At 67.1% G+C, this 112708-nt stretch carries 98 protein-coding genes, 4 tRNA genes, 2 pseudogenes and 1 riboswitch (1 of these 105 cut by a window edge); of the genes and pseudogenes, 50 read left to right on the top strand and 54 right to left on the bottom strand.

Features of this window, described 5'->3' with window-relative positions; translation table 11 throughout:
• Window positions 1-14, bottom strand: partial view of a hydroxymethylpyrimidine/phosphomethylpyrimidine kinase gene (locus AC5RT3_RS04630; protein WP_494123617.1) — the 5' portion only. The gene continues 844 nt to the left of window position 1, outside the view; only the first 14 of its 858 coding nucleotides appear in the window; its start codon is at window positions 12-14; the stop codon falls past the left edge of the window.
• A 232-nt stretch (window positions 15-246) separates the two neighbouring features.
• Here AC5RT3_RS04630 and AC5RT3_RS04625 point away from each other — a divergent pair, with 232 nt between their 5' ends.
• A complete protein-coding gene (locus tag AC5RT3_RS04625) occupies window positions 247-978 on the top strand; it encodes a queuosine precursor transporter (protein WP_494123616.1) in 732 nt (243 codons plus the stop codon).
• Window positions 979-1076: 98 nt separating this feature from the next.
• On the opposite strand, the gene AC5RT3_RS04620 is transcribed toward AC5RT3_RS04625, so the two are convergent.
• The 6 genes from AC5RT3_RS04620 to AC5RT3_RS04595 form a co-directional block, all read right to left on the bottom strand.
• Window positions 1077-2015 carry a type IV toxin-antitoxin system AbiEi family antitoxin domain-containing protein gene (locus AC5RT3_RS04620; RefSeq protein WP_494123615.1) on the bottom strand — a complete coding sequence of 313 codons (939 nt, stop codon included), beginning with the start codon at window positions 2013-2015 and terminating at the stop codon, window positions 1077-1079.
• A gap of 166 nt (window positions 2016-2181) precedes the next feature.
• On the bottom strand, window positions 2182-3498 hold the full coding sequence (gene tgt, locus AC5RT3_RS04615; protein ID WP_494123614.1) for a tRNA guanosine(34) transglycosylase Tgt: 1317 nt from the start codon (window positions 3496-3498) through the stop codon (window positions 2182-2184).
• Between the two features lie 124 nt (window positions 3499-3622).
• The gene (locus AC5RT3_RS04610) at window positions 3623-4351 is read right to left on the bottom strand and encodes an SRPBCC family protein (protein ID WP_494052076.1); all 729 of its coding nucleotides are present in this window, start codon (window positions 4349-4351) and stop codon (window positions 3623-3625) included.
• 48 nt (window positions 4352-4399) lie between these two features.
• Window positions 4400-5461 carry a DUF6707 family protein gene (locus tag AC5RT3_RS04605; RefSeq protein ID WP_494052075.1) on the bottom strand — a complete coding sequence of 354 codons (1062 nt, stop codon included), beginning with the start codon at window positions 5459-5461 and terminating at the stop codon, window positions 4400-4402.
• Window positions 5462-5549: 88 nt separating this feature from the next.
• Window positions 5550-6089, bottom strand: a complete 540-nt coding sequence (locus tag AC5RT3_RS04600; RefSeq protein ID WP_459793545.1) for an NUDIX hydrolase family protein — start codon at window positions 6087-6089, stop codon at window positions 5550-5552.
• A 9-nt stretch (window positions 6090-6098) separates the two neighbouring features.
• Complete coding sequence (locus AC5RT3_RS04595; RefSeq protein ID WP_494052200.1) at window positions 6099-6836, bottom strand: VOC family protein; 738 nt, start codon at window positions 6834-6836, stop codon at window positions 6099-6101.
• Window positions 6837-6944: 108 nt separating this feature from the next.
• On the opposite strand from AC5RT3_RS04595, the gene AC5RT3_RS04590 reads away from it, so the two are divergent.
• A complete protein-coding gene (locus AC5RT3_RS04590; RefSeq protein ID WP_494052074.1) occupies window positions 6945-7547 on the top strand; it encodes a YdeI/OmpD-associated family protein in 603 nt (200 codons plus the stop codon).
• A 208-nt stretch (window positions 7548-7755) separates the two neighbouring features.
• A complete protein-coding gene (locus tag AC5RT3_RS04585; RefSeq protein ID WP_494123613.1) occupies window positions 7756-9753 on the top strand; it encodes a glycoside hydrolase family 32 protein in 1998 nt (665 codons plus the stop codon).
• Here AC5RT3_RS04585 and AC5RT3_RS04580 read toward each other — a convergent pair.
• The gene (locus AC5RT3_RS04580; protein WP_494123612.1) at window positions 9750-10985 is read right to left on the bottom strand and encodes a glycoside hydrolase family 76 protein; all 1236 of its coding nucleotides are present in this window, start codon (window positions 10983-10985) and stop codon (window positions 9750-9752) included. The two genes, AC5RT3_RS04585 and AC5RT3_RS04580, sit on opposite strands and share 4 nt — an antisense overlap.
• Before the next feature lie 138 nt (window positions 10986-11123).
• Between AC5RT3_RS04580 and AC5RT3_RS04575 the strand changes: the two genes are divergently transcribed.
• Together AC5RT3_RS04575 and AC5RT3_RS04570 are read left to right on the top strand one after the other, a co-directional pair.
• On the top strand, window positions 11124-11984 hold the full coding sequence (locus tag AC5RT3_RS04575) for an SDR family NAD(P)-dependent oxidoreductase (RefSeq protein WP_494052071.1): 861 nt from the start codon (window positions 11124-11126) through the stop codon (window positions 11982-11984).
• Window positions 11981-13192 (top strand): acyl-CoA dehydrogenase family protein, encoded by a 1212-nt coding sequence (locus AC5RT3_RS04570; protein ID WP_494123611.1) that lies wholly within the window; start codon window positions 11981-11983, stop codon window positions 13190-13192. The genes AC5RT3_RS04575 and AC5RT3_RS04570 overlap by 4 nt, the downstream gene beginning before the upstream one ends.
• Here AC5RT3_RS04570 and AC5RT3_RS04565 read toward each other — a convergent pair.
• Window positions 13189-14031, bottom strand: a complete 843-nt coding sequence (locus AC5RT3_RS04565) for a DUF1684 domain-containing protein (protein WP_494123610.1) — start codon at window positions 14029-14031, stop codon at window positions 13189-13191. The two genes, AC5RT3_RS04570 and AC5RT3_RS04565, sit on opposite strands and share 4 nt — an antisense overlap.
• A 172-nt stretch (window positions 14032-14203) precedes the next feature.
• On the opposite strand from AC5RT3_RS04565, the gene AC5RT3_RS04560 reads away from it, so the two are divergent.
• The 4 genes from AC5RT3_RS04560 to AC5RT3_RS04545 all read left to right on the top strand — a co-directional run bounded on the left by AC5RT3_RS04560 (window position 14204) and on the right by AC5RT3_RS04545 (window position 18826).
• Window positions 14204-14893: an NADPH-dependent F420 reductase gene (locus AC5RT3_RS04560; protein WP_494103848.1), complete on the top strand. Its 690-nt coding sequence runs from the start codon at window positions 14204-14206 to the stop codon at window positions 14891-14893.
• Window positions 14894-14898: 5 nt separating this feature from the next.
• Window positions 14899-15444, top strand: a complete 546-nt coding sequence (locus AC5RT3_RS04555; RefSeq protein WP_494123609.1) for a hypothetical protein — start codon at window positions 14899-14901, stop codon at window positions 15442-15444.
• A gap of 113 nt (window positions 15445-15557) precedes the next feature.
• The gene (ppc, locus tag AC5RT3_RS04550) at window positions 15558-18368 is read left to right on the top strand and encodes a phosphoenolpyruvate carboxylase (protein WP_494123608.1); all 2811 of its coding nucleotides are present in this window, start codon (window positions 15558-15560) and stop codon (window positions 18366-18368) included.
• Between the two features lie 152 nt (window positions 18369-18520).
• Entirely contained in the window at window positions 18521-18826 is a 306-nt protein-coding gene (locus AC5RT3_RS04545; protein ID WP_494010806.1) for a hypothetical protein, read from the top strand.
• Between the two features lie 18 nt (window positions 18827-18844).
• Here the strand turns inward: AC5RT3_RS04545 and AC5RT3_RS04540 are convergent, their stop codons facing one another.
• From AC5RT3_RS04540 to AC5RT3_RS04530, 3 genes are all read right to left on the bottom strand, one after another.
• On the bottom strand, window positions 18845-19462 hold the full coding sequence (locus AC5RT3_RS04540) for a DedA family protein (RefSeq protein WP_494052065.1): 618 nt from the start codon (window positions 19460-19462) through the stop codon (window positions 18845-18847).
• Window positions 19463-19700: 238 nt separating this feature from the next.
• The gene (locus tag AC5RT3_RS04535) at window positions 19701-20414 is read right to left on the bottom strand and encodes an AfsR/SARP family transcriptional regulator (protein ID WP_494010804.1); all 714 of its coding nucleotides are present in this window, start codon (window positions 20412-20414) and stop codon (window positions 19701-19703) included.
• Window positions 20415-20600: 186 nt separating this feature from the next.
• On the bottom strand, window positions 20601-20804 hold the full coding sequence (locus AC5RT3_RS04530; RefSeq protein WP_494123607.1) for a hypothetical protein: 204 nt from the start codon (window positions 20802-20804) through the stop codon (window positions 20601-20603).
• Window positions 20805-21014: 210 nt separating this feature from the next.
• Here AC5RT3_RS04530 and AC5RT3_RS04525 point away from each other — a divergent pair, with 210 nt between their 5' ends.
• From AC5RT3_RS04525 to AC5RT3_RS04515, 3 genes are all read left to right on the top strand, one after another.
• Window positions 21015-21218 carry a hypothetical protein gene (locus AC5RT3_RS04525; RefSeq protein ID WP_494010802.1) on the top strand — a complete coding sequence of 68 codons (204 nt, stop codon included), beginning with the start codon at window positions 21015-21017 and terminating at the stop codon, window positions 21216-21218.
• A 59-nt stretch (window positions 21219-21277) separates the two neighbouring features.
• Window positions 21278-21478 carry a hypothetical protein gene (locus AC5RT3_RS04520; RefSeq protein ID WP_494123606.1) on the top strand — a complete coding sequence of 67 codons (201 nt, stop codon included), beginning with the start codon at window positions 21278-21280 and terminating at the stop codon, window positions 21476-21478.
• A gap of 85 nt (window positions 21479-21563) precedes the next feature.
• Complete coding sequence (locus tag AC5RT3_RS04515) at window positions 21564-23906, top strand: MinD/ParA family ATP-binding protein (protein ID WP_494123605.1); 2343 nt, start codon at window positions 21564-21566, stop codon at window positions 23904-23906.
• Window positions 23907-23948: 42 nt separating this feature from the next.
• Here the strand turns inward: AC5RT3_RS04515 and AC5RT3_RS04510 are convergent, their stop codons facing one another.
• Window positions 23949-24917: an RluA family pseudouridine synthase gene (locus AC5RT3_RS04510; protein WP_494123676.1), complete on the bottom strand. Its 969-nt coding sequence runs from the start codon at window positions 24915-24917 to the stop codon at window positions 23949-23951.
• A gap of 96 nt (window positions 24918-25013) precedes the next feature.
• Between AC5RT3_RS04510 and AC5RT3_RS04505 the strand changes: the two genes are divergently transcribed.
• Both AC5RT3_RS04505 and AC5RT3_RS04500 read left to right on the top strand, forming a co-directional pair.
• The gene (locus tag AC5RT3_RS04505) at window positions 25014-25637 is read left to right on the top strand and encodes an ArsR/SmtB family transcription factor (protein WP_494123604.1); all 624 of its coding nucleotides are present in this window, start codon (window positions 25014-25016) and stop codon (window positions 25635-25637) included.
• Complete coding sequence (locus tag AC5RT3_RS04500; RefSeq protein WP_494123603.1) at window positions 25630-26322, top strand: SRPBCC family protein; 693 nt, start codon at window positions 25630-25632, stop codon at window positions 26320-26322. Before AC5RT3_RS04505 ends, AC5RT3_RS04500 begins: the two co-directional genes overlap by 8 nt.
• Before the next feature lie 131 nt (window positions 26323-26453).
• Here the strand turns inward: AC5RT3_RS04500 and AC5RT3_RS04495 are convergent, their stop codons facing one another.
• On the bottom strand, window positions 26454-27029 hold the full coding sequence (locus AC5RT3_RS04495; RefSeq protein ID WP_494123602.1) for a TetR-like C-terminal domain-containing protein: 576 nt from the start codon (window positions 27027-27029) through the stop codon (window positions 26454-26456).
• Window positions 27030-27123: 94 nt separating this feature from the next.
• On the opposite strand from AC5RT3_RS04495, the gene AC5RT3_RS04490 reads away from it, so the two are divergent.
• Window positions 27124-27672, top strand: a complete 549-nt coding sequence (locus AC5RT3_RS04490) for a DUF4188 domain-containing protein (RefSeq protein ID WP_494010796.1) — start codon at window positions 27124-27126, stop codon at window positions 27670-27672.
• Window positions 27673-27732: 60 nt separating this feature from the next.
• On the opposite strand, the gene yczR is transcribed toward AC5RT3_RS04490, so the two are convergent.
• Window positions 27733-29277 carry a MocR-like transcription factor YczR gene (gene yczR / locus AC5RT3_RS04485; protein WP_494123601.1) on the bottom strand — a complete coding sequence of 515 codons (1545 nt, stop codon included), beginning with the start codon at window positions 29275-29277 and terminating at the stop codon, window positions 27733-27735.
• A 61-nt stretch (window positions 29278-29338) separates the two neighbouring features.
• Here yczR and yczE point away from each other — a divergent pair, with 61 nt between their 5' ends.
• A complete protein-coding gene (gene yczE / locus AC5RT3_RS04480) occupies window positions 29339-29959 on the top strand; it encodes a membrane protein YczE (protein ID WP_494010794.1) in 621 nt (206 codons plus the stop codon).
• Between the two features lie 19 nt (window positions 29960-29978).
• Here the strand turns inward: yczE and AC5RT3_RS04475 are convergent, their stop codons facing one another.
• The 3 genes from AC5RT3_RS04475 to AC5RT3_RS04465 all read right to left on the bottom strand — a co-directional run bounded on the left by AC5RT3_RS04475 (window position 29979) and on the right by AC5RT3_RS04465 (window position 37661).
• A complete protein-coding gene (locus AC5RT3_RS04475) occupies window positions 29979-30809 on the bottom strand; it encodes an Fpg/Nei family DNA glycosylase (protein WP_494052057.1) in 831 nt (276 codons plus the stop codon).
• Window positions 30802-36006: an Lhr family helicase gene (locus AC5RT3_RS04470; protein ID WP_494123675.1), complete on the bottom strand. Its 5205-nt coding sequence runs from the start codon at window positions 36004-36006 to the stop codon at window positions 30802-30804. The genes AC5RT3_RS04475 and AC5RT3_RS04470 overlap by 8 nt, the downstream gene beginning before the upstream one ends.
• 110 nt (window positions 36007-36116) lie before the next feature.
• Window positions 36117-37661 carry an FAD-dependent oxidoreductase gene (locus AC5RT3_RS04465; protein WP_494010792.1) on the bottom strand — a complete coding sequence of 515 codons (1545 nt, stop codon included), beginning with the start codon at window positions 37659-37661 and terminating at the stop codon, window positions 36117-36119.
• 188 nt (window positions 37662-37849) lie between these two features.
• On the opposite strand from AC5RT3_RS04465, the gene AC5RT3_RS04460 reads away from it, so the two are divergent.
• Window positions 37850-38311, top strand: coding sequence for a DUF4383 domain-containing protein (locus AC5RT3_RS04460; RefSeq protein WP_494010986.1), 462 nt, complete (start codon window positions 37850-37852; stop codon window positions 38309-38311).
• 114 nt (window positions 38312-38425) lie between these two features.
• Here AC5RT3_RS04460 and AC5RT3_RS04455 read toward each other — a convergent pair whose 3' ends face one another.
• On the bottom strand, window positions 38426-38821 hold the full coding sequence (locus AC5RT3_RS04455; RefSeq protein WP_494010985.1) for a DUF4232 domain-containing protein: 396 nt from the start codon (window positions 38819-38821) through the stop codon (window positions 38426-38428).
• Between AC5RT3_RS04455 and AC5RT3_RS04450 the strand changes: the two genes are divergently transcribed.
• A complete protein-coding gene (locus tag AC5RT3_RS04450) occupies window positions 38808-39065 on the top strand; it encodes a hypothetical protein (protein WP_494010984.1) in 258 nt (85 codons plus the stop codon). The two genes, AC5RT3_RS04455 and AC5RT3_RS04450, sit on opposite strands and share 14 nt — an antisense overlap.
• A gap of 108 nt (window positions 39066-39173) precedes the next feature.
• On the opposite strand, the gene AC5RT3_RS04445 is transcribed toward AC5RT3_RS04450, so the two are convergent.
• The 4 genes from AC5RT3_RS04445 to AC5RT3_RS04430 all read right to left on the bottom strand — a co-directional run bounded on the left by AC5RT3_RS04445 (window position 39174) and on the right by AC5RT3_RS04430 (window position 42127).
• Window positions 39174-39935 (bottom strand): YcnI family copper-binding membrane protein, encoded by a 762-nt coding sequence (locus AC5RT3_RS04445; RefSeq protein ID WP_494123600.1) that lies wholly within the window; start codon window positions 39933-39935, stop codon window positions 39174-39176.
• Between the two features lie 80 nt (window positions 39936-40015).
• Window positions 40016-40651, bottom strand: coding sequence for a hypothetical protein (locus AC5RT3_RS04440; protein ID WP_494123599.1), 636 nt, complete (start codon window positions 40649-40651; stop codon window positions 40016-40018).
• 112 nt (window positions 40652-40763) lie between these two features.
• Complete coding sequence (locus AC5RT3_RS04435; protein ID WP_494052054.1) at window positions 40764-41837, bottom strand: NAD(P)H-dependent flavin oxidoreductase; 1074 nt, start codon at window positions 41835-41837, stop codon at window positions 40764-40766.
• 74 nt (window positions 41838-41911) lie between these two features.
• The gene (locus AC5RT3_RS04430) at window positions 41912-42127 is read right to left on the bottom strand and encodes a hypothetical protein (protein WP_494123674.1); all 216 of its coding nucleotides are present in this window, start codon (window positions 42125-42127) and stop codon (window positions 41912-41914) included.
• A 256-nt stretch (window positions 42128-42383) separates the two neighbouring features.
• On the opposite strand from AC5RT3_RS04430, the gene AC5RT3_RS04425 reads away from it, so the two are divergent.
• On the top strand, window positions 42384-42728 hold the full coding sequence (locus tag AC5RT3_RS04425; protein WP_494123598.1) for a hypothetical protein: 345 nt from the start codon (window positions 42384-42386) through the stop codon (window positions 42726-42728).
• A 148-nt stretch (window positions 42729-42876) separates the two neighbouring features.
• Window positions 42877-43206, top strand: coding sequence for a GYD domain-containing protein (locus tag AC5RT3_RS04420; protein ID WP_494052052.1), 330 nt, complete (start codon window positions 42877-42879; stop codon window positions 43204-43206).
• Between the two features lie 120 nt (window positions 43207-43326).
• Here the strand turns inward: AC5RT3_RS04420 and AC5RT3_RS04415 are convergent.
• From AC5RT3_RS04415 to AC5RT3_RS04405, 3 genes and pseudogenes are all read right to left on the bottom strand, one after another.
• Window positions 43327-43761 (bottom strand): annotated as a pseudogene (locus AC5RT3_RS04415) (thiamine pyrophosphate-dependent enzyme); the annotation flags it as partial.
• Window positions 43760-44710 (bottom strand): glutaminase, encoded by a 951-nt coding sequence (locus tag AC5RT3_RS04410; RefSeq protein ID WP_494123597.1) that lies wholly within the window; start codon window positions 44708-44710, stop codon window positions 43760-43762. The gene AC5RT3_RS04410 and the pseudogene AC5RT3_RS04415, both read right to left, overlap by 2 nt.
• Entirely contained in the window at window positions 44707-46305 is a 1599-nt protein-coding gene (locus tag AC5RT3_RS04405; protein ID WP_494123596.1) for a PucR family transcriptional regulator, read from the bottom strand. Before AC5RT3_RS04405 ends, AC5RT3_RS04410 begins: the two co-directional genes overlap by 4 nt.
• A gap of 269 nt (window positions 46306-46574) precedes the next feature.
• On the opposite strand from AC5RT3_RS04405, the gene AC5RT3_RS04400 reads away from it, so the two are divergent.
• Entirely contained in the window at window positions 46575-47792 is a 1218-nt protein-coding gene (locus AC5RT3_RS04400) for an NRAMP family divalent metal transporter (RefSeq protein ID WP_494123595.1), read from the top strand.
• On the top strand, window positions 47789-48574 hold the full coding sequence (locus tag AC5RT3_RS04395) for a putative hydro-lyase (protein WP_494123594.1): 786 nt from the start codon (window positions 47789-47791) through the stop codon (window positions 48572-48574). Before AC5RT3_RS04400 ends, AC5RT3_RS04395 begins: the two co-directional genes overlap by 4 nt.
• Window positions 48575-48660: 86 nt before the next feature.
• On the opposite strand, the gene AC5RT3_RS04390 is transcribed toward AC5RT3_RS04395, so the two are convergent.
• From AC5RT3_RS04390 to AC5RT3_RS04365, 6 genes are all read right to left on the bottom strand, one after another.
• On the bottom strand, window positions 48661-49347 hold the full coding sequence (locus AC5RT3_RS04390) for a GntR family transcriptional regulator (protein WP_494052048.1): 687 nt from the start codon (window positions 49345-49347) through the stop codon (window positions 48661-48663).
• A 32-nt stretch (window positions 49348-49379) separates the two neighbouring features.
• Window positions 49380-51143, bottom strand: coding sequence for an acetyl/propionyl/methylcrotonyl-CoA carboxylase subunit alpha (locus AC5RT3_RS04385; protein WP_494123593.1), 1764 nt, complete (start codon window positions 51141-51143; stop codon window positions 49380-49382).
• A gap of 11 nt (window positions 51144-51154) precedes the next feature.
• A complete protein-coding gene (locus AC5RT3_RS04380; RefSeq protein WP_494052046.1) occupies window positions 51155-52867 on the bottom strand; it encodes a 5-oxoprolinase subunit B/C family protein in 1713 nt (570 codons plus the stop codon).
• On the bottom strand, window positions 52864-53622 hold the full coding sequence (locus AC5RT3_RS04375) for a LamB/YcsF family protein (RefSeq protein WP_494052045.1): 759 nt from the start codon (window positions 53620-53622) through the stop codon (window positions 52864-52866). The genes AC5RT3_RS04380 and AC5RT3_RS04375 overlap by 4 nt, the downstream gene beginning before the upstream one ends.
• Window positions 53623-53926: 304 nt before the next feature.
• A complete protein-coding gene (locus AC5RT3_RS04370; protein WP_494123592.1) occupies window positions 53927-54361 on the bottom strand; it encodes a hypothetical protein in 435 nt (144 codons plus the stop codon).
• A gap of 234 nt (window positions 54362-54595) precedes the next feature.
• A tRNA-Ser gene (locus AC5RT3_RS04365) sits at window positions 54596-54685 on the bottom strand.
• A gap of 163 nt (window positions 54686-54848) precedes the next feature.
• Here AC5RT3_RS04365 and AC5RT3_RS04360 point away from each other — a divergent pair.
• The 4 genes from AC5RT3_RS04360 (at window position 54849) to AC5RT3_RS04345 (ending at window position 59278) form a co-directional block, all read left to right on the top strand.
• On the top strand, window positions 54849-56618 hold the full coding sequence (locus AC5RT3_RS04360; RefSeq protein WP_494123591.1) for an HNH endonuclease signature motif containing protein: 1770 nt from the start codon (window positions 54849-54851) through the stop codon (window positions 56616-56618).
• A gap of 118 nt (window positions 56619-56736) precedes the next feature.
• A complete protein-coding gene (locus AC5RT3_RS04355) occupies window positions 56737-57780 on the top strand; it encodes a zinc-dependent alcohol dehydrogenase (protein WP_494123590.1) in 1044 nt (347 codons plus the stop codon).
• A gap of 3 nt (window positions 57781-57783) precedes the next feature.
• A complete protein-coding gene (locus AC5RT3_RS04350; RefSeq protein WP_494052041.1) occupies window positions 57784-58179 on the top strand; it encodes a 6-pyruvoyl trahydropterin synthase family protein in 396 nt (131 codons plus the stop codon).
• Between the two features lie 4 nt (window positions 58180-58183).
• The gene (locus AC5RT3_RS04345) at window positions 58184-59278 is read left to right on the top strand and encodes a glycosyltransferase family 4 protein (RefSeq protein ID WP_494123589.1); all 1095 of its coding nucleotides are present in this window, start codon (window positions 58184-58186) and stop codon (window positions 59276-59278) included.
• Between the two features lie 9 nt (window positions 59279-59287).
• On the opposite strand, the gene tadA is transcribed toward AC5RT3_RS04345, so the two are convergent.
• Window positions 59288-59791 carry a tRNA adenosine(34) deaminase TadA gene (gene tadA / locus AC5RT3_RS04340; RefSeq protein WP_494010773.1) on the bottom strand — a complete coding sequence of 168 codons (504 nt, stop codon included), beginning with the start codon at window positions 59789-59791 and terminating at the stop codon, window positions 59288-59290.
• 61 nt (window positions 59792-59852) lie between these two features.
• Here tadA and AC5RT3_RS04335 point away from each other — a divergent pair, with 61 nt between their 5' ends.
• The 3 genes from AC5RT3_RS04335 to AC5RT3_RS04325 are packed head-to-tail and all read left to right on the top strand — an operon-like array spanning window position 59853 to window position 61724.
• The gene (locus AC5RT3_RS04335; RefSeq protein WP_494010772.1) at window positions 59853-60656 is read left to right on the top strand and encodes a phosphatase PAP2 family protein; all 804 of its coding nucleotides are present in this window, start codon (window positions 59853-59855) and stop codon (window positions 60654-60656) included.
• Window positions 60657-60668: 12 nt separating this feature from the next.
• Window positions 60669-61304: a uracil phosphoribosyltransferase gene (gene upp, locus AC5RT3_RS04330; RefSeq protein WP_494010771.1), complete on the top strand. Its 636-nt coding sequence runs from the start codon at window positions 60669-60671 to the stop codon at window positions 61302-61304.
• A gap of 45 nt (window positions 61305-61349) precedes the next feature.
• Window positions 61350-61724, top strand: a complete 375-nt coding sequence (locus tag AC5RT3_RS04325) for a glyoxalase superfamily protein (protein ID WP_493974556.1) — start codon at window positions 61350-61352, stop codon at window positions 61722-61724.
• 62 nt (window positions 61725-61786) lie between these two features.
• Here AC5RT3_RS04325 and AC5RT3_RS04320 read toward each other — a convergent pair whose 3' ends face one another.
• Window positions 61787-62521, bottom strand: a complete 735-nt coding sequence (locus tag AC5RT3_RS04320) for an aggregation-promoting factor C-terminal-like domain-containing protein (RefSeq protein ID WP_494123588.1) — start codon at window positions 62519-62521, stop codon at window positions 61787-61789.
• A 5-nt stretch (window positions 62522-62526) separates the two neighbouring features.
• A riboswitch (cyclic di-AMP (ydaO/yuaA leader) is annotated at window positions 62527-62686 on the bottom strand.
• Between the two features lie 1029 nt (window positions 62687-63715).
• Here AC5RT3_RS04320 and AC5RT3_RS04315 point away from each other — a divergent pair.
• The 3 genes from AC5RT3_RS04315 to AC5RT3_RS04305 all read left to right on the top strand — a co-directional run bounded on the left by AC5RT3_RS04315 (window position 63716) and on the right by AC5RT3_RS04305 (window position 66209).
• The gene (locus tag AC5RT3_RS04315) at window positions 63716-64579 is read left to right on the top strand and encodes a winged helix-turn-helix domain-containing protein (RefSeq protein WP_494052036.1); all 864 of its coding nucleotides are present in this window, start codon (window positions 63716-63718) and stop codon (window positions 64577-64579) included.
• A gap of 65 nt (window positions 64580-64644) precedes the next feature.
• Window positions 64645-65172, top strand: coding sequence for a SixA phosphatase family protein (locus tag AC5RT3_RS04310; protein ID WP_494010767.1), 528 nt, complete (start codon window positions 64645-64647; stop codon window positions 65170-65172).
• A 38-nt stretch (window positions 65173-65210) separates the two neighbouring features.
• On the top strand, window positions 65211-66209 hold the full coding sequence (locus tag AC5RT3_RS04305; RefSeq protein ID WP_494123587.1) for an EamA family transporter: 999 nt from the start codon (window positions 65211-65213) through the stop codon (window positions 66207-66209).
• A 541-nt stretch (window positions 66210-66750) separates the two neighbouring features.
• Here AC5RT3_RS04305 and AC5RT3_RS04300 read toward each other — a convergent pair.
• The 5 genes from AC5RT3_RS04300 to AC5RT3_RS04280 form a co-directional block, all read right to left on the bottom strand.
• Complete coding sequence (locus AC5RT3_RS04300) at window positions 66751-67392, bottom strand: TetR/AcrR family transcriptional regulator (RefSeq protein ID WP_494052033.1); 642 nt, start codon at window positions 67390-67392, stop codon at window positions 66751-66753.
• Entirely contained in the window at window positions 67389-69425 is a 2037-nt protein-coding gene (locus AC5RT3_RS04295; RefSeq protein WP_494123586.1) for a YhgE/Pip family protein, read from the bottom strand. Before AC5RT3_RS04295 ends, AC5RT3_RS04300 begins: the two co-directional genes overlap by 4 nt.
• Window positions 69422-70213, bottom strand: a complete 792-nt coding sequence (locus tag AC5RT3_RS04290) for an ABC transporter ATP-binding protein (protein WP_494052031.1) — start codon at window positions 70211-70213, stop codon at window positions 69422-69424. The genes AC5RT3_RS04295 and AC5RT3_RS04290 overlap by 4 nt, the downstream gene beginning before the upstream one ends.
• Before the next feature lie 69 nt (window positions 70214-70282).
• On the bottom strand, window positions 70283-71737 hold the full coding sequence (locus AC5RT3_RS04285) for a dihydrolipoyl dehydrogenase family protein (RefSeq protein ID WP_494052030.1): 1455 nt from the start codon (window positions 71735-71737) through the stop codon (window positions 70283-70285).
• A gap of 130 nt (window positions 71738-71867) precedes the next feature.
• Window positions 71868-71944: transfer RNA gene (locus tag AC5RT3_RS04280), tRNA-Arg, on the bottom strand.
• 276 nt (window positions 71945-72220) lie between these two features.
• On the opposite strand from AC5RT3_RS04280, the gene AC5RT3_RS04275 reads away from it, so the two are divergent.
• Window positions 72221-74047 (top strand): phosphoenolpyruvate carboxykinase (GTP), encoded by a 1827-nt coding sequence (locus AC5RT3_RS04275; protein WP_494123585.1) that lies wholly within the window; start codon window positions 72221-72223, stop codon window positions 74045-74047.
• A 150-nt stretch (window positions 74048-74197) separates the two neighbouring features.
• Here AC5RT3_RS04275 and AC5RT3_RS04270 read toward each other — a convergent pair whose 3' ends face one another.
• The 4 genes from AC5RT3_RS04270 to AC5RT3_RS04255 form a co-directional block, all read right to left on the bottom strand.
• Complete coding sequence (locus tag AC5RT3_RS04270; protein WP_494123584.1) at window positions 74198-75358, bottom strand: globin domain-containing protein; 1161 nt, start codon at window positions 75356-75358, stop codon at window positions 74198-74200.
• Between the two features lie 148 nt (window positions 75359-75506).
• On the bottom strand, window positions 75507-75971 hold the full coding sequence (locus AC5RT3_RS04265; RefSeq protein WP_494052027.1) for an RrF2 family transcriptional regulator: 465 nt from the start codon (window positions 75969-75971) through the stop codon (window positions 75507-75509).
• Window positions 75972-75984: 13 nt separating this feature from the next.
• Window positions 75985-76473, bottom strand: coding sequence for a hypothetical protein (locus tag AC5RT3_RS04260; RefSeq protein ID WP_494123583.1), 489 nt, complete (start codon window positions 76471-76473; stop codon window positions 75985-75987).
• A gap of 6 nt (window positions 76474-76479) precedes the next feature.
• Window positions 76480-77898: a phosphomannomutase/phosphoglucomutase gene (locus tag AC5RT3_RS04255; protein WP_494123582.1), complete on the bottom strand. Its 1419-nt coding sequence runs from the start codon at window positions 77896-77898 to the stop codon at window positions 76480-76482.
• A gap of 142 nt (window positions 77899-78040) precedes the next feature.
• Between AC5RT3_RS04255 and AC5RT3_RS04250 the strand changes: the two genes are divergently transcribed.
• Window positions 78041-80248 carry a RecQ family ATP-dependent DNA helicase gene (locus AC5RT3_RS04250; RefSeq protein WP_494123581.1) on the top strand — a complete coding sequence of 736 codons (2208 nt, stop codon included), beginning with the start codon at window positions 78041-78043 and terminating at the stop codon, window positions 80246-80248.
• On the opposite strand, the gene AC5RT3_RS04245 is transcribed toward AC5RT3_RS04250, so the two are convergent.
• From AC5RT3_RS04245 to AC5RT3_RS04230, 4 genes are all read right to left on the bottom strand, one after another.
• Window positions 80172-81653 carry an MFS transporter gene (locus tag AC5RT3_RS04245; protein WP_494123580.1) on the bottom strand — a complete coding sequence of 494 codons (1482 nt, stop codon included), beginning with the start codon at window positions 81651-81653 and terminating at the stop codon, window positions 80172-80174. The genes AC5RT3_RS04250 and AC5RT3_RS04245 overlap by 77 nt on opposite strands.
• A 113-nt stretch (window positions 81654-81766) precedes the next feature.
• Window positions 81767-81855: transfer RNA gene (locus tag AC5RT3_RS04240), tRNA-Ser, on the bottom strand.
• 104 nt (window positions 81856-81959) lie between these two features.
• Window positions 81960-82490 (bottom strand): GNAT family N-acetyltransferase, encoded by a 531-nt coding sequence (locus AC5RT3_RS04235; RefSeq protein ID WP_494123579.1) that lies wholly within the window; start codon window positions 82488-82490, stop codon window positions 81960-81962.
• Window positions 82487-84745, bottom strand: coding sequence for a prolyl oligopeptidase family serine peptidase (locus tag AC5RT3_RS04230; RefSeq protein WP_494123578.1), 2259 nt, complete (start codon window positions 84743-84745; stop codon window positions 82487-82489). The genes AC5RT3_RS04235 and AC5RT3_RS04230 overlap by 4 nt, the downstream gene beginning before the upstream one ends.
• Window positions 84746-84813: 68 nt before the next feature.
• Here AC5RT3_RS04230 and AC5RT3_RS04225 point away from each other — a divergent pair, with 68 nt between their 5' ends.
• The 5 genes from AC5RT3_RS04225 to AC5RT3_RS04205 all read left to right on the top strand — a co-directional run bounded on the left by AC5RT3_RS04225 (window position 84814) and on the right by AC5RT3_RS04205 (window position 91066).
• The gene (locus tag AC5RT3_RS04225) at window positions 84814-86754 is read left to right on the top strand and encodes an FAD/NAD(P)-binding protein (protein ID WP_494123577.1); all 1941 of its coding nucleotides are present in this window, start codon (window positions 84814-84816) and stop codon (window positions 86752-86754) included.
• Window positions 86755-87201: 447 nt separating this feature from the next.
• The gene (locus tag AC5RT3_RS04220; RefSeq protein ID WP_494123576.1) at window positions 87202-88281 is read left to right on the top strand and encodes an ABC transporter substrate-binding protein; all 1080 of its coding nucleotides are present in this window, start codon (window positions 87202-87204) and stop codon (window positions 88279-88281) included.
• A gap of 3 nt (window positions 88282-88284) precedes the next feature.
• On the top strand, window positions 88285-89178 hold the full coding sequence (locus AC5RT3_RS04215) for an ABC transporter ATP-binding protein (protein ID WP_494123575.1): 894 nt from the start codon (window positions 88285-88287) through the stop codon (window positions 89176-89178).
• Window positions 89178-90092 (top strand): ABC transporter permease, encoded by a 915-nt coding sequence (locus AC5RT3_RS04210; protein ID WP_494123574.1) that lies wholly within the window; start codon window positions 89178-89180, stop codon window positions 90090-90092. Before AC5RT3_RS04215 ends, AC5RT3_RS04210 begins: the two co-directional genes overlap by 1 nt.
• Before the next feature lie 50 nt (window positions 90093-90142).
• Window positions 90143-91066, top strand: coding sequence for a TauD/TfdA dioxygenase family protein (locus tag AC5RT3_RS04205; RefSeq protein WP_494123573.1), 924 nt, complete (start codon window positions 90143-90145; stop codon window positions 91064-91066).
• Window positions 91067-91209: 143 nt separating this feature from the next.
• Here AC5RT3_RS04205 and AC5RT3_RS04200 read toward each other — a convergent pair whose 3' ends face one another.
• Both AC5RT3_RS04200 and AC5RT3_RS04195 read right to left on the bottom strand, forming a co-directional pair.
• Window positions 91210-95760 (bottom strand): ExeM/NucH family extracellular endonuclease, encoded by a 4551-nt coding sequence (locus tag AC5RT3_RS04200; RefSeq protein ID WP_494123572.1) that lies wholly within the window; start codon window positions 95758-95760, stop codon window positions 91210-91212.
• Between the two features lie 458 nt (window positions 95761-96218).
• A tRNA-Ser gene (locus tag AC5RT3_RS04195) sits at window positions 96219-96306 on the bottom strand.
• Between the two features lie 107 nt (window positions 96307-96413).
• Between AC5RT3_RS04195 and AC5RT3_RS04190 the strand changes: the two genes are divergently transcribed.
• From AC5RT3_RS04190 to AC5RT3_RS04150, 9 genes are all read left to right on the top strand, one after another.
• The gene (locus AC5RT3_RS04190) at window positions 96414-97397 is read left to right on the top strand and encodes an NAD(P)H-quinone oxidoreductase (RefSeq protein ID WP_494053785.1); all 984 of its coding nucleotides are present in this window, start codon (window positions 96414-96416) and stop codon (window positions 97395-97397) included.
• A 113-nt stretch (window positions 97398-97510) separates the two neighbouring features.
• A complete protein-coding gene (locus AC5RT3_RS04185; protein WP_494053784.1) occupies window positions 97511-98110 on the top strand; it encodes a PadR family transcriptional regulator in 600 nt (199 codons plus the stop codon).
• Window positions 98107-98844, top strand: coding sequence for an ABC transporter ATP-binding protein (locus tag AC5RT3_RS04180; RefSeq protein ID WP_494053783.1), 738 nt, complete (start codon window positions 98107-98109; stop codon window positions 98842-98844). Before AC5RT3_RS04185 ends, AC5RT3_RS04180 begins: the two co-directional genes overlap by 4 nt.
• Window positions 98844-101699 (top strand): hypothetical protein, encoded by a 2856-nt coding sequence (locus AC5RT3_RS04175; protein ID WP_494123571.1) that lies wholly within the window; start codon window positions 98844-98846, stop codon window positions 101697-101699. The genes AC5RT3_RS04180 and AC5RT3_RS04175 overlap by 1 nt, the downstream gene beginning before the upstream one ends.
• A 155-nt stretch (window positions 101700-101854) precedes the next feature.
• On the top strand, window positions 101855-104155 hold the full coding sequence (locus tag AC5RT3_RS04170; RefSeq protein WP_494053781.1) for a carbon starvation CstA family protein: 2301 nt from the start codon (window positions 101855-101857) through the stop codon (window positions 104153-104155).
• On the top strand, window positions 104155-104358 hold the full coding sequence (locus tag AC5RT3_RS04165; protein ID WP_494053780.1) for a YbdD/YjiX family protein: 204 nt from the start codon (window positions 104155-104157) through the stop codon (window positions 104356-104358). Before AC5RT3_RS04170 ends, AC5RT3_RS04165 begins: the two co-directional genes overlap by 1 nt.
• 79 nt (window positions 104359-104437) lie before the next feature.
• Window positions 104438-105067 carry a bacterial proteasome activator family protein gene (locus tag AC5RT3_RS04160; protein WP_494053779.1) on the top strand — a complete coding sequence of 210 codons (630 nt, stop codon included), beginning with the start codon at window positions 104438-104440 and terminating at the stop codon, window positions 105065-105067.
• Between the two features lie 7 nt (window positions 105068-105074).
• Window positions 105075-105524 (top strand): hypothetical protein, encoded by a 450-nt coding sequence (locus tag AC5RT3_RS04155; protein WP_494123570.1) that lies wholly within the window; start codon window positions 105075-105077, stop codon window positions 105522-105524.
• Window positions 105525-105614: 90 nt separating this feature from the next.
• Complete coding sequence (locus AC5RT3_RS04150; protein ID WP_494123569.1) at window positions 105615-106460, top strand: aldo/keto reductase; 846 nt, start codon at window positions 105615-105617, stop codon at window positions 106458-106460.
• 91 nt (window positions 106461-106551) lie between these two features.
• Here AC5RT3_RS04150 and AC5RT3_RS04145 read toward each other — a convergent pair whose 3' ends face one another.
• The 3 genes from AC5RT3_RS04145 to AC5RT3_RS04135 form a co-directional block, all read right to left on the bottom strand.
• Window positions 106552-106737 (bottom strand): hypothetical protein, encoded by a 186-nt coding sequence (locus tag AC5RT3_RS04145; RefSeq protein ID WP_494010737.1) that lies wholly within the window; start codon window positions 106735-106737, stop codon window positions 106552-106554.
• A 114-nt stretch (window positions 106738-106851) separates the two neighbouring features.
• Window positions 106852-107322, bottom strand: coding sequence for an alpha/beta hydrolase (locus AC5RT3_RS04140; RefSeq protein ID WP_494053777.1), 471 nt, complete (start codon window positions 107320-107322; stop codon window positions 106852-106854).
• 722 nt (window positions 107323-108044) lie between these two features.
• Window positions 108045-109010, bottom strand: coding sequence for a hypothetical protein (locus AC5RT3_RS04135; protein WP_494123568.1), 966 nt, complete (start codon window positions 109008-109010; stop codon window positions 108045-108047).
• A gap of 286 nt (window positions 109011-109296) precedes the next feature.
• Between AC5RT3_RS04135 and AC5RT3_RS04130 the strand changes: the two genes are divergently transcribed.
• On the top strand, window positions 109297-109818 hold the full coding sequence (locus AC5RT3_RS04130) for a GNAT family N-acetyltransferase (protein WP_494123567.1): 522 nt from the start codon (window positions 109297-109299) through the stop codon (window positions 109816-109818).
• Between the two features lie 95 nt (window positions 109819-109913).
• On the opposite strand, the pseudogene AC5RT3_RS04125 reads toward AC5RT3_RS04130, so the two are convergent.
• Window positions 109914-110135, bottom strand: a pseudogene (locus tag AC5RT3_RS04125) (hypothetical protein); the annotation flags it as partial.
• Window positions 110136-110362: 227 nt separating this feature from the next.
• On the opposite strand from AC5RT3_RS04125, the gene AC5RT3_RS04120 reads away from it, so the two are divergent.
• Complete coding sequence (locus AC5RT3_RS04120; protein WP_494123566.1) at window positions 110363-111331, top strand: tetratricopeptide repeat protein; 969 nt, start codon at window positions 110363-110365, stop codon at window positions 111329-111331.
• A 218-nt stretch (window positions 111332-111549) separates the two neighbouring features.
• Here AC5RT3_RS04120 and AC5RT3_RS04115 read toward each other — a convergent pair whose 3' ends face one another.
• Complete coding sequence (locus tag AC5RT3_RS04115) at window positions 111550-111828, bottom strand: hypothetical protein (protein ID WP_494053771.1); 279 nt, start codon at window positions 111826-111828, stop codon at window positions 111550-111552.
• Between the last annotated feature and the right edge of the window lie 880 nt (window positions 111829-112708).

The following is a 112708-nucleotide window of genomic DNA, read 5'->3' as shown; positions in this document are numbered from 1 at the left end:
GAAACGGAAGTCATGCACCCATCCTGCCATCCGGCGTCGGCCGTTTTCCTTGTGTGGCAGTACAGCGGCGGCTGACCGGGGGTGTTCAGGGCGACAAGGGAGCCGGCCTGCCCGAGCTTCTAACGGAGGGTAAGTTCCGCTCGAACCCGCACGCGTGCAGGTGGGAGAATAAGGCGACAGTGCTAATACAGCCGGTGTCCCACCTGCTTTCAGACGCCGAGCGAACCACTACGAAACGGACTTCCCATGCCATCTGCCTCCGGCCAGAATGCCCTGCCCGAAACCTCCGCCGCTTCAGGCGCCGCGCGCTTCGCCTCCATCGGGTCCCCGTACTTCGGGATCATGCTGGCAATCATGGCGGTGGTGCTGATCCTGTCCAACATCGGCGCCTCCAAAGGGGTGCTCCTGGGGCCGATCATCACGGACGGCGGCTTCTTCCTCTTCCCGCTGGCGTACATCCTCGGCGATGTCATCAGCGAGGTCTACGGCTTCAGGGTGGCGCGGAAAGCCATCGTCACCACGTTTGCGCTCTCGGTGTTCGCCTCGCTTTGCTACTGGGTGATCATCGCCCTTCCCGGATTCGACGACGACTTCGGCGCCTCCAAGCAGGCCGCCCTTGAGGGTGCCTTGGGTCCGGTGCCGCAGATCGTGCTGGCCTCGCTGCTGGCGTTCCTTGCCGGCCAGACCATCAACTCGTGGATCCTGGTGCGGATGAAGGCCCGTACGGGGGAGAAGTCCCTCTGGGCCCGGATCATGGGCTCCTCGGTGGCGGGCGAGTTCGTGGACACCTTGATCTTCTGCAGCATCGCAGCGTCGGTCATCGGAATCACCGACTTCGGAATGTTCGTGAATTACGTGGTGGCGGGCTTCGTGTACAAGACCCTGGTGGAGTTCATCCTGGTCCCGGTCACATCGCTGGTGATCGGCTGGATCAAGAAGCGGGAACCCAGCTACGGGGCGGCCAAGATCGTCGCGTAAGCCCTCCGCCCCCTGATTCGGCGAAGTCGCCGGAACGCGCCCAGCCCGCCGGGCGGCTCCGGCGGGCTCGTGGCAATCCGGCGATTTCGACGACGGGGCTATCGCCGGAGCGCGGTCAGGATCCGGACTTTGAACTCCTGCTCGCGAAAGAGGTCTTGCCATTTCACGCGCACGAATTTCCAGCCGTCCTCCGTCAGGGCATTCTCCCGCTGCCGCTCCAGGAACAACACATCGGCCGTCGGCTTGTAATCGAAGTACTTGGTTTTTCCGTCAAATTCGAGGGCAACCTTCTTCTCCTTCCACGCGAAGTCCAGACGGTACCGGCCTGCCCGGGTACTGACCTCAACCTGCGGTTCGGGAGCAGGCAGTTTCAGACGGGAAATGAGTTCGCGGGTAAGCGTTTCACCAGGCGATTCGGACCTAGGATCGGCGTTGGCCAGTGCCTTACGGAGGTTCCTTATACCGCGGCGCCCATGGAATCCCTCTGCCATGCCATGGATTAGCGACAGATCCGCGCCTAGCCTCAGGGCGTGATCCATGAGCACCAGGGCCTGCTGATAGTTCAACATCATCGCGCAGTCCACCACGGTCCGTTCGAGCGACGTGACCCGCAGATTCTCCATGACCGTAACGTCGGCGTCCGTGTAAGGCATGGTGTGCCCGCGGACATCTGGACCGAGGCGTTCGCTGGAAGGCTGGACCCGCAGCAGGATATGGACCACATCGCTGACGTTCCAGAGGAATAAACGGTGGAGTCGCGCGGCCGATGTGTGGCTGTAGACATAGTCTCCCGAGGACGTCGTGAGCGTTCCGTGCGCGTGGGCGTAGATCAACTGCAGGCTGCGCAGCGGGGCCGACTGCCTGTCCCACAGCTCTCCGCGGATGTAGCAGCCATAACGAAGCCGGACCAGCTTCCCGTGTTTTAGTAATAGTTTGATGGTTCGCGAATTGAGGCCCTTTTCGTGCAACTGGGCCGTGCGCCACATGTTTCCGGTGCTCGGAAGCGCAGGAAGCGGGACTGGCTGGGACTGCATCATCCATCCAGACTGCTGGGCCGTGGCTGGTTCTGGCAGGCGCCGTGGTCGCCATGTGGAAAACCCTGCTCGCTGGAACGGATCCAGGTCGCCGGAGCGCTCCAGCGGAATGGCAGCGTTCCGGCGATCTCTATGCGGGGAACCGTCGAAACGGCTTCTGCTAGCGGGGCTAGGAGTAGTACCGGGCCAGGGTTTCGGCCTTGAAGTCGAAGAACGTCCCGGCCTCGATCGCGAGCCGGGCGTCGTCCACCATCTTCACCACGAACCGCTCGTTATGGATGGAAATCAGGGTGGCGGACAGCATCTCCTTGGCCTTGAACAGGTGGTGGATGTACGCCCGGGAGTAATGGGTGCAGGCATAGCAGTCGCAGCCCTCCTGCAGCGGCCCGAAGTCGCGCTTGTATTTTGCCCCGGACAGGTTGAACCTCCCGTGCGGGGTGTAGAAAGCGGAGTTCCGCGCAACCCGGGTGGGGGAGACGCAGTCGAAGGTGTCGGCGCCGTTCTCAATGGCGGTGAAAATGTCGTCCGGCTCGGAAATGCCCAGCAGGTGGCGCGGCTTGTCCTCCGGCAGTTCCTCGTTGCACCACCGGACGATAGTGCCCAAGTTCTCCTTCTCCAGGGCACCGCCAATCCCGTACCCGTCAAACGGCATGGCGCCCAGGTCCCGGCAGGCCTTGCGGCGCAGGTCCTCGTACTGCGCGCCCTGGATGACGCCGAACAGGGCCTGGTACGGCTTCCCCTCCCGTTCGGTGGTGAGCCGGAAGTGCTCGTCGATGCAGCGCAGCGCCCACAGCCGGGTCCGTTCCAGGGACTCCTCCTGGTAGCCGCGGGAGTTCTGCAGCGTGGTCAGCTCGTCGAAGGCGAACATGATGTCCGCACCGATTTGGTGCTGGACCTGCATGGAGATTTCGGGGGAGAACCGGTGCCGGTCCCCGTTCAGGTGCGACTTGAACCAGACGCCGTCGTCGTCAATATGGGCGAGCCGCTCCTTGCCGGGTGCCACGGCGTCGTCCGGCCCCGAGGCGTCCACCGACTTCATGTCAATGACCTTCTTGAACCCTGAGCCGAGGCTCATCACTTGGAACCCGCCGGAGTCCGTGAAGGTGGGCCCGGGCCAGTTCATGAAGGCGCCAAGCCCGCCGGCCTCGTCCAGGATGTCAGCACCGGGCTGCAGGTAGAGGTGGTAGGCGTTGGCCAGCAGCGCCTGCGCCCCGAGGTCCGCCATGGATTCCGGCAGCACCGCCTTGACCGTGGCCTTGGTTCCGACGGCGATGAAGGCTGGCGTCTGGATCTCGCCGTGGGGAGTGGTGATGGTGCCGGTGCGGCCCAGGAATTCGCCGCCGTTGTCCGCCACCTGGGCGGCAGTGGGCGGGCAGGATTCAGCGAGCCGGGTGCCCACGGTGAAGGAAAACCCGGACTGCTCCGGCAGGTGTACGGGGGGCTGCGCGGAGGCCGCAGATGGAGCGGAACTGGGGTTGGCTGGCACCGTACCAGTGTGCCAGCAATCGGTACAGCGCCAGCAATCGGTACAGCGCCAGCAATCAGCGGGGGCGCCGGCAATCCATGCAGCGCCAGCAGTTAGTAGGGCGCCGGAAAACCAGCCAGGCCCGTCAGCTCACCGGCTCGGACGCGGAGTAGTTTTCGGCCCGCCAGGAGTCCCAGGACGAACGGATGGAATCAAGCTTTGCAGCTCCAAGGTCATAGGTGGAGACGATGACCATGGACCCTTCACCCTCCTCACGCACGTCCTTGATGGCGGGATGGTCCGCCACCACCAGGAGCCCCTCGCCGTGTTCCGCGTAGTTGTGGACGGTGAGCCCCACCTGGTGGCTGGTGCGGTACCAGACCTTGCCGCTGATTTCTTCCCCGGTGCCCAGGCGCAGCTGGTATGGCTCACCGGGTGCCGGCAGGTCCGTCAGCCCGAGCTTTTCGATCGCCGACCCCTGGCCCTCGGTCAGATGCAGGAATAGGGTGTGGCGCTTGCCGTGCGGGTGGCGTTCCAGCGCGAACCGGAGCTGCTGCAGGAACGTTAGCCAGCCTTGGGTGATGTCCTCGTCCCAGGCCGCCCACTCCGAGTTGTGGTCCAGCGCCCCGCGCGTCACGCTGACCTGGGTGCCGCCCGGAACGGGATGGAGCTCGAACGTGTCGCCGCCGTGCACGGTCAGGCTGGTGTGGTCCGGGGCTTCTTCCACGTCGCCGGAAAAGTAGATCTCCTTGATTTCGGCATCCAGGTCCTCGGCCTGCCAGCCGTGCCATTGGGCCACCTTGGACGGTTCACGCAGCATGGTCCAGACCTGCGGTGCATCGGCGTTGATCACTACGCTGAGATTGTTCGTCATAGCCCCGAATGTACAACTCCGGCCCGGCCCCGGGTAGGGGCAATTTGCTCAGGAGCGGACGGCCTCAAGTTCGTTGCTGATCCGTCGCTCCAGCTCGCCCATGCCGATGGTCTCGGACCCGCCGTGCGCCCTCAGGAACAGCAGGGATTCGAGCCGGAGCAGCCGCCATTCCCGCTCGGCGTCGTGGTTCGAGTTGTCGATGGACCGGAAAATTTCCTTGTCGTACAGGTTGGGCTCGTTGAGCGAGCGCTGCCGGACTTTGGCCGCCATCCGTGCCTTGAACGGGTCCGTTTCATGGCTTTCGGGCGTCCGGATCAGTTTTTCGTAGACCGCTGCCCGCTCATTCTGGCCGTCCTGCCGGCAGATGTAGCTGGCCAGTGCCAGGGAGGCCTCCACCGATGTCCAGCGCCCGGGGTTTCCGTCGTACGGGAGGACGGTGAGGAGGTCGGCAACCGCCAGCGCGCCCTCGGCATCCTTGAGGGTGACGAACAGTTCGTGCGCGAGGTCGCTGAGGTCCTTCAGGCAGCTGCCGGACTTCAAATTGATGCCTTTGGACAACCGGTCGGTCAGCAACTGGACTCCGGTGGCGTCCGGATGCGCATGCGCGGCGGCTTCCACGACGGACTCGGGGGTGCCGTCCGGGGCCGGGATCAGTGCGAGCTCTTCTTCGCTGGGAACATTGGCGGCCGGCGGAACCGGCGGCAGGGGAGGCACGACGACGGCGGGCGCCGCAGACGTGATTGCCGCCTCGCCGCCGGGCTGCTCCTGCCCGGCTTCAGCCCGGTGCGCCAGCCCGGCCTGTGGACCTGGTTCTTCCGCGGGCGCATCCTCCCTCGGCGCGGCGGCCAGCGAAAGGTGCGTGGCGCCGTCGGACGCTGTGGCGGAACCTGGCTCGATGGTGGTGACGGTGGCGCCCACGGCAATCCGCAGGGTTCCGCCGCCGGCAAGGCTTGCGAGCACCAGCGCGGGAGACCCGAAATCGTCCCGTTCCAGCTCAACCGCCTGGATCTCCGCCGTCCGTTCACCGTCGGGCAGGAGGATGAGGCTGCCGGTGGTCAGGGATCCAGCCTGCAGCTCACGATGGTTCCGGGCGGCTGGTGTTTCGGTCATGGGAGTCCTTAAGTTCTCTTGCGGTCCGCCGTCCAGTCTACAAAGGCGGGCGGCTTATTCGCGGGACCCCCAGGTTCCGGCGGGGTTGTCAGGAGCCGACGCCGGCGAATGCCAGGGCCTGGCGGATCAGGCCGCCGCGGCCGCCGGAAAACTCCATCTGGACGCCGGGGCTGAGGACTTCCTCGGGGGTCATCCAGGTCAGTTCCAGGGCATCCTGGCGCGGCTCGCATTCTCCGGTCACGGGAATGACGTAGGCCAGCGATACGGCGTGTTGCCGGTCATCGGTGAAGCCGGTCTGGGACGGGGCCGGGAAGTATTCGGCCACCGTGAAGGGGACCGGGCTGATGGGCAGCTGCGGGAACGCCAGCGGCCCGAGGTCCTTTTCCATGTGCCGGAGGAGGGCGGCGCGGATGGTTTCGCGGTAGATGACGCGGCCGGACACCAGGGAGCGGACCATGGTCCCGTCCTCGTCGGCCTGCAGCAAGGTGCCCACTTCGTTCACGTAGCCCAGCGGATCCAGCCTGACCGGCACGGCCTCCACGTACACCATGGGCAGCCGCCCGCGCGCCTCAAAGAGGTCTTCTTCGGAGAGCCAGCCGGGATTCGGGTCAGGTGTGCGCACGTTCATGGTCTATTTCTACCCCATGGGACGGTGCTGGGAGATCCAGACTGTCGCGGGCACGGAGGGCGCGCCGGGCCCGGCCGCGTCCGGGTTGGCCACATGGAGGGTGCTCCCGAAAGCCTCCTCGGTGAGGCTTGCCTCAAGTCCAGCGGCGGTGAGCCGGTCCCGCAGCGGGGCCAGGCCGCCGTCGTACTCGAAGCCCAGTCCGGACCGCGGCGGCCCGGACGCCGGGCGCACCAGGAGGACTCCGCCGTTCTTCGCGGTGAAGTCCGCGGTTTCGTCGTTGTCCGGCACCGGCCGCGGCCGGGCGCCGATGTGCTGCAGGGTGCGGGCGGCGGCGTCGGCCTCCTCCGTGAACCAGACCCCGACGACGGCGAGCGCCGGGTCCGCGCCCGAGTCACCATCGACGGTGGCGGCTTTGTCCGCCAGGAAGGTGAACCCGTCAGGCGCCGTGATCCGGCAGGCTTCGCCGTGGGATTCGGTGACCAGCTCGGCGGGTGTTGCTCCGTCGTCCTGGGCCGCGAGGTTGGTGCGGCGGGCGAACTCGGCCAGGTCGCCGGCTTCCACTGCCAGCGCCGTGGTCCCGTCTTCCGCAGCCCCCTGGGGAACCTCGTGCAGGGCCAGCCTGCCGGCACCGGCGTCGTAGACGCGGAAGCCGCCGTCGCCCTCCGTCAGGACCAGGCCCAGGGTGGTCAGCAGCCGGTCCCAGGACTCGATGTTGGACGTGTAATGCAGGGGGCGGACGCGAAGCATCGGTTTGTCCTTCATCTCGGCAACAGTGCGATGAGCCCCATGATGCCACGGGCGGGGCGCGAAGGGGATGGGGCTTGTGCGCCGGCAAAGCACGGGCAGAATAGGCGCATGGCCATCGAACTCGAGGAACTGCTGGTGCCCGATGCTGCCGCCTGGCGGAGCTGGCTGGAGGCGAACCACGGGAGCAGTCCCGGAGTGTGGCTGGTGCTGCACAAGAAGGGCGGGCAGGTCACCGAACTCGACTACGCCGCGGCCCTCGATGAGGCGCTGTGCTTCGGCTGGATCGACGGCCAGGCCCGGCGCCGGGATGACGAAAGCTCCTACCAGCGGATGACGCCGCGCGGTCCCCGCAGTGCATGGTCGGCCCGGAACGTCACGTACGTGGCGCGCCTGGAGGAAGCGGGAAAAATGACCGACGTCGGCCGGGCCGCCGTCGACGCCGCGAAGGCCGACGGACGGTGGGACAAGGCATACGCGGGGCAGGCGACGGCGGAAGTCCCCGCGGACCTGGCGGCTGCCATCGCCGCCGTTCCGGCAGCCCAGGCCATGTTCGATGTCCTCACCAGGACCAACCGGTTCGCCCTGATCCACCGGACGAACTCGGTGAAGCAGCCTGCCACCCGTGAGCGCAAAATCGCGGGTTTCGTGGAAATGCTGGCCCGGGGCGAGGCCCCGTACCCGCAGAAGCAGCGCCCAGGCGGAGCCGGGTAAACCCTTATTGGGTTTTTGTCCAGAAATGGTGACTTCCAGTGCCCGAAGGGCCGCATATCTGGACAAAAGCTCCTCCCTTAGGGAGGGATGTGCGCGACACGATTGGGGTTCCGGATAACGAACCGGTAACATTAATGGCTCACTTGCACTGGTGCCGTTCCCCGAGCCGGGGGACGGCACTTGCGCGTTCAGCGACGGATTGAATTTCATGCCCCGACATACCCTCGGACCGGTACTTCCCGCCCTCAAACGCTTCGCCGCCAACCGCCGCCTCCTGGTGTGGACGGCAGCTGCCGCGGCTGTCCTCGTCCTGGCAGTCTCGCTGGTGCTCGCCGGCAACGCCAGGCCTGGCCCTGCCGCCACTGCCGGACGCGTGCTTGACGCGGTGGCGGCCGCCCAGGCCGCTGCCATGGACCGCAACGGCGGCTATGCCTCCCTGTGGCTCAAGGGCAATGATGCGACCCTGGCTGAACGCGGTGGGGCCGTTCCAGCAGAAGGCGCCGAGGATGTCCGCGCCATCGAGTGCGGGACAGGGTGGCTGGCGGGTGTCCGCGTGGAAGGCAAGGTTTTCCTGCGGAGCAGCGCGGCCTCCGATCAGGTGGAAGAGGACGCTGAGGCAGTCCGGCTCCCCGAGTGCATCAGCCCGGAAGCCCGGGATGCCCTGCTCATAGACCTGGGCGCCGGCAAGTCCTGGCCGAAACCGGACACTTCGGCACTCGAGGCGCCGGCGGAGGACCCCGGGTTCCGTCCCGCCTACCACCTGACGCCGGACCAGCGCTGGATGAATGACCCCCAGCGGCCGTTCTTCCTGGACGGGCTCTGGCACTACTACTACCTCTACAACGTGGACTACCCCGAGGGGAACGGCACCGAGTGGTTCCACGCCACCAGCACGGACCTGGTGCACTGGAACAACGAGGGCGTGGCAATCGAGAAGTTCCGCAACGGCCTCGGGGACATTGAAACGGGGTCCGCCGTGGTGGATACGGAGGGCACCGCGGGCTTTGGCAAAGGGGCCGTGATCGCCGTCCTCACCCAGCAGCATGACGGCGTCCAGCGGCAGTCGCTGTTCTACTCCACGGACAACGGCTACAGCTTCCAGAACTACGAACAGAATCCGGTCATGGAGAACCCCGGCGCCGAGCACTGGCGGGATCCACGGATCGTGCGGGATGAGGCCAACAACCAGTGGCTGATGCTGCTCGCCGAGGGCCACAAAATCGGCTTCTACACGTCCACGGACCTCAAGGACTGGACCTACGTATCCGCGTTTGAGCGGGACGGCCTCGGCATCCTGGAATGCCCGGACTTCTTCCAGATGGACGTGGACGGCGACCCCGCCAAGCGCACCTGGGTGCTGGCCGCCAGCGCCAACGGCGCGGACGAGGGCCGGACCACCGGCCTGGCGTACTGGACCGGCGACTTTGACGGGAAGGGCTTCGCACCGGACGGAGGGCACCAGTGGCTCGACGGCGGATCGGACTTCTACGCTGCCGTCACCTGGGACGATCCGCGCCTGACGGACGGGCAGCGCAAGGCCTCCCGGCACGCCATCGGCTGGATGAACAACTGGGCCTACGCCCGTAACCTGCCCACGGACAACTGGTTCGGGGCGGCCTCCGTGGTGCGTGACCTCCGGCTGGAGTCCGACGGCGGCCGCCCGGCCCTGGTGTCCACACCCACCTCCGCGCTGCGGTCGCTGGAAGGCGAAGCGGCGCAGGTGCCGGCCGGGCCCCTGGCGGAGGAATCCGCGCTGGCCGTACCGGAGAGCGGCGCCTACAAGGCCGAGCTCGAATTTGAGCGGCCTGCAGACCACACTGGAGAGGCGCGGATGCTCCTGCAAAGCGGCGGCAGGACCTACGCCACCGTGGGCTACGACTTTGCCAGCGGCAAGGCCTTCGTGGTCCGGGACGATGCCGTGTCCGCAACCATCAAGGACAGGGACGACCTGCCGGCGGGCAAGGGCGCGGTGGATCCCGTGTACCGCGACGTGCGGGCGGTTGAAGGTCCTTCCACCGGCGACACTGTCCGCCTCACCGTCTACGTTGACCGCTCCTCCGTGGAAGTGTTCGTGGACGGCGGCCGGCAGACCCTGACGTCGCTGGTGTTCCCGCCCGACGGCGCGAAGGAAGCGCGGCTGGCAGCCGAAGGCGGGCAGGTGTCACTCAAGGGCGGTTCCGTGACGCCGCTGGCTGGGATCCGCTAGGAACCGGGGATGGCTGCAGCAGCCTCCAGCGTCATCCAGGCCTGCAGTTGGGTGGAAAGCTCGACGGCGGCGCCCGGCGGATACGTCTGCTCCGCCGGCCGTGCGGCATGCATGGAGAAGACGCTCCGGCCCGGACGGCTGCCGGGCGCTGCTCCGGCGTCCAGCGTGCGCCGTCCGTCCCATAACGCCTGGGCGGTGTCCGTCACCAGGCGCGCCGCCGTTGCGCGGGCAGCCTCCGGAAGCCTGCTGTCGGTGGCGGCCAGGGTCAGGTAGCGGCAGAGGATCCCGGTGAACAAGCCGCCGTCGCCCGTCCCTTCGCAGTGCAGCACCGTGCGGGGTCGGGCGTCGCCCGCATCCAGGGCCGGCACGGTGAGGTGCCGGTCCACGGCGTCCACCAGTTCCGCCGCCCGGGCAAGGTTGGCATCGCCGCCCAGTTCCAGGAGGGCGCCCAGCACGGGCCCCTGGTTGTAGGTGTAGACAGCCCGGTCCACCGTCACGTTCCCGACGGCATCAAGCCGGGCGCCGTCGAGGTACAGGCGCTGCTCCGGGTCGAAGAGGGTGCGGTCCAGCCAGTCGAGCAGTGACTGTGCCTTGGCGCGCTGCCCGGTGCGGGCGTAAAAGAGCGCTACCGGAGCCGTTGCGGGCGTGTTCTTGAAGTCCCGTTTCTTGCTCCAGAACACCCCGCCGCCCAGGTCATCCGTGCTCGCGGCGTCAAACTGCAGCACCAGGGTTTCGCGGACCCTGGCATTGCGGCGGCGGCCCGGCTTCCGTGTCTCCTCGGCGAGGGCCTCCAGGCGGAGCGTCGCCAAGGCCAGCCAGGCCATGTCGTCGTAGTAGTTGTTGACGAAGGTGAATGCGTTGCGCAGCCGGATCCCGGTCACCAGCCTGGAAGCGAGTTGCCCGGCGCTGGGGTTGCCCGGGCCGTTGAACCGTGCCGCCGGTGTTGCCCCGCTGCCCAGTTCCCGCCGGCCGGTGTCCACCAGGCAGTCCACGTAATGGGCCTGCCACCAGTAGTGCCACGGGCTGGCCAGGGCGGCGCCGGAGGCCAGTCGCCGCAGGACAGGCCGCCAGGCAGGGCCCGACTGTACGGGCGGCCGGGGGTTCCATGCCACGACGGCCAGGTGCGTGCCTGGCAGGAAGAGCAGTTTCCGGCCGAATAGCGCCGTGATGGACCGTGCGGCATGGGTGGCGCGGTCCTGCCAGGCCGAACCAGCGGTATCGCGGGAGGTCATGGGTTCCACCCTAACGGGGCGCGCACGGACCGGGCGGGAACGGCCGGTGGTGCGCACCGACCGGCTCTTCAGTTAACATTCACTAACTGATACGCTGCGGCTGCACCCGCGGTTGAGGGGCCACATCAAGGAGGATGGATGGACATTGCAGGCAGCGTCGCGCTCGTCACCGGAGGTGCGTCCGGCCTTGGTGCCGCCACCGTCCGCACCCTGTTCGACGCCGGCGCCTCCGTGGTGATCCTTGACCTACCGTCTTCCGCCGGGGCCGCCCTCGCGGACGAATTGAACAAGACTGCTGCCACAGCCGACGCCGGGCAAGCCAGGCCAGCCCCCGGCGGCCCTGGCGGCTCTGGCGGCTTGGGCGGCACCCGGAAATCCGCCGTCTTCGCCCCCGCGGACGTGACCAGCGAAGCGGAGGTGCAGGCCGCCGTCGACGCCGCCGGCCGGCTCGGGCCGCTGCGGATCGTGGTGAACTGCGCAGGAATCGCCACTCCCGGCAAGGTGCTGGGGCGTGAGGGAATCCTGCCGCTGGAGGCGTTCAACCGCGTTGTCCAGGTCAACCTGCTGGGAACCTTCAACGTCCTGCGCCTGGCCGCCGCAGCCATGGTGGCCACCGAGCCCGCCGTCACCGAACTGGGCGGTCCAGAGCGGGGTGTCATCATCAACACCGCCTCGGTGGCGGCGTTCGAAGGCCAGATCGGCCAGCCGGCCTACGCTGCGTCCAAGGGTGCGGTGGCCGCGATGACCCTGCCCATCGCCCGGGAACTGGCGCGCTCGCTGGTGCGGGTGGTCACCATCGCACCCGGAATCTTCGAAACCCCGATGATGGCCGGCCTGCCGCAGGAGGCGCAGGACTCCCTGGGCGCGCAGGTTCCGCATCCGTCCCGGCTTGGCCGGCCGCAGGAATACGCCCGGCTGGTGGCCCATATTGTCGACAACGCGATGCTCAACGGTGAGACCATCCGCCTGGACGGTGCTATCCGGATGGGTCCCAAGTGACCGCCCCCGCAGGAGGCAAGGTGGACCTGCCCGCAGCCGACTTCTTCGACGTCGAGTCCCTGCTGAGCCGGCCGGAACGGGACAAGCTGGCCGAGTTGCGGGCGTTCCTGTCCGCCGAAGTCGCGCCGTATGCCGTGGACTGGTGGAACAAGGCAGAATTTCCCGCCCACATCCTGCCCAAACTGGCCGCCCTCGAACTGAGCACGCCGGCCCAGCGCGGCTACAGCAACCTGTTCGCGGGACTGGTCATCGCGGAGATCACTCGCGTGGATACGTCCCTCGCCACGTTCTTCCTGGTCCACCACGACCTCTTCGTCGAGTCCCTCTACGCGTTCGGCAGCCAGCAACAGCAGCAGCGCCTGCTCTCCGATGCATCAAACCTGCGCATCACAGGTGCCTTCGCCCTCACCGAGCCGGAGCACGGCTCGGACGTTGCGGGCGGGATGGAAACCCGTGCCCGGCGGATATCGTCAACAACCGGCAGGACCGACGGCGGCGGGGACACCTGGGTGCTGAACGGCGCCAAGCGCTGGATCGGCAACGGGACGTTCTGCGACTACATGCTGGTGTGGGCTCGGGATGAGGCAGACGGGGCCGTCCGCGGCTTCATCGTGGACGCCACCCTGCCCGGAATCAGCCGGACCAGGATCGAGAACAAGATTGCGCTGCGGACGGTGCAGAACGCGGACATCGTGTTCAAGGACGTCCGGGTGGCCGAATCGGACCGGTTCGCCGCCATCAGCAGCTTCGACGACACCAAGGAACTCCTCCGCAGCTCGCGCATCATGGTGGCGTGGCAGACCGTGGGGCAGCAGCTGGCCGCGTTCGACGTCGCCCGTCAGTACGCCGTCGAACGGCACCAGTTCGGCCGCCCGCTGGCGCAGTTCCAGCTCATCCAGCAGCAACTGGTCACCATGTTGGGCAACGCCGTGGCCAGCATGGGGATGATGGCGGGGCTCGCCCGGCTGCAGGACCAAGGTGCCGCGAACATGGCCCAGGTTGCCCTGGCGAAGTCCTACCTCAGTGCCCGGATGCGCGAAACCGTGGCCCTGGGACGGTCCATCCTGGGCGGCAACGGCATTGTCACGGACTACCAGATGGCGAAAATCTTCTCTGATGCCGAGGCCATCTACACATATGAAGGCTCGTTCGAGATCAACACCCTGATCGCCGGCCGCGCGGTGACCGGCATGTCCGCCATCGCCTAGGATTCCAGCAGATACGGCAGCTTCTCACCTGCCTCCACTCGGATGTCCAGGCTGTTGTTCTTCACGGGCATGGGGCAGGTGCCGTAGGGGGTGAAGGCGCTGGGGTAGTTGATGGCCCGGTTGAAGTCGAGCACCACGGAACCGTCGGGCCGCGGCCGCGGTATGGAGAGCTTGCGCCAGTCGTCCGTGGTGTCCCCGTTGGTCTCGTCATGGAACGTGACCGTCAGCGCGCCGAGTTTCTCCTCCTCTGCCTGCAGCCGGAACTCATGGGGGCTCCCGGGAAGCCGGAACACCACCTCACCAACACTCCGGTGGACGCCGTCCACCAGCGGGTTGGCGGTGGCGATGGGGACATCCACCGGCTCCGGGTAGGGCTCGAACCGGCCCGTCACCTCCCAGTCGGGGTTGTAGGCATAAGTGGGAACGCCGTCGAACCCGGAGGACACCGGGGAGTCCGAGTCCCTGGTCCGGATCGCGTACCGCCCGGCCCGCATGGCCAGCTCCACCACCACCTGGTCACCGTCCGGTCCGCCGAACCGGACCCACATCAGCGATTCCTCGTCGGCGAGCGCGGCCGTGACGGTGCCGTCCACCGGCTCCCCGGTCTCCACGAGCGTCAGGCCGTCGGCCGGCACCGCGGTGAGTGACGCCGTCGCGCCTTGGCTGGACGCGGTGCCGTCCGTTGACCAGAGGCCGGGAGCCAGTTCGACGGCGGACGGGACGTCCTCCAGCCACTGGAAGGACGTGAGTGTCAGCCAGCCGTGGCGGGCCGCCAGGGCTTTGTCGCGGTTGGCGCGGAAGCGCTGCCAGCGCTCGATGGAGGCGGTGGGGATGTCCATGGTTCCTTCCGGTTGTCTTGCCCCGGCTACAACTGCGGCATGCGCCCGTTCATTCCGGGGCAGGGGGACATTCCTGCTTGCCGCGGGCGGCGGGCGGAGTACCCTCGGAACCAGCAGTCACGCGCAAGTGCCGGGCCGTCTGGATCGGCCCGGCAAAACACAGGGAGATGACATGCGCATTGCCGTCTTTGGCACCGGAACGGTGGGACGCGCGCTGGCCGGTGCCCTGGCTGAACGGGGGCATGAGGTTACGGTGGGGACGCGGGATCCGGGCGAAACCACCTCCCGCACCGGGCCGGACCGGATGGGCAGGCCCCCTTTCAGCGAGTGGCAGGCCCGGCATCCGGATGTTGGCCTGGCGGATTTTGCCGGCGCCGCAGAGGCCGCCGAACTGGTGGTGAATGCCACCAGCGGGGCGGGGACCTTGGCGGCGCTCGGTGCCACCGGCGCCGCGCGGCTGGCCGGCAAGGTCCTGGTGGACGTGTCCAATCCGCTCGACTTCTCGCAGGGAATGCCGCCGGTCCTGAACCCGGTCAACACCGACAGCCTGGCCGAGCGGATCCAGCAGGCGTTTCCCGGCGCGCGGGTGGTGAAGACGCTCAACACCATGAACGCCGCCCTGATGGTGGATCCCGCCCGGCTGGCCGGCGGCGACCACTCGGTATTCCTGTCCGGCGACGACGCTTCGGCCAAGGAGACTGTCCGGGAACTGCTGGGGTCCTTTGGACACCGGGACATCATCGACCTCGGTGATATCACCACGGCCCGGGGAGCGGAAATGTGGCTTCCCCTCTGGCTGCGGCTTTCCGGCGTATTGGGCACGGCGTACTTCAACATAAAAGTGGTCCGCGAGGTTGAATAGGCTGCGTGGACATTCTTGCCGGAATCAACAGTGAATGGTTGAAGGCGCTGACCTGGATCGCAGCGCTGGTGTGTGGTGTTGCGGTACTGCTGTGGCGGCCGCGCCGGCCGGACCTGGCGGCGCTGGCCGCCGTCGTCACGTTTGTGGCCGCCAGCACGGGCGCGGGCATCTACGTGTTGAACCATCTGGGTGACGGCCGCTGGGGTGGAGACCAGGAAGCCCGGCTGGACCCGCCGGAGCTCTCCGGGACCCCGGTGGTGGGGGAGTTCCTGCGCCCGCTGGACGGGGCCCTGAACTCAATGGCCGACGGCGTGAACGACTTCGTGGACTTCCGGGCGGCGCTTCCCATGGCGCTGGAGTATTTCGCCGCGGCCGGCTGGGCGCTGGCCCTCCTGGTCCCGGTAGGCGCAGCGGTGCTTGCCGTGAACGCGGCGGTGTCCCGCCGTCGTAATGCGGAGGCAGCTGCCGCCCGCACGGAATTGGCGGATCTGCGCGCCGAACTGGACCGCGTGAAGCGCCACGTAGGTTACCCGGCAGATGACATTATCTGAGACAAATTGCCTTGTGGACGTGCCCTGCGGGTACCATCTTTAGCTAGTAACGTGGCTCACAGTATCCAGCGCAGTGTACGAGCCAAGTCCGAAACCCTCGAGAGATTGCTTTTATGGCTCACACTGCAACAAATCCCGAAACCGACCTTGCCGCCGAACTGAGGGCGGACGTCCGGCGTGTGTCCACGCTGCTGGGTGAATCCCTGGTCCGCCAGCACGGGCCTGAACTCCTGGACCTCGTGGAGCAGGTCCGGCTCCTCACCAAGGAGTCCAAGGAGGCAGCCCGCGGCGGCGCCGACGCCACCGGGCCCTGGAGCGCGCACGACGTCGTTGCCCAGGTCCGCGAACTCCTCGGCTCCCTGCCCATCGAGCAGGCAACCGACTTGGTCCGCGCCTTCGCGTTCTACTTCCACCTCGCCAATGCCGCCGAGCAGGTCCACCGCGTCCGCGGCCTGCGGACCCGCGCCGAGAAGGACGGCTGGCTGGCCAAGACCGTTGCCGAGATCGCCGGCCAGGCCGGGCCCGCTGTGCTCCAGGAAGTGGTCAACGGGCTGGATGTCCGGCCCATCTTCACTGCACACCCCACTGAAGCGTCCCGCCGCTCCGTGCTGGACAAGATCCGCAAGCTTTCCGACGTCCTCGCCCAGCCCACCGCCGAAGGCACCACGGCCCGCCGCCGGCAGGACCGGCAGCTGGCCGAGATCATCGACCAGATGTGGCAGACCGACGAGCTGCGCCAGGTCCGGCCCACCCCCGTTGACGAAGCCCGCAACGCCATCTACTACCTGGGCGGCATCCTCACCGACGCCATGCCCGAAATGCTCACCGAACTGGCCGAACTGCTGGGGGACCACGGCGTCACGCTTGCGTCCAAGGACGCGCCCATCCGCTTCGGTTCCTGGATCGGCGGTGACCGCGACGGCAACCCCAACGTCACCGCGGCCGTCACCCGGGAGATTCTGCAGATCCAGAACCAGCACGCCATCCGGATCAGCATCGGCATGATCGACGAGCTGATCTCCATCCTGTCCAACTCCACGGCCCTTGCCGGAGCGGACCGGGAACTGCTGGAGTCCATCGACGCCGACCTGGAGAAGCTGCCCGGCCTGGACAAGCGGGTCCTGGAACTGAACGCGCAGGAGCCGTACCGGCTGAAGCTGACCTGCATCAAGGCCAAGCTCATCAACACCGGCAAGCGGGTGGCCGCCAACTCCAACCACGAGCACGGCCGGGACTACAGCGGAACCGGCGAACTGCTGGCCGACCTTGAGCTGCTGGAACTCTCGCTCCGCAACCACTCCGCCTCCCTTGCCGCGGATGGTGCGCTTGCCCGGGTCCGCCGTGCCATCGCCTCCTTCGGCCTGCACCTGGCCACCTTGGACATCCGCGAGCACGCAGACCACCACCACGACGCCGTCGGCCAGCTGATGGACCGGATCGGCGGGCCCGGGCTCCGCTATGCCGAGCTCAGCCGCCAGGAACGCTTCGAGGTGCTGGGCTCCGAACTCGCCTCCCGCCGGCCGCTGTCCGGCCACCCGATCAAGCTCGACGGCGCCGCTGACGGCACATACGACGTCTTCCGTGAGATCCGCCGGGCCCTGCGCATGTACGGCCCGGACGTCATCGAGACCTACATCATCTCCATGACCCGCGGCGCGGACGATGTCCTGGCTGCCGCGGTTATCGCCCGCGAAGCCGGCCTGGTCAACCTGTTCGGCGACAAGCCCTACGCAAAGATCGGATTCGCGCCGCTGCTCGAGACCGTGGAGGAGCTGCGCGCCTCGGCGGAGATCATCGACCAGCTGCTCTCGGACCCGTCCTACCGTGAACTGGTGCGGCTGCGCGGCGACATCCAGGAAGTGATGCTGGGCTACTCGGACTCCAACAAGGAGTCCGGCGTGCTGACCAGCCAGTGGGAGATCCACAAGACCCAGCGCAAGCTCCGCGACGTGGCAGCCAAGCACGGGGTGCGGGTGCGCCTGTTCCACGGCCGCGGCGGCTCTGTGGGCCGCGGTGGCGGGCCCACCTACGACGCCATCCTGGCCCAGCCCAACGGCGTCCTGGAGGGCGAGATCAAGTTCACCGAACAGGGCGAAGTCATCTCGGACAAGTATTCCCTGCCGGAGCTGGCCCGGGAGAATTTGGAGCTTTCCCTGGCCGCCGTGCTGCAGGGTTCTGCCCTGCATCGGGACCCGCGTACCTCCGAGGACCAGCGGGAACGGTACGCGCACGTCATGGAGACGATCTCTGACGCCGCGTTCGACCGGTACCGGAAGCTCATTGACCACCCCGACCTGCCGGCCTACTTTATGGCGTCCACACCGGTGGAGCAGCTCGGATCCCTGAACATCGGCTCCCGCCCGTCCAAGCGTCCCGACTCCGGTGCGGGCCTGGGCGGCCTGCGGGCCATCCCGTGGGTGTTCGGCTGGACCCAGTCCCGCCAGATCGTGCCCGGCTGGTTCGGCGTCGGCTCCGGCCTGAAGGCCGCCCGGGAAGCCGGCAACGCGGCGCAGCTCGCCGAGATGATGGAGCACTGGCACTTCTTCCGGTCCGTGCTGTCCAACGTGGAAATGACCCTCGCCAAGACGGACCTGGACATCGCCGGCTATTACGTGGACACCCTGGTGCCAAAGGAACTCCACCACATCTTCCGCACCATCCGGGAGGAGTACGAACTGACTGTCGCCGAGGTGCAGAACCTCACCGGCGAGCACGTCCTGCTGGACGCCCAGCCCACGCTCAAGCGGTCCCTCGAAGTCCGCGACCAGTACCTGGACCCCATCAGCTACCTTCAGGTGGAGCTGCTGCGCCGCGTGCGGGCCGAGAGTGGAAGCATCAGCGGGGCCGAGATCGACGAACGGCTCCAGCGTGCCATGCTCATCACCGTCAACGGGGTGGCCGCCGGCCTGCGCAACACCGGCTAAACCCGCGCTCACTTCTGGCGCGTTTCCCGGCAATGCCCGCTCACTCCCAGGTCGGGGAGTGAGCGGGCGGTGCTCTTTTGGCCGCCACAACTGAGCTCGCGTCTCTCGATCCGCCGCCACAAGTGCGCGAGGGTTTGGATAGGGTGGAGGGCATGCCTTCGTTCCAGACGCGCCTGAAGATCACCGGGCTCCGGCCCGGCAACCCGCCGGAATCGGTCATGGAAACCGCCGTCGAGGTCCTCGGAACGCGCCACCACGTCGAGTCCCACCAGCTGCAGATCGCCGGCGGGGTGCCACAGCTGAACCTGCGGTTCCTCGTGGAGGCGACCGAGGACAGGGGCGAGAACCAGCAGGCGCGGGAATCGGCAGCGATGATGCGCGACGCCGTCGAACGCGTCGCCCTCACCGGCCAGCTCAGCGTGCTCCGCCGTAGCCGCGGGAAGTGGTTGCCGGTCTAGGCCCTGCCGGCAACGGCGTCAGGCCATCGGTCCTGGTTCCTCCACGGGTGACCGGTTGCCGCGGCGGCGGGTAACAATAATTCCGACGACGGCGCCGACCACCAGGCCCAGCACCACCCCGATCAGAGAGCTCGCCCAGAACGGCAGACCGGTTGCGGACCCGGTGAAGTAGCCCAGCCCCACCAGCCAGCACGCCCACAGCAGGGCACCCAGTCCCGCGCACAGGCTGAAACCCCGGACCCCGACGCTGGCGATGCCGGCTGCTGCCGAGGTGGCAAGGCGGCCGCCGGGGATGAACCTCGCGCCGATGATGGTGCCGTACGTCGATGAGCGCCCCGCCTTGGCGATCGCATCGTGGATACCGCGGTGGAGGCGGCGGCCCCACTTCCACCGGTCCAGCACGTGGCTTAACTTCCGCCGGAACAGCTGGAAGACCACCATGTCACCGATCCAGGATGCCAGCGCGGACAGGAACCCCACCAGGAAAACGTTGGTCCGGCCGTCAGCAGACAATGCCCCACCGGTGATGACCACCATTTCGGACGGAACAAGCGGAAAAATGGCATCGCCGAGGACTAAGGGGATGATCCAAAAATAGATCGCAGCCCCCCAGGTGTCAGCGCTGCCGAAGTCCATGGGCACAACGTACCGCACTTTTATCTGCTGTTGCCCAGATGCTGGCCGGCGAGGACTTACCAGTATGGCCAACGGTTCGCCAGCAGGAACCAACCGTCCCTGACCGTCATCGCGGCAAGGGAAATTGCGATGTCCAGGCCGGGCGCGGCATAGGCGCAGGCGGCAGGCGCCCGGCGGCCCGGTTGCCTGGCATCAGGTTGAATGCGTCCATGCTTTCCCCTTGCCTCTACCGACTGGTTTAGCGCGGATGGAACGCAGACAGAAGCCCGGCCAGCTGATGGGACGGCTGGACACCGAGTTCGGCCTCAAGCCGGTCGGCAACCATTGTGTAGGCGCGGACGGCCGCTGCCCGGTTCCCGGCAGCGAGGTGCGCCTGGACCAGGAGGAAGTGGGCCGATTCGCGCAGCGGTTCGATGCTCACCGCCGACAGCGCAGCGATGACGGCCCGTCCGGGTTCGTTCGCGGAGAGGTACTGACGTGCCAGGAACTCCAGCGCACTGAGCCGCAACTGCCGCAGCCGCTCCTGCTCGAACACCACCCAGTCCTCGTACCAGCCGGGCAGCAGCTCGGCCCGGCTCAGGTGGTCCAGGTAACTGTCGGGAATGTGGACTCCGGGTTGCTCCCGCAGGGTTGCCACATGCCGCTGCAGGGCTGCCACGTCCAACTGCACAGATTCGTCCAGTTCGAGGGTGGCGGCACCGGCACGGAGGAGGTGCGGGAACGAATGGGAGATGCACCATACGGTGCTCCGCAGGTTGCCGGCGGCCTGTGTTTCGCTGCTTTTCGGCCAGAGCAGCCCGGACAGGAAGCTCCGGTGCCGGCAACCCAGGAGCCCAACGCATGCGATAAGCCGCTGTTCACGGCTTGCCACCGTCATTGTCGTGTTGCCCCGCTGCAGCCGCCAAGCCCCCAGCAGGCTCAAGTGCCATTCCTGTGCCAGCGCCACTGTCATGCCGATCCCCTTCAAGCGGCGAACACTTGATCCCCCAGACACCATCGTGACATCTGCCCTGATCGTGTCAATACGGTTTAGTTACAGAGGGGGGAGGGTGCGTGACTACCTAACCGCATGACAAATGGGCCTACTTGTCACATACCAGGAAATTTGGGGAATTTAGACGCGGACGGCGGGAACGGTTCAAACCTTCGTGCTGTCTTCATCCTGTTGCAGCAGGTCAAGCCAGCGCCGTACTGCAAGCAGGATGTCATCTGCATTACCGGCAACCTCCTCCATTTCGCGGTCATTTCCCGGGCGGCTGGAAATAAGGCGGGCCCGGAGGGAGTGGTTTTGCGCTGGTTCCACCCAAGCTCGAATTACCATCGTGCCTTCTTTGTCCGCCATAAACGGGCGCCTGCTTTCCTTGGTGATGGTCTGGTTTCCCGGACAAATTACCGCCCGGTATCACCATCCTAAACGCACGATTTCGGTGCCTGCGCCATAAACCCCGGCAGCACCTATCGCAGAAACAACGCGAAAATAACGGGACAGTGACGAAGCCGTCACGGTCGCCCGCGTTGACTGATCGCGAGACGTGGAGAGGGGGTGATTGACATGACGGAACTTACAATTCAGGACCTGGATGGCCAGCAGGTGGAGCTGCTGCCCGCGAGGGAAACCCTGTATTCGTTTGGCGACACCTTCAGCCTGAACCTGGCTGCTGTTGATGCGACCAATACTTCTGCCGCATTGAACGTTGCTTCACTGTGGTCGAATGCACACAGCATCGCACTTCAGAGCGTCCACGTTAGCCAGTAGCAATTCAATGACCACTACATTCATGCCCGGGTAATGCCGGGGGAGAGGGGTAAGGTGCCATGGCGGCATCAACCGCGCTATCACCCGCGGAACTCGACGCCGAAGTTATGGAGTTGCTGCCTGAAAGGGAAACCCTGTTCTTCGACATCAATATCGCACCTGTGATCGCTGTGAATCTGTCGTTCGCGATTAACGCGGGCACGGTCAATTCCGTCGCGAACTCGGCTGCGCTCCAGGAGATTCTGGTCCTGCAACAGTAGGCCGGCTTCATCCGCATTCCGGCGGACACGCCTCAATGCCGGGGCGTGCCCGCCGCCTCAACCACTCAATGTATCGGTGGGAAATGTGACAACAACACCGGAGGCCGCTTTTAACCAGCGCTGGTCACTTGCTCCCGGAGTCAGGGTCCTGGGCCAGGTTGAAGGCTCCGGACTGAAGCAGCGCAGCTATTTGGTGCAGCGCGGGGATGGGCAAATAGTCCAGCTGTCGGAACTGTTGCACCTGGTGATGCTCGCCGTGTCGGCGGACAAACAGCTCTCGGAGGTGTCGCGGGAAATCAGCGACACCTACGGCCGGGAGTTGGACGTCAGCGGGCTCCACCACCTTCTCGTTCAGCGGCTGGCACCCATCGGGCTGGTCCAGGATGTGGCGGCAGACACCACAGGCATCCTTGGGCCTCCCACCGCGGACCCGCTGCTGTCAATCCGGCTCCGGGGGACGCTCCTTTCCGAAAAGACGGTCAACGCCCTGGCCCGGTTCCTGTCACCGCTCTATTGGCCTCCGGTGGTGGCCGTCGTGCTGGGGGTCTTGGCCGCCGTCGACATCCTGGTCATCCTCCAAGGCGACTTCCTGGCATCGCTGCAGCAGGTATTGCTGACGCCTGCACTGCTGCTCGCCCTCTTTGCAGTGCTGATGGCGGGAGCCGTGATCCACGAACTTGGCCATGCCACGGCCTGCCGGTATGGCGGTGCGCGGCCGGGGGTTATCGGCGTCGGTGTCTACATCGTCTTTCCCGCCTTCTTCACCAACGTCACCGACTCCTACCGGCTGGGCAGGGCGGGCCGGCTCCGCACCGACCTCGGGGGGCTGTACTTCAACTGCTTGTGCCTCCTCGCGTTTGGCGCTGCCTACTTGGCCACTGGGCAAGGGTTCTTCCTGCTGGCGGCCGCCCTGATGCACCTCGGGATGGTCCAGCAGCTGGTACCCACGCTGCGATTCGATGGCTACTTTGTCCTGGCCGATATCGCCGGTGTGCCGGACTTGTTCAACCGGATCCGCCCGGTTCTCGTAAGCCTGCTCCCGGGCCATCCGGCGGATCCGCGGGTCACGGAGCTGCGGCCGTTTGCCCGGCGGATCGTCACTGCCTGGGTTGTCCTGGTGGTGCCACTGCTGCTGCTGGCACTGGGCTGGATGCTGCTGAACCTGCCCCTGATCCTGGAGCAGACCGCAGTTGCCATTCGCCGGCACGCCGGCATCGCAGCCACGGCCATAGGGGCAGGGGACCCCGCCACAGCCACGCTCGCCGTTCTGTCCGTTCTCCTGCTGGCCCTGCCGGTGGCTGGCCTGGCGATCCTCCTGTACCGGCTGCTCCTGGCCATGCTCACTGTGGTCCTCCGCTTAGCCAGGCGCGTACGGGCGCCGCGGACGGTCAAGGCAGCACAACCACTCCAGAAAGGAAGCCAGGCCATGGCCATCGACCTACCCTCCGCGGCCACGCGCGCTACCGACGTCCCTCCTGCTGCAAGGCACGACGCCGTTCCCACCCTTCAGGATTTCCTCGCTCAACGGCCCGTCCCCCCGGCAGTGTCGGCCGAGGAAGGCTGGCAGGGCGCCATCCGCCGGCTCAGCGGCAGTTCCCTCAACCCTGCCCCCGGCCGCCGTGAGCGCATCCACCTGCAAGCAATCGACGACGTCCAGCGCCGGCTGGACGGACCCCGCACCGTGGTGGTGGTCAACCCCAAGGGTGGTGCGCACAAGACCACCGCAACCCTGCTCCTCGCCGCAACCCTGGGAATTCACCGCGGCGGGTACACACTCGCCTGGGACAACAACGAAACGCGCGGCACACTCGGATGGCGTGCGCCCGCAGCAGGGCACACCCGGACCGCTGTTGACCTGTTGCAGGAGGTGGACCGCTTCGAAGACCCCGTCCTGGGGCGGATCGGGGACCTCGACAGGTACGTCCGTTACCAAGGTTCGACGCAGTTTGACGTGCTGGCCTCCGACGAGGACGCTGCCGGTGCGGCCACCATCGGCGCCCGCGAATTCGACCGGCTGCATACGGCGCTGCGCCGCTTCTACCGGGTCATCATGGTGGACACCGGCAACAACATGCGCTCCTCCAACTGGGAGGCTGCGGTGGCGGCGGCGGACGAGCTGGTCATCGTCTCCACCCTCCGCGAAGACACGGTGGCCAGCGCCGTCTGGCTCACCGACGGCCTGCGCGAGCGCGGGTACCACGCCAAGATCGCCAATGCTGTGACCCTGCTCGCCGCGCCGTCCCCGCAGATTGACCGGGACCTTCACAGGAAGGCCCGCAGCCATCTCGCGGGCCTCACGAGGGACGTCCTGGATGTTCCATACGACCGGTCCCTTGTTTCGGGAGCGCGCCTGAACTACCAGGCGCTGCAGCCGGCAACCCGCGAGGCCTGGCTGCACGCCGCAGCCGCCGTGATGCGCGGCCTCTGAGCGCGATGCCTGGCCGCAGGCGCCTTTCCACCATCAGCTTCCTTAGGCGCGCGCCCGCACAGCCTCGCTGAGTTCCAGGGCGCTGCGGTACTCCACCGGCTTCCCTGATATCGGATCTACGAACCTGATGCCCCGGGCCAGGAGCTGCAGGGGCCTGGTGTAATCGTCCGGGGCTTTGTCCAGCAGGTCCGGATAAAAGGCGTCGTTGACAATTCCCAGTCCCAGGGACGCCATGTGTACCCGCAGCTGGTGCGTCTTGCCGGTGTGCGGTTCCAGGCGGTACCTGGCGAGCCGGCCACCGCCCGCGGTGCCCGGAGCACTCGCCGCAGGGCCGCCGTCGAACGTTTCCAGCCGCTCAATCCGCGTTTCGGCGTTCGGCTCGCCATTTACCACCTCCGCCAGGAGGTAGCTGCGGGACTTGGTCATCCGGTTGCGGACCACCACCGGAAAGTCGACGGCTGGATGCCCGGGAGCGGGCTCGGCAGCGGACACGCACTCGTATTCCTTCTGCACCTGCCGCTTCTCGAAGAGCACCTGGTATTTCCCGCGGGTCTGCGGATTGGTGGAGAACAGCAGCACCCCGGCGGTCATCCGGTCCAGCCGGTGCATGGGAATGAGGTCCGGGAGGCCGAGCTGGTTGCGGAGCCGCACCAGGGCCGACTCCTGGATGTACGTGCCGCCGGGGGTGGTGGGCAGGAAGTGCGGCTTGTCCACCACCAGCAGATGCTCGTCCTGGTGCAGGATGCTGATCTCCACGGGAATTCGGGACTCCGGCGGGAGCGTGCGGTAGTACCAGATGAAGGTGTGGTCCTGCAGGGGCGTGCCGCGGTGCAGTGGAACACCGCCTTCACCCACTATCTCCCCGGCGTCGAACCGGTCCTCGATGCCCTGCGGGTCGATGTGGCCCCATCGGTGCATCATGTAGTCCATCGCGGTGTCCCAAGGACCCTCATCCGGAAGGCGCAGGCGGGTGGCGTTGACGCCGTCGCGCACGGGGAGGGGGGATTGCATCACCGGTCCATTCTACTTTGCGGGCCCGAATCTCCTTTTCGTCCCGACGATAAAAAAATTCTTGACAAAAAAAGTTGTCGGTACGAAGATGGACGCATGTTGGACATCGAAGTGATCGAGGACCCGGCGGCGGCCGAAGCGTCGCTGGATCCCATTCGCACGCGGATCCTTCGGGAGCTGGGCACGCCCGGGTCCGCCACGCAGCTGGCCGTGAAGGTGGGGCTGCCCCGGCAGAAGGTCAACTACCACCTCAAGGCCCTCGAAAGGCACGGGCTGGTGGAACTGGTGGAGGAGCGGCGCAAGGGCAACGTAACCGAACGCGTCCTCCAGGCCACGGCCGCCTCCTATCTCATCTCACCCTCGGCGCTCGCTTCCGTTTCCCCGGACCCCCGCCGCTTCGCGGACCGGTTCTCGGCGTTCTGGCTGCTCGCCCTCGCCGGGCGGATGGTCCAGGAGGTGGGAAAGCTGATCGCCGGGGCCGCGGCTGCCCGCCAGAAGCTCGCCACCTTCGCCATCGACGGCGAGGTCACCTTCCGTACCGCCGCTGAGCGCGCCGCGTTCGCTGAGGAACTCGGCGTGGCGGTCACGCAGCTGGTGGACAAATACCATGACGGGGAGGCCTCCTCCCGCGGGCGGCGGCACCGTCTGGTAGTGGCTTTGCACCCGGCACTCAAGACAACCAATCCAACCCCCTCACGCAAGGAGCAGGACAATGACTGACAACCGCAACTTCGAAATCGTCTACGACACCGAACTGCCCGGTACGCCAGAACGCGTGTGGGAGGCCGTTACCACGGGGACCCCCGCTTGGATGTTTCCCACGGACCAGTGGCCGGACGTCAAGACCGTGAACGAATACCCCGCCCACCTGGTGTCCCGGATGGACGGCCCCGACGGTTGGTTCAACCAGCTGGAGCATGTCCTGGAACCGCTCGATGGCGGACGCGCCCGGCTGCACTACGTCCACAGCGGGATTTTCGCTGACAACTGGGACGAGCAGTACGACGGTGCCAGCCGCCACACCGAGTTCTACCTGCACACGCTCGGCCAGTACCTGCAGCACTTCGATGGCAAGCCTGTGGTCTTCACCGATGTCCAGGGGCCGGCCGCCTCCCAGGCCCCGGAGGGGTTCCAACGGCTCCGCAAGGCGCTGGGTGTTGAATCCGCCCGGCAGGGTTCCGCCGTGGATGTGGAGCTCGACGGCGTAGGGCGGCTCATGGGCGAAGTGGACTTCACGAACGAGCACTTCCTGGGCCTGCGCACCTCCGACGCGATGTTCCGGTTCTTTGGCCGCAACGCCTGGGGCGCCCCCGTGGGGATGACCGTCCACGACTTCAGCGGCACGGGGGATTCGGAAACCACCGCCAAGGCGTGGAGCGGCTTCCTGGAGCGCGTGTACGTGTAGCGGCGGCCCGACCGGTTTCGACGCGCACAATCCGATGTGACCCGCACATTACCTGGCGCAGTGGAAATATCCGCCGCGGCAGGTAATTTGCGTCGGACGGAGGAATTGCCGCATCGAAAGCGGTTGGACGGTCAGGCGGCCCAGCCGCGGCCGATGGCTTCCAGGGCCAGACTGTAGACGTCTTCCCAGGGTGCGTCCGGCGGGCCCATCTGGGCCACTTCCAGGCTGATCAGGCCGTGGACCTGCGCCCAGATGGCCACGGCCACCATCTCCGCCGGCGCAGGACGCAGCGTGCCCGCTGCCTGGGCTGCGGAGACCGCCCCGATCAGCGGATCCATCGCCCCGGCCGCGGCTTCCGGGCTGGGCTTGCAGTCCGCGTAGGCCGCCATGGCTCCGCCAAACATGAGCCGGTACAGTGCGGTATGTTCCAGAGCCCAGCTCCGGTAGGCAATTCCGAGCCCCCGGAGCCCTCCCTGGGCCGCCTGCTCCTGGGACTCACGGAATGACCGGAATCCGTGGTCCATGACAGCGGCCAGCAGCTGGGATTTTCCCCCGAACAGCGCGTAAACAGCTGTAGTGGACGTGCCTGCGGCGGCCGCCACGTCGCGGAGGGTTAGCCGCGACGGACCTTCACGGTCCACGAGGTCGGCAGTCATTTCCAGCAGTTGCTGCTTGAGGGCATCGGTATGCATTACAGGTCTTGCCACGGGGCCAATTCTTTCATAACGTTGTTACATAACGGCGTTATGAAATGCAGCGGGAGTCAAAAAATCCATTCGCTTCCCCTTGAAGGAGCACCCCATGGCGCAGGAAGTCTTTCCAGGCCGGTACACTGCCGACCCCGCCCGTGATTCCGTCACTGTTTTCCTGATCGGCATGCGGGCAAACCGCTGGTGGAAGCTTGGGGCCGTCGGAAAGGTCGCCTCGGCCATGCCGCCGATGCTCCGGCACCTGGCCTCCGACCCTCAGTCCGGAATGCTTGGTTTTGAACAATGGCTGGGGCGGACCACGGTCCTGGTCAGCTACTGGGAGAGTCCGGAGCATCTAAGGAAGTTCGCGGCGGACCGGGAGGCCCCGCACCTGGAACCCTGGCGGCGTTTCATGAAGGAGATGGCAGGACGCGGCGACGTCGGCATTTGGCACGAAACGTACCAGGTGCCCGCGGGCGGGATCGAGGCGGTCTACAGCGGCATGCCGCTGTTCGGGCTGGCCAAAGCCACCAGCCATGTTCCCATCGGGCCCGGAAGCAATACCGCAAAGCAGCGGATGGGCCGCGCCGCCCCGCGGAATGACAAAGCAGCTGACCGGGCGGCAGCAGGAGCCCAGCCGCCTGCCTCCCCAACCAGGTAGTGCCAACTGCGGTGATGGGCGTCCGAAACGACACTTGGCGCTAGCTACTTGCGGTGGCGCTCACGCGATCGCCACCGCCGGGGCGGTGGTGAGGGTGCGCCGGAGTTGGGGAGCGGCGTTGAGCTTGTCCTGGGCGGCGCGCAATGCCAGCACCGCAGTTTCCAGCTGCTCAGGCGGCAAGGTGAAGGGCACCCGCAGGAACCGTTCGAACGCTCCGCCGATTCCGAACCTCGGCCCGGCGGCCAGCCGGATGCCGAACTCCGGCGCCAGGACTGTCAGCGCGGTGCTGGACGGAGCCGGCAGCCGGCACCACACGGACAGGCCGCCGGCGGGCACGGGGGTCTCCCAGCCGGGCAGATGCCCGCGCAGCAGCTCAAGCAGCGCTGCCCTGTTGGTCCGCAGCGCCGCCAACCGGGCAGGGAGCGGTTCGTCCATGGCCCGGACCAGGTGTGCGGCCGCGAGCTGCTCCATAATCGGACCGCCCAGGTCAACGGTGGTGCGCGCAGCCGCCAAGCGCCCGATCATGGCTTCGGAAGCCCGGATCCAGCCGGTCCGCAGGCCGCCCCAGTGCGATTTGCTGAGTGAGCCGATTGTGACCACGTTGGGGCTGAAGCCTGCCAGGGGAGTGGTGCCCACGCCGTCGAGGTTCAGTTCGCGGAGCGTCTCATCCGCCACCAGGACCGTGCCGGTGGCCGCGGCGGCGCGGACCAGCCTCCGGCGCTGGGTGTCGGGCATGGCCATGCCGGTGGGGTTGTGGAAGTCCGGCACCATATACGCGAGCTTGGGGCGCTGCTGGGCCAGGACAGTTTCCAATGCTGGCAGGTCCCAGCCGCCGGGTGCAAAGGCGACGGGAACGGGCCGGCACCTGGCGGCCCGGATTGCGTCCAGGGCGTTGGGGTAGCTGGGGTGTTCCACGAGGACCCGGTCCTGACGGTCCGCCAGGGTGCGGAGGACTATGGTCAGTGCGTGCTGGGCGCCTGACGTCACCATCACCTGCCCCGCATGGGTGGGCACACCGGCGGCCGTGTACCTGTCTGCGGATCGCCTGGCGGAGCGGAAGCAGGCCGATGGCGTCGTAGCCAAACCCGGCAGCAGGGCCGGAAGTTCGGTCAGTGCGGCGGCGAAAGCCCGGTGCACGACTTCGCCGCTGGCCGGCAGCGCCGAATAGGCCAGGTCCAGCAGCCCTTCCGGCGCTGCCAGGCCCGGGGCGGAGATGGCCCCGGCCCCTTTCCAGCCCGTCCCTGCTCCACCAGTCCCTGTCCCGCCAGCCTCTGTCCCACTGGCTTCCTTGAGTTTGGCGGGGCCGAAAATCGCCGGTCCGAACGGGTTCAGGTCGGGGATCCGGGTCCTGCCGCGGCTGCCTTGTCCGCTGCTGAGGAAACCCTGTTCCCGGAGGATCGCGTAGGCGGCCGTAACGGTGGTCCGGCTGACACCCAGGGCCGCGGACAGCGCGCGCTCACTGGGCAGGGCAGTATCAAGGGGCACCCTGCCGTCCAGGATGAGCAGCCGGACCACATCGGCCAGTTCCCGGTACGCCGGTCCGGCCCCGCGGTTCCATGGCCCCAGAAGGCGGGCGAGCGCTGCTGAACTCAGGGAAGGGGCCATATAGCCAGTGTCTCAAACTGGCTATGTAATCAAAAGCCAGTTGCGTGGGAGGGTTGATCCCATGATGACCCGCAGACTGATCCAGCTCTTCACCGGTCTCGCCATGTACGGCATTTCCCTGGCAATGTTCATCCGGGCCGGGCTTGGCCTGGACCCGTGGGACGTCTTTCACCAAGGGCTGGCGAACCGGACCGGGCTGAGCATCGGCATGGTGGTCATCATCGTGAGCTTCCTGGTGCTCCTGCTGTGGATCCCCCTGCGGCAGTGGCCCGGCTTCGGAACCCTTTGCAACGCCGTCCTGGTGGGCGTCTTCGCCGACGTCGGGCTGGCCCTGATCCCCACCGTGTCCCAACTTTTCGGCCAGGTGGGGATGCTTGCCGGCGCTGTCCTGCTGAACGGCATCGCCTCCGCCTGCTACATCGGTGCCCGCTTTGGCCCCGGGGCCAGGGACGGGCTGATGACCGGCCTGGCCCGGCGTACCGGCTGGTCCGTCCGCCTGTCCCGCACACTGATCGAGGTGACCGTCCTGGCCGTCGGTTGGGTCCTGGGCGGTTCGGTGGGCGTGGGAACCGTTGTCTACGCACTGGCCATCGGACCCCTGGTGCAGCTGCTGCTGCCGCGGTTCATGGTTCCGGCCGCAGTGCCGAAGACTGCCGGCGCTTCACCTGCCACCGTTTGCTGAGCCCTTTGCCCGCCCTGGATTACCTCGGTTCCGGCTGGCACCGGGGGCAGAAGTAGATGTCGCGTTCCTCGTCCCCGTTCGGCTTGCCAAGCAGTCCGCGCCGGACAGGGGTCCCGCATTTCAGGCACGCCTGGTGCTCGCGGCGGTACACCCAATAGCCGGGCCGGCCGGCCATCCGTCCCACCGGCATGCCGCGGGCGTTGAGGATGGTGACGCGGCGGCCGGGCCCGAGGTTTACCTCCAGCAGTTGCTTGGCGTCCGTCATCATGGTCCGTACGTCCGCCACCTCAGCAACAGGAGTGGCGGGGTGGACGCCGGAGAGGAAGCAGGCCTCGCAGCGGTAGATGTTGCCGATCCCGGCGAGGTTCCGCTGGTCCAGGAGTGCCACGCCCACCGGGACAGCAGGCGCTGAACGGATCCGGCGTTCGGCCTCGTCCAGGTCCCAGTCCGGGCCCAGGAGGTCCGGGCCGAGGAACCCCACGATGGAGTCTTCGTTGTCAGTGGCCACCACTTCCACAATGCCCAGGGAAAAGCCGACGGCGTCCGCGGCTGCCGTGCGCAGGACACACCGGGCGGTGTAGCCGGGTTTCCGCCACCTGCCGCCCGCAGGGTAGATCTGCCAGGTGCCCTCCATCTTCAGGTGTGAATGGATGGTGAGCCGCTTGCCGTCGGGCCCCACTACCCGCATCAGGAGGTGCTTGCCGCGGGGCACCACCTCGGCCACCGTCCACCCGGCAAGGTTCAGGGTGGCGAAACGGGGGACACGGAAGTCTGAGGCCAGCAGGGTCTGCCCGGCCAGGGCCTTGTGCAGCTGGTTGGCTGCCCGCCACACGGAATCGCCCTCAGGCACGGATCCTCAGCCCCTTCGGGGTGGAGTAGGCTCCGGCGGAACCGAGGGCGGCCGCCACCGGGGTGTCCAGGATGCCGTGCCCGTTGACCTTTTCCATGACCAGCTTGTCCACGGCGCCACGGGTCACGACGCCCACCAGGGCGGTGCCCGCGGCGGCCAGGACGGCAGCATCATCACTAAAGGCGAGAAGGGTCTTGCCGCCCCGTTCCACGTAGAGGACAAGTGCTCCGTCCACAAGGACCACCAGCGCCCCGGCCTTCCGTCCCGGGCGGTGGCCGGTTCCGGCGTCGTCCTGGAGGGCGGGCCAGGGAAGGGCCGCGCCGTAGGGGTTGGCGGGGTCGGTGGCGGCGAGGGCCAGGGCAGCCGGCTCCGGTTGGGCGAGCTGGGTGTCCTCGGCGTAGGAGCGCAGCCGGTCAACCGTGGCCGGCACGGCGAACTGGGCCGCCCCCAGATGCTCGATGAAGTAGCCCCGCCGGCAGCGCCCCGCTTCCTCCAGCCGGGCCAGCACCTTGTACATCAGGCCGAAGCCGCCCAGGATCTGCTCGGCCATGACCGAACCCCTGGTGACAACGCCATATCGGTCCAACAGGAGCTCGGCAGTGGCCCGGGCATGGATGGTGGGATCGAGTTCCGGTTCCGGCAGCGCGGACCAGCGCCCGGCTGCCAGGGGTGGAGTTGCCGCGGCGCCCGAGCCGCCGAAGCGGCCACCGGCAAGGCCCGGCGACCCCATCAGTCCGGTGCCGTGCGAACGCCCCAGCCTACTGAGCCGAGGTGCCCTCGCCCGCGGTGCGCGTGCCACCTGCCGATGCGCCGTATGGCCGCCGGCGATCAGCGCACGGACGGGGGCGAAGGTGTCGCCTGTGATGCGGCCGGCCCACGCCAGCTCCCAGAGCGCAGTCACCACGTCCTGGTCGCTGAGCACCGAGTCCATGCCGCCCGCGATGTCCGTCAATTGGCGGAAGAAATAGCCGCCGCCGTTGGCGCGCAGGTGGTCGAGCAGGCGTTGCCCGGCGTCGCCCGGCTGGTACTCCGGAGCGGGGTTCAAGGTGAGCTCCGCCGAGTCCGCAAGGTGCAGGCTGATCCAGCCGTCATTTCCCGGCAGGGCTCCGGCCCCGGACCACAGGACCTCCCCGGTAGCCATGAGTTCGTCCAGCATGGCCGGCTGGTAGTTGGACACCCGGCTGGCCAGGATGAGCGGCTCCCAGGCGGACGCGGGGACGGGCACCCCGGAAAGCTGGTCAATGGCGGTAATGATGCCGTCCAGGCCGCGAAGCGACGGCTGGCCGCGACCGCCGCCCGGAACGCGCACGTGCTGCCAGGCAGGAAGGAACCGGCCGTAGGCGGCGGCATCCACCGGTTCCACTTCGGCCCGCAGTGCCGCCAGCGAACGGCGGCGGAGCTTGCGCAGCACCTCGGCGTCGCACCATTCGCTGACGCTGGCGTGCGGGAGTTCCGGTGCTGCGTGCCCAACCGCCGGCAGGTGCGCCGTTTCGGTCGGCGCGAGCTCCTCGTCCTCTTCTTCCCCCGCAACATCAAGGTCGTCATCGCCTGCAAGGTAACCGGCGGCGGCTTCGTCGTCGTCGGGCTCAAGCGGCCCGGCGTCCAATCCTTCGGCACCGGCACCATCGATGCCTGCCGGCAGGTCGGCACTGCCCGGCTGGGCTGCACTGCCCGCGTGGACTGTACTGCCCGGTGGGGCCGCGTTCGGCCGGAACTCGCCTTCCACTACCCGTCCGTCCGCGGCGAGCCGCTTGAGGGCGGTGCCCACCACCGCCACGCCCAGTCCCAGCCGCGCTGCCGCTTCAGCAGCCGTAAACGGGCCATGGGTGCGGGCATAGCGGGGGACGAGATCCCCGAGCGGATCCGCCACCGGCTCGATAAAGGCCAGGGGAACGCCCATGGGCAGAGGCACGCCCAAGGCATCGCGCAGCCGGGCGGCGTCCTCAACGGCGGCGAACCGTTCAACCCCGCCGATGTTTACTTTGATGGCCCGGTTGGCGCGCTGCAGCGCTGCCAGGTGGGCCGTTGCGGACCCAATGCTGCCGTGGGCTGCCTCGGATGCACCCCCGCGGCCGTCCAGTCCCGCGGCGAGCTCGGCATCCGTTGGTTCAACGTCACCATCTGCGGCAGCCGGGCCGGCGGCATTTTCCCCGGGTGCGTTGTCCTCGCCCTGCAGCCTGGCCGCCACCTCTTCCGGCGTCAGCGGCCCGAGCAGCCGCAACAGGTCGGCCACGCCCTCGAGCCCCCGTGCCCTCCGGTCCGGGGCCAGCCGCTGCAGCTCCCGCTCGGTGGTTTCGATGACCCTTGCGTCCAGCAGTTCCCGCAGTTCCACGCGGCCCAGCAGCTCATTGAGGAGCGTGGAGTCCAGGGCCAACGCCGCGGCCCGCCGTTCCGCCAGGGGTGAATCGCCCTCGTAAAGGAACTGGGCCACGTACCCGAACAGCAGGGACTTGGCGAACGGCGACGGCTGCTGGGTGGTGGTCTGTACGATCCGCAGTTCGCGCCGTTCCACGGAGGCGGCGATGTCCTTCAAGGCGGGGAGGTCGTAGACGTCCTGCAGGCACTCGCGCACCGTCTCCAGCACGATGGGGAACGTGGGGTATTTCCTGGCGACGTCCAGCAACTGCGCTGAGCGCTGCCTCTGCTGCCACAGCGGCTGCCGCTTCCCGGGCGTCTGGCGGGGGAGCAGGAGCGCCCGCGCAGCGCATTCCCGGAACCGTGACGCGAACAATGCACTGCCGCCCACCTCGGCGGTGACAATCTGTTCCAGCTCTTCCGGGTCGAAGAGGAACAGCTCCGCGCCCGGAGGCTCGTCCTCCATCATGGGCACGCGCAGGACAATGCCGTCGTCGGCCGCCATGGCGGAGCCGTCCAGGCCGTACCGCTGGTGGAGCCGCTGCCCCACGGCGAGGGCCCAGGGTGCGTGCACGGGCATGCCGAACGGGCTGTGCAGGATGACCCGCCAGTCGCCTAGCTCGTCATGGAACCGCTCCACCACCAGGGTGGTGTCGCTTGGCACCACCTCCGTGGCCTGCTTTTGCTCCGTCAGGTACTGGATCAGGTTGTTGGCGGCGAACTCGTCCAGCCCGCTCGCCTTGCAGCGCTCGGTGGCGGGGCCGGCGTCGGACGCGGACAATTCGCGGACGAACGCGCCCAGCGCCCGGCCCAGGTCCACCGGCCGGCCCAACGAATCGCCCTTCCAGAACGGCAGCTTGCCGGGCTGGCCAAAGGCCGGGGACACCAGTACGCGATCGTGGGTGATGTCCTCGATCTTCCAACTGGTGGCACCCAGCGCGAAGACGTCGCCCACCCGGGACTCGTACACCATTTCCTCGTCCAGCTCGCCCACGCGGCGGCCGCCTTTGGGCGCGGGAGCCGGCTTGCCGTCACCGGTGGGGGAGGCGGAGCCTTCTACCTCGGTGCCAATGATGTACACGCCGAACAAGCCGCGGTCCGGGATGGTGCCGCCGGACGTCACGGCCAGGCGCTGGGCCCCGGGCCTGCCCTCGATGGTCCCGGCGTTGCGGTCCCAGACAATCCGTGGCCTGAGCTCGGCGAATTCATCCGACGGATAGCGCCCGGCCAGCAGGTCGAGGGTGGCCTCGAACGCCGAGCGGGGGAGCGAAGCGAAGGGGGCGGAGCGCCGGACAGTTGCGAACCACTCCTCGACGTCGATGCTCCCCAGTGCGGTGGCGGCCACCGTCTGCTGGGCCAGGATGTCCAGCGGGTTGGCCGGGATGCTGAGGCGTTCAATCTTGCCGTTCAGCATCCGTTCCACGGTGATGGCGGTGTGTACCAGGTCAGCGCGGTGCTTGGGGAACAGGACACCCTGGGAGACTTCGCCCACCTGGTGTCCCGCCCGCCCCACGCGCTGCAGACCGCTGGCCACCGACGGCGGCGACTCCACCTGCACCACCAGGTCCACGGCTCCCATATCGATGCCGAGTTCCAGTGACGAGGTGGCCACCACGCAGCGCAGCCGGCCCGACTTCAGGTCGTCCTCGATGAGTGCCCGCTGGTCCTTGGAGACCGAGCCGTGGTGCGCCCGCGCCAGCACCGGGTCCGCGCCCGCCGAACTGCCTGCCTGGGCCATCATGTGCGCGGGCGTGGCAGTGGACGCAAGAATGCCCGACGGCGGGACGGCCGGCCCGGAGCCGGCAGCTCCCGGCCCTTCCGCTGCGGGATCGTCCCAGCCGCCGCCGGCCGCCACCAGTTGCCGTTCGGCGTAGATCTCGTTGAGCCGGGCAGTCAGCCGTTCGGACAGCCGGCGGGAGTTGGCGAAAACGATGGTTGACTGGTTGGCCAGCACCAGGTCAACGATCTTCTCCTCCACGTGCGGCCAAATGGAGGCCTGCGGCTGGAGCCCGGAGGCCGGGCCGGAATCGAACGCCCCGGCGGCGCCCTGGAGGTCGGACATGTCCTCCACCGGCACGGACACCGTGAGGTCCCAGTTCTTACTGGCAGGCGGGGCAACAATCTCCACAGGTGCCGAACCGGCCAGGAACTGGGCTACCAGTTCCCGGGGCTCCACCGTGGCCGAAAGCCCGATCCGCTGGGCAGGCTTGGGCAGCAGGGCATCAAGCCGCTCGAGCGACACGGCAAGGTGTGCGCCACGTTTGGTTCCGGCCACGGCATGGACTTCGTCGATGATGATGGTGTCCACCTCGGTGAGGGTTTCACGCGCCCTGGAGGTGAGCATCAGGAACAGCGACTCGGGGGTGGTGATAAGGATGTCCGGCGGGTTGCTCAGCAACGCACGCCGGTCCGCCGCGGTGGTGTCCCCGGACCTGACGCCCACGGTGATCAGGGGAGCGGGAAGGTCCAGGCGCTTGGCGATCTGGGTAATGCCGATCAGCGGGGAGCGCAGGTTCCGTTCGACGTCGACCCCCAGGGCTTTCAGCGGCGAAATGTAGAGAACGCGAGTCTTGCGCTTCGGAGCCCGGGGCTTCCTGCCCTTCGCCGGGCGCTTGGACGAGGCCGCTTCCTCCTCCGCAGGCGGCCCCGGGGCGGCAGCGGAGCTGAGGATCCGGTCCAGGGCCCACAGGAAAGCGGCGAGGGTCTTGCCCGAACCGGTGGGCGCCACCACCAGGGCATGCGAACCTGAGGAGATGGCGTTCCAGGCCCCGGCCTGGGCAGGGGTGGCTTGGGAAAAAGCGCCCAGGAACCAGTCGCGGGTTGGCCTGCTGAACTGGGCCATGGGCGCGGCTTCCACCGGACGCCTGCCGCCCCGGGAGGGCTCTTCCTGGTTCATGCCTCCATCATGCCCCAGGCCACCGACAGGACTGCCGGCGCCCGCGGAACCTGGGCTCAACCCTTCTTGTCCTGCGGCAGGTCCCTGGTGGCCGGTCCTTCCAGCAATGTGCCGTCGCTGGCGAATCGGGAACCGTGCAGGGGGCAGTCCCAGGTCCTTTCGTTGTCATTCCAGTGCACAATGCCGCCCAGGTGCGTGCAGACAGCCGAGAGCTTGCACGTGGTCCCGTCAACGGTAGAAACGGCCACCGGGCGGGTCCCTTCGCGGTACACCTTCCCTTCGCCTTCGGCGGGAACAACCGGCGCGGCCGCAGGAAGGTCCTTGCCCCGTTTCAGTGCCCTTGTGCCTTCCGTCTTCAGGCCTTCCGCCGCCAGCTGCCCCCATCCGGAGGCAAGCTTGGCTGCCACACCTGCGTTAAGGGCGACGGCGGAGAACGCCCCGGAGGGGGACGTGACCCGGTGGTGGATGGTGTCCGCCCAGGGCACATTGCCGCCCAGGATATCGGCGGAAATCGCCAGTGCTGCGGCGACTGAGTTGGTCATGCCCCACTTGTTGTATCCGGTGCCGAAGTAGACATGCCCCTTGCCGCGGGGAAGCTTGCCGAAGAACGGCATCAGGTTGGTGGCCATGTAGTCCTGTGCGGACCAGGCGTGCGTGGTCCTCGCGCCAGGATAGTGCTGCCGGGTCCAGTCGAGAAGCCCTTGAAGATGCGCCTTCTCGGACTCCGCCCGGCCCACGTGGTGCCCGTGGCCGCCCACCAGCAGGAGCCTGCGGCCGTCGTGTTCGTAATCGCGCAGCGAGTGCGTGGGCTGTTCCACCGAGATGTACATCCCGGCCGGCGGCTCCTGCCCCTCCTGCAGCTCAAGGGCTGCCGCATAGGACCGGCTGGGCTTCAGCTTGGCGAAGTACAGGCCGCGGTCCAGGACCGGGATGCCGGTGGCAAGCACTACCCGGTCCGCGCGCACGCTGCCCCGGCTGGTCCGCACCACTGACGGAAGGTCTCCGGCGACGTCCCGCAGCCGCACGCCGCCCACAACCGTGCCGCCCCGTCCGCGGATGTCCGCCACCAGCGTGTCCACTACCTCCATGGGATGGATCTGCGCCTGGTCGGGGAGGCGGACGGCGCCGTGCACGGCGAACGGCAGGCCGGCGTCGCGCACGTATTCCATGGCGAGCCCCGCCGTGGTTCCGGCGCTTACCTCCTCGCGCAGCTTTTCCGTCCCCTGCGCAGTTGCCGCATAGGTGTAGGCGTCGCGGCGCTGGTACGGTACGCCATGGTCGTCGAGGTAGCGCAGCAGCCAGGCCTGGCCTTCACGGTTGCCGTCAACGTAGGCCTGCACCTGCTTTTGGGAGTACTGGCGGGCAAGCTGGGACAGGAAGGTGCCCTGCAGCAGGGTTACCTTGGCCGTGGTGTTGCCGGTGGTGACGGCGCCTGGATGCCGCGCCTCGAGAACCAGGACCTTTTGGCCGGAGCGGGCCAGCAGCAGCGCGGTGACCAGGCCGGTCAGTCCTGCACCGGCCACCACCGTGTCGTACTTGGTGTCGGGCTCGAACGGATCGGAAGTGAAAGCCGCGCTGCGGTCCAACCAAATCGACGTCATGCCAATTCAACCTGCCTCCGGTCTCAGTGGCCTGGTGGGGCCAGTTTGTAATGGGTCCGTTATAGACCTGACCTATCGGTTCCGCAGTTGCTAAGTATACTTACTTTGTCGGGGTAGTCTATGGTCAGGCGCAGCCCGGCAGCCATGGAAAACGAAAACGACAAACAGCAGGAGAAATCATGACAAGCATGAGTTCCGACGGTCGTACCGTAGGCCGGACCAACATTCAAAAAGCAGCCCTCGCCGTGGGAGCGGTCTTCCTCCTGGTGGGTGTGCTCGGCTTCATTCCTGGCATCACCGCCAACTACGAGACCATGGGCTTCGCCGGGCACGAGTCCCAGGCGCTGCTGCTGGGCCTCTTCCAGGTTTCTGTGCTGCACAACATCGTCCATCTGCTGTTCGGCGCCGCCGGTATCGCTATGGCCCGCAGTGCCGCTCAGTCCAAGAACTACCTGATAATAGGTGGCGCCATCTACCTGGTCCTCTGGCTATACGGCCTGCTGATCGGTCTGGAGACGCCGGTCAACTTCATCCCTGTGAACATGGCGGCCAACTGGCTGCACTTTGTCCTTGGTGTTGGCATGCTTGGCCTGGGCTTTGCTCTCTCTCGCGGTACTGCCCGCGCCGGCCGCCCCACGACGGCCCACTAACAGGTACTGAAACACAACCGCGCAGCCACAGGTTCGCGGTACTTACAAGAAACTGCAGGCGGCCCGGCACATGCCGGACCGCCTGCAGTCGTCTGTAGGGAAGCCCCGGCGGAGCTACGCCGGCTGGAACGCCCCGATGCTGAGCAGCGTGATGCCGGCGTTGCTGCATGCCTTGGTGGGCTGGGGCACAAACAGCGAGGCAGTGTCCTCCGGCGGGTAGATGCGGTAGCCGGCGGCGTCCACCATGGCGCAGTCCATGTAGTTTCCGGCCTGGGTGTAGCGCAGGACGGCCGTGCCGGTCTGGCCGGGTGCCAGGAGGACGTCCGTGACAGGTGTTGAATCCTCACGGCTGGCCGGCGCTCCGATGGGCTCCCCGGCGTTGTCCGCCGCCAGGGACACTCCCGCGTAGCCCTTGAGCAGGCAGGGCTCCGTGCCGCTGTTGGTGAGGTTTAGTTTCATATAGACGCTGCCCGCAGCGCCCCCGCCGGATGCATCGGTGGCCGCGGTCAGCCCCGCGGCCTTGCACAGGCCCGGTGCCGCAGGAGCGGCCGTTGCCGGAGCGGTGGCCGTCGGAGCGGCGGAGGACGGCGGAGCGGACGACGGCGGCGCAGACGTCGCGCTCGGGCTGGGCGCGCCGGTACCCGGCGCCGTCGTGGTCGCCTGGGTCTGCGGCTGGCTTGGACCGCAGGCGGTGAGTAGCAAGGCAGCCGCTGCGGCCGCCGTCGACATGGCTATCCCCTGGAAGATTCTCTGAGACCTCATGGCACAACCTTCGCGGCAGCGGTTGCCGGCGTCAACGATGCCGCGGGCCTGGCGGCGGTTTTGATGCCCGGATCGTGATGATCCGGGCACCAAACCTTGGCTACCTGGTGGCTGCGCCGTCCGTGGCCTTACGCCGGGCTCCGCTCCGCAGCAGGGCTGCCCCGCCCAGGACCAGCCCGCCCACGCCTGCAGCGAGCCCTGCCCAGCTGCGGGCTTCAGCTCCGCTCTCCGTTACGGCTGCGGCCTGTTCTGGTTCGGCGGGGGCCTCGTGCGCTGAGTGCGCTGCGCGTTCCGCCCCGTGCCCGCCGGCGCTCTCAGCCGCCGTCACGGTGATGGACGGCGCCGGTGCCTCCAGGGAATGCGGGTCCTCGCCGTCCTTCGCGATCTGGGACCAGTCGGTCTGGCCTGTTTCGCAGGTCTGGAGGGTGGGGAAGTGCAGCGTGCTGCCCGCCGCGTTAGGAAGCTTTACGGACAAAACCAGTGCGTCGCGGAGGTCATGCGGCAGGGGTTCCTTGGCGGTGTAGACGATCTGGCTGGTCCGCTTGGTGATGGATGTTCCGTCCGTGAGCTTCTTGGGCTCGGCGAGCTGCTCTGTCACCTTTTCAACCGTCCAGTTGGGGTTGACTGTGGGCTGGGCGTCGTTGAGCTCGGCGGGCAGGGTGATAGCCACCTTGGTGGTGCCGGACTCGTCACAGCCGTGGGGAACCCCGAACGTGAGGAGGGCGTAGGAGTTGGCGTCGGTCTTGTCCGGCGTGACGCCGACATGCGCCGCGGCGCCGCCCGCCGCTGCGAGCATCAGGGCTGCTGCGCCGCCCGTGGCGGCGGCGGTGGTCAGGGTACGGCGAAAGATGGAAGTGTTCATGGGGTTGCCTTTCTGGCGCACGCCCGCACAGGGCGTGCAGAAGTATTGAATGCCCCGCCGGCAGTGAATGCGGCGCGGGGTTAGGAACAAAGCGCGACGGCGGAAGGCGGGCCGCGTCGGCTGTCTTGCCTGAGGTTCCGCCAGGGACGGCGGGGAACGGCGGCAGGCGGGAAAACTGCGAAAACCGGGGGAACGGCGTCGGGCGCCGCTACGCGGGGGAGTCCCGCGAACGGACGAAGCCAGGCGGCCAGGGCCCACAGGGCATCCTCGCCCCTGGCCAGCAACAGCGCGCAGCCCAGGGTGGCCACAGCGTGCGCGGCCAGCATCAGCGGTGCCGAACCGGGATCGCCGGCGGATGCATGACCCGCGACGGTAACCAGCTCGGGAAGCACCGGTGCGCCGCCGCCATGCTGGTGGCCGGCATGCAGGCTGGCCGGTCCCAGTGCGAGGGCCGGGGCGCTGAACGCGGTGAACGCCTCATGCAGGACCAGCTGTCCGACGCCAAGGAGCGCCCCCACAGCGGGAAAGGCGAGCCGCAGCCGGGTGGCGGCCGTGCTGGCGAGTCCGGTCAGGGCCAGGATGGCCAGCATGATGCCGGGGGCCGGAAGTTGGCCGCCGCCCGCCACGTGGGCCCCTGCCGCCAGGGTAAGTATCGCGGCGGCGAGGGCCGAGGAGCGGAGGAGGTGGAAGGGCGCGCGCGGCTGGTGTGTCGGCACGGCTCCTCCTCTCCCCGTAGCGGTTGCCGGCGAGATCCCGGGCATGGTTCCGCCGGTCCAGATTCTATCGGTGATTGGCACGCCGGCAGGTGCCGCTGCTTTCTGCGTCCTGTTATCCGACGCCTGCCAGCAGTTCGGCGAGGACATCCGCGGCGGTGTCGTGCCGGATCAGGGGAGCGGCCTGGCCGGCCCAGAGGGACATGAGTCCGGTGTTCCCGCGGGCGGCGGCCTCGGGCCGGAAACGCCCTGTCAGCCAGTTCTGGACGGGGAACGGCGCGATGGACCGGGCATCGGCCAGGTCGGTGGTGACGCGGTTGGGGATGCCGCGGGCCAGCCTGCCGCTGAGCGCCCTGGTGAGGACCGTCCGGCCGGCCGACGGGCTGAAAAGGAGCGAGCGGTAGGCCGGGACCGCGGCCGACTCGCGGGTGGCCAGGAACGCGGTCCCAACCTGCACGGCTTCCGCGCCGAGGGCAAACGCAGCAGCAACCCCGCGCCGGTCGGCGATTCCGCCGGCAGCTATCACCGGGATACGCACGGCGTCGGCAACCTGGGGGACCAGGGCGAAGGTGCCAATGAGCGACTCTTCTGCCGGCTGCAGGAAGGACACGCGGTGCCCGCCAGACTCCATGCCGCTGGCCACCACGGCGTCCACGCCGCCGGCCTCCAGCGCCACGGCCTCCTCCACGGTCGTGGCGGTGCCGAGCACCTTGATGCCGTGACGGTGGGCGTCCTCCACCACCTCGGGTGCAGGGACACCGAACACAAAGCTGATGACGGCGGGACAGGCTTCCAGCGTGGCCTCCACCTGTTCGCCGTAGTCGGGCAGGTACCGCGCTGGCATCTCCGGCAGCGGGATGCCGAGTTCCTGGAAGTACGGCTCCAGCAGGCTGGTGAAGCGGCCAAAGTCCTCCTGGTCCACGGCCCCGGCCTCATCGCCGGTGGGGATCCACAGGTTGAGGGCGAAAGGCCTGCCCGTGGCGGCACGAAGGTCCGCTGCCGTCCGGCGGATGGCGCCGCCGTCGTAGCCGTACAGGCCGTAGGAACCCAGCCCGCCGCCGTCGCTCACGGCTGCCGTGAGCTGCACGGAGGAGACGCCGCCGAAGGGTCCAAGGACCACGGGCGCGTCGATGCTCAGTAGTTCTGTGATGGGGGTGCTGCGGAAAGCGATGAAGTCCGGCTGGGGCATGGCTGTCTCCTGGCTGGTTGCCTATGGGCGGGTCCGTCCCTAGTCTTGCAAAGCCCCGACGCCGTTCCGGCCGGTTATTGCGGCGCCGGTGACTCCACCAGGTCGTAGCCGTCGGAAATGTGGAACAGCCGGCGGCCACCGGCCGGGGCGATGACCCACACCACATCGCCGTCTGCAGTGCGGGCATCCACCAGCCCGGCATGGACGCGGGCGCCGTCGCGCCGGAGTTCCACGGTGTCGCCAATTTCCACTTCGTCCCAGCGGGTGGGGCTCTTGACGCGGTTCGCCATTGAGGTCACGGGATTTTCCTTAGGTGGTCGGGCGGCTGTCCAGCCGTTCCTGCCATCAAACAGGTGCGGACCCGGTGGCTTCAATGGAGGACTGACCACGCCGGCCGCCGGCCGCTTGTGCAGCCCTCCAGTGCACGGGCAGAGTGCTGGACATGCTTTCACTTTCCGGTCCGGGGCCTAAGCCCGGCACTGGGGACGCAGGAGCGTGCGGCGTTAGACTGCGTTCGTAAGTGCCAGACGATCCAAGGAGATGTTCATGGACTACACCGGAAGCCAGTCGGAAAAGGTTGTTCCCGCTGGTGAGCTTGGCCGCAACCACATCGGCCAGACCATCAGCTTCCAACCCAACGAGTTCACAGTCGTCTTTGGGAAACTCGCCGGAGTCGCCCGGACGGAGGCTATGGTCTACTTGTCCCTGCAGGGGGTCGGAAACGGCACGCACCTGAAGGATGAATACGACCTGCCGCTCACACACGACGTTTACGTGCCGGTGGACGTCATCAGCAACGCCGAATCCACCATCAAGGACCTGTTCGGCAAGGTCCAGGAGAACCTCCGGGGCGCAGGCCACAAGGGTGAGGACCGCACGGACAAGCTGTAGCCACAGTCCCGGCACGGTCCTAGCCCTGGAGTTGGCAGGACGGCGGCCGGCCCCGGAACAGCAGCCGAAAAACGGCCATTGCCGACCCGGGGCCGGCCTGCCATTCTGGGTGCATCCGCAGTACAGGCACCCACGACAGGACAGGGCCATGCCTCTTTATCTCTCGAAATTCAGCTACACCCCGGAGACCTGGTCCCGGCTGATCAGCACTCCTGAAGACCGGCGGAAAGCTGCGCAGGCCTACATAGAGTCGGTGGGCGGAAAGCTGCACGGATTCTGGTACGGCTTTGGCGGCCATGACGGCTACAACCTGTGGGAAGCGCCGGACAACGTGTCCATGGCCGCCGTGGCCGTTGCGATCAGCGGGGGAGGTGCGCTCAGCTCCTTCGAAACCACAGTTCTCCTCACTGTTGAGGAAACAATGGAGGCCCTCCAAAAGGCCCGGGATATCAAGTACCGGCCGCCGGGAACGGAGTAACTGTCCGGCTCCGCGGGGAGGCGGACGACGGCGGTACTTCCCGCCGTCGTCGCCTTGCCTTCAGTGGTGCCCCCCAGAGGTTCCCGGCATGGGCGCGCCACAGCGCCCGCTGGGCTTTCGTCAGTACGCCTTGACCCGCTGCTCCACCACCAAATGGATCAGGGCAAAGACGTTGTCCTGGTCGATGGCCGCCAGTGCAGCGTCCAGCGCTGCCGGAATATCCTCGTCCTCCGTAACCGTGATGCCAAAACCGCCAAAAGCCCTGGCCATTAGCCCAAAGTCGGGGTTCTGCAGTTGGGTGCCGGAAATCCGGGCTGGGTAGTGCCGCTCCTGGTGTGTGCGGATGGTGCCGTATTCCTGGTTGTCCATCACGATTACCAGCGGTGTGGCACCGTACTGGGCGGCGGTGGCCAGCTCCTGCCCGTTCATGAGGAACTCGCCATTGCCCGCGATAGTGACCACGCGCCGTCGGGGATCATCCAGGGAAGCCGCGATGGCTGACGGAACGGAGTAGCCCATGGAGCCGTTGCGGGCGCTGATCATGGACGTATAGCTAGAACACGGACCAGCCGGTGAGGTCGGAGAGTTCGGCGAGGGCGGCAGTGCCGGCCAGCGAGTTGCCTTTGGCGTCCAGCCGCGGGCTCCAGACGCAGATGGCGCATTTGCCTGGAACGATGACCAGGATTCCGCCGCCCACCCCGCTTTTGCCCGGCAGGCCCACGCGGTAGGCAAACTCGCCGGCGGCGTCGTACATCCCGCAGGTCAGCATGATGGAACCGATCCTTTTGGCCTCGCTGGGGGACAGGACAGGTCCCTGGGCGCCCTGGCCGTCCCGGGCCAGGAAAAGCCCGGCGGTGGCGAGTTCAGCGCAGGACATCATGATCGAACACTGGCGGACGTAGCTTTCCACCACCGCTTCTGCTGGCCGCCGGAGATTGCCGAAGTCCTTCAGGAAGTGGGCCAGTGCTAGGTTGCGGCTGCTGCGGGCCAGCTCGCTGGCAGCCGCGGCCTCGTCGATGAAGGGCCCGGGCTTCTCGTTCCCCGGCCTGCTCCCTGCCTGTTCGGCGAGGAACCGCAGAAGCTGCGTGGCGGCGTCGGACGTTTCCTCCATCAGGTGGTCCGTGACCACCAGGGCACCCGCATTGATGAACGGGTTGCGAGGAATGCCGTGTTCCACTTCCAGCTGCACCAGCGAATTGAAGGACGTTCCGGACGGCTCGCGCAGGACCCGTGGCCAGAGCGCACCGGCCTTGCCGCCCTGCAGGGCCATGGCCAGCGTGAAGACCTTGGAAATGCTCTGGATGGAAAACGGGACGTGTGCGTCCCCGGAGCTGAACACTTCGCCGGACGTGGTGGCCACCGCGATCCCGAACCTGTCGAACGGGACCTCCGCGAGGGAGGGAATGTTGCCGGGAACGGATCCCGCTTCCCGGCGGGGACGGTGGTTGCTGACGATGTCGTTGAGGAGGGCACCCAGAGGTGGTGCCTGGAGTGTTGCGGTCATTTCCTGCCTGGAAGATCGTGATGGTTGGCTGCCCACTCCTGGATGTGGAGCAGGGCGACGAGGGAATCGCGGGGGTTTCCGAAGTCCAGGCGGGTTACCCGCGCGGCCTTGCTGACCCGGTAGTAGACGGTGTTCTTGTGGAGGTTCATGCGTTTGGCGCACTCGGCGACGTCGAAGGACGTATCGAAATACGCGCACAGGGTCGCGGCGAGCTCGGCGTCCTGCTCGAGCAGCGCGGCCAGGCTGCGGTGCCGGAAGGGGGACGACGTGAAATTGTGGACCGCCTCGCGGAAGAGGATCTCCTCCTCGAAGTCGTCCACCGTGGCAACGGCAACCGTATCCGCACTCCCCACACAGGCCAGCAGGGCTTCGGTGATGCGGGTGGCCGTATGGATGGACAACAGGTCCGGGACGATGGGACCGACGGCGGCAAAGGGGGTAAGGCCGAGGTGCTTGCGGGCATCCCGGACGATGGCCTCGGCGAGGGTGCGCAGCCCCGGTTCGGAGGTGCTCGGCTGTAGCCCCGGGACGATCACCGCGGTATCGCCATTGAACTGCCCGACGACGGCGGAGGCCTTGTACGCGGCGGCGTGGATGGATGCGAGGTTGGCCAGTTCGCCGTGCTTGAGTGCCGCATCGTCGGCCTGGGAGTCTGCGGCCGACATTCCGATGAGGACCAGGGCGGCCGGACGGTCCGCCGGGATCTTCTCGCTGTGGGCGCTGGCCGCGGCCTCGGCCGGACCGGACAGGAGCCGGACAATGCGGTCTTCCCGCATGTGCACGGACTGCTGGTTGCGGTAGCGGATCAGCTCCGCGGAAACCCGCGCGGCGGATCCTGTCAGGACGTAATCGACGTCCGGTCCAAAGCCCTCCCCGGTTTCCTGGAGCCAGATATAGCCCATGATCCGGTCGCCGGCGAACAGGGTGATGGCCACCCGTTCGCGCAGCCCGTCCTGCGGCCTGGCCGGGACGCGCACAGGCAGCCGGGTGCGGTGGAGTTCACGGTAGGCGCCCAGGTCCTTGAGCAGCAGTTCGTACTTCCGCGGCCCACGGCGGGCCAGGATGGAGGCCTTCCGCAGTTCGTCAATGTCGTTGGTGACTGTGGAGTAGGCAAGGACCTTGTTGGCGGCGTCCTCGATGACCACATGGCTTGAGGTCAACCGCGCCGTGGTCTGGGCGATGGCAAACAGGTCCTCCTCGAGGAGGGTCAGCACCTCGCTCTGGTAGCTGCGCGGCTGGATCCTGTCCTTCGCAATGGACAGCAGGCGGTCCCAATCTGCTCCTGGATCCACCAGGAGCAGCCCGGCCCCGGCAGTGTGCAGGAGTTCCTCCGCCTCGGCAACGTCTTCCCGGTTGCCCTTGATGGCCACCACCGGCGGGGGATTCTGCAGGAGCCGGCGCAGGGCCGGCAAGGCCGAACGGCCGCGTACGCCGATCAGCAGTACAAACGCGCCTGCTGCATCCGCGGTCCCGTCATCGGCGTCCAGGATCAGGAGCCGCTCGATGGCCGACCGGCCGGGGGAGGGCCGGAGGATGAGGCTGGCGAAACCCAAGGGGAGATCCGAGAGGATGTCGTCCACCGTAACCGCGGCCATAAGTTTCCTTTTGCGTTGACTCCGCCGGACGGCTCTGTCCGGTCACCTCATCGTATCCAGCACAAAGGTCACCGATTATGGAATGCAATCCAAGCCTGCGGTCCCGTTTTTGGTTTCCGATCCATGGAAGGGCCGTGCCGAAAGCTGCTGTTACACCGCCTCATTCGAAAAAGTTGTTCAACAATACCTTGCCAAGATTGTTCAACAACCTGTATCGTCGCTGGGGACGATAATTGTGACTCCAGTCACCCAAGGCAATGGATGGAACCATGGCAGAACCCGGCATCAAACTGAACCTGAGCACTTCCGCCCGGCGTACGGCGCTCCTCGGCGCCATGTTCCTCATGGCCACCAGCGCCATCGGACCGGGTTTCATCACCCAGACAACGGTATTCACAGCCCAGATCGGGGCCGCGTTCGCCTTCGCGATCCTGGCCTCGATCCTGATCGACATCGCAGTACAGATGAACGTCTGGCGGGTCATCGGCGTCACCGGACTCCGGGCACAGGAACTTGGCAACAAGGTGCTTCCCGGCATCGGCTGGTTCCTCTCCGGCCTGGTGTTCCTTGGCGGCGTGGTTTTCAACATCGGCAACATCGCCGGTACCGGCCTCGGAGCCAACGCCATGATGGGCGTGGACCCGAAGATCGGTGGCGCCGTCTCGGCCGTCGTCGCCATCCTGATCTTCCTCAGCAAAAAGGCCGGCATGGCGCTGGACCGGATCGTGGTGCTGCTGGGCGCCGTCATGATCCTGCTGATGATCTACGTGGCCATCGTCGCCGCCCCGCCGCTCGGAGAGGCACTGAAGAACACGTTCCTTCCCGAAACGGTGGACTTCCTCATCATCACCACCCTGGTGGGCGGCACCGTGGGCGGCTACATCACCTACGCCGGCGCCCACCGCATGCTCGACTCCGGCGCCACCGGCGTCCGGCACGTCAAGGAGATCACCCGCAGCTCTATCCTGGGCATCCTGGCCACCGGCCTGATGCGCGTGCTGCTCTTCCTGGCCATCCTCGGCGTCGTGGCCGGCGGAACGGTCCTCAGCAGCAACAACATGGCCGCCGAGGCCTTCGGCGCAGCGGCCGGTGAAATCGGCATGCGGATGTTCGGTGTGGTCCTCTGGGCAGCCGCCATCACCTCGGTCATCGGCGCAGCCTTCACCTCCGTCTCCTTCATCACCTCCTCCCGCACCCCCGAGCGCAAACGGAACCTCATCACCGTCGCATTCATTGCCGGCTGCACCATCGTGTACATCTTCCTCGGCCAGGCGCCCCAGCAGCTGTTGATCTTCGCCGGCGCCTTCAACGGACTGATCCTGCCGGTGGGCTTTGCGGTCCTGCTCTGGGTGGCCTGGCGCCGCCGCGACCTGATGCACGGCTACGTCTACCCCAAGTGGCTGCTCCTGGTCGGTGCCGCCGCCTGGGTCCTCACCGTGTTCCTCGGCTGGAACTCGATCCTGGGCCTGGCCAAGCTGTGGGCATGATGGAGCGCTCCAGCATCCTCCCCTCCGCGGCGCGCGAAGCGTTCCGCGGCGGGCTGGTGGAACCGACGTCGGGCTGGTCCCGCGGGTACGCGCAGGCGAACGTCCTGGCCATTCCGCGGGAGCACGCCTTCGATTTCCTGCTGTTTGCCCAGCGCAATCCCAAGCCATGCCCCATCCTCGGCATCCTCGAGCCCGGCGAAACCAGCGGCCCGCTGCTGGCCGGCGGGGACATCCGCACCGATGTGCCCAAGTACACGGTGTACCGCGACGGCGAAAAGGTGGACGAGCCCACCGATATTACCGGCCACTGGGGCGATGACCTGGTGACGTTCCTGATCGGCTGTTCCTTCACGTTCGAAGCCGCGTTGCAGGACGGCGGCATCGGCATCGCCCATATCGAGCAGGGCGTTAACGTGCCGATGTACCGCACCAACCGCCAGTGCGCTCCCGCCGGCGCCATGTCTGGTCCGATGGTGGTCTCCATGCGCCCCGTCCCCGCCTCCCAGGTGGCCGACGCGGTCCGGATCACCTCCCGCTACCCTGCCGTGCATGGCGCGCCAGTCCACGTGGGCAATCCACACGAACTGGGCATCAGCGACCTCGCCCGGCCGGATTTTGGCGACGCCGTGGCCATTCCGGACGGCCACATTCCAGTGTTCTGGGCCTGTGGAGTCACACCCCAGGCTGCCGTGATGCAGTCCCGGCCGCCGCTGGCTATCGGCCACGCGCCGGGCCACATGCTCATTACCGACGCGAGGGACAGCGACTACCTGGTTCCCTGAACCTGCGCCTTGAAAACGGGGCGCATTGAAAGTGGAGAGGGCCTGCACCAGCCGGTGCAGGCCCTCTCCGCTTAACAATTGCCGGGTCAGTGCCCCGTGTCGGTCAGTTGCGCAGTGCCGGCCAGGTGGCCCAGCAGCTCGGCTTCCGCGGCATCGAGGTAGGCGCGCAGCCCGGCCGCCGCCGCCTCGCGCTCGCCCGCCCGGAGCCGCTTCACGAGCTCCACGTTGCGCTCCACGTAGTGGCTGTGGAAGTCGGGGGCGGAGGCCATGGCATGGAAGACCAGACGCATTTCGGCGAGCACCCGGTCCATCAGTTCCTGCAGAGTGGCGCTCCCCGTCAGGCCCACCACCGCACGGTGCAGGGCCTGGTTGGCGTCCGCCATGTCCGTGACGGAGCCGGCGTTCCGGGCCACCTGGGCGCGCAGAACTACGGCTTCCATCTCGTCCAGCGTCTGGGGAGTGAGCTTACCCCAGAGCACGGCGGCAGGTTCGATGGTGCGGCGGATGCGGTAGATCTCGCGCACCTCCTCCTCGCCCGGCGATGCCACGAAGACGCCCCGGTTGGGGATGTGCGTGACAATCGATTCGCCGGCAAGGATGGTGAACGCCTGCCGCAGGGTATTGCGGGACACGCCCAGCGACGTGGACAGAGATTGTTCGGACAGCTTGGACCCGGGGGTCAGTTCGCCGGCCGCGATGCGGCTCCGCAGCACTGACGCGATCCACGCCGTGGTGTGCGCGTGTTCTGCCGTGCCGTGTTTTCCGGTGTCCAAGTCTTTGCCCCCGCTTTCGTCAACATTTGATGTTAGCTGACCGTCCCCAGCACTTCGCCGCGCACGACGACGGCCCCCGGCTCCTGCGCACCGCGGCGGAATGTGCCGGCACCGGACGCGGCCACCACGGTTTCCATTTTCATCGCCTCCACGACGGCGAGGGGCTGGTCGGCGGCCACCTCGGCGCCGTCCTCGGCCAGCCATTTGACCAGGTTGCCGCCCATCGGCGCGGTAACCCGGCCGTCGCCAGCGGCGTCGCCGCTGTGGCTGCCGGCAGCGTCGCGGGCGCCGGCCGAAGCTGCACCTGCCGAAACTGCGCCGCCGTGCATCAGGGCGGCATAAACCTGCGCCGGCAGTCCCAGCTGGACAGCCTTGCCGTCGATTTCCACGGTGAGGGTTTCGCGCCGCGCCACGGGCCCGGCAATTCCGCTCTTTAGCGAGGCCGCGAGCCGGCCGGAGAACTCGGACTCAATCCAAGTGGTGTAGACGCCCAGCCGGTCGGGTGCCGTGAAATCCGGGTCCCGCACCACAGCGCGGTGGAAGGGGACCACCGTGGGCACGCCTTCGATCCGCAGTTCGTCGAGTGCGGCGCGGGCACGGCGCAGCGCCTGCGCCCGGTCCTCGCCGCGGACGATCAGCTTGGCCATCAGGGAGTCGTATTCGGCCGGGATGACGGAGCCTGACCGGACCCCGGAGTCCACGCGAATGCCGGGGCCGGTGGGTGCTTCGAAGACGTCCACGGGGCCGGGGGAGGGCAGGAAGCCGCGGCCGGCGTCTTCGGCGTTCAGCCGGAACTCGATGGCGTGGCCGGTGGGCTGGGGGTCCTTGGTGATGGAGAGCGGCAGCCCGGCGGCGATCCGGAACTGTTCGCGCACCAGGTCGATGCCGGAGGTTTCCTCGGTGACCGGGTGCTCCACCTGCAGCCGGGTGTTGACCTCGAGGAAGGAGATGACGCCGTCGGGTGCCACCAGGTACTCCACGGTGCCCGCTCCGGTGTAGCCGGCTTCCCGGCAGATGGCGCGGGCGGACTCGTGGATGCGGCTGCGCTGCTCCGGCGTGAGGAACGGCGCGGGTGCCTCTTCCACGAGCTTCTGGTTGCGGCGCTGGAGGGAGCAGTCACGGGTGCCCACCACCACCACGTTTCCGTGCGTGTCGGCGATGACCTGGGCTTCGACGTGGCGGGGACGGTCCAGGAAGCGCTCCACGAAACATTCGCCACGGCCGAAGGCTACGGTTGCCTCACGCACCGCGGAGTCGAAGGCGTCGTCGATGTCCTCCATCCGGTAGGCGATCTTCAGGCCGCGGCCGCCGCCGCCGAAGGCCGCCTTGATGGCCACCGGGACGCCGTACTGCGCGGCGAACGCCCGGACCTCGTCGGCGTTTGCGGCGGGCCCGTCCGAACCGGGGACCAGCGGGGCACCGGCGCGGACGGCAATTTCCCGCGCCGTCACCTTGTTGCCCAGGCTGCGGATGGCGTCCGGCGACGGGCCCACCCACGTGAGTCCGGCGTCGAGCACTGCCTGCGCAAAGTCCGCATTCTCGGACAGGAAACCGTAGCCGGGGTGGACGGCGTCGGCACCGGCGCGGGCTGCCACTGCCAGGAGTTTCCCGATGTTCAGGTAGGTCTCGGCGCTGGCGGACCCGTCCAGGGCGTAGGCCTCGTCGCTGAGGCGCACGTGCAGGGCGTCGGCATCGGGATCCGAATAGACGGCGACGGACGCCAGGCCTGCATCGGCGCAGGCCCGGGCGATCCGGACGGCAATCTCGCCGCGGTTGGCGATCAGGACTTTTTTCATGGCTGCTTCTTTCACAGGCTGTTCGTGGCAGGCGTGGGGGTGATGGGCTGTGGCTGCTGCAGGGCCGAAGGCCGGAGCGGCTCCATGGTCACCGGATCCACGGCCTGGAACCGGATGGTGGTGCCGGGCGGGAGCTGCGCCGCCACCGGCAGGTCTTCGGGAACGACGACGGCGATCACGGGATAGCCACCGGTTACGGGGTGGTCGGCGAGGAAGAGGACGGGAAGGCCCGACGGCGGCACCTGCAGCGAGCCGGCCACCACGCCTTCGCTGGGCAGTTCCTCCGTCCGCGAGCGTTCCAGCGGTGTCCCGCCAGCTGTTGTAGCCAGCCGCACGCCGATTCGGTTGGACTCGGCGGTGACCGTCCAGCCCTGCCCGGTCAGGGCGGCGAGGGATTCCGGGGTGAACCAGTCGTCGCGGGGGCCCGGCGTCACGCGGAGTACCACCGTGGCGTTGCCGGTCCCGCCTTGCTGGAGGGCTGGATGCAGGGTTGGCGGTTCGGGCTGGCCCACCACGCGGCCCCGGTTCGCCGGGCTGACCGGCAGCACGGTTCCGGCGGCCAGCGGAGAAGGCCCGATCCCGGACATCAGGTCCGTGGACCGGCTGCCCAGCACGGGGGGAACGTCGATTCCGCCGCGGACGGCAAGGTAGCTGCGCAGGCCTGCCTCCGGGATGCCGAGGTGGAGGCTCTCACCGTCGTGCAGCGGGAAGGGGGCGTACATCGGGGCCGGGCGGCTGCCGCTGCCTGAGCGGATCTCGGCGTCTGCGGGGGCGCCGGTGAGCGCTGCAGTCAGTTCGCCGCGGGCACGTACGGACAGCCCGCCCAAAACGGTTTCGAGCACCGCGTCACCCGGCGGGTTTCCCACCAGCCGGTTCGCCTGGCGTGCGCTTGCGGCGTCGGCAGCGCCGGAGGTGGAGACGCCGAGGTCGCCGAAGCCGGGGCGGCCAAGGTCCTGGATGAGGGACTGTGGGCCGGGTGCGATGATCTCCAGGGCGTGAGCGCCGTCAGCGGGGACGCCGGCTGGGGTGAGCTGCTGTCCGGCGGGCTCGGCCTGTCCGGCGGGCTCGGCCTGTCCGGTGGGTTCGGTGACTTCCACGACTTCCCGCACCGCGACATAGCGGACGGTGCTGCCGGGCCGGAGCAAGGCAGGCTGTTCACGGTCCAGGTCCCACATCCGGGCGGCGGTGCGTCCGATCAGCTGCCAGCCGCCGGGGGAGCGCCGCGGGTACACGGCGGAGAAATTGCCGGCGAGGGCCACGGAACCGGCGGGAACGGCGGTCCGCGGCGAACTGCGCCGCGGAACATTCAGCGCGTCATTCTCGCCCACCAGATAGGCGAAGCCGGGGGCGAACCCGCCGAACGCCGCCGTCCACAACTGCCCGGTGTGCGCGGCGACCACGCCGTCGGCACCAAGCCCGGTCAGCCTGCCTACTTCGGCGAGGTCGTCGCCGTCGTACACCACCTCGATCCGGACGGGATCGGCACCGGCGGCGTTCACAGCGGCCGGGTCCCTGTCCAGCGTGCCGACGGCGGCACGGGCCGCCTGTGCCGAAGCGCGCGAATCGAAGACCGCCAGGACGGTCCGCGCGGCGGCCAGGACATCCACCTGTCCGGGCAAGGGCGTCTCCTGCAAACGGGCATGGACGGCCAGGACCGTTTCCAGGGAGTCGAGTTCCAGAAGGAGGGCGCGGGGCCCGGCCCAGCGGATGTGGAGGGAGCTCACACGAAGCTCCGGATTTCCACGCCGGCTGCTTCCAGTTCCCGCCGCACGGCGGCGGCCATGGAAACGGCGCCGGCGGTATCGCCGTGCAGGCAGATGCTCTCCGCTTCCGCCTTGATGGCGGATCCGTCGCGGGCAATGATGATTCCCTCGGTGGCCAGACGGACCATGTTGGCGGCGACGGCGCCCTCGTCGTGGAGCACGGCGCCGGCCTCGCGCCGGGAGACCAGGGTCCCGTCAGGGTTGTAGGCGCGGTCCGCGAAGGCTTCGGCCACGCCCCGGAGCCCGGCGGCCTCGGCGCGGGCCAGGGCTACGGAGCCGGGGAGCAGGAGCAGCGGCAGGTCGCCGCCGAAGGCCTTGACCGCATCCACGACGGCCTGGGCGTGCGTTTCGTGCGTGACGATGGTGTTGTAGAGGGCGCCGTGCGGCTTGACGTACCGGATGCGGCCGCCCGCGGCCGTGGCCAGTGCGCTGAGGGCACCCATTTGGTAGAGGACGTCATCCGCGAGTTCCGTGGCGGAGCAGTCCAGGAACCGCCGGCCGAAGCCGGCAAGGTCGCGGTAGCCCACGTGCGCACCGATGACGACGCTGGCCGCGACGGCATCCCGGCAGGTGCTGGCGATGGTGGACGGGTCCCCAGCGTGGAAGCCGCAGGCGACGTTGGCGCTGGAGACCGAGCGGAAGATTGCTGCGTCATCGCCCATGGTCCAGTTACCGAAGGATTCCCCGACGTCGCTGTTGAGGTCAATGAAGGCCATAGTGATTCTCGTCTCGTTGAAGTGGTCTCTCTAGGATGCACGAGAATCAAGGATTGTTCAACAATCTTGGGATGGATTTTGTCGATTCGCGTGCCCATGGTCGGACGGCGATACACGCCCACGCCGGTTCACGGGAGGCCATCCGGGCAGCCGTCGAAAAGATTCACGGCAAAACAGGAGTTCCAGGGGACGTTCAACCACAACGTGTTCTGCGGGTCCTTCGACACCCGGCTTTAGTTGGCCGTCGTATCGCCTCTGTTGAGGAAAGACCCTGCTTCCCATGGGAGTGGAAGCGGGTCTTTCCTCAACTGCAGACCATCGGCGCCCTGCATGGCGCCAGAGGTTGAACCAACAGGTTCTGGTGAAGAGTGACCCACCCGTCGGCCTCCAGTTGCCCATGGTCAAACTGGTCTGGGACGAGGGCAACGTTCCTGCCGTCCGGCCCCGCAACGAATCCGATAACCTCGCGGCTGTCGGCCATGGTCTCGCAGAGCTCCCAGTAGTCTCCCGTCGTGATCGCCTGGCCGACCAGGCAGACGTCGTCCGCGGACGCGCCCTGAGTGGCGTAGTAATCCGTGTATTCGTAAATAGCCAGAAACCGCGCGCTTGCGACTTCTGCTTCCCCGCCCGCCACTGCGTTGATGTCCAGCACGTCACGTTCCGTGGCCGGCCGTTCCAGCACCGTCATTGTCCCTGCCTGCACGATGAAAAAGTGCGCGTAGAGCAGGCCCAAGGCCACGCAGGTACCTATGCCGACAACGGCTGACAGCGCTACGACGAGTCTCCAAAAAAGGGTCAGCGGCACCCGGCGCTGCTCGTGAGAATGAGTAATCAAGCCTTCCCCCAAGGCTAGGTTTTTCTTGAAGAGTACACGCCCTGGCCGGGGGACTTTGGCGCCAGTGCTTTGATAGCGTACGCCTTTCGTAAGGGCGGAAGGCCCCGGTTCCAATTAGGAAACCGGGGCCTTCTCAGCTGGCGGTGACGGTGGGATTTGAACCCACGTTGGCTTTTACACCAAACAACATTTCGAGTGTTGCACCTTCGGCCGCTCGGACACGTCACCAACCTCAATAGGGTACCGGAGCGGGGCGCACATCCCCAAAACGGGCGATGATCCCCGGTGGTAGGGCTCTCTGCCACCGCGACCTTCGAGGGCAGCTGGCAGAGGTGGCCAACCGTGCAGCGGTGCCTGCCAAAATGTCATACCCCCATTGGAGGATGTCCTCATGGGAATCGGCACGCGCACGGCGTCAGCGATGGAGGGCATTCGTTCCACCGTGGCTGCCCTCGAGGCGCTGTTCCTCGAAGAAGAGGAACTGGAGGGTACGGCCGCAGACGGGAATGCCGACGGATCCGTGGTGGATGTCATGGGGCGGTTGTATCGGCTTCGGTTGGCGCGACTGGAGCTGGAGTCGACACTGGAGGCCCAGAACGCTGCACTGAAAGCCCGGGACTCGGCCGAGGCCTTCGACCTGCAAGAGGCCATGCTCCCACCGGACGCACGGGTGCGGGAGCGGACCTTCAGTGAAGTCTCCACGGTGGAGGAGATCGCCGGGGTTCTCACCATCTCCTCTGGTGCCGCCGCCGCGTTTTTGGCGCAGTCGCGGCGGGTATGCTCCCTGCCGTCGGTGTACGAGTCTTTGTCAGCCGGGGCGTTGTCGTGGCAGCACGCCAGGATCATCGCCGATGAAACCGAGAACCTGGACCATGCCAGCGCTGTGGTGCTGGCGGACCACTTCCTGGACCAGGATGCTCCGAATCCTGCGCGGGGCTGTCCGGCTGGGCAGCTGGTTCCTTCACGGTTGAGGTCGAAGGTGCGGGCCTGGCGGGAGCGGCATCATCCGGAGTCGATCGAAAAACGGCACGCCAAGGGTGTTGCGGACAGGCGGGTCGAATTCACCCCTGACCGGGACGGCATGGCCTGGATCTCGGCCTACCTCCCGGCCGACTCCGCGTTGGCGGCCTGGAACAAAACCACGGCCATCGCCCGCGGCCTGCAAGGCCCCAACGAAACCCGAACCCTTACTCAGATCAGAGCTGACGAGTTCACCCGCCGCCTCCTAAGCACCGGCACCACCGCCACGGCGGATGGCCGCCCCGCGGGGGCCAGCGGGGCGGACGACAGGATCCCGGATAGCAACGGCGCGGGCGCCTGCCGCACCGGCGTCCGTACCCCCGGGCGGGCCTCCCATGACCACGGTGAAGGCGTCCAACAACTCCCCGAAGGGTTCATCGGGCTTGCCGCGCTCGATGGGTCCGACGAGCCCGCTGCGGACCTCGGCATCCCCGACGCCCTGGCAGCGGCGTCCCTGGAGGCGAGCAGCGCCGGCGGCCACGGAGACAGCAGCCTTGGGGATCCCGCAACCAGCGTGTTTCCCGGCGATCCGGAGGGCGGGAAGATTCCGACCCCGCGGGCGGACGTCATCGTCACCGTCCCCGTGCTCGCCCTGTTCGGCCAAACGGACGAACCAGCCATCCTGGACGGGTACGGCCCGATCCCGGCGTCGATGGCCCGCAAACTCCTCGCCGACGGCGCCGACTCCTTCACCCGCGTCCTCGTTGACCCGCGCGACGGTGCACCCCTCGAAATCGGCCGCACCAGCTACCGGATCACGAAAGCAATGCGACAAGCCCTGACCCTCCGGGACGGCAAATGCACCTTCCCCGGCTGCAACAACAACTCCCTGGACAACGAAGCCGACCACCTCACCGCCTGGCAACACGGCGGAACAACCGGCATCAGCAACCTGGCACAACTCTGCCCAAAACACCACCGGCTCAAGCACACCAGCGGCTGGACACCCACAGAAGCAACCAATAACGGTCCACCCGGGTGGACCTCACCCACCGGCCGCTACTACCCCAGCGAACAGCCCGACTGGGACCCACCACAATGGCCCGCGGGTATCCTGCCGCCCGAAATTCTTCCACCGGGAGTCCTCCCAAGGAAACGAAGTCTCCTTGAGGATGCGGTTGTCGAGTATCTGTCCGGCTGACAACACATCTGGCGTGCCCCGCCCGCTGTACCACCGCGCGCCTGGACAGTCGCACATCGCCCCCACCCGGCGTCGGACTTTCCCCGCCCGCGGCTGTCCGGCTAGATTCATCAGCAAGATGACTAATGCGCATGATTCTGTCCACGCCACTGCCTACTGGACCACCGCCCGGGAACACGGCGAGCTGCTGCCTGAGGAGCTCCCGGCTCGGGCTCCCGGCGAAGCCCTGGTGCGTGCCCTCTACTCCGGCATCAGCAAAGGCACGGAGATGGTGGTCCACCGGGGCGCTGTCCCGCCAAGGGTGGCTCAGGAGATGCGGGCACCCCACCAGGAGGGGCAGTTCCCGGGGCCCGTGAAGTACGGCTATCTGTCAGTGGGCGTGGTGGAGGAGGGGCCGGAGGAATGGAAGGGCCAGCGGGTCTTCTGCCTCAACCCCCACCAGGACCGTTACGTGGTGCCGGTCTCGGAGCTGACCCGGATCCCGGATGACGTGCCCACCCGGCGCGCAGTCCTCACGGGAACCGTGGAGACTGCTGTCAACGCGCTGTGGGAGGCCGGACCGCGGCTGGGGGACCGGGTGGCGGTGGTCGGCGCAGGGCTGGTTGGCGGCATGGTGGCCACCCTCCTGCGCACCTTCCCGCTGTCCCGCCTCCAACTGGTTGACCTGGACCCAGGCCGGAAAACCCTGGCAGACGCGCTGGGCGTCGACTTCGCCCACCCGGATGACGCGCTGGCAGACTGCGACATCGTCTTCCACTGCTCCGCCTCACAGGAAGGCCTGGAAAGAAGCCTGCAGCTGGCCGGCGATGAGGGGGACGTCATCGAGATGTCCTGGTACGCCAACCGCGAGGTCACCCTGCCGCTCGGCGAAGACTTCCACGCGAGGCGCCTGTCCATCAGGGCCAGCCAGGTGGGCGTCGTGGCCCGCGCCCGGCGCCACCGGCGCACCAACGCGGACCGCCTGGAGCTTGCGGTGTCCCTCCTGAAAGATCCGGTGTTCGATGTTTTCCTCACCGGGTCGTCGCCATTCCAGGAACTGCCCGAGGTGGTGCAGGGCCTCGCCCACGGCACCATCGACGCCCTGTGCCACGTCATCGAGTACCCGCAACACAACGTAGAACCGCAGCAGCCAGCCCCCACCCATCCCACAGACCAGAGGTAATGCATGTTCAGCCTGACAGTCCGCCGCCACTTCATGATCGCCCACAGCCTCCCCCGCGAAGCCTTCGGCCCGGCGCAGGCCCTGCACGGGGCAACCTTCGTCGCGGAGGTTGCCTTCCGCCGTCATTCGTTGAACGATGACGCGATCGTCCTGGACATCGGCGCCGCCGGAACCTTCATCGAGGAGGTGCTGGCGGGACTGAACTACCGCAACCTCGACGAGCACCCTGACTTTGCGGGCAGGCTCAGCACCACCGAGGCGTTGGCGCAGTACATCGCGCAGGAAGTCGCGGGAAAAATCGAAAACCACGACGACGGCCGGCACCTGCAAGGCATCGACGTCACCTTGCGCGAAAACCCGGACGCCTGGGCCACCTACTCGCTGGACCTGACAGCCTAGAACCATGCGCCGTATCCGCCTGCTGGTTCCCGGCAACATCCACCACCACTCCGGAGGCAATGCGTACAACGCCAAGCTGGTCCGCGGGATGACGGAGCTCGGGGCCGACGTCGAGGTGGTGCCCGTTGAAGGCGCCTGGCCGGAACCCTCGGCCAAGGACCGGCGCCGGTTCGGCGGCATTATCGGCGCTTGGGGTCCGGAGGCGGAGCAGGAGCCTGCCGTGGACATCGTGGACGGGCTCGTCGCCGTCGGCGTCCCGGACGAACTGGAGTATGCAGCCAAGGCCGGGCGGCAAGCCTGGGTCCTGGCACACATGACAGTTGATGTGACGGCGGATCCTGGCCCGGTGGAACGTGAGGCGCGGGCCATGCGGGCAGCCTCCGGAATCATTTCCACCAGCACCAGCACGGCGGCCATCCTGCAGGAGCGCCATGGGCTGGCCGGGATCCGCGTCGCCCTCCCCGGCGTCGATCCCGCACCCGTGGCATCCGGATCCCGCCCGCCACGCCTCATTGTCGTGGCGGCCCACCTGCCCAACAAGGACCAGTTGCTGACCGTGGAAGCCCTCGCCCTAATCAAGGATCTTGAGTGGAGCGCAGCCATGGTGGGGTCTGACCAGGCGGACCCGGATTACGCGGCGGAGGTGCGGGCCGCCGTCGCTGCCAGCGGGCTGGACGACCGGCTCAGGATCACTGGCGAGCTCCTGGGCTATGCCCTGGAAAATGCGTGGGACGCCGCGGACCTCAGCCTGCTGGTGTCCCGTGTGGAGGCATTCGGCATGGTGGTCACCGAGTCACTGGCACGGGGAATCCCGGTGGTGGTGCGGCAGGGGACAGGTGCAGAGGAAGCGCTCGGGCTGGCACGGTTGGTGAAGGACGACGGCGGCGCCCGGCTTCCCGGCGCGGCCGTACCGCTTGTGCCGGGGGACCGGGAGAACCCCGCGAGGCTCGCCGGCGTCCTGCGCCACTGGCTGCGGGACCAGGCAACGAGGGACGAATGGCGGGCGGCCGCGCTGGCGGCCCGTGACCGGCTGCCGGGGTGGGACCAGACGGCAAGAGTCGTCCTGGAGGCGTTGGAGCCCGGGGAGACGGCGGAGTAGGACTTCCCGCTACAGACGGCTGCGGTGTCCGGCGAAGAAATCACGGAGCAGTTCCGCGCATTCGGCTTCCCGCACCCCGGAGTAAACCTCCACCCAGTGGTTGAGCCGGCGCTCGCGGAGGACGTCGAACACCGATCCCGCGGCGCCCGCCTTCTCGTCCCAGGCACCGAAGACAACCCTGGGAATCCGGGCGAGGACGATAGCGCCGGCACACATGGCGCACGGTTCAAGGGTGACCACCAACGTGCAGTCGGACAACCGCCAGCCGTCGGCCTTCCCGCCGTCGCGGGCCGCAAGCTCGCGCAGCCGCTCCGCTGCCTGGCGGATGGCCACCACCTCGGCGTGTGCCGTGGGGTCCCCAAGCTCCTCCCGCTGGTTGCGTCCGGAACCCAGCACCGCGCCGTCGGGCCCCAGCACCACGGCGCCGATTGGCACATCCTCTGTTGCAAGGGCGCGGCGGGCCTCCGCAAGGGCAAGACCCATCCACGTGTCGTGTGTTCCAGTGGAGACCATGGCTCAATGATAGTTTCGAAGGATACCCTGAGCCCGTGACGACCAGCCCCGGGAGGCACAAATGAGCACCGTCCGTGACCGCGTGGACAGATGGTTCAAACCATATGCCGCCCTGTGGCTGACCCTGATCATCGGTGGAACCCTTGTGCTTGCCATGGCACTGCTGGGCGCCGAGGTGTACTCGGACGTGGTGGATGAGGAAGGCCTGGCCAGCCTCGATATTCCTGCACTCGACTATTCGCAGTCACTGCGGAACCCCGAAACGGACGCCTTCGTCACCGCATTCACAAACATCGGTGGCGGGGTCGGGATGCCCATCCTCGCGAGCATCCTCACCGCCTGGCTCACGTTCCTGAGCCGGTCCTGGCGGCCGCTGATCCTGGTTGGCGGTGCAGCCGCGGTGTCCACCACGGCAACCACGATCGGCAAGCGCCTGGTGGGCCGGACCCGTCCCGAACATACGGAGGCCGTGCCACCGTATGAAACCACGCCGTCCTTTCCAAGTGGCCATACCCTGAACACCACCGTGGTGATCGGCGTGCTGCTCTATATCCTGTGCCTGCACTTCTTCAAGCTGTGGGTCCGCATCACCGCCATCACAACGGGCGTGATCTTCATCATCGCGATGGGATTGAGCCGGGTATACCTGGGGCACCACTGGCTCACGGACGTGATGGCCGGCTGGCTGCTGGGCCTCGCGTGGGTGCTGATGGTCATACTTGCCCACCGGCTGTTCCACATGATCAGGCGGCGGGAGCACGTGGGCCCGGCACCCGATTTCGAGCATCCAGTGGTGCGGGATGTGGTGGTTGATGCCCTGCATCACGACGGCCCCGGCGGGCACGGGAAGGACAACGCCGGGTGATAGTTTTGACGCATGCGAACTCTCGTTGTGGACCACCCGCTCGTCGCCCATAAGCTCACCGTCCTGAGGGACAAAAACACCCCGTCCCCGGTGTTCCGGCAGTTGACCGAAGAGCTGGTGACCCTCCTCGCCTACGAGGCGACCCGCGAAGTCCGCACCGAACCCGTCACCATTGAAACGCCCGTCAGCAGCACCGTGGGAACCGCATTCACCAAGCCCACCCCGCTGGTGGTACCCATCCTGCGCGCCGGCCTGGGCATGCTCGAGGGGATGACCAAGCTCGTCCCCACCGCCGAAGTGGGATTCCTCGGCATGGCCCGGGATGAAGAAACCCTGGACATCATCACCTACGCCGAGCGGCTTCCCGAAGACCTCACCGACCGCCAGATCTTCGTCCTGGACCCCATGCTCGCCACCGGCGGAACCCTGCGCGAGGCCATCAAGTTCCTGTTCAAGCGCGGCGCCTCGGACGTCACCTGCATCTGCCTGCTGGCCGCACCTGAGGGCCTCGCCAAGCTGGAAGAGGAACTCGCGGACGCCAACGTGACGATTGTCCTGGCATCCATCGACGAAAAGTTGAACGACAAGTCCTACATTGTTCCCGGGCTCGGGGACGCGGGCGACCGCCTGTACGGCATCGCCGGCTGAGGTTCAAGCCTTCCAAGACAAGGGGTGCAGCCGTAGCCTGAGCCCATGGACTGGAAACTTGAACTCGTGTTTGTCCCTGTGTCCGATGTGGACCGTGCCAAGGATTTTTACGTCAACAAGGTTGGCTTCAACGCCGATTTCGACCAGCGGCCCACCGACTCCATCCGCTTCGTCCAGCTGACTCCGCCGGGCTCGGCCTGCTCCATCTGCATTGGTGAAGGACTTACGGACGCCCCTCCGGGGACCGGTTCCAACCTCCAGCTGGTGGTCAACGACATCGAAGCCGCGCACCGCCACCTCAAGGAGAACGGCGTCGACGTCAGCGACGTGGACGTGCAGGACTGGGGCCACTTCGTCTACTTCGCCGATCCGGACGGCAACAGGTGGGCGGTGCAGTACATCCCGGGACGGGACTCTTAAGCCCAAAAATCACCGGCCCTCACGCACGGACAGCGTGAGGGCCGGTGAAATTCAGCAGCGGCTTAGTACCAGTTGTTGGCGTAGTGGAAGTTCAGCGCGCCACAGGGGGACTGGTAGCGCTCCTTGATGTAGTTCAGGCCCCAGTTGATCTGTGTGCGGTAGTTGGTGAGGTAGTCCGCACCGGCGCTGGCCATCTTCTCGGCGGGCAGGGACTGGACGATGCCGTAGGCGCCGCTACTGGGGTTGGTGGCCGTGGTGGTCCAGTCGGATTCCTTGGTCCAGAGCGTCACCAGACACTGCATCTGGTCCTGGGCCCAGCCGTAGGAACCAAGCTGGCCGGCGGCGTAGGCCTGCGCGCCTGCCGGGTCGTTGACCGCGACGACGGGAGCCGGCTCGGGTGCAGGAGCCGGCTCGGGTGCAGGTGCCGGAGCGGGCTCGGGTGCCGGAGCAGGCTCAGCCGCGGGGACGGGCTCCGGCGCGGGTGCGGGGGCCGGCTCGGCGGCCTGGGGAACAACGTTGATTTCGGCGGGGGCGGGAGACTCGGCCGGGTGGGACCGGATCTCGCTCTTTTCGATGCTCATCTGCGCATCGGAGTCCGCCGCCGTGGTGCTTGTGGTGGACGCCGCCGGAATAAAAGCATTTGTCGCCTGGCCGGCGGCGCCGAGGCCTACCAGCAGCGCACCGGACGTTGCGAGGACCGCGGCACGCTTGCCGAGGGTGAACTTCTTGCCTTCCGAACGCTGGGAATCGCTGTCGGAACCCTGTTTCGGGCGCGGTTTAGCCGGGAATGTAAACATGATGAATCGCCTCTCACACCTGCGGAGTTAGCTGTCGGGTTCGGATGAGGGCATCCGGCCGCACGGAAATATCACGTGCTGGCTTAACCCCAAGGGCAAATCAGTGCCCGGGACGGTGGGTCCCCCGCCTCTGCCTTCGATCAAGCGGAATCCGGGAAGTGGCAGAGCTTGGCGTCATCCGGATATACGGCCCGAACGGGAACCGTACCCAATCGACGCTACAGGAGTTCAGCGCTTAAGTCACATTTAGGTAACGGACATCACGATGACGGCGCGTCGACTTGTGCCAGTCGGCGCATAAGGGCAGGTGGAGGGCTATGCGTCTGGCCCGGCTGTGATGCGGCCGTGACCTTCCCTTCGTGGGCCTGTCTATTCATTGCGTTGGACAAGTCCCGTCCGCTGGTTCCCTCCGCGGCCGAGGCCGGCCTCTTCACCCAAACGGGGCGGTCCTGGGCGGCGTCCATCGCGATGAGTAACAGCGCCTGGACCTCCGGTGTGGGCGGGCGGAGCCTGCGCGGCAGTTCAAGCCGTCGAACTTGGGAGCATCGCATCCAGTGGTCACAGTCCATCGACCGTACATACGGCGCTCGCGGCCGGGAGGTATTCGGCCCGGACGCGTGGGCCAGGTGCAGGGAGCGGAGTTGATCCTGGGCCTGCGGGCCGATAAACGCGGGCTTGCGGGAAAATTTCTTCCCTTGCTCCGCGCGCCGCTGGACACGCGCCGGGGCAGTAGGGGGCGATTTTGGCAATTCGCACTCACTTGAATAAAAAACTTCGCGGAGTCGCCTTTCGCGAAGAATATTCTGCCAACAGCCCTATTTGTGGCGGCAAATCGGATAACGAATGTTATTCTTTAGCTTCCGCCAGAATCGTGATCTGCGCCACAATAGAGCATTTCGTCTCACAATGCGGACGATTCGATCCATTGTTACTTGCAAGTTGCCATTGTTACGCTGCACACTTCCAATGTGAACAAGAACTCAACAGCACCTGCAGCCGCAGAATATTGGCCCAGCACATCAGCTGCTGCCGACATGCGCTGTTGTCGAATGCACGCCTGACCTTCTCCACCCATCGAAGTTCTTAGGCATTCGCCCCCCAGCCCAGCGTCGGGCGCCCCTCCCCAGTCCGCATTGCGGGGAAACCCAGCATTCGAGCCGCGATGGCGGCCATTCACATTGAGGTAAGCAATCCATGTCTGTTGCATCCGGATACGTCCACATCTCTGTCCGTAACGCCGCCAAGGCAGGCCAGCCCTCCGGCCTCCGCCCCGGATTTGGTCCGCGCCCGTCAATTTCGCCGTCTTCCGGAAGCAGCTTCCCAGCCCAGGGCTACGCGCCGCAGGGCTACAACCCCAACTCCTACGGGCAGCTCCGCGCCGTTCCCACGGCTGACTCCGCTCCTGTAACGGCACCCACGCCCGTGGTGGCAGGACCCAACGCCGTCCGCCCGGTGGCCAATGACAATGTTGCCCGCGGGTTCGTCCTGTACATGGGCATCGACGAGGAAACCGCTGCGGCTGCCGGCACCTCCATCGCCAAGCTTGCGCAGGAAATCCGCGCCTACGCCCAGTCCCTGGTAACCGGCGCCGAAAGCTATGCAGCCGTTGCCGTTGCCCCCGCGGGCACCCCCGGTTCGGCGCTCGACGTCGTCCGTTCCACCTTCGGCGACCCCACGGTGAACTCCCGCCAGCGCACCGAGACGCCCCGTCCGCAGCAGCCGCAGGAGCCGCGCCCGTCCGGTGTCCTGATCGATCTTGCCCGCCGCGAAGTCCACCTCGACGGCGAATCGCTCAACCTGACGTTCAAGGAGTTCGAGCTCCTCAACTACCTGGTGGAAAACGGCACCCGCACCGTGGGCCGCGACGAACTGCTCGAAGGCCTGTGGCGGAACGCCGAGGAAGTGCCCAACGAGCGCACCATCGACGTCCACATCCGCCGCCTCCGCTCCAAGCTGGGCCGCCTCGCCAACACGGTCCGCACCGTCCGCGGCCAGGGCTACCGATTCTACGAGCACCCGGAAGTAGTGGTCTGGGCCGCTCCTGAATACTCGATCTGACCCCAGGTCTTCCAACCAGCACCCGTCCCCGTTTGGGGCGGGTGCTGGTTCGTTAAGCTTGGGGCATGAGTGAGCACCATCTTCGCCGCCTTGTGATCATGCGCCATGCCAAGGCGGACTGGCCCGGCGGTGTGCCCGACCACGAGCGGCCGCTGGAGGAGCGCGGCCACCGGGAGGCGCCGCTGGCCGGGCGCTGGCTGCTCAAGCACAACATCGTCCCGGACTTCATCCTCTGCTCCAGCGCCCTGCGTACGCGCCAGACCTGCACCTGGGTGTGCTCGGAGCTGGGGGACAAGGCACCCACGCCGAAGCTGGAGGACGGCCTGTATGCCGCCTCCGCCCTCCGCATGCTCTCTGTCATCAACCATGTGCCGGATACCGTGACAACGCTTATGCTGATTTCCCACCTGCCGGGCGTGCAGGACCTGGCCATGCACCTCGCCTCCCGCGATTCCGACCACGACGCCTATATGGACGCGGCCACCCGTTTCCCCACCAGCGCACTCACCGTACTGGAGACGGAAAAGCCCTGGGCGGAGCTGGACGGGCAGGATGCCAGGATCACCAAGTTCAAGGTGCCCCGCGCCCATTAGCCCCGTTCCGGCCGGGTGGTTCTGGCAGAGTAGGGAGCGTGAATCTCCGGGACTCCCTGCTTGCAGTGCTGGTGGCCGTGCTGTGGGGCCTGAACTTCGTGGCAATCGACATCGGCCTGCACCCGGGCGGCGTGGAGGTGCCCCCGCTCCTGTTCGTGGCCATGCGCTTCATTTTGGTGGTCCTGCCGTGGATCTTCTTCATCAGGAAACCGGACGTCAGCTGGATGGCGATCATCGGCGTCGGGCTCTTCATGAGTGCGGGCCAGTTCGGCCTCCTTTACCTGTCCATGGCGCTGGGAATGCCGGCCGGCCTGGCGTCCCTGGTCTTGCAGGCCCAGGTACTGCTGACCGTCCTCCTCGCCGCTGCGTTCCTTGGCGAGCGGCCGAACCGCAGGCAGCTGGCCGGCGTCGTCCTGGGCGTGGCGGGCCTCGCCGTGGTTGGCGCGGGCCGGAGTGCCGTTGCACCCCTGCTGCCGTTCCTGATCGTGCTCGCTGCGGCCCTGTCCTGGGCGGCGGGAAACGTCATCGCCCGGAAAGCGAAGGCAGCCTCGGGGCTGGGCCTGGTGGTCTGGTCCGGCGCCGTGGTCCCGGTACCCCTCACCGCGCTCTCGCTCCTCGTGGACGGCCCGGACGCGGTACTCGCCACGCTCGCCACCCTCCAGGCGCCCACCATCCTCACCGCGCTCTATACCGCCGTCTTTGCCTCACTGGTGGGCTACGGCATCTGGAACCGGCTCCTGGCCAGCCACCCGTCGTCGGCCGTTGTGCCGTTTACGTTGCTGGTCCCCGTGGTGGGGATGACCGCCGCATGGCTTGTGCTGGGGGAGGTGCCGACGCCCACCGAGCTGGCCGGCGGCCTGCTGCTCCTGTGCGGAGTGGCGACGGCGGTGCTGACCCTGGGCGGGTGGCGTCAGTGCCGCGGGGTGGAACCGGCTCCGGGCTTGGGCGCAGGCCTGCGGGCTGGATCCGCGGACGACGACGGCCGCTTGGCTGTCGGGGGTACGCGCGACGTGGTCCGCGATCCGGAGCCGCGCTGAGCCGTGCCGCTTCTTGCCGCGCCGCCCTTTGCTGCCGCGATTTTAGGTCCGGCGCCTCTGGATGCAGCGCCCTTGGTGGCCGCCGGGCGGGAAGCAGCGGCAGGCCGCCGCTTCGCAGCGGGCCGCCGGGCAGGCGCCACCCTTCTGCCGGCAGGCCAGGCGGCACCAATGAACAGGACCAGGAACGTTGCCACAAAGGACACCCCGGCGCCGAAGAAGTAGTTGTCTGGATCATTGGTGGGCACCGGCGTGCCCAGGAACGTGGACTGGCCGTCAAACGCCAGCTCCCACGTGCTCAGGAACGCCAGGACAAGGCCGACAGTGAGGCTGGTGCCGGCCCCGACGCACAGCAATACCAGCCGGCGGCCCCGCACCAGGACCTCGCCGACGGCGGACAGATACGCAAGGGCAAGCACGCCAAGGAACGCGACGAACACCGGCTCGGCGAGGGTCATCCCCGTGAGCACGAGCAGCAACGCGGCAACGATGCCGGCGATGACCGCGAACTTTCCGCTTTTCCCCATGTGGCGCACGTGCACCATCATTCCGGAGGAGCAGGCTGCCGCAGGACGTAGCCACGCATGATGGCCATGATTGCTGCAACACTTTGGTCACGGCTGCGCTCGGGGTTGTAGGTCTGCCTGTCGAGCCCCACCACAAAGCAGGCACCGAAGATTGCCGTCTCCAGGCTGCCCCGGGACACGGACTCGTCCACAGGGTACGCCTGCGCCACATCGTCTACGGCCTGGGCAATGACGGCCAGCAGCTCGCCGCGCAGCACCGCGAAGGTGCCCTGCCATTCGCTGGGCGTCCGCCAGTTCTCGCTCACCCAGAGCCGGGCGAAGGACGGATACTCGGCCATGAAGTCCATGGCCTGGCCGATCATGGCTTCCATGGCCTGCAGCGGATCCTGTGCCGGCCCTGTCCCGGCCTCGAGCAGCCGTGCCTTCAGGATGTCCACGCCGTGCCGCAGCAGCTGCGCGATGAGTTCCGATTTGCTGCCGAAGTTGTAATAGACGGTGCCCTTGGACACCCCGGCGGCGTGGGCGATCTCGTCCACGGTGACGTTGGCGGCTCCGCGTCGGCCAATAAGCTCCATGGACGCGTCGAAGAGTTTTTGCCGGGTAGCCGTGGTCCGTCCTGGCCGCTGCCCTTTTGCTGGCGCCGGCGGCCCGGAGGTCATGCTGCAATCTCCGGTTTCAGCGTCTTCAGCGTCCAGTATTTGTTCCTGCGGACGGCCAGTGTGGACAGGACGGCCCCCAGCAGGGTGTAGCCCAGGAGTCCGAGGACCGTGGGGAGGATCATGGACAGGTCGGCCCCGTAAATCAGGTGCCGCATGCCCGTGACCACGTATCCCATGGGCAGTACCTGGTGCACCACATGGAGGGGTTCCGGCGTGGTCTGCCAGGGGAACGTGCCGCCGGAGGACACCAGCTGGAGCACCAGCAGGATCAGCACCACCAATTTGCCCGGCGACCCCAGCAGCGCCACGATTCCCTGGATGAGGGCGCTGAAGGCCGTGGCCGCCGCCAGCATGAACAGCCACATGAGGACCGGGTGCACCGGGTTCAGCCCCAGCGCGAGGTTCACCACGAGTGTAAGCAGGGTGGCCTGGACCGCGGACACCGCCAGGAACGGCAGCCAGCCGCCGACGGCGATCTTCCAGGACGGCGCGTTGGATGCCAGTGCCCGCTGCGTAATGGGCCGCATGACCTGCACCAGCATGAAGATGCCGATCCACAGCGCCAGTGTAAGGAAGAACGGTGCAAGCCCCGCCCCATAGGAGTCGGCCTTCGCCTGGGAAACGTTGCTGACGGCGACAGGATCGGCCATCACCCGCGACAGGTTGTTCTTCTGGGCATCGTCCGGGTTGGGTACCTGCCCCGCACCCCTGCCGAGCTCGTCCGCCAGCGAACGTGAGCCATCGGCGGCAGTGGCAGCCCCCGCGGCAAGCTGGGACGCACCAGCATCCAGCTTCCGGGCGCCTTCGGCGAGGCCGGCAGTGCCGTCCAGGGCTGCTTGTCCGCCGGTTGCCAGAGTGGCGGCACCGGTGTGCAGCTGGTCCGCCCCGCTGGACGCCTGCTGGACGGCGTCCTTGAGTGCCGGCGTCCCTGAAGCGAGCTGCGCGGCGCCGACGCTGACGGACTCGGCGCCCTCAGCCAGCTGCTGGACCTGGGCGGCGTCCGTCTGGACCTTGGCCTTGGCCGCCGCCACCGGGCTGGACGCCGCCGTGGCGTCGAAGTCGGCCAGGATGCTGTCAGCCTGTTCCTGGGTAAGGACGCCGGCAACGACCAGCCGGGTGTTCGAGTCAATGACGCGCGTGCGGAGTCCCTGGTCGGCCGTTTCCAGCTGGACGGCCACGTCCTGGAACTTCGCGTTCAACTGGGCGTTGCCGGCAGCCACCTGTGCCGCCCCCGTGGCGAGGGTCTGCGTGTCTGTGGGCAGGGACGCGGTCTTGTCCTTGAGGGCGGACAGGCCGCTGCTGAGTTGTCCGGCGCCGTCGGTCAGTTGGTTGGCGCCGTCCCGCAGCTTCAGTTGCCCTGCGTAAAGGTCGTCAGCGCCGGTACTTAGGCCGGAGGTTCCCCCCTGGAGTCCGGCCGCGCCGTCGCGGAGCTGCGCCACGCCGTCGGCCAGCCGGCCGGCGCCATCAGCGGCCTGCACCATCCGGGTATGGATCGTGCCGAAGCCGGTCAACAGCTGGTTGGCCGTCTCCTCGCCCACCTCCGTGGCTACGGTGCTGTGTACGGACGTGGTCAGCTTGTCCACGATGGTGCTCAGCAGATAGTTGTTCGCATCGTTCGTGGTGACGTTCAGCATGGCCTGGCTGGCCGAATCGAAGCTGCCCGGCGACACGAGGTTCGCGGAAAAGTCTTTCGGGATCTTCAGGGCGAACGCGTACTCACCGTCGCTGACGGCCTGGTCGGCTTCCTGGGTGCTTGCCACCGGAACCCAGTGGAAGACGTTGCCTTCCACCAGGCTGTCCGCCACCTTGGTTCCGGCCGCAAGATGGGTGCCGTCGCTGGCGGTGGCGCCGGCGTCCTCCACAACCAGAGCCGCATCCAAGTGGTCCAGGTTCCCGTACGGGTCCCAGTTGGCATAGAGATAGACGGCGCCGTACAGCAGGGGAACCATGGTCAGCGCCAGGATGGTCAGCTTGGGCAGCAGCCCGCCTGTCATGCGCTTGAGTTCGGAGCGGGCCAGCCGCAGAACGGTCACTTGGCAACCTCTGTTTCGAAGTGGGTGTGCTGGTGGTCCGGGCGGCGGTTCGCGTCGTCTTGCGCCTCTGCTTCCTCCCGGCGCCCTGCCTCGTCCCGGCGCCCTGCCTCGCCCCGGAGGTCTGCCGCTTCCTGGGGCGCTGCCTCGTCCCTGGATTCGCGGCCCGCCTCGGCGTTGCCGACTTCCACGGCTGGACCGGTCCATGACTGCGGCAGGGCTCTGACTGTTGCTACGACGGCGAGCGGCCGCCCGGCGTCGGACGCCAACTGCCGGAGCTGCGGCAGCCAGTCGCCGTCGTCCGCGCTGTGCCGGTCCGGAGAGTCCACTACCACCAGGTCCGTGCGGGGGTTGGCGAGGGCAAGGGAGACGAGGAGCTCCAGCCGGCGGCGCGGCTCCAACTGCTCGGTCCAGAGACCGGCGATGTCCTCGAAGCCGTTGACCTTGAGCCAGGGGCCGCTCAGCAGCGCTCCCCGGTAGCGGCGGGGGACAAGGGCCAGGTCCTCGGTCACCAGGTCGCGGACGCTCAGATGCTGCTCGGGTTCGTTGACGCCGGGGGAGTCCACCAACGCGCTGACAAGCCGCAGTTGGCGGATGCGTTGGTTGCCGTCCCAGCTGAGCACCCCGCTGCTGGCCTTCATCCTGCCGCCCAGGACCAAGGCAAGAGCTGTCCTATGGTCCTGGCGCTGGCCCGCGACGAGAAGCAGTTCACCCCGGCTGACGTGGAGTGAGGTGGAGGGAAGCAGTGGATCGCGGCGGCCTTTGACATGGAGCTGATGCGCTGAAAGCAAGAATCGCCTTTCGCGGGGAATGCGGCTGCTTCCAGCTTAACAAAACTGACCGGTCAGTTCAAATACCGCTCACAGCCCGTACTTCTCCAAAAGGCGCAACCACACCTCGCTGACGGTGGGGTAGGAGGGCACCGCGTGCCACAGGCGGTCCAGGGGAACTTCGCCCACGACGGCGATGGTTGCGGCGTGCAGCAGTTCGGCGACATCCGGGCCGGCGAAGGTGGCCCCGAGGAGGACCTTGCGGTCCTCGTCCACCACTAGCTGCGCCCAGCCCTCGTAGTTTTCGGAATGCAGTGAGGACCCGGCCACCTGGATGGGAAGCTCCACCGAGGAGGCGTTGTACCCGTCCTTGCGCGCCTTCTCCAGGGTGCGGCCCACGGAGGCCAGCTCAGGATCGGTGAAAACCACGCCGGGCACCGCGTGTGCGTTGGCCGTCTGCGCGTACCGGCTCCATTCGGCCGGTGCTCCTTTCAGTTCCCCCTTGGCGCGGGCGGCGATGGCGTCGCCGGTGGCGCGGGCCTCGTATTTACCCTGGTGCGTGTAGAGGTTTTCACCGGCGGCGTCTCCTACTGCATACAGCCACGGCTCGTCTCCGGGTGTTCCCTGGACCAGGCCTGAGGCGTCCGTGGCCAGGACAAGGTGCCCGTCCTTGTCCGGCTCGAAGCCAAGGCTTTCCAGGCCAAGCCCCTCCAGTGCGGGGTGCCGGCCGGTGGAGACCAGGACCTTGTTGGCCGTCACGGTGGTCCCGTCGGACAGCATCAGGCTGAACGTGCCGTCGTCGTTTTCGCTGATGCGCTCGGTGGCGGTGTTCAGGCGGAGTTCGACGCCGTCAGCGCGCAGCCCCGCGGCCACAAGCCGTGCGGCCTCCTCCGGAAAGTTCCGCAGCAGTCCGCTGCGCGCCACCAGTGTTACATCAGAGCCCAGGCGCGCGAATGCCTGGGCAAGTTCGGTGCCCGCAACGCCGCCGCCAAGGACAGCAAGCCGCTGCGGGACCTCCTTGGCCGACGTTGCTTCGCGGGTGCCCCACACCTGGAGGTCCTGCAGTCCCTCGATGGGGGGAGTGTTGGGCATGGAACCGGTTGCCAGGACTACCGCCTGCCGCGCCCGGAGCAGGTGCGATGTTCCATCCAGCCCGGCCACCTCCACGGTCCTGGCTGCAGTGAGCCATGCGTGGCCACGGACCAGTTCGATGCCTGCCTCCTTGACCCACGACACCTGGCCGTCGTCCTGCCAGTTGGCGGTCATGTAATCGCGGCGTTTCAGTACGGCTGCAGCATCCAGCGTGCGCGTGACGGCCTCTTTCGCGCCCGGCGTGGTCTGTGCGCCGTGCAGTGCGGTCCCAGGCCGGAGGAGTGCCTTGGACGGCATGCAGGCCCAGTAGGAGCACTCGCCGCCCACCAGTTCTGCCTCCACCAGGACTGCTGTCAATCCCCCCTGGACCACCCGGTCAGCCACGTTTTCCCCTACGGCGCCTGCGCCGATCACCACTACGTCAAATTCGCGCTCAACAGCGTCCGGCATCATGGGGAAAGCCTACGCCCGGGCGGTGACAGTAAGGGCCCTGTTTGGTGCGGCTACAGGGGGGGTGGATGCGCGGCGGGCCGGCGCTGGTTAACGCAAAAGGTCCGCACCGGCGAACCGGTGCGGACCTTGTTGGTGCGCCCAAAGGGATTCGAACCCCTGACCTTCTGTTCCGTAGACAGACGCTCTATCCAGCTGAGCTATGGGCGCATCTCGTGTCCTTGGAGAAGAACCGCTCTCCCCGAACCTCGAATTACTTTACGCGAGGTTGGCCGCCGTGCCAAATCGAAAGCCATGTAATCTGCGCAACTAGACCGGTATAGGTGACCTTCGTCACTTAATTCGCCGTTTTCCCGCTGCTTTTCCTTGAATTCTCGCGGAATCCGGTTTTTGCAGCTCCATTTGCCCGGCATCCGGCCCAAAAATGCCGGTGGTCCGGACCATAGCATTTAGCTCACACCGATGAACCCGAGGAAGGGAACCGAAATGGGCGATCTGGCGCAGAAACCGCTGCTTGATAAAGCACCCACCACACATGCCGGTCTGCTGGCATGGGTCGAAGAGGTTGCTGAGCTAACGCAGCCGGACCGCATCTACTGGGTTGACGGATCCGAAGAGGAAAACACCCGTCTCACCGATGAGCTTGTTGCAGCCGGAACCCTGACCCGGCTGAACCAGGAGCTGTTCCCCAACTCCTTCGCCGCTTTCTCGGACCCGGCTGACGTGGCACGCGTGGAGGAGCAGACGTTCATCTGCTCCGAGAACAAGCGTGACGCCGGGTTCACCAACAACTGGATGGCCCCGGCGGAGATGAAGGACAAGCTCCGCGGCCTCTTCGCAGGTTCCATGCGCGGCCGCACCATGTACGTCATCCCGTTCGTCATGGGCCACCTGGATGCAGAGGACCCGAAGTTCGGCGTCGAAATCACCGACAGCGCCTACGTTGTTGCCTCGATGCGCATCATGGCCCGCATCGGCACCGACGTCCTCAACCGCATCACCGAGACGAACGCCTTCTTCGTCCCGGCCCTGCACTCCCTGGGTGCCCCGTTGGAGGCGGGCCAGGAAGACGTGCCGTGGCCCTGCAACCCGGACAAGTGGATCGTGCACTTCCCGGAGGAGCGCTCCATCTGGTCCTTCGGCTCCGGCTACGGCGGAAACGCGCTGCTGGGCAAAAAGTGCTACGCCCTGCGCATCGCCTCCGTCATGGCCCGCGATGAGGGCTGGCTGGCCGAGCACATGCTCATCCTCAAGCTGACGTCCCCGGAACAGAAGACCTACTACGTCTCAGCGGCATTCCCCTCCGCCTGCGGCAAGACCAACCTTGCACTGCTGGATCCCACCATCAAGGGCTGGAAGGTCGAAACCCTCGGTGACGACATCACCTGGATGCGGTTCGGCAAGGAAGGCGAACTGCGCGCGGTCAACCCCGAGGCGGGCCTCTTCGGCGTTGCTCCGGGCACCGGCTGGGGCACCAACCCCAACGCCATGCGTGCCATTGCCAAGGGCAACAGCATCTTCACCAATGTTGCACTGACCGACGACGGCGGCGTGTGGTGGGAGGGCATGACCGAGGAAGTGCCGGCGCACCTGACCGACTGGCAGGGCAACTCCTGGACGCCTGAGTCGGGCAAGCCTGCCGCGCACCCCAACTCGCGCTTCTGCACCCCGATCGACCAGATCGACATGCTGGCCGAGGAATACCACAGCCCCAACGGCGTGGAACTGTCCGCCATCCTGTTCGGCGGCCGCCGCAAGACCACCATCCCGCTGATCACCGAGGCCCGCAGCTGGTCCAACGGCATCTTCATGGGTTCCACCCTGTCCTCCGAGACCACTGCCGCGGCAGCCGGTGCGGTGGGCGTGGTCCGCCGCGACCCCATGGCCATGCTGCCCTTCATCGGCTACGACGCAGGCGACTACCTGAACCACTGGGTCAACCTGTCGGCCAAGGCAAACCCCGAGCGGCTGCCCAGGATCTTCCTGGTCAACTGGTTCCGCCGGAACTCCGAGGGCGGCTTCGCCTGGCCCGGCTTCGGCGACAACGCCCGCGTCCTCAAGTGGGCCATCGAACGCCTCGAAGGCAAGGCGGACGCCGTCGAAACCCCCATCGGTTTCGTTCCCACCGGTGACTCCATCGACCTCGAGGGCCTGGACATGACCCCGGCGCAGGTGGAGGAAGCCGTGAAGGTCGACCCCGCCGAATGGGCTGCTGAACTTTCCTCCATCGAGGAATGGTTCGCGAACTTCGGCGGCTCGCTGCCCGAAGCCCTCCAGTCCGAGCTGGCCGGCCTGAAGAAGCGTCTTTCCTAAACGGTTACAGCAGCACGACGGCGGCCCCGCACCTTTCGAGCGAAAGGTGCGGGGCCGCCGTCGTTCCGTGAAGGAGTTTTTGTCCAGATACGGCGACTTCCAGTCACTTCAAGTCGCCGTATCTGCCCAAAAACTCAGGGGCTGGGAGGCCTAGCCGGCCAGCCAGATGTCCGGGCCGAAGACCTCGTAGTGGATGCTGGTGGCCGGCACCCCGGCGTCGATGGCCTCGTTGCGGATCTTCTGCATGAAGGGAAGCGGGCCGCACAGGTACAGGGACGCATTGGCGGGAAGATCCACCTCCCGCAGCGACATGAAGCCCTCGCGCGCGCCTGCCTCGGGCTTTTCCAGCCACAGCTGCAGTTCGGCACTGTCCAGGCGTTCGACGTCGTCCGTCATCTGGCTGCGCAGCGCCCAGCTGTCCAGGGCGCTTTCTGCATGCAGCACCAGGACCTGCCGGTCCGTTCCGGCCTCGGCCAGCGAACGCAGGATGGAAGCCGTAGGGGTACAGCCGATGCCGGCAGAGGCCAGGACAACGGGACCGTCACCCTCCTTGAGTGTGATCTCGCCGTACGGGTTGGAGATTTCGAGGATGTCGCCCACCTGCACGTCCCGGTGCAGGACCGGGGAGACCTCGCCGCCGTCGTCAAGTTTTGTGGTGAAGGTGCGGCTGGTCCCGGCGTCCGCCGACAGGGAGTACTGGCGGACCTGCCGGAGCCCTTCCGGGAGCGCCACTTTGACGCTGATGTACTGGCCGGGAAGTGCCGGCGTGACCGGGGTGTCGTCCGCCGGCTCCAGGGTGAAGGTCATGGCACCGGTGCCGGCCGGAGTCTTGGCCGCCACGCGCCACGGCATCCACATCCGGTCATTGGCCTGGCTGGCGTACAGCCCCTTCTCGAGCTTGATCAGCGCATCGGCCATAAGCCAGTAGACCTCAGTCCAGGCCTCGGCGATCCCAGGCGTGATGACCTCGGCGAGGTCCTCGGCGATGGCGGCGAACAGGTGCTCGTAGACCACCTGGTACTGCGGCTCCGTGATGCCCAGGGAAGCGTGCTTGTGGGCGATCCGGGACAGAACGGCTTCGGGAAGTGTGCCGGGGTTGTTCACCAGGTGGGTGGCGAAGGCCGCGATACTGCCCGCCAGGGCCTGCTGCTGGTTGCCCGAACGCTGGTTGGAGCGGCTGAAAAGCCCGTCCAGCAGTTCGGGGTGAGCGGCGAAAAGGCGGGAGTAGAACTTGGGCGTGATCGCGCCGATCCGCGACCCGACCAGCGGAAGGGTGGCTTCGATGACGGGGCGGGACTTTTCCGAGAGCATGCGGACTCCTGAGATAGTGGCCGGGGCCTTCGTCCGGCCAAGTACGAATACATGCATTTCAGATGCGTGTATTCATAGCTCAAGTTCTACAACTCGTAGAAGATGAAATCAAATTGCACGGAGATGTTGCGCCCGGCCGCAAAGAGTCTTATCCGGGGCCAGGCCGGAGTCCGGGCCGGAGGCCGATCATGTCGAAGACCGGGGCCATCTGACGCGACCCGGGCAGGTCCGCGATCACCACGGAGTCAAGCTCCCGGTAGAACGCCTCCCTGGCCCGCGCCAGCGCTGCCCGCAGCTTGCACTCATTGATGAGCGGGCAGTTGCCTGTTGCCGCCATGCATTCGGCGGGGTCGGTGCGTGTGTCAAGTTCGCGCAGGATCTGCCCCACCGTTGCCGTGCGGCCCGCGTGGCTCAGGCGTGAGCCGCCCGTCCTGCCCCGCGCTACCTCGATCAGCCCGAGGCTCCGCAGCTTTGCCATTGCCTTGCTGACATGGTTGTAGGGCGTTCCCACCGAATCCGCAATGCTCTGCGTGGTGAGCAGCTCGCCGCCGGGAACGGCGGCGAGCACCATCAGTGCCCGCAGGCTGACATCGGCGAAGGCGTTGATCTTCATGGCAGGCGGCGGTCTAGTCCACCCAGATTGCGGGTTCGTTGGTGTCGGCACCCAGTTCGCCGAATTCCCATGTGCGGGTTGCCGTGTTGGCCGCGTAGGGCAGCACGGCCGCGAAGACTGAGCCATCGCGGTGTTCGGCGGCCACGTGGATGGCGTCCGAGTCCTCCTCCACCAGCAGGATGTCGCACACGATGGCGCCAGCCCGGAAGTCATCCCTGTTCTGCCGCAGCAGGGCGTGAAGGTCGCTGATCATCGCGTCGGCATCGAAGTCCGCGTCCGAATCCTCCGCCACGTCGGCGGGGGAGACGGCAACGAGCCGTACCTCGCCGTCGTTCTGGACGGTGAGGGCGAAGGGCAGGAACCCGCCGTTGCGCTGGAGTTGTTCCTGGGCGGCGCTGACGCCCGTCCCCAGGAGGTTCTCCAGGTCAGTTGCGGTGCCGTCCGGAACAGAGTCGCGCCAGGAGGCCTGTCCTTCCGCTTCCGGCATTGTCCCGTCAGCCATTCCGGCCTAGGCCCGGACGATCGACAGGACGCGGTCGCGGACCCGTTCCATGGTGCCGCGGTCGGTAGCTTCTGCATTGAGCCGGAGGAACGGTTCGGTGTTGGAGGGGCGCAGGTTGAACCAGTAGCTGCCGTCGTTGGCGGTGAAGGTGCTGCCGTCCAGGGTGTCGATGGTGAGGTCCTCGCCGGCGAAGGCGGCGCGAACCCGTTCCACGGCGGCAGGCTTGTCTTCAACTTCCGAGTTGATCTCGCCCGAGCTGACGTAGGGCTCGTATTCGCGGCCCAGCTCGGACAGCGGGCCGTCCTGCTCACCCAGGGCGGCCAGGACGTGCATAGCGGCCAGCATGCCGGTGTCCGCGTTCCAGAAATCCCGGAAGTAGAAGTGGGCCGAGTGCTCGCCGCCGAACACTGCGCCTTCCTTTGCCATGACGGCCTTGATGAAGGAGTGGCCCACGCGTGTGCGGACGGCTCGGGCGCCGTCGTGCTCCACCAGTTCGGCCACGGCGCGGGAGCAGAGGAGGTTATGGATGATCGTTGGCATGGACTCGCCCTGAGCCTTCGCACGGGCGATCTCCCGCCGGGCCACCATGCCGGTAATGGCCGACGGCGACACGGGCTGGCCCTTCTCATCCACCACGAAGCAGCGGTCGGCGTCGCCGTCGAAGGCCAGGCCGATGTCCGCGCCGTGCTCGATAACTGCGGCCTGCAGGTCGCGGAGGTTCTCCGGCTCCAGCGGGTTGGCGGGGTGGTTGGGGAAGGAGCCATCCAGCTCGAAGTACAGCGGAATGATGTCGAACGGCAGCTTGGGAAGCAGGGTGTCGCCCAGGACCGCGGGCGTGGTGAGGCCGGCCATGCCGTTACCGGCGTCGACAACGACTTTGAGGGGGCGGGAACCTGACAGGTCCACCAGCTTGCGGAGGTATTCGGCGTAGTCCTTGAGCACGTCGCGGACACTGATCTGGCCCCGGGTGCCGGCAGCGGGAATGGAACCGGTGTTGAGGTACTGCTCAGCGAGGGTCTGGATGTCCTTGAGGCCGGTTTCGGAGGAGATGGGAACGGCGCCGGCCTTGGACATCTTGATGCCGTTGTAGCCGGCAGGGTTGTGGCTGGCGGTAAAAGTGGCGCCGGCGCGGTCCAGGAAACCGCATGCGAAGTACAGCTCATCGGTGGAGATCAGGTCCAGCAGCTCAACGTTTGCGCCGCGGGTTGCTGCCCCGGCTGCGAAGGCTTTGCTGAACTCGGGGGAGGAGGGGCGCATGTCCCCGCCCACCAGGATGGTATGCCCCTCGAGCTGCAGGACGTCCACGAACGCGGCCCCCACGGCTTCGACGATTTCGGCGGTGATGGTCTCGCCAACGATCCCACGGACATCGTAGGCCTTGAAGGATGCCGAGAGATCAAAAGTCGTTGTCTGTTCGCTAGTCACGGGCTTTATCTTACGATGGCGCGGAAGGTGCCTGTGGAGGAGGGGTGGCGGCAGCCCAATTTGACGGCCGGGTCTGTGGGCCGGTTTCCACATATAAGTCCGCCATGTGCCCGCTGTCGGAGGTGGCTGGGATACTGAATCAATGGTCGATAACCAGCACGCCGCCCTGATAGACACGCCACCAACTTCCGGTACAGCATCCAACGGCCCCGGCCCTGCCTCCGCCACCCACCAGCAGGCACTGGAGGTCCTCCGGGAGCTGGTGGGCCACCCCGAAGCCGGTTTCCACGAAGGGCAGTTTGAAGCCATCGAGGCGCTGGTCGACGGCGGGCGGCGGGCTTTGGTGGTCCAGCGCACCGGCTGGGGAAAGTCGGCCGTGTACTTCGTGGCGTCCCTGCTTCTCCGGCGGCGGGGTGCGGGGCCCACCCTCATTGTCTCGCCCCTGCTTGCCCTGATGCGGGACCAGGTGGCCGCAGCGGCAAGGGCAGGCGTCCGCGCCGTGGCCATCAACTCGGCCAACCAGCTTGAGTGGGACACGGTCCGTGAGCAGCTGGCAGCGGACCAGGTCGACGTCCTGCTCGTCTCCCCGGAACGCCTCACCAACCCTTCCTTCCGGGAAAACCAGCTGCCCGAACTGATCCGGCGCACAGGCCTGCTCGTTATCGATGAAGCACACTGCATCTCCGACTGGGGGCACGACTTCCGCCCGGACTATCGCAGGATTGCCGACCTGATCACCCGGCTGCCGGAGTCGGTCCCCGTGCTGGCCACCACCGCTACCGCCAACTCCCGAGTGGTGCACGATATCGAGGAACAGCTCGGGGCAGGCGTCCTGACCATCCGCGGCGCACTGGGCCGGGACTCGCTCCGGCTCGGCGTCCTGTCTTTGCCGGACTCCAAACAGCGCCTGGGTTGGCTCCTGACACACCTGTCCGATCTTCCCGGCAGCGGCATCATCTACACACTGACGGTCTCCGCCGCGGAGGACACCGCCCGGCTGCTGATGGAGGCGGGGCACGAGGTCCTGGCCTATACGGGCCGCACCGATCCCGCGGACCGTGAACGAGCCGAACAGCTGCTCAAGGACAACCAGGTCAAGGCCCTCGTGGCCACATCCGCGCTGGGCATGGGATTCGACAAACCCGACTTGGGCTTCGTGGTCCACCTGGGCGCGCCTTCCTCGCCGGTGGCGTACTACCAGCAGGTTGGACGTGCCGGGCGTGGTGCCGCCAACGCCGACGTCCTCCTGCTTCCGGGCTCCGAGGACCGGGAAATCTGGCAATACTTTGCCACCGCCTCCATGCCCTCCGAGGAGAAAGCGGCCGCTGTCCTTACAGCTTTGGCGGAGGCCGGGACTGCGCTGTCCACGGTGGCCCTCGAAGCGCGGGTGGACCTGCGCCGCACCCCGCTGGAGCTGCTGCTCAAGGTCCTGTCGGTGGACGGGGCCGTTGAGCGCGTAGGGGGAGGCTGGCGGTCCACGGGGCGGCCCTGGATCTACGATGCGGAGCGGTACCAGCGGATTGCCGAGGCCCGGGTGGACGAGCAGGACTCCATGGTGATCTACCAGGACACCGCGGGCTGCCGGATGGAGTACATTACCTCCGTCCTTGACGATGAAACGGCGCATCCCTGCGGCCGGTGCGACAACTGCGCCGGCCGCTGGTTCCCGGCAGACGTGGCGGAGGATGCCACCGCTGCCGCCGGCCAGACCTTGAGCAGGGCGGGCGGTGTCCTGGAGGCGCGCCTGCAGTGGCCCAGCGGCATGGACCGTCTGGGCGTTCCGGTGAAGGGAAAGCTGAAACCCGGCGAAGGACTCTCGGAAGGACGCGTCCTGGCCCGCCTGACGGACCTTGGCTGGGGCGGCGCGCTGCGGGAGCTGTTCGCTGCAGGTGCCCAGGACAGGCCCGTGGATCCCGGGATGCTGCAGGCCTGCGTGCAGGTCCTGCGGGAATGGGGCGCCGGCGATTCACGCACCCCGGGCTGGAGCGGTGCGGGCAGGCCCGCCGCCATCGTGAGCATCCCGTCACGGAGCAAGCCGCAGCTGGTGGGCTCCCTGGCCCGGGGAATCTCGGAGATCGGCCGGATTCCCTACCTCGGCGAGCTGCAGCTGGCCCACGGCGGCCCCACCGGGAGCCGCGGCGGCAACAGCGCCTACCGGCTGGCCGGGGTGTGGGACCGACTGGCCGCCGGACCGGAGCTTGAAGCAGCGCTGGCAGCAGTCCAGGGGCAGAGCGTGATGCTGATCGACGACCTCGCGGACAGTAGGTGGACGCTCACGGTCGCGGGCCGCGCTCTTCGGCAGGCCGGGGCCGGCGCGGTTCTTCCACTGGTACTTGCCCAGGCCGGCTGACTTCCGCACCCGCGTGCCGGGGCAGCAGGAGGCTGTCCAGGGTGCTGGCGAGCATCAGGGCGGCCATGGCCAGGAAGGCGCCGCGGAACGGGCCGGCCGGGTCCGCAGATCCCGCCGGCAGTCCGGAGAAGATCCGGATTAGCAGTGCCGCCACGGCGATGCCCGCGCCGGTGGCGAGCTGCACAAGGGTGGCGGAGACCGTGTTCGCTGACGTCAGCTGGGCCGGCACGATGTCTGCGTATTGCACCGAGGCGTAGGCCGAGAAACCGATGGACCGGAACGCGCCGCTGCAGACCAGCAGGGCGAATGTCAGCGCCTGGGGTGTTTCGGACGTGAGGAAGGCGCAGGCGGCGAAGGTAGCGGCGGACGCGAGGGAAGCGAAGACCAGCATTGCCTTGAAGCCGAAGCGGCGGATCAGCGGGGTGGTGGCCGGCTTGATACCGATGTTGCCGATGAAGACCGCCGCCACCATGATGCCCGCGTGGATGGGGGACCAGCCGAATCCTGTCTGGAACATCAGTGGCAGCAGGAAGGGTACGGAGCTGATGGTCAGGCGGTAGACGAACCCGCCGGTGGCCATGGCGCGGAACGTCCGCGTGCGGAACACCTCCAGGTCGAACAGCGGGTTCCTTGCCTTGCGCATCCACAGCACGGCGGCCGCGAGGCAGAGGGCTCCGGCGGCTGCGCTGATCCCGGCCCAGGGGGTGTTGGGGTGGGCGCTGGCCAGTTCGAGGCCGGTCACCAGTGCGCCGACGCCCAGGGTGGTGAGGATAAGCCCGGGCCAGTCCAGGCGGCGGCCCGGGTCTCCGCTGGTGCCGGGCACCAGGCGCAGCGCTGCGATCAGGGCGGCGGCGCCGAGCGGAAGGTTGATCAGGAAGATCCAGTGCCAGGACAGATAGGTGGTGAGTGCGCCGCCCACCAGGGGAGCGAGGACCGGAGCCAGGAGTCCGGGCCACACCAGGAAGGCGGTGGCTCGCAACAGTTCGGCTTTGGGAGTCCCGCGCAGGACCACCAGCGTTCCGACCGGCACCATCATGGCTCCGCCGGCGCCCTGGGCGATGCGGCTCAAAGTCAGGGTGGTGAGGTCCTGGCTCAGCGCGCAGGCAAGCGAGGCGGCGGTGAAGACGGCGATGGCGAGGCAGAACACCCGGCGGGCTCCGAAGCGTTCGGCCAGCCAGCCGCTGATCGGAATGCCCACCGCCACCGTCAGCAGATAGGCCGTCATGGTGATGTTTACGTCGGCTGCCGGAACGCCGAAGTCGGCGGAAATGTTGGGGATGGCGGTGGTCAGGACCGTGCCGTCCAGGAATTCCATGAAGAACGTTGCCGCCACCAGGAACGCCAGGCGCGGATTCCACACCTGCCCGGTGCTTCCGCTTCCGTCCACCTGAGTACTCGCTGCCATTCGTTTATGGTGCCATCGGGAGTAGCCTGCAGCAGTGCGTGTCCGGTCCCCGGACGGCCCCGGCCAGGCCCCGGGAACGCAAAAGGCCCCGGTCCAGGGACCGGGGCCAAACGCGGAGACGGGGGGATTTGAACCCCCGGTCGAGTTTAACCCCGACCCTTCATTAGCAGTGAAGTCCATTCGGCCGCTCTGGCACGTCTCCAATTGCTATTCCTAGCCCACCAAGGATACGCAGATCCGGGCACCCAGTGCAAAACGCCGGGGAGCAGGCACAACGCCAACAGGCATGGAGTGCAACAGCGGAACTCAGGCGGCGGGTTGCGCGGGCCGCACCATCCGGATCTCGTGCAGGTTCTCCCACTCGGCCAGGACATCCTCGGCGCCGTCAGGTTCAAAGCCGAACCGGCGGTAGAAACCGATGGCACGGCTGTTGTCGGCCGCCACCCACAAGCTGGCCGCTTCATTTCCAAGTGCCGTTTCCAGCAACCGCCGGCCCAGTCCCAGGCCCTGGTGCGAGGCCAGCAGGTACAGTCCCCACAGCTGGAAGTCTCCGGAGGCCGGCGGTGGATGCCCTTGCGGGGAACCCGGGGCGGGATCCCACCGGACACCCGCGAATCCGACCACTGTCCCGTCGTCGCACGCCACCCACGCCGCCGCGGGCTCGGGACGGTCCAGCAACATCCGCCACAACTCCAGCCGGTTGGCCGGATCCACCCCGGACAGGAAGGCGTCGGAGAGCATCCCGCGGTACGTTTCCCGCCAGCAGCGGATGTGCACCTCGGCCAGCGCCTCCACGTCGGCGGCGACGGCCCGCCGCACCGACAATCCTGGCGTCACGACAACCCGCCCGCCAGCGCCTTCCACAGGAAATGCTGGCTGCGTGCTTGCAGCGCGGCGGCTTGCCGGTTGTCGGACGCACCGGCGTGGCCGCCCTCCAAGGCTTCATGGAACCAGACGTTCGGGATGCCCATGGCCAGCATGCGTGCTGCCATCTTCCGGGCCTGGACGGGCCCCACCCGGTCATCGGAGGTGGCGGTCCAGATGAACGTTTCGGGGTACTCCACCCCGTCCCGGAGCAGGTGGTAGGGGGAGAAGGTCCTGATGTACTCCCACTGCTCCGGCATATCCGGGTCGCCGTACTCCGCGATCCAGGAGTGGCCGGCGGACAGTTTGGTGTAGCGCCGCATGTCCAGCAGGGGCACACCGCAGGAGACGGCGCCGAACAGTTCCGGGTAACGGGTGAGCATGTTCCCCACCAGCAGCCCGCCGTTGGAACCGCCCACGCAGCCCAGCCGCTCGCGGGATGTGACCCCGCGGCTGATGAGGTCCCGGGCCACGGCCGCGAAGTCCTGGAACGCCTTGTGCCGGTTCTCCTTGAGGGCGGCCCGGTGCCAGGACGGACCGTATTCGCCGCCGCCGCGGATGTTGGCCACCACGTACACCCCGCCACGCGAATGCCCGTCGCCGCGGCCGGCGGGGCCCGCGGTCCGGCGCTCCAGCCACGCCCTGCCCACGGTGCCGCTGTAGGCAGGCGTCCGGGAGATTTCGAAACCGCCATAGCCCGACAGCTGGGTGGGGTTCTGGCCGTCCAGTGGCAGGTTCCGGGCGGACACCTGGAAATAGGGGACGCGTGTTCCATCCTCGGACACGGCGAAATGCTGCTGCACTTCGTACTCGCTGTCCGCAAAGAACGACGGCGATGCCTTCACCACCGCGTGCCGGCTTACCACGCCGGGCTGCCCGCCGTCGTCGTGGTTGCGTTCCAGGATTCCCCGCATCAGCGTGCTGGGGGTAGTGAACCCGGTGGCGACGAGCCAGAAATCGTCGCCCGCACCGCCGTCGGCCGCAGTTTCGTCCTCATCGTCCACGGCGTAGGCGTTGACGTCGTGCAGGGGCGGGCAGGCATCCAGGGGAGTGGACGCCCAGGCGCCCGCAGCGCTGTCGGCACCTGCCGCGGGGCAGGACGGGTCGAGGACCCGGATTTCGGACGAGACGTCACGAAGGAGATTCAGCAGCAGGAAGTTGCGCGTCCAACTCCAGGACTGCAGCGAGGTGCGGGCATCCGGCGTGAACAGGACGGACACGCGGCGGCTGCCGGCCAGGTAGTCCTCGAACGCCGCGGCCAGCAGCGATCCGGCCGGATAGGTGGTGCCGGCCAGGATCCAGTCCTGCTGCGGGCGGAACAGCAGCCACTCGCGGTGCGCGCTGACGTTGACGTCGGTGGGGACGTCGATCGCCACCCATTCCCCCTCGCGGAGCACCAGGTTGGTGCGGTTGAAGAAGTCGATGTAGTCCACGGCGAACGTGCGTTCAAAGCCGGGGGTGGAATCGTGGGCCACCACTGCCATCATGTGGTCTTCGGGGACCTCAAAGAGCCGGGGAGCGGACGCGAGGCTGGTGCCGCGCCTGAGGGTTACCGCGGTCCGGGCATAGGAGGACGCCGTCCTGGGCAGCCCTTCAGCCGTGGAGGCGACCAGCAGCGTGTCCGCGTCCAGCCATGACACGTTGCCCTTGGCAGTGGGTAGGTCGAAGCTGCCCCGCGCGGGGTCCACGAAGGAGCGGGTCTCGACGTCGAATTCGCGGTAGCGGTTGGCGTCGCCGCCGTCGGGGGAGAGCGCCAGGAGAGCCAGGCGGTAGGGGTCGCCGGCCGCCGGCCGGAGGAACGTGGCTCCGTGGAACACCCACTCCTCGCCTTCGGCGGCGGACAGCGCGTCCACGTCCAGCAGGACGTCCCACTCGGGGGAGGCAGTGCAGTAGCTTTCCCAGGTGGTCCGGCGCCACAGGCCCTTGGGGTTCTGCTGGTCCTTCCAGAAGTTGTAGTACCAGTCGCCGCGCTTACCCACCATGGCGATGCGGTCCGTGGAGTCGAGGACTTCCAGGATGCTGCCCTCAAGCGCCGCATAGTCCGCGTCCTCGAGCAGGTCCTCCGTGCGGGAGTTCTGCTCCTTGACCCATGCAAGCTGCTCTTCGCCGTAGATGTCCTCGAGCCACACGTTTTCGTCGATGGGCTCCGGCGCGGTGCCCGCAGGCGCGCTCCCGTGGCTGGCCCCGGAACCCGGAACGGACGCTGAATCAGCTGCAGTGGTGGTCATTCGCCCATCCAAACAACATCGGCGCCGGCGGGCAAGGCGTTCAGCTGGCAGCGGATAGTCTGGATGCCGTGGAAAATACGCAGAGCATCCGGGCCGCCATCATTGGTGCCGGCCCCCGCGGCACCAGCGTGCTGGAACGCCTGCTCGCGCACTCCGCCGCCCGCCGCGCCAATGACGGCGGGGCCCTCCGGCTCCACATCGACGTCGTGGATCCCTACCCGGCCGGGCCGGGGCATGTCTGGCAGCCGCAGCAGTCGCGGCTGTTCCTGATGAACACCCAGTCCTTCTACCCCACGCTCATTCCGGAGGACCCGTCGCTTCCGGCGCCGCTGGCAGGCACCTCGTTCGACAGGTGGCGGGAGCGGCAGCAGCGCAACCCACTGCCGTCCCTGACCGCGGACGAGCGCGCGGAACTCGCGGTGCTGCAATCCAATGACTTTCCCAGCCGCGCCCTGTACGGCAGGTACCTGCGCTCCACCCTGGAGGACCTGCTGGACAACGCGCCCGACGGCGTCACCGTCCAGTTCCACGAAACGTCCGCCTTGTCGGTGCGCCCCGCAGGGGACGGAACGTTCAACGTCGGCCTGGCCACCGGGGAGACGCTCCGCACCGGCTCCGTGGTGCTCGCGCTGGGCCACATCCCGTCCAGGCTCAATCCCGAACAGCGCGAGCTGCAGGCAGCGGCGGAGCAACTGGGACTGCAGTACCTGCCCCCGGCGGCACCCGCCGACGTGGACTGGTCCCGGATCCCTGCCGGCGAACCCGTCCTGGTCCGCGGCATGGGGTTGAACTTCTTCGACATGATGGTGCAGCTCACCGAGGGCCGCGGCGGAAAGTTCGTATCCGGCGGCGGACGGCTGGAGTATGAACCGTCAGGCCAGGAGCCGCTGATCATCGCGGCCTCCCGGCGCGGTACCCCGTACCGCGCCAAGGCGGCGCTGGAAGGCTACTATCCGGCGTCGGTCACCCTCCGCTACCTCACCGAGGCGGCGCTGGAGCGGTTCCGCAGGGCCGGCATCCGGCCCGGGTTCGACCACGACCTGTGGCCGCTGCTGCACCGCGACACCCTTTGGGCCTACTACTCCACGCTGGTCCGCTCGCAGCCCGCCGCCGTCCCGGACAGGGCTGCCTTCCTTGCCGCCCTCGAAGAAGCGCTGCACCCGCACGCGCATTCGGCGGCCAACTGGGAGGACAGCGTGGAGAGCGTGCTGGCAGTCCATGTGGGACCGCGGCACAGGCTGGACCTTCCCGCGCTCGCGGCACCCCTGGCAGGAAGGACGTTTGGTTCGCGGAGGGAACTCGACGCCGCCGTGGTGGAATACCTGCTGGACGATGCCCGCCGCTCAGCCCTGGGCGAGGACGACCCCGTCAAGATGGCCATCGGCGCCCTGCACCACGGGCGGGCCGTCCTCAAGACCGCAGTGGCCGACGGCGGCATCACCGAGGCGTCCTGGGTGGCCGGACTGCGTGGCTGGTTTGAGTCCTTCGTTGAGGGCCTTGCCAGCGGGCCCCCGGCCCTGCGCTCCGAGCAGCTGGCCGCGCTGGCCCGGGCCGGAATTGTCAGCTTTGTGGGCCCGGACCCGAAGTTCGGCGTTGACCGCAGGACCCGGATGTTCACCGCGTCCTCACCCTGGGTGGACGGTCCGCCAGCCGCCGCGCGCTCCATGGTGGAAGCCCTGGCCCCCGGCAACAGGGTCTCGGCCAACGACTCACCACTCCTCGGGCAGCTGCTGGGTGACGGCGCGGTCCGGCCCCGCCTGATGATGACCGCCGAGGGTGCGCCCGTCCAGTCCACCGGCCTGGACGTGGTGCCGCACCCGTACCGGCCGGTGGCGGCAAACGGCGCCGTCACTGAGGGCATCTATGTCCTGGGCCTTCAGCTCTCCTCCAACCAATGGGGGACGGCCATCGCCGCCGAGGCTGCCCACCCCGGGTACCCGGTCTACCGGAGCGGCCAGCGGACCCTCCGCGACGCCGACGAGATAGCCGCCGCCATCCTCGGCCGCTGACCGCCGCCCCTCCCGGGAACCGCTGCCGTGTAACAAAAGGCGCTGCACCACGAGAAATATCCGGGACGGATTTCCCACCGGCAGGCCTGCCACGCAGCGCACGACTTGACGACGGCGGCGCAGGCAGGTCCGCTTCATGGCCGTGATGGGCGCCAAGCCCCCGCACGTACGGGCCCCGTATGTCACCAGGCGAAGCCACGTGACCCTCCGTTACCCCGCACCGTGGCCCAACGTTGCCGCCGGTTAACCACCGGGTAGGAGTGTTGCACCGTGCGTCCACGGCCTTACCCGGGAGACGTTTTGGGGCCAATCATGACCCGGGAAAACCTGAAATTTCCTGCCGTTTCCCGCCGTGAAGGCGCCCCTTCTGCTTCGGATTCCGCTCTGTTCTAGTGGTTGCCACGAGCCAGCCGGCCCGGACCCAACCGACTGCAGAAAGACCCCCCGATGAAAAACCGACTCCTGCCCGCAAGACGAATCACCGCCGCAGGCAAGGCAGCCGCAGTGGCCGCCGCCGCGGCACTGTCGCTGGTGCTGTCCGGGTGCGGCGGAAGCGCCACCGCGGAATCGGCGGGAAGCGGCGGCACCGAAGTGAAGACCGTCCGTTACCAGGGCTCACCCAACACCGTCTCCCTGCTGGAGGTGGCCGAGGACCTGGGGTACCTCGGCGACGTCAAGCTCCAGTGGGTCAGCAACACCACCAGCGGCCCGCAGAGCATCCAGTCCGTTGCCACGGACCAAACGGACATCGGCGGCGCATTCACCGGAGCGGTGATCAAGCTGATCGAAGCGGGCGCCCCCGTCCAGGCCGTCATCAACTACTACGGCGAGGACAAGGACACGTTCACCGGGTACTACGTGGAGGAAGGCAGCCCCATCACCAGCGCCCGCGACCTGATCGGCAAGAAGATCGCGGTGAACACCCTGGGCGCCCACCATGAGGCAGTCATCACCACGCACCTGAAGAACAGCGGACTGACGCCCGAGGAAATCAAGCAGGTCCAGCTGGTGGTGGTACCGCCCAACGAAACCGAGGTGGCCCTGCGCAAGAAGCAGGTGGACGTGGGCACCCTGGGCGGGGTGCTCCAGGACCGGGCGCTCGCCGAGGGCGGCATCCGGGCCCTGTTTACCGACGTCGGGGTCATTGGGGGGCCGTTCGACGCCGGCCAGTACGTCCTGCGCAAGGACTTCCTGGCAAAGAACCCGGAGACCAGCCGCACGCTGGTGACCGGGGTGGCCAAGGCAATCGAGTGGGAACGCAACACACCCCGTGAACAGGTCATTGCCAAATTTGAGGAGATCATCGCCAGGCGCGGACGGAACGAAAGCACCGAGGCGCTCAAGTACTGGAAGAGCGTGGGAGTGGCCTCACCGGGCGGGCGCATCTCGGATAACGACTTCACCCGCTGGTCCGACTACCTGAAGTCCGCAGGGATCATCAGCGGCGGCCTGGACACGGCAAAGCTCTACACCAACGAATTCAACCAGTTGGAGACAACCGCTCCGGCTGCACAGCCCAAGGGATAACCCATGACCTCCAAAATCAGCCTTCAACACGTCACCAAGGAGTTCGCCGTCCGGCAGGGAAGGAACAGCCGGGGCAGGAGAATCCGCAGCCAGCCGGAGGGCGCCGTCCTGACCGCACTGGATGACCTCAGCCTGGACGTGGCACCCGGTGAATTCCTCACACTGGTGGGGCCCAGCGGTTCCGGCAAGACCACCCTCCTGGACCTGCTGGCCGGCCTGTCCCGTCCCACGTCGGGAAAAGTCCTGGTGGATGGAAAGGAAGTCACCGGTCCGGGCCAGGACCGGGCCCTCGTGTTCCAGCAGTACGCCCTCTTTCCCTGGCGGACAGCGTCAGCGAACGTCTCGATCGGCCTTGAGAACCGCGGGCTGTCCCGGAAGGACCGGGCGGCGACGGCAAGCGAGTACCTGGACCTGGTGGGCCTGGCCGGGTTCGAGGACCGGTATCCGCATGAACTGTCCGGCGGTATGAAGCAGCGCGTGGCCATTGCCAGGAGCCTCGCCTATGAGCCGGACGTCCTCCTGATGGACGAGCCCTTTGCGGCGCTGGACGCCCAGACCCGTGAGCAGCTTCAGGACGAGCTCCTGCGGATCTGGCAGGCGACGGGGAAAACCATCGTCTTCATCACGCACGGGATTGACGAGGCGGTATATCTCGGCCAGCGGGTTGCGGTCCTGAGCGCCAGGCCCGGCAGGCTCAAGGAAATCGTGGACATCAATATTCCGGACCGCGGGAGCGAGGCGGATGTCCGCTCCCATCCCGCGTTCGTGGAGCACCGCCACCAGGTCTGGTCCCTGCTGCACGACGAAGTCCGGCTGGCCCAGGACTCGGGCCACCGGAAGATCCTCCCGGACGGAACAGCCCCCGATGAACACCCCCTCGAAAGGAACGCCGCCTGATGAGCACCGTCCTAAGCCGGCCCCCACAGGGGAGCGCCGCCGTCGAACCCGCACCACATCCCGCCGAACCGCCGGCGGCCCCCTCCGGTCCCGCCAGGAGGGAACGCCCGACGCCGGCAGAAAGGTTGCGTGCCGCAGCGAACCTGGCCACACGCGCGGCCTGGAAGTCGCTGGCAGTCCTGCTGTTCCTGGCGCTGTGGGAGTTTGGTCCCCAGTACTTTGCCGGCCCGTCCACCCGGGTGTTCCTCCCGCCGCTGCACGAAGTCCTCGCGGCGGGGGCCAGGCTGGTGGAGACCGGGCAGCTGCAGAACCACCTGCAGGCCAGCCTCAGCCGTTCCGTTTCCGGGTTCGGGATCGCGGTGGTGTCCGCCGTTGCCCTGGGACTGCTGATCGCCTGGTACGGCTGGTTGAACTCATTCCTGAACCCGCTTTTGGAACTCTTCCGCAACACCGCAACCCTCGCCCTGCTGCCGGTCTTCACGCTCCTGCTGGGCATCGGCGAGGAATCCAAGATCACCATCGTGGCCTACGCCGCGTTCTTCCCGGTGCTGCTCAATACGATCGCCGGTGTCCGCACGGTGGACCCGCTGCTGGTCCGCGCTGCCAGGTCCCTGGGGCTGAACAGCTTCCGGCTCTTCCAAAAAGTCATCCTTCCATCGGCGGTGCCCACCATCTTCACCGGGATCAGGATGGCAGGCACCTCCTCAATCCTGGTTCTGATCGCCGCGGAAATGGTGGGTGCAAAGGCCGGGCTCGGATACCTGATCGTCAATTCCCAGATGAGCTTCCTAATCCCGGACATGTACGCAGGCATCCTCACCGTCTCCGTGCTGGGCCTTCTCGTCAACATCCTGCTGGTGGCACTGGAACGCCACTTCTCCCGCTGGCGCACCGCCGTCGGCGCCGGCAACTGACCTTCCCCGTCCCAACCCCGACAACACTGACACTGAAAAGGACACCGACCATGACCACCATTACCGAAACCAAACTCGAATTCACCAAGCGCGGGTCCCGCATCGGCGCCGAAATCCGCGGCCTGGACCTGGGCGCGGAGCTCAGCCCTGGCACAGTGGCCCAGATCCGCGAAGCCCTCAACGTCCATAAGGCCCTGGTGTTCCGGAAGGCGAACATCCGCACCGACGAGGACCAGGTCCGGTTCGCAAGCTACTTCGGCCCGCTCACCAAGGCGCACCCCACCGTTGCCTCCGTCGATGGCAAACCCGCCGTCCTGCCGGTGGACAGCGAAAACGGCAGCGCCAACAACTGGCACACCGATGTCACGTTCGTGGTGAACCCGCCGCAGGCATCAACGCTGCGCAGCATTACGCTGCCGGCGTACGGCGGTGAAACGCTCATCGCCTCCTCGGCGGGGGCTTACCGCGACCTGCCCGAGGAGCTGCGGAACTTCGCCGATACCCTCTGGGCCATCCACACCAACGACTACGACTACTCCGTGCCCAAGAACCTGGAACACGCCAATGCGGAGGAGCGGCGCAAGGAATTCACCAGGATCCACTTCGAAACCGCCCACCCCGTGGTCCGCGTCCACCCGCTGACCGGGGAGCGCGGGCTCTTCATCGGCGGTTTCGCCCAGCGGCTGCGGATCGTGGGGCTGTCCAACACCGAGTCCAGGGACATCCTCCGCCTGCTGCAGGCCTACGTCACCCGGCCGGAAAACGTGGTCCGGGTGAACTGGGAACCTGACCAGCTGGTGCTCTTCGACAACCGGATCACCCAGCACTACGCCCCGGACAACTACGATGGCCAGCCGCGGCAGCTGAACCGGGTGACCATTGCGGGGGATGTCCCGGTGGGCGTGGACGGCCGCAGCAGCACCGCAATCAAGGGGGATTCATCCACCTACTCGGAAACTGTGATCCTCCCCTAGACCCCGGAGTTTTTGTCCAGATATGGCGGGATAACCTGCTCGGAAGTCACCGTATCTGGACAAAAACTCCCAGCAGATTGCGCCCCACGTTCGGGTCCGGAAGTCCGGGACCAACGCGGGGCGCTTTCTTGTTTAGCCAGGCATCAGCCGCGCAGGCACTGCTGGTACTGGAGCCAGGTAATGCCGTAACGGATCCAGCCCAGGACGTCGTACCACTGGGCGGGTTTGGCCGGAGCGGTGCATACCGGCGGGACGGGACCTTCAGTGGCCACCTGCACGCCGACCTTCACCACGGTGCCGGACTCGGCGGCGGTCAGCACCAGGGTTCCGGTGCCGGCTGCCGCGCGTGCGGGGACGGCCAGGTTCACAGAAGCCGACCCGGAAGCGACCGGCACGGCGCCAAGGTCTGTCACCACACCGGCGGAATCGGTGAACACCACCGCCAGGGAGGTGTTGGCCGGGCTGCCCAGCGACGTCAGGTCCAGCTTGGAAACCGTCAGCGTGACGGGTTCGCCCGGCTTGACCTCTGCGGGAGTGCTGTTCGTGACGGCCACGGAGCGGCGGGCGAAGTCCGGCGATACCGGACTGCTCTCCTGCAGGTAGCTGATCCACGCGTCCCGGTCCACCAGCCCGGAGTCACGGGTGTTGGCGCCTTCGGTGAAGATCCGGAAGTTGTCCCCGCCGGTGGCCAGGAAGCTGAACGTGCCCACCCGGTAGGACTTCGCCGGGTCCAGCAGTTCCCCGTTGACCCGGACCGACGTGATGCGGTCACCGGCAGCGCGGGCGGCGTCGAAGGTGTAGTTCACGTTCTTCGACAGGCCCAGCTGGATGTAGGCGCGGCTGGGAACCGTGCCGTCCGCATTGGTCTGCCACTGCTGTTCCAGCAGCGTCTTGAACTGTGCACCGGTCAGGGACGTGGTCCAGAGGTTGTTCACGAACGGCAGCACCGCGTTGGCCTCGGCGTAGGTGATGGTGCCGTCCGGGGCGTAGTAGAGCTCGTTCCGCAGTCCGCCGGCGTTGACCACGCCGATTTCCGCGCCGCCCAGTTCGGCCGGCTGCAGGGAAGCAAGCAGCGAGTCGGCCACGAGGTTGCCGAGGGTGGACTCGCTCGAGCGGTCGTCCCGCTTTGGCGCACCAGTGGCGTCAGTCGTGAACGCCGTGGTGATGTCAGCGGTGACGGAACCGACCGGCTCGTTGCCGATCACGGCAGCGTCGGCCAGGGCTTTCTGGACTATGGCGTCGACGGCGGCGACCCGCGGGTAGGCGGCGATCAGGCCGGCGGCGGGATCGGTGGTCCGCTTGACGTTGCTGCCCTTGGACGCCGTCACCTCTCTCGTGGCGGTGTCCACTGTCAGCTGGATGTGGCCCACGTTCTCGCCGTAGTTGCCGGTCTGCACGATGGGACGGGTCTTGCCCTCGACGCCAGGAACGCGGGCGTCCCAGGCGTATTCCTTGTGCGTGTGGCCGGTGAAGATCGCATCCACGTCGGCGGACGTTTCGGTGACCAGCTTGGCGAAGGGGCCGCCCGCTGCCACTTCCTCCGCCAGGGTTGAACCTTCCAACACACCCGAGCCGGCGCCGTCGTGGTTTTCCACGATGATGACGTCGGCCAGGTTCTCCGCGGTGATCCTGGCGGCTGCCCGGTTGATGGCATCCACCGGGTCCCCGAACTCAAGGTCTGCGATGCCGGCCGGGGTCACCAGGGAGGGGACCTCCTGGGTGACGGTGCCGATGACGGCCACCTTGACGCCGTTCATGTCCAGCACGGTGAACTCCGGCAACACCGGCTCAGTGGTGCCCTTGCGGTAAACGTTGGCGCCAAGGTAGGGGAACTTCGCATTGGCGCCGCCGGCGATGACGCGGTCGCGCAGGTCCGTCCATCCGCCGTCGAACTCGTGGTTGCCCACGGCCGATGCCTGCAGTTCCAACGCGTTCAGCACGTCGATGGTGGGCTGGTCCTTCGCAACAGCGGAGGCGAACAGCGACGCACCGATGTTGTCGCCGGCGGAGAGGAACGCCGTGGCGCCAGGGGCGGCAGCGGCACGGAGCTTCTCGATGGTTCCGGCGAACTGGACGGTGTTGGCGTCGATCCTGCCGTGGAAGTCGTTGATCCCCAGGAAGTTCAGGTCAACGGTGGCAGGAGTGGAACCCAGGTCCAGGCCCACCACCACTGGATCGTGGTCGCTGGCACGGAACTGGTCCGGGGCGTAGTAGTTGGTGATGTTGTAGTTGTGGCGGCTGTATTCCAGGGCCACGGACTCCACCGAGTTGATGTTCCAGATGTCGGCCCCGGACACCACGGCATCGGCGGCGGGGGAAGCCAGGATGTGGTCCAGGGAGCCCACCATCCCGCCAAAGAGGTAGGAATGCTTGGCCGAGCCGTCGGCGTTCCGGGCTTTTTCGTCCTGGTTGACGTAGCCGGCGGACGTGAGGACGTTGATCGGGTCCTCCTTGGCGTAGGCGTTGAAATCACCGATCAGGAACACCTTGTCCGTGCCCTTGCTGCCCTGCAGGGACGCGGCAAAGTCCAGCAACGACTTGGCCTGGGCCGTGCGCGCCAGGTTTGAGGCGCCCTGGCCCTGGTCCGTGTCCTCCGGCGTTGCTGCCGAACCCTTGGACTTGAAATGGTTGGCGATGGCAATGAACTCGGTGCCGGCGGCACCGCCGGCGGGTTTGAACACCTGCGCCAGCGGCTTGCGGGCTGAGGCGAAGGCAACGGTGTCATTGTGAATGATGGACTCGCCCACCGGCTCGGCCGCGGCCTTCTTGAAGATGAAGGCGGTGCGGATCATGTCTTCGTCGCTCAGCGGCGGGGCATTGGCCGGCGAACGGACGTAATCCCAGACCCCGGGTGTGGCGACGTTCAGCGCGTCCACCAGCCGGGCCAGGGCGTCGTCGCGGTTTTTGCCGAACTGCGCGGAGTTCTCGATCTCCATCAGGGTGACTACGTCGGCGCCGGCCTTGGTGATGGCGGAAACGAGCTTGTCCTGCTGCCGCTGGAAGTTTTCCGGATTGGCTGCGCCGCGGGCGTTGCAGCCGCCCCGGACGGTGACGGGGTTCCCGTCGCGGTCCGTGTTGTAGGTGCAGCCGGTGAGCTGGTCGCCTGTTGTGGGGAAGTAGTTGAGGACGTTGAACGAGGCAATCTTCAGGTTGCCGCCCACCGGCCGGGGTGCCTCGGTGCGGGTGGCGCCGAACGTGGCCGGCTGGACCGTGGCCGCATTCGCGGGGGTCAGGTGGGTGAGCGGCTGGAACTTCCAGGCGTTGTTGGCGTAGCCCAGGACTACGTTCGTGGTGAACGTCGCCGGCGAACCCACCCGCACCGGATCGGTGCCCGTCAGATATGGCAGGGGCAGGGCCTTGTTGGCGCTGCTGCCGAGGAAGTTGGTGCTGGCGCCGTCGTCGAGCTTGATGCCCCGTGCGGCGTTTTCCTGGACGACGGCGGCATGTTCGGCAGTGCCGTACGGAGCCACCGCGGTGGGCTGGACCAGGGGAGTGGTGCCGCCGGCCAGGCCGATCTCGCCGTACTGGTTCAGGCTGTAGTTGTCAGTGACCGTCAGCGGACCCTGGGGTGCCAGGAGCATTCCTTCCAGGGACTCGCGGAAGGCTTCGTTTGCGGGCAGGGTGAAGGCGGTGGGCTTCACCTCCGGGGCGGCCTCGGCCAGCTTGGTGAGCCCGGCGGCTGCGTCAACGTTGAGCTGCGTCATCCCGTAGTACTCAGCCACTGTGCCTGTCAGGCGGACGAAGTCGCCGGGCTGCACGGAACCCGCGGTGGCGGGGGAATAGACGAAGATCCCGTCCGATGCGGCGTGGTTGGTGGCCGTGAGGTCACCGCCGGTGCCGGCCGTCTGGATGTAGTAGCCGTTCAGGCCGCCGGTGGGGAACACGGCGGTGACCTTGCCCGTGGTGGTTACCGTGGCACCCGCCAGCGGGCTCTGGGTACCGGTGCCCTGGATTTCGGCAATGGTGGCCAGGGCAGGGTTTGGCGTGGGTTCCGGACCAGGTGCGGGATCCGAGTCCTGGGCTGCACCGCCAGAGGATGTGGGCGTGATGGTGGCGCTGAGGGCGAAGTCCGCGGCGTTGTTGTTGCTGTCCGCTCCGGCTGCCCTGTTCAGGCTTTTGACGTCGGTGTTGCCCGAGGGGGCGGTGGCAGCAAGCGTTTCAAAGGTGTTGGACGCGCCGTAGCCAAGGAGGTCGGCCACGCGGGCGGGCTCCACCTGGGAGCCGGTGGAAAGCGCGACGGCGGTGGGCTGCTTGGCGAGCACCACCGTTCCGGCGCTGCCGCTCGGGTTAAGGACACCTGCCACCAGGTCCGGGGCGGGGAGATCGGCGCCGTTGGAGCCGTTGCTGCCGCCCTGTACCAGGTAGTGCCCCTTGGCCGGGATGGACCCGGACAAGGCAGCCACGCCCGAAGGCGCAGATGTCCCGGTGGCGGAGCGGTACTGCAGGGACCAGCCGTCCAGCGAGACCGGGGCCTCTGATGTGTTGTACAGCTCCACGAACTTGTTCTTATAGGCAGCGCCGCTGCTGCCGCCGCTGAGGTAGGCCTCGTTGATGACAACGGGAGAGCCCCCGGCCGCGCCTGAGACCTCCGCGGCCGGATCGTGTGCAACGGCGGGAAGGGCTGCCAGGGGAGCTGCGATGAGCCCCGCGGACAAAGCTGTTCCCAGCGCCAGTTTCCAAGGTGTTTGATGCATCCGCTCTTACTTTCATAAGGATGTCCCCGGTAGGGGACCCGATGGGAAGTGTCCGGGTTGTACCAACGGACAAGTGGCCCGGACCCGGCTCCTGGTCAAGTGGGTATTTCCGGCACATCACAACAGAGCTGAATGAACGCCAAGTGGCTAGGGCGTGCATTCGGCGGGACGTCCCCCAGCGGAACGGACCGCCCACCGGCCTGGAGCCCCCGTAGCCTGGTTCCGGTGATGCTGCTGGTGGTTTATGGCCGGACCGTACCCCCACATGTGCCGGCCATCACCAAAGAATACCGGCCGGTAGCTTTGGTGGAAGGGCGCGGCGGCGGATTTGTCCAAAGAATTTACATGTCCTCCATCAAGCGCCACGGAAGCCGCAGGGAGTCCGGGCCGGCGGCGGTGGAGGGCAAAACCAAGGGCCCCTGCCGGCCAGCGGACTGGCGGACAGGGGCCCTCTTTTGCGGAAGGTAAGAGATTCGAACTCTTGGTACGGGGTTACCGCACACTGGTTTTCAAGACCAGCTCCTTCGGCCGCTCGGACAACCTTCCTCAGCTAGTAGTGTTTCATAGGCGCTTGCCTGCAACAAAACAGAGCCTGGAAGGTGTCCGGTGCACACTGGTTGCAGCCAGTATTGAGTCAGAAACGGAAGTGGTCCATGAAAGCCGTCTATATTTCGGAACCGGGCGGCCCGGAGGTCCTGGAGGTCCGCGAAGCCGATGCCCCGGTGCCCGGCCCCGGCGAGGTGCTCATCGACGTCGTTGCCGCAGGCCTGAACCGTGCCGACGTGCAGCAGCGGCGGGGTTTCTACCCGCCGCCGCCGGGCGCGTCCGAGATTCCCGGGCTCGAGGTGTCCGGCAGGATCGCCGGGTTCGGGCCGGGAGTGACCAAGGCTTTCTCCGTGGGCGACAAAGTGGTGGCGCTGCTGGCGGGAGGCGGCTACGCCCAGCAGGTGGCGGTCCGGGCCGAACAGGTCCTGCGGGTGCCCGAGGGGGTGGACCTGGTGACGGCGGCGTCGCTGCCGGAGGTTGCAGCCACGGTCTACTCCAACCTGATCATGACGGCCCAGCTCCAGCCGGGGGAGACTGTACTCATCCACGGCGCCACCGGCGGGATCGGCACCATGGCCATCCAGCTGGCAAAGGCCTTCGGGGCGCGGGTGGCCACGACGGCCGGCACGGATGAAAAGGTGAGCACGGCGAAGGCCTTCCTGGGCGCGGATATCGCCATCAACTATGCGGAGGAAGATTTCCCCGAAAGCCTCCGCCGGCAAAACGGCGGAAAAGGGGCGGATGTCATCCTCGACGTCGTGGGGGCCAAGTACCTGTCGCAGAACGTGGACGCGCTGGCGGACTACGGGCGCCTCGTGGTCATAGGGCTCCAGGGCGGCACCAAGGGGGAGCTGGACCTGGGCCAGCTGCTGAAGAAGCGTGCCGCCGTGGTGGCCACGGCACTTCGGCCACGCCCGGTGGAGGAGAAGGGCGCCATCATGAATGCGGTCAAGAAAGCGGTGTGGCCGCTGCTCGGCGACGGCCGGATCAGGCCGCTCGTGGCCAAGACCTTCCCGCTGGACCAGGTCCAGGCGGCCCACCGGTACTTCGACAGCGGCGACCATGTAGGCAAAATCCTGCTGCTCATGTAGTTAGATACTCAGTATTGTGTTCCAGGCGGACTGCGGCTAGGCTTCCGGTATACGCGGTATGCACGGGTCTTGGGGGTTCGTGCATACCGCTGCCACCAGCCAGAAGGAGCAGCATGTCCATCCGTCACAGCCTCCTCGCCCTGCTGCAGGACCGGCCGCGCTACGGCTATCAGCTCAGGGTCGAGTTCGAGAACCGGACCGGGTCCACCTGGCCCCTCAACATCGGGCAGGTCTACACCACCCTGGACCGGCTGGAGCGGGACGGCCTGGTGGCGAAGGACGGCGACGACGGCGAGGGACACGTGGTGTACAGCATCACCGGCGAAGGCGAGGCGGAAGTGCGGAGCTGGTTCGCCGCTCCCGTGGTGCGCACCAATCCGCCGCGGAACGAACTCGCCATCAAGCTTGCGCTTGCCGTGACGCTGCCGGGGGTAGACGTCCAGGCCATCATCCAGGCCCAGCGTGTGGCTTCCATCCGTGCCCTGCAGGATTACACCAAGGCCCGCCGGGATACGGCGGGCAGCCAGCGCAGTGGTGACACGGCCTGGCTCCTGGTCCTCGATTCCCTCATCTTCCAGACGGAAGCGGAGGTCCGCTGGCTGGACCTCTGCGAGGCAAGGATGGTCCAGCTGGCCGCCGCCACTGCCGCACGCAAGACGTCCAACGGGGTCACGGAAGACGCCGCCCCGCTCAACGCGGACAGCCGCCGGTGAGCGTCCGGGGGCCGCAGCAGGTCCTGGAGCTTGCAAAGGTCAGCAGGACCTTCGGGGAGGGCGCGACGGCGGTCGCCGCACTTCGGCAGGTGGACCTCACCATCGGCGCGGGGGAGTTCGTGGCCGTCATGGGGCCGTCGGGGTCCGGAAAGTCATCGCTGCTTGCGCTGGCCGGCGGACTGGATAGGCCGACGTCGGGCGGTGTCTTTGTGGAATCAACCCCCCTTTCTGGGCTGGGGCTGAACGAACTGGCCCGGCTGCGGCGGCGTGCCGTGGGATACGTCTTCCAGGACTTCAACCTCGTCCCCACCCTTACCGCCGCGGAGAATGTTGCCCTGCCGCTGGAACTGGACGGAACCGCATCGAAGAAAGCCCGCCGGCAGGCGGCTGACGCCCTCCGCCAGGTGGGTATACCGGAACTGGCGGACCGGTTCATGGACCAGATGTCCGGCGGGCAGCAGCAGCGGGTGGCCATTGCGCGCGCGGTGGTCGGGCAGCGGCGGCTGATCCTGGCGGACGAGCCAACAGGCGCCCTTGACTCGACCACGGGCCAGGGCGTCATGGAGGTGCTGCGCTCGCGGGCGGATGCAGGGGCGGCCGTCATGTTGGTCACACACGAGGCCCGGCATGCCGCCTGGGCGGATCGGGTGGTGTTCCTCCGCGACGGGCGGATAGTGGACCAGGCCACCGCCATGCACGATCCCACCATGCTCCTGGCGCAGGCCGGCCTCTGATGCCGCTTGACCTTACTCCGGCTCCTCGCGGCCGCCGGAGCAGTTTCCGTGTTGCCCTGCGGATGGCCCGCCGCGACATCCGTCGCCACCGGCGCCGGTCGTTCCTGATCGTCCTGCTGATCATGCTGCCAGTGGCTGGAATGACCGGCGCGGCCACCCTGTACCAGAGCTCGTTGAGGACGCCGGAGGAGATTGTCCGGTTCGAGCTGGGTAATACGCAGGCCCGGTTCGTCGCCCTGCCGGTGGTGAACGCGCAGACGCTCCAGGACCCGCAGAACGATTCGGTGGCGGCCTCCAGTCCCGGGAACGTGGATCCTGATTTCGTTGCCACGCCCCCTGAGGAAGTCCTTCCGGAAGGCTACGAGGTGCTGCCGTTGCGCCAGCTGCAGCTCACCACGCGCGTCGGGGAAGCGCTGGTGTCACTGAACGGCGTCCAGGTGGACGCGCTGCACCCCGCCTTCACCGGCAAGTTTAGGCTCCTTGACGGCCGGGCTCCGGAATCCCCCAGGGAAGTCCTCGTCTCGCGCGGACTGCTGGCACGGTTCGGCCTGGACTTCGGCGAGGAATTTACGACGTCGGCAGGAACGTTCGTGCCGGTGGGCACCCTCCGTGACGCGGACGCCTCCGACAACAACAGTTTCCTCTATGTCCGGTCCGGGCAGGTGGCGGAAACGGTCCTCACGGACGAACGGACCCACTCCGTGTCCTACTACCTGGTGGGGCAGGAACCGATCGGCTGGCAGCAGGTCCGGGAGGCCAACAGCCGGGGCGTCGGGGTGCTCTCGCGCAGCGTTGTGCTGGACCCGCCGCCGCAGGAGCAGCGGGTGGTCCCGGGCGCCCAGGCATGGGACACGTCCGCTCAGACCTGGACTGTCTACGGCACCTTCGGCCTCCTGGGAGCCCTGGCCATGTTGGAAGTGGGGCTGCTCGCCGGCGCTGCCTTCGCCGTGGGAGCCAAGAGGCAGGTGAGGGAGTTGGCGCTGCTGGCCGCCTCCGGCGCGGAAGCTCCCACAGTCCGTTCGGTGGTCACGGCGGGAGGCCTGTGGCTGGGTTCCATTGCTGTTGTGACCGGAGCCGCCCTGGGATTCGGCGGCGCTGCTGCAGCCGTGCTTTGGGTGCGGGCCGCAGGCTCGCCCCGGCTGGCAGGAGTGCATGCGGACCCCTTGCTGACGTCCGTTGCAATGGCTATGGGGCTTTCCGCGTGCATCCTTGCGGCACTGGCCCCGGCCAACCTGGTTGCCCGCCAGGCGCTGGTCGGCGCCCTCAAAGCCGGCCGCGCTCCCGCCGGAAACGGAAGGCGGTCCAGCATCGTGGGCGCCGTGCTCCTGGCTGCGGCGGCGGGGCTGCTGACTACCGGCTGGCTGCTGGGGCAGTCCGTGAAGGACCCTGACCGCCAGGCGGAGCAACTGCCCTTGGTGGCCGGGCTGCTGATTGGCGGAGCGGTGCTGGCTGTTGCGGGACTCGTGCTGCTGACCGGTTGGCTGGTTGGCCTGCTGACCTCGCGGACACACTGGCTTTCCCTGCCCCTGAGGATGGCCGCCCGCGACTCCGCCCGGAACCGTGGCCGGACCGTTTCGGCGGTGGCCGCGGTGCTTGCTGCCGCAACGCTGGCAAGCGCCGGCCTGGTACTGGCCGCCAGCCAGCAGGCGGCGATGCGGGAAAACCACTGGTGGAGCGCGCTGGAAAACCAGGTCCGCCTGCCCCTGGAGGTGGACGCCCCGTTCCTTGCCGACGGCGGCAGGCAACCCTCGGTTGCAGTGGATCCGGCTGAACTTTCCTCCCGGGTCGGGCAGGCGGTGGACGCTGTTGCCTGGACGAAAACCATCACTGCGCCGGGATCGATTGACTGCGACTTTGGCCCTGACGTGGATATGTCGGTTCCCGTCCGGACTGAGGATTCGAACTGCATGATGTATTCCCTTGCGGTGCCGGCGGAGCATCAGTGTCCGGTGACGCCGCAGCGAAGGATGGTGGACCCGAGAGACTGGCGCTGCCGCGGGTCGATGATCCGTGAATCCGTTTCGCCGCGGGGCATTGTGGTGGGAGGCGAAGAGGAGATCCGGTTGTTGCTGGGCACGGATGCGGGGGCAGAAGCCCTCGACGTGCTGGATGCCGGCGGCATGGTGGTGACCAACCCGGTCTTCGTGCTGGAGGGGAAAACTACGCTGCTGGGACAGGACGTCCGCACGCAGCTGCGGTCGCCGTCGGACGGCTCCATGGTCCACGAAACGGTCACCAGCACCGCCTTGCCCGCCATTGCGGTCGAACCACTGGAAGCGGTGCCCTACTACGGCGTCGTATCCCCGCAGACCGCTGAACGCCTGGACCTCCGTGCGGAACCTGCTGAGCTCCTGGTCCAGCTGGACCGGCGCCCGTCAGCGGCCGAGACGGATGCGGCGGCGGCGGCAGTGGCAGGTGTCTATCAACAGCCGGGGGCCGGGTTCTGGGTGGAACCGGGGGTCTCCCGGGACAACCAGTGGATGTTCTGGCTGATCGTTGCGGCCAGCGCGTTGATCACGCTGAGTGCAGCCGGCATCACCACCGGCCTGGCACTGGCTGACGCTCGCAATGACCACGTGACCCTGGCCGGCGTCGGAGCCTCGCCCCGTCTCCGTAAGGCGCTCGCGGCGGCGCAGGCACTTTTCACCTCCGGCCTGGGCGCCGCGCTCGGAACCATTGCGGGGGCCGTTCCTGCCGTGCTCATCGCAGCCTCCACGGAGATGCGGACAGCGGTGGAGGTCCCGTGGCTTCAGCTGGTGGCACTGATGCTCGCCGTTCCCGCAATGGGCTCGGCACTGGCATGGCTGTTCACCCGGGCGGCCCTTCCGGCGTCACGGCGGGGATTGGGGGCGTAGCCGGCAGGAAACGGCGGAGGTCCAACGTTCGGCGCCCGGAGGCTGCCGTTCAGCGCACCGTCATGCCCGGGTGGGCGAAACCCATCCCCATCACCGAGCGGCATTGATAAGGTGCCTTAGTAAGTGGAGGCTCGCACCCATCTCAAGGAGGAGACATGGCCGAAACGCCTGACAACCGGAATGGTTCGGCGCGGAGGGAGGGCACGGTCTCCACGGACACCGCCCTTCCCGCCGTTGCCGTGGACGAGAATGTCCGCGAGGCGGAAGAACGGAAGTGGACGCCGCGGAAGATTGCGCTGTGGGCCGCGATTGCCCTGCTGGGCGGTGTGGCGTGGTTCATGCTCGCGATCATCCGCGGGGAAACGGTCAACGCCATCTGGTTCGTCTTCGCTTCGGTCTGCACGTACCTGATTGCCTACCGCTTCTATTCCAAGGTGATCGAACGCTACATCACCAGGCCGGATGACCGCAGGGCCACCCCTGCCGAGTACAAGGCGGACGGCAAGGACTATGTCCGGACGGACCGCAACGTCCTGTTCGGCCACCACTTCGCAGCAATCGCCGGTGCAGGCCCGCTGGTAGGTCCCGTGCTGGCGGCCCAGATGGGCTACCTGCCGGGCACCATCTGGATCATTATCGGCGTCGTGCTTGCCGGCGCGGTCCAGGACTACCTGGTCATGTTCTTTTCCATGCGCCGGGGCGGCCGTTCGCTGGGCCAGATGGCCCGCGAGGAGCTTGGCGTGGTCGGCGGTACTGCGGCCCTTGTTGCCACGCTCCTGATCATGGTGATCATCGTTGCCATCCTGGCGCTCGTCGTCGTCAATGCCCTGGGTGAAAGCCCGTGGGGTGTCTTCTCCGTGGGCATGACCATCCCCATCGCCTTGTTCATGGGCGTGTACCTCCGCTACCTGCGGCCCGGGAAGATCATGGAGGTCTCCATCATCGGGTTCGTGCTGCTGATGGCGGCCATCATCGGCGGCGGCATCGTGGCCGAAACCTCCTGGGGCGCCGAGATCTTCACCCTGGACAGGGTGACCATCGCCTGGGGCATCATCATCTACGGTTTCATCGCCGCGATCCTGCCGGTGTGGCTGCTCCTGGCACCGCGTGACTACCTGTCGACCTTCATGAAGATCGGCGTGATCGTGATGCTGGCGGTGGCCATCATCGCGGTCCGGCCGGAGATCTCCGTGCCGGCGTTCAGCGAGTTTGCCAGCCGGGACAACGGTCCCGTGTTCCCGGGTGCGCTGTTCCCGTTCCTGTTCGTCACCATCGCCTGCGGGGCGTTGTCAGGCTTCCACGCCCTGATCTCCTCCGGCACCACCCCCAAGCTGGTGGAGAAGGAACGCCAGACCCGCTTCATCGGCTACGGCGGCATGCTGATGGAGTCCTTCGTGGCCATCATGGCCCTGGTCGCCGCGATCTCCATTGACCGCGGCCTGTACTTCGCCATGAACTCCCCGGCGGCGCTGACCGGCGGGACGGTGGAAACAGCTGCCACATGGGTCAACAGCCTTGGCCTGACCGGTGTGAACATCAGCCCGGAGCTGCTGTCCCAGACGGCGGCCAACGTGGGTGAGGAAAGCATCGTCTCGCGCACCGGCGGTGCGCCCACGCTGGCCTTGGGTTTGGCCCACATTATGCAGCAGTTCATCGGCGGGACGGCCATGATGGCGTTCTGGTACCACTTCGCCATCATGTTTGAAGCCCTGTTCATCCTCACGGCCGTGGACGCCGGCACGCGCGTGGCCCGCTTCATGCTGCAGGACTCCATCGGCAACTTCGTGCCCAAGTTCAAGCAGCACTCCTGGCGGCCCGGTGCCTGGCTCTGCACCGCCATCATGGTTGGCGCCTGGGGTGCGGTACTGCTGATGGGCGTGACAGACCCGCTGGGTGGCATCAACACACTGTTCCCGCTGTTCGGCATCGCCAACCAGCTGCTGGCAGCCATTGCCCTGTCCGTGTGCCTGGCCATCGCCGCCAAGCGCGGGACCTTCAAGTACCTGTGGATCGTGGCCCTGCCGCTGGCCTTCGCTGCGGTGGTCACCATCACCGCGAGCTACCAGAAGATCTTCTCGCCGACGCCGGCGGTGGGCTACTTCGCCAACAACGCCGCATTCAGCAAAGCCCTTGCCGAAGGCAAGACCGAGTTCGGGTCCGCCAAGACCGTTGCGGCCATGGAGGCTGTAGTCCGCAATACTGCCATCCAGGGCTGGCTGTCGGTGATCTTCGTGGTGCTGAGCATCATCGTGATTGCCACCGCCGTGCTGGCCACCATCAGGGCTTTCCGCCACCACGCGGCCGGCACACCCGTTACGGACACCGAGGACCCTGCCCGGCCGTCGCGGGTGTTCGCTCCGGCTGGGCTTATCCCCACTCCCGCGGAGCGGCAGCTGCTGGCCGAGTGGGAAAAGGTACCGGCTGAACTCCGGTTCGAACGGGCAGGGCACCACTGATGAGCGCGGGACTGGTTGCACTGTCCAGCGGTTTCAGGGGGTTCGCCCGTTACCTGGGCGGCCTCCTGGGTGCGGACGCGTACACGAAATACCTGGAACACCACCGCGCCGCCGGGCACCAGGAACCGCCCCTTACCGAGCGGGAGTTCTGGCGCGACAAGACCGACCGGCAGGACGCAAACCCGCAGGGCAGGTGCTGCTGATTGAGCCTGCAGCGTACAAGCGTGTCAGGTGGGTTCATCGAGTGGACCCCCGGCGGATCGCTCATGAGAGTATGAACGCATGAGCGATCCGAACGACACTCAGGCAGCTGAGGACCTCCCCGTAGAAGGCACGCCCGTTGATGACAGCCAGGCGCCGGTACCGGCACAGCCGGTCCAACCGAACGGCACCAAAAAGGGCAGCAATCTGCATGACCTGGTGGACGAACCGGCCAAGGTGATGCGGATCGGCACCATGATCCGGCAGCTGCTCGAAGAGGTGAAGTCCGCCCCGCTCGACGACGCCGCCCGCGGCAGGCTCGCCGAGATACACGAGCGCTCCATCAAGGAACTCGAAGACGGCCTGGCTCCCGAACTCGTGGAGGAACTGGACCGGATCAGCCTTCCCTTTACGGACGAGGCGACGCCCTCTGACGCCGAACTCCGGATTGCGCAGGCCCAGCTGGTGGGCTGGCTTGAAGGGCTGTTCCACGGCATCCAGACCGCCATCGCGGCGCAGCATGCTGCCCGCGAGCATGCGGCGGCACAGGTGCAGCTGCGCCAGCTTCCGCCTGGGACCATGATCGCGCCGGGCGTGGTGATCGGCGAAAACGGTGAGCCGCAGCGGGCCTCAGCCGGGCAGCGGCCCGGAGTCCCCGCCCAGCAGGGCAAGCGCGAAGACCCGGACCACGGTCCCGGACAGTACCTGTAGGTTGCGCTTGGGCTTTCTCAGCGCCGCCAGGCAGGGGCGCAAGGACGATGCGGAACTGGGGAAGGGGTTGTGGCGCCGCGCGCACGACCGCTTCCATCGGGGACTGGACCGCTTCCACCAGGTGCTGGAAGGCGTGGAGGACGACCAGCTGTACGGGGAGCTGGTGGAGATCGCCAACGAGCTGGCGGCCCTCCTGGAACGGGTGCGGGCCATCTGCGTGGAAGCGCAGCGGCGCTCACCCAGCGAGGGCCTGGACATCCCGGTGGCCCTGTCCGGCGTGCACCGTGCCTTGTCCAAGGCTGGTAACTCGCTTGCCACCACTGCAGAGGCGGCCGCTATGCTGCGGCTCGCCGTCGGGCCTGTGCCCGTGGGGGCCGCCTCCGTGCGGCGCCGTGCCGAGGCCGTCTTCCAGCAGGTAGCCGACGCCGAGCGGCACCTCCAGGAGGCAGCCTCTTAACTGCAGGGGCAGGATTATTCCTGGTTAAGCGCGTGGCTTAGTCCGGCCCAAAACGGGCTGGAGGCCGGGCGCGTTTGGCAGGATGAATGAATGACTCTTTCACCTACCTTGACTTTCAATGACGGAAACACGATCCCCCAGCTTGGCTACGGCGTGTGGCAGGTTGAGGACGGCGTGGCGGAGAAGGTAGTCCGCCAGGCATTTGAGGCCGGCTTCCGCCACATTGACACCGCAAAGGTCTACGGCAACGAGGCAGGCGTGGGGCGCGCTATCGCCAGCTCCGGACTGTCCCCCGACCAGATCTTCATCACCACGAAATTGTGGAACTCGGACCAGGGGTACGAGCCCACGCTGGCAGCCTTCGAAGAGTCGATGGACCGGCTGGGCCTGGAGACGCTGGACCTGTACCTGATCCACTGGATGCAGCCCAAGCAGGATAAGTACGTGGAAACCTGGAAGGCGCTGATCGAGCTCCAGAAGCGCGGCCGCGTAAAGTCCATCGGCGTTTCCAACTTCACGATGGAAGGCCTGCAGCGGCTGATTGACGAGACCGGTGCGGTCCCTGCCATCCACCAGATCGAGCTCCACCCCTACTTCAGCCAGCGTGAGCTGCGCGAGTTTGGCGCGTCCAAGGGCATCCTGACCCAGGCCTGGTCTCCACTGGGCCAGGGCGGCGAGCTGCTTGAGGATGCAACCGTTGCGGCCATCGCTGCCAAGCGCCAGGCAACCCCCGCGCAGGTCGTCATCGCCTGGCACCTCGCCATCGGCAACGTGGTGATTCCCAAGTCCGTCACGGAATCCCGGATCCGCGAGAACTTCGCCGCGCTCGAGGTTTCCCTGGACGCGGAGGATGTCGAGGCCATCAATGCCCTGGACCGCACCGCCTCCGGCGAAGGCCGGATCGGGCCGGACCCGGCAGTCTCCGACTTCGCCTAAGCCGGACCTGACCGCTTAATGGCGGTACCGGACCCGCGTTGCCCTGGTTTTGCAGGGCAGCGCGGGTTCCTGCTTTAAGGCGGATGCGGAATCAGGCGGCGAGGCGGACCTGCTCGACCGTGACCTCGTCAATCACGGCCCAGCCGTCTTCACTGCTGCAGTACTTGTTGGCGAAGCGCTGGGCCTCGGCCAGGGTGTCGAAGATTTCGGCCCGCGACCGGCCGCAGTCAGCGTCGAAGTACGTGACGTGAAATTCCTGAACGGTGTGGTTTTCCATAAATCCAGTCTGCAACCGGGGTCTGACAATCTCCGGAACCAGCCCCGCGTGTTGCTTTGAGACGTAGGGCCTAAGTGTTCGAAAGGCCTGAATAGTCTCCTCAGGGTTGCCGCCTCAGGAGACTCCGCCTGAGGCGCTCCTGGTTCCCGGTTGCCAGCCCAGCCAGGTGATTGCTTCCTCGGCGATGGGGGCTGGCACCGTATGCGGGCCGGGGAATTCCCTGTAGGTCACGTCGTAGCCCTCACGCTTAAGAAGGGGCACCACACTGCGGCTGGTGCGGTTGATAGGCAGGACGCTGTCGGTCTCTCCATGGGAAATGAAAATACGGGGCTGGCCGACCCGGGGTGTGGGAGGGATAAAACCGGGGGAAAAGGCGATGATGGCGGAAAACAGGTTCCCGTTTGCAAGGCCCAAACCCAGCGCATACGAGGCGCCGTCCGAGAAGCCCCCGACAGCTATGCGGCTTTGGTCCACGAAGGCCATGTGGAAGAGCCGCTCCAATGTCTGGTTGATCAGTTGCACGTCAGGCCCGAAGCCGCCTCGGATGCCGTCCCAGGTGGATCCCTGCGAGGAGGGCGCGGCCATGATCATCCTGTGCGTCTCGGCAAATGATGAAAGCAGGGCAAGTCCTCCTGCCGCATTCCCTCCCGCGCCGTGCAGCAAAAGAATAAGTGGGGCCGGCACGCCGGCCTCCAGTCCTGGTGGCAGGTAGAGCAGTGCGTCCCCCAGGGATTCCAGACGCAGCGGATGCTGGCCCGGGACAGGGGCGGAGGAGGGCGCGCCCCCGGGTCTCGCCAGCAGTACAGAGGGGTTTGGCTGTGTTCCCGGACGATGCATGTCTGCTCCCGAACAGGCGGCCGGTGCGGCAGTTGCTGCGGGGGCTCCGCACAAACCGTGCCAGGTCCCGCCGTCGACCCGACTCGCTTCCGACAATAAGGATGACTCCGGCCGGGAAACTATCACCAGACCAGCTCTCGGCGCTTCGCCTGCCAGCAGTGGAGGAGCCGGCGGCGGCTGGGGGAGGCGTCCGCGGTCTCAGACGGACGCCCTCGTCGCCGGCTCCAGCCACTACGTTACGGTCCAGGCGCGTCCGGCACCCGAGTAATCAGTACGCGATTCCGTCAGCGGGGTGCACCTGCCCCGAGGCGGGCCCCAGCCGGCAGGCTGCGATCCTGCTTCACGCATGTACGCGTCCCTGCAAGTACCTGCGGCTGCCAACTCCCGCTTCCCGGGCAGCATGAAGGCCAGGACCGCAATGACGATTCCGATGGCCCCTGACGGGACAAGGAATCCCGCGGCGACGCCTCTTAGCTGCTCAGCCGGAGGACACGTTCCCGGGCGAGCATCACGGTCCGGCCTGCCTTGTCCGCCTCCCGCAAGGCCTGTTTGGCCTCCGCTGCGGTGGCCGCAAGCTGCTTGCGGGCACGGTCCAGTTGCTCCTCCGCAGCCTTCAGCCTGTCGCGGAGTTCGGCGGCCTCCTGAACCAGGGCGTCTATTTCGGAACGGGTCTCCTCCACCTGCTCCTGCAGCTCCTCCGCCAGGCCGCTCGTCCTCGCTTCTTCCGCCTGCGCTTCGGCCAGGGCTGCCTTTGCCTTTTCCAGCGCGGGCGGCGAGGCGGGCCGGGGAGTCTGGCGGACCGCCTCAAGCCGGGGTTTGGTGGCCTTTGTCCGCGAGCTGCGTTCCGGCGTCGTACGTTCCTTCCTGGCCGGTACGGACGCCAATGGCGGCTTGCGGGCTGCGGAAGCCGAAGGTGCAGGCAGGGCGCCGGGAACCGCCACTGTTCCCTCCAGCTCCGCGGCGCTGACCCCGTCCGCCGAGAGGGTCTTCAGGAGCCGCCCGCTGCGGACGGCCTCCGCTGCGCCTTCGTCCGCCGTGAGGGCACGGAGCGTTTCCTCCACGTCGGCGGCAATGGTGTCGCTGATGGCGCGGCCCTGCTGCTGGACGACGGACCGGGCAGTGTCGACGGCGGAGGCCAGCATGGTGCGGCGTTCGCGTCCCAGTTCCCGGAGGGACGGTGCGTCGAGCGACGCCTGCGCGTCCCGCATCCGGGAACCGAGTTCGGCCAGTCCCGCCAGGACGCCCGGCTCGTGCAGGGCGAGCATGTTGACCGCCCAGGCAGCCGCGGAGGGCTTGGGCAGTCCCTTGACCGCCGCAGCGAGCTCCTTGTCCGTCCCGGCAGCCTCCTTTGCCGCGGCCGTGCGTGCCGCCACGAAATCCTCGAGCGGCACGGCGTAGAGCTCGTTCGCGATGTCCGCCAGGGCCTGCTCATCCATGTCCGCCATCATAGGCGGGGGATACCGGCAGTCCGGACACAAATGGGGGGAGCCGCTCTCAGACCCGGGGAGAAGAAGGGGTGGAGGAGCCGGCGACGGCTGGGGGAGGCGTACGCGGTCTCAGACGTAAGCCCTCGTCGCCGGCTCCTGCCAACACTTTAGGTGCGCGCACCCGGCTGGCGCCCGAGTATCCAGTACCTGATTCAGGGCGGGCCAATACGTGCCCACTGTTGCAGGAAGGGGCTGAACCGCTGACCCACCGGCGGCTGCGGCGTGCTTGACTGGAATGGTGATCAGAAAGGCGCGCCTGGAGGACGCTGGGCGCCTGCGGGATATCGAGACCGCCGCGGGCGAGGCCTTCCGCATCCTCGGAATGCACGCGGTGGCGGAGGATCCTCCGCCCAGCGTTCAGGAGCTCAGCCGCTATATATCTTCCGGGACTTGCTGGGTCAGCACAGCTGGGGAGCAGAAGGCTGTCGCCTACATCCTGGTCGACCAGGTTGACGGCAATGTCCACATCGCCCAGGTGACGGTGCACCCCCAGCATGCTCGCTTGGGCATCGGCAGGGCCCTGATCGATGAAGTTGCCTCCTGGGCGGCCGGGCAAGGGTTCACGGCGCTGACCCTGACAACGTTCCGGGACGTCCCCTGGAACCGGCCCTACTACGAGCGGCTGGGCTTCGCCGTCGTGCCCCAGCGGCTGTGGCCAGCGGGAATCCGACGGTTGGTTTTGGCGGAAGCTGCGGACGGCCTGGCTGCATGGCCTCGCGTAGTGATGAGGAGGGCCTTGGGGGAGCAGGAATCATGATCGTCCTGGAAGTCAGGGGCCGTCTTCCGCTGACCTGCTCGGCTTGTAGTGAGGGGAGGCTAATACGCCCGCCGGCGATGGCTGGCGTTTGCCGCTTAGCCAGCGAAAAACCCCGGAAACCCCCAAGACAAGGGGCTGTCCGGGGTGACCTCGTTCAGCTGCGCTTCCTTGGCAGCTGCGAGTCTGCCGGCCCGGGGGTCGATCCGCTGGGTGTGCAGCCAGACGCCCAGAGTGCGTTCTTCCTGGTTGTCGGTTTTCTGGTGGCGGGGCCAATCGTTGCCGGCCGCCAGGTAGGCGGCCACGTCTCCCGGGCGCTGCCTCCACCGGGCGGCGTCGGCGTTCCGCTCGCCACCTTTCTGCTATAGCCAAGGTCTCTTCAGCAGCATATGTTGGATGCCTGGTCTCGCCGAAAAATCCATCTGACACGGAAAGCATCCTTTGCAGTACCGCCCCGTGGATCGGAAGCCGGTTGTAGGGTTCGCCCGGGCACAGCTGGCATCCGCCGACGGACCCGTACACGTCTCAATGAAGAGAGGTGGCCCCAATGGGGTTTGTAGCAGGACCATCAGTCAAGGCATTGCCCGGTGTGCGGCTCACCGTCACCGCCAGAAGAGTCGATTACGCGGAAGGTTTGAACACACCCGTCCCGGACGGGCCTTACAGGAGCTGGTCGACCCCGGGGGAGGAGGTGGGCTGGGCCAAGTGGGCGGCGATGACTGCAGCGGCCGGAGCGGACACCGTACCTGGGGCGGCGCTGAGTGCCCGACCGGGCATGTTGGCTCCGAAATGGGAGAAGGAGCTGCACAAGGTTCTGGTCGAGGCTCCCGATGTCTCTGATCTTCACCGGGTGGGTGACGAGTTCGAAGAAGCCAAGCCGCTTGCGCTCCTGTTCGAGGTCCTCTGGCAGGCAATTCCCTGCGGGAACCGCCGACGGGCCATCGATGCCCTGAACTGGCTATCGACGAGTGGGTATGATCCGCTGCACGATCATTTCGCTCAGACGTATCTGCCGAAGACGGGTTACGCCCTCTCCATCGCGTACGGGGTTGACGTCCAGCTGCCCCTGAACCGGGACTACATCCATCTTCTGCTGGCAGAGCTTTACCAGCTCGACGGGCAGGTGGAAGCAGCCGAGCAGCTGCTGGAGCAGCTCCCGCCGACCACAATCACTGCTGTATCGCTGGCGGAGTTCTACCTCAGCGAGGGGCGCTGGGCGGATGTGGCGGACCTGACTGACAACCTGAAAATCGAAGATGAAGCCTCCATTTTTCTCCTCCTTCAGCGCGGCATCGCTTTGCGCGAGGAAGGCTTACTGGAAGCATCAGGGGAAGCCTTTGACCAGGCCCTCGAGTTCCTTGACCCCAACACCGAATTCGGTCAACGCGGCCTGGTAGAACGGGGCCTCACCTATCTGCGGGCCGGCAAGGTGGCAATGGCGCACGAGGATCTGGAACGGGTCCTGGCCGCCAACAGCAGCTACCCCGGCCTGCGTGACTACCTTGAACAGGACTGATATTTTTCAACGACTCGCCGCAAGTCATTCCTGTTTGTGGCGAGCCGCCTCCGTCATTCCCGGAGCTCCATGTTCAGCACACCCCCGGGAAGAACGGTCCTCACGTCAGGGTGACGGCGTGCTCGGCGCACGGACCTGCGGGCGTGCGACGGGCGGCGAAGACTCCTGGCGAATAGGCCATGTAGTAGTCAACCAACTGCTACCCGCGGGGAGACCCCTCACTGTGGTGCCGCAGTGTGTCGCTGGGGCAGCAGGATCTGGTCAGTGGTCTGCCTGTCCCGCGGGGCCAGGATCCATGAGCTGTCCTGGGCTGGCCGAGGCCTGCTTCGCCGCAGCTTCCTTAACAACAGGGCAAAAGGCAACAGCAGCAGATACAGGATCCCGGCCGCTATCAGCAGCAGCACGAAAAGGATCAGATACGGCAGGTAGAGGAGGAAGATGCCGACAAGGGCGGCAAGGTATCCGAGGCTGAATCCGAAGATCGTTTCGGCATTCAACGATTGCTCCTAAGGGTTATCCGGAGTGGTGTGTGGTGCCGCTGCCGCGTCCTCGTCGGAGCCGCAGCGTCCGAGGGCGCGCGGTGGCGCGGTTTCGGTGAAGTCGGGCGCGCCATGGCTTCACGCGGTGGCCCATCCCTCCCGCGGCCGAGGCGACCCGTGTTGACCCGTTCCGTCTGCGGCGAAGGTGGAGGGCGGCGAAAGCGGTCAGGCCGATCCAGGCAAAGGCCGCACCGATGACAAGGAGCACTGCTGGAAGCGTGTCCACTGCGGCACTTCTCCTGGAACTGAAGGGTTCGGCGGTTCGCCCGGAAGGTACGGGTCATTGGAACTGGGCGTTAGCCCAGGCTGAACCTCGGAGTTCAAGGTGCGTTGGTGAGGCCCGCGCCTGCTCTTCGCGGGCAGAATTATGCTGGGCACTGGGGGAATTGGGGGCTGTCACAGCGGTCTCCGGCTGAACTGATGCTGCGCCTGCTGCTGGACTTAGTTGAGGTATATCGTGGGGGTCGTCCACAGTCAATAGAGGTGTTGAGGAGTTCGCTAATGTCCTTGCTGACGCGCGTGAGTTCTTCGCCGGCATCTAGGGTCAGCTTGATGCGCAACGACTAGGAGCCACGGATTCCGGATCCTGCAGAGTGCAGGTAACTCAATGAGGTGCAGGCGTCGCACTTGGAAATGTGTTGCGCCTGTTCCCGTGAATGACCGCGGTCGGTTTCCTTTGCTCCCTTAAGTGCCGGTGGGATTCTGGCCGGGCCGGAGCAGCAGCACGACACTCGCGGCCAGGACCCAGACCAGGAAGAGCAGGAAGCCGACAAAACCGGCCATGCCGATAGCGCCCCCATCGGGGGAGGTCTCAAATACTCCCGCGAGGGAAACGAGC

The organism is Arthrobacter sp. Y3221159 (assembly GCF_059089885.1).
Note: the sequence above shows the minus strand (reverse complement) of the source record. Positions and strands in the feature narration are given on the sequence as shown.

What these genes read in the sequence shown, in the direction of transcription:
- AC5RT3_RS04510 (WP_494123676.1), bottom strand. Translation starts at nt 24,917, where the DNA reads ATGCAATCCCCCCTCCCCGTGCGCGACGGCGTCAACGCCACCCGCCTG.
- AC5RT3_RS04200 (WP_494123572.1), bottom strand. Translation starts at nt 95,760, where the DNA reads ATGCATCAAACACCTTGGAAACTGGCGCTGGGAACAGCTTTGTCCGCG.
- AC5RT3_RS04160 (WP_494053779.1), top strand. Translation starts at nt 104,438, where the DNA reads ATGAGCGATCCGAACGACACTCAGGCAGCTGAGGACCTCCCCGTAGAA.
- AC5RT3_RS04530 (WP_494123607.1), bottom strand. Translation starts at nt 20,804, where the DNA reads ATGGCGGACAAAGAAGGCACGATGGTAATTCGAGCTTGGGTGGAACCA.
- AC5RT3_RS04215 (WP_494123575.1), top strand. Translation starts at nt 88,285, where the DNA reads ATGACCTCCAAAATCAGCCTTCAACACGTCACCAAGGAGTTCGCCGTC.
- AC5RT3_RS04375 (WP_494052045.1), bottom strand. Translation starts at nt 53,622, where the DNA reads ATGGCCTTCATTGACCTCAACAGCGACGTCGGGGAATCCTTCGGTAAC.
- AC5RT3_RS04490 (WP_494010796.1), top strand. Translation starts at nt 27,124, where the DNA reads ATGGCGCAGGAAGTCTTTCCAGGCCGGTACACTGCCGACCCCGCCCGT.
- AC5RT3_RS04220 (WP_494123576.1), top strand. Translation starts at nt 87,202, where the DNA reads ATGAAAAACCGACTCCTGCCCGCAAGACGAATCACCGCCGCAGGCAAG.
- AC5RT3_RS04120 (WP_494123566.1), top strand. Translation starts at nt 110,363, where the DNA reads ATGGGGTTTGTAGCAGGACCATCAGTCAAGGCATTGCCCGGTGTGCGG.
- AC5RT3_RS04165 (WP_494053780.1), top strand. Translation starts at nt 104,155, where the DNA reads ATGAGCGCGGGACTGGTTGCACTGTCCAGCGGTTTCAGGGGGTTCGCC.
- AC5RT3_RS04245 (WP_494123580.1), bottom strand. Translation starts at nt 81,653, where the DNA reads ATGGCAGCGAGTACTCAGGTGGACGGAAGCGGAAGCACCGGGCAGGTG.
- AC5RT3_RS04140 (WP_494053777.1), bottom strand. Translation starts at nt 107,322, where the DNA reads ATGGCCGCGCCCTCCTCGCAGGGATCCACCTGGGACGGCATCCGAGGC.
- AC5RT3_RS04300 (WP_494052033.1), bottom strand. Translation starts at nt 67,392, where the DNA reads ATGACCTCCGGGCCGCCGGCGCCAGCAAAAGGGCAGCGGCCAGGACGG.
- AC5RT3_RS04425 (WP_494123598.1), top strand. Translation starts at nt 42,384, where the DNA reads ATGGACTACACCGGAAGCCAGTCGGAAAAGGTTGTTCCCGCTGGTGAG.
- AC5RT3_RS04265 (WP_494052027.1), bottom strand. Translation starts at nt 75,971, where the DNA reads ATGAAGATCAACGCCTTCGCCGATGTCAGCCTGCGGGCACTGATGGTG.
- AC5RT3_RS04405 (WP_494123596.1), bottom strand. Translation starts at nt 46,305, where the DNA reads ATGGCCGCGGTTACGGTGGACGACATCCTCTCGGATCTCCCCTTGGGT.
- AC5RT3_RS04470 (WP_494123675.1), bottom strand. Translation starts at nt 36,006, where the DNA reads ATGGCCCAGTTCAGCAGGCCAACCCGCGACTGGTTCCTGGGCGCTTTT.
- AC5RT3_RS04205 (WP_494123573.1), top strand. Translation starts at nt 90,143, where the DNA reads ATGACCACCATTACCGAAACCAAACTCGAATTCACCAAGCGCGGGTCC.
- AC5RT3_RS04525 (WP_494010802.1), top strand. Translation starts at nt 21,015, where the DNA reads ATGACGGAACTTACAATTCAGGACCTGGATGGCCAGCAGGTGGAGCTG.
- AC5RT3_RS04605 (WP_494052075.1), bottom strand. Translation starts at nt 5,461, where the DNA reads ATGACCGAAACACCAGCCGCCCGGAACCATCGTGAGCTGCAGGCTGGA.
- AC5RT3_RS04210 (WP_494123574.1), top strand. Translation starts at nt 89,178, where the DNA reads ATGAGCACCGTCCTAAGCCGGCCCCCACAGGGGAGCGCCGCCGTCGAA.
- AC5RT3_RS04500 (WP_494123603.1), top strand. Translation starts at nt 25,630, where the DNA reads ATGACTGACAACCGCAACTTCGAAATCGTCTACGACACCGAACTGCCC.
- AC5RT3_RS04360 (WP_494123591.1), top strand. Translation starts at nt 54,849, where the DNA reads ATGGGAATCGGCACGCGCACGGCGTCAGCGATGGAGGGCATTCGTTCC.
- AC5RT3_RS04250 (WP_494123581.1), top strand. Translation starts at nt 78,041, where the DNA reads ATGGTCGATAACCAGCACGCCGCCCTGATAGACACGCCACCAACTTCC.
- yczR (WP_494123601.1), bottom strand. Translation starts at nt 29,277, where the DNA reads ATGGCCCCTTCCCTGAGTTCAGCAGCGCTCGCCCGCCTTCTGGGGCCA.
- AC5RT3_RS04580 (WP_494123612.1), bottom strand. Translation starts at nt 10,985, where the DNA reads ATGACCTCCCGCGATACCGCTGGTTCGGCCTGGCAGGACCGCGCCACC.
- AC5RT3_RS04385 (WP_494123593.1), bottom strand. Translation starts at nt 51,143, where the DNA reads ATGAAAAAAGTCCTGATCGCCAACCGCGGCGAGATTGCCGTCCGGATC.
- AC5RT3_RS04435 (WP_494052054.1), bottom strand. Translation starts at nt 41,837, where the DNA reads ATGCCCCAGCCGGACTTCATCGCTTTCCGCAGCACCCCCATCACAGAA.
- AC5RT3_RS04400 (WP_494123595.1), top strand. Translation starts at nt 46,575, where the DNA reads ATGGCAGAACCCGGCATCAAACTGAACCTGAGCACTTCCGCCCGGCGT.
- AC5RT3_RS04285 (WP_494052030.1), bottom strand. Translation starts at nt 71,737, where the DNA reads ATGATGCCGGACGCTGTTGAGCGCGAATTTGACGTAGTGGTGATCGGC.
- AC5RT3_RS04275 (WP_494123585.1), top strand. Translation starts at nt 72,221, where the DNA reads ATGGGCGATCTGGCGCAGAAACCGCTGCTTGATAAAGCACCCACCACA.
- AC5RT3_RS04465 (WP_494010792.1), bottom strand. Translation starts at nt 37,661, where the DNA reads ATGACGTCGATTTGGTTGGACCGCAGCGCGGCTTTCACTTCCGATCCG.
- AC5RT3_RS04540 (WP_494052065.1), bottom strand. Translation starts at nt 19,462, where the DNA reads ATGGACTTCGGCAGCGCTGACACCTGGGGGGCTGCGATCTATTTTTGG.
- AC5RT3_RS04590 (WP_494052074.1), top strand. Translation starts at nt 6,945, where the DNA reads ATGGCCATCGAACTCGAGGAACTGCTGGTGCCCGATGCTGCCGCCTGG.
- AC5RT3_RS04575 (WP_494052071.1), top strand. Translation starts at nt 11,124, where the DNA reads ATGGACATTGCAGGCAGCGTCGCGCTCGTCACCGGAGGTGCGTCCGGC.
- AC5RT3_RS04620 (WP_494123615.1), bottom strand. Translation starts at nt 2,015, where the DNA reads ATGATGCAGTCCCAGCCAGTCCCGCTTCCTGCGCTTCCGAGCACCGGA.
- AC5RT3_RS04135 (WP_494123568.1), bottom strand. Translation starts at nt 109,010, where the DNA reads ATGGATGAGCAGGCCCTGGCGGACATCGCGAACGAGCTCTACGCCGTG.
- AC5RT3_RS04315 (WP_494052036.1), top strand. Translation starts at nt 63,716, where the DNA reads ATGTCTGTTGCATCCGGATACGTCCACATCTCTGTCCGTAACGCCGCC.
- AC5RT3_RS04325 (WP_493974556.1), top strand. Translation starts at nt 61,350, where the DNA reads ATGGACTGGAAACTTGAACTCGTGTTTGTCCCTGTGTCCGATGTGGAC.
- AC5RT3_RS04320 (WP_494123588.1), bottom strand. Translation starts at nt 62,521, where the DNA reads ATGTTTACATTCCCGGCTAAACCGCGCCCGAAACAGGGTTCCGACAGC.
- AC5RT3_RS04460 (WP_494010986.1), top strand. Translation starts at nt 37,850, where the DNA reads ATGAGTTCCGACGGTCGTACCGTAGGCCGGACCAACATTCAAAAAGCA.
- AC5RT3_RS04310 (WP_494010767.1), top strand. Translation starts at nt 64,645, where the DNA reads ATGAGTGAGCACCATCTTCGCCGCCTTGTGATCATGCGCCATGCCAAG.
- AC5RT3_RS04420 (WP_494052052.1), top strand. Translation starts at nt 42,877, where the DNA reads ATGCCTCTTTATCTCTCGAAATTCAGCTACACCCCGGAGACCTGGTCC.
- AC5RT3_RS04560 (WP_494103848.1), top strand. Translation starts at nt 14,204, where the DNA reads ATGCGCATTGCCGTCTTTGGCACCGGAACGGTGGGACGCGCGCTGGCC.
- AC5RT3_RS04600 (WP_459793545.1), bottom strand. Translation starts at nt 6,089, where the DNA reads ATGAACGTGCGCACACCTGACCCGAATCCCGGCTGGCTCTCCGAAGAA.
- AC5RT3_RS04595 (WP_494052200.1), bottom strand. Translation starts at nt 6,836, where the DNA reads ATGCTTCGCGTCCGCCCCCTGCATTACACGTCCAACATCGAGTCCTGG.
- AC5RT3_RS04410 (WP_494123597.1), bottom strand. Translation starts at nt 44,710, where the DNA reads ATGACCGCAACACTCCAGGCACCACCTCTGGGTGCCCTCCTCAACGAC.
- AC5RT3_RS04520 (WP_494123606.1), top strand. Translation starts at nt 21,278, where the DNA reads ATGGCGGCATCAACCGCGCTATCACCCGCGGAACTCGACGCCGAAGTT.
- AC5RT3_RS04150 (WP_494123569.1), top strand. Translation starts at nt 105,615, where the DNA reads ATGACTCTTTCACCTACCTTGACTTTCAATGACGGAAACACGATCCCC.
- AC5RT3_RS04395 (WP_494123594.1), top strand. Translation starts at nt 47,789, where the DNA reads ATGATGGAGCGCTCCAGCATCCTCCCCTCCGCGGCGCGCGAAGCGTTC.
- AC5RT3_RS04430 (WP_494123674.1), bottom strand. Translation starts at nt 42,127, where the DNA reads ATGGCGAACCGCGTCAAGAGCCCCACCCGCTGGGACGAAGTGGAAATT.
- AC5RT3_RS04190 (WP_494053785.1), top strand. Translation starts at nt 96,414, where the DNA reads ATGAAAGCCGTCTATATTTCGGAACCGGGCGGCCCGGAGGTCCTGGAG.
- AC5RT3_RS04625 (WP_494123616.1), top strand. Translation starts at nt 247, where the DNA reads ATGCCATCTGCCTCCGGCCAGAATGCCCTGCCCGAAACCTCCGCCGCT.
- yczE (WP_494010794.1), top strand. Translation starts at nt 29,339, where the DNA reads ATGATGACCCGCAGACTGATCCAGCTCTTCACCGGTCTCGCCATGTAC.
- AC5RT3_RS04130 (WP_494123567.1), top strand. Translation starts at nt 109,297, where the DNA reads ATGGTGATCAGAAAGGCGCGCCTGGAGGACGCTGGGCGCCTGCGGGAT.
- AC5RT3_RS04355 (WP_494123590.1), top strand. Translation starts at nt 56,737, where the DNA reads ATGACTAATGCGCATGATTCTGTCCACGCCACTGCCTACTGGACCACC.
- AC5RT3_RS04170 (WP_494053781.1), top strand. Translation starts at nt 101,855, where the DNA reads ATGGCCGAAACGCCTGACAACCGGAATGGTTCGGCGCGGAGGGAGGGC.
- AC5RT3_RS04505 (WP_494123604.1), top strand. Translation starts at nt 25,014, where the DNA reads ATGTTGGACATCGAAGTGATCGAGGACCCGGCGGCGGCCGAAGCGTCG.
- AC5RT3_RS04345 (WP_494123589.1), top strand. Translation starts at nt 58,184, where the DNA reads ATGCGCCGTATCCGCCTGCTGGTTCCCGGCAACATCCACCACCACTCC.
- AC5RT3_RS04565 (WP_494123610.1), bottom strand. Translation starts at nt 14,031, where the DNA reads ATGGACATCCCCACCGCCTCCATCGAGCGCTGGCAGCGCTTCCGCGCC.
- ppc (WP_494123608.1), top strand. Translation starts at nt 15,558, where the DNA reads ATGGCTCACACTGCAACAAATCCCGAAACCGACCTTGCCGCCGAACTG.
- AC5RT3_RS04445 (WP_494123600.1), bottom strand. Translation starts at nt 39,935, where the DNA reads ATGAACACTTCCATCTTTCGCCGTACCCTGACCACCGCCGCCGCCACG.
- AC5RT3_RS04230 (WP_494123578.1), bottom strand. Translation starts at nt 84,745, where the DNA reads ATGACCACCACTGCAGCTGATTCAGCGTCCGTTCCGGGTTCCGGGGCC.
- tadA (WP_494010773.1), bottom strand. Translation starts at nt 59,791, where the DNA reads ATGGTCTCCACTGGAACACACGACACGTGGATGGGTCTTGCCCTTGCG.
- AC5RT3_RS04145 (WP_494010737.1), bottom strand. Translation starts at nt 106,737, where the DNA reads ATGGAAAACCACACCGTTCAGGAATTTCACGTCACGTACTTCGACGCT.
- AC5RT3_RS04175 (WP_494123571.1), top strand. Translation starts at nt 98,844, where the DNA reads ATGCCGCTTGACCTTACTCCGGCTCCTCGCGGCCGCCGGAGCAGTTTC.
- AC5RT3_RS04545 (WP_494010806.1), top strand. Translation starts at nt 18,521, where the DNA reads ATGCCTTCGTTCCAGACGCGCCTGAAGATCACCGGGCTCCGGCCCGGC.
- AC5RT3_RS04535 (WP_494010804.1), bottom strand. Translation starts at nt 20,414, where the DNA reads ATGACAGTGGCGCTGGCACAGGAATGGCACTTGAGCCTGCTGGGGGCT.
- AC5RT3_RS04610 (WP_494052076.1), bottom strand. Translation starts at nt 4,351, where the DNA reads ATGACGAACAATCTCAGCGTAGTGATCAACGCCGATGCACCGCAGGTC.
- AC5RT3_RS04585 (WP_494123613.1), top strand. Translation starts at nt 7,756, where the DNA reads ATGCCCCGACATACCCTCGGACCGGTACTTCCCGCCCTCAAACGCTTC.
- AC5RT3_RS04270 (WP_494123584.1), bottom strand. Translation starts at nt 75,358, where the DNA reads ATGCTCTCGGAAAAGTCCCGCCCCGTCATCGAAGCCACCCTTCCGCTG.
- AC5RT3_RS04350 (WP_494052041.1), top strand. Translation starts at nt 57,784, where the DNA reads ATGTTCAGCCTGACAGTCCGCCGCCACTTCATGATCGCCCACAGCCTC.
- upp (WP_494010771.1), top strand. Translation starts at nt 60,669, where the DNA reads ATGCGAACTCTCGTTGTGGACCACCCGCTCGTCGCCCATAAGCTCACC.
- AC5RT3_RS04335 (WP_494010772.1), top strand. Translation starts at nt 59,853, where the DNA reads ATGAGCACCGTCCGTGACCGCGTGGACAGATGGTTCAAACCATATGCC.
- AC5RT3_RS04260 (WP_494123583.1), bottom strand. Translation starts at nt 76,473, where the DNA reads ATGGCTGACGGGACAATGCCGGAAGCGGAAGGACAGGCCTCCTGGCGC.
- AC5RT3_RS04185 (WP_494053784.1), top strand. Translation starts at nt 97,511, where the DNA reads ATGTCCATCCGTCACAGCCTCCTCGCCCTGCTGCAGGACCGGCCGCGC.